This window comes from Microbacterium schleiferi (assembly GCF_020781975.1).
Classification (GTDB): domain Bacteria; phylum Actinomycetota; class Actinomycetes; order Actinomycetales; family Microbacteriaceae; genus Microbacterium.
In genome coordinates this window covers 1-103097 of the sequence record NZ_JAJGNI010000010.1, presented here as the reverse complement: position 1 = coordinate 103097, position 103097 = coordinate 1, and the positions used below count along the sequence as shown (strand labels likewise).

The window sequence follows — 103097 nt, the reverse complement described above, 5'->3', positions numbered from 1 at the left end:
AATCAGCACAGGCGCCACTCCGCGATCGGAGCCCCACCCTTCAGCAGACTCAACAACCTGCCTGGACATCACACCTAAGCCGGGCCGCATTGCGGCGCGGCAAAGCCTGAGCCGGGCCGCATTGCGGCGCGGCACGGCCCCGTGCCCCACGTCGGGCTTCATGCCTCGTTGAGGATCTGAATCGCTTCTTCGCCGGGGCTCCCTGGTCGCTACTCTGGCCGAATGAGTACCTCAGACGCGTCGATGGTCGCCGGCGCTGCGCGATCGACGTCCACGCGCGTCGCAGTGTTCGCCGCCTACGCGGCTCAGGGACTCGGGTATGCCGTCGTGGTCACCTCCCTCCCCGCGCTCAAGCAGCGGCAGGGCGTGGATGACACTGTCGTCACGCTCATCGTCCTGGGTGTTGCTATAGCCGCCGCGGGTGGTTCCGTGCTCGCCAACGCGCTCGCCGTGCGCTTCGGGAGCCGCACCGCGCTCGTTGTGGGACTCCTCCTTCAGGCGGCGGCCCTTCCCGCCATCGCACTACCGACCCCCTTCCCGCTGTTCGTCTCCCTCTTCGCGGTCTACGGCATCGGCCTCGGTTGCGTGGATGCCGCAACCGCGATGCAGGGCGTCATCGTGCAGCGCGCCCACGGCAAACCGCTCCTCGGCGGCTTCTTCTCGGCCTACACGGCTGCCGCGACCGCCGGAGCCCTCCTCGTGTCGGCGATCGCAGCGTCCCCCTTTGCTGCGGGCGTGGCCATCGGGACGGCGGGCGTTGCAATCCTCGTGGTGGCTGTGGTCGGCATCCGCCTCTTTGCGCGGGAGGTGCCGATCGAGACTGCCCTCCCCGCGACTGAGCGCGCTCGCCTGCCCCGAGCCGGCATCTGGGCTTTCGGTTTCGTCATCCTGGCAGTGTTCGTCGTCGACTCCGCCGTGAGCACCTGGAGCACGGTCTACCTGCAGGACGACCTCGGGGCTCTGCCCGCCCTCGCGCCTCTCGGATACGCCGCCTACCAGGTGTGCGTCCTGATCACCCGCCTCGCGACCGACCGGCTCCTGGGCATCATGAGCAGGGGCCGCCTGGTGACCGGCGCGATCGTCGTCTCGGTGATCGGCGTCGTGGCTGTCGCGCTTCTTCCCTTCGAGATCGCGGCGATCCTCGGCTTCGCTCTAGCTGGGGCCGCGACCGGCATCCTCATCCCCGTGACCTTCGGCGCCGCCGGCGACCTCTCCCCCGCTCACTCCGACCAGGTGATTGCCCGGGTCAACATCTTCAACTACGCCGGGGCGATCCTCGGAGCCGTCATCGTCGGTCTTCTTGCCGACGGTCCGGGACTTGCCATCGCATTCCTCATCCCTGCGGGGGTCCTCGCAGCCTCCCTCTCGGTGGTCCGCTGGTTCCGCACGGATTCGCGCCACGCTGTCGAAACGGATGCCGCGCGTGAGGCTCGCTAACCTGAGACCGTGAGTTCGCCCGACCGCAACCGCCGCGATACCGCGCGCGCGGCGCAGCAGCACGAGGAGACCCTGCGTGCGCGGTGGGAGGAGACCCAGGAGCGCCTGCTCACACGGTTCGAGGAACCGATTTCGTTCGCGACCCGAGTAACCAAACGGACGCTGGCGTGGTTCCCGATCCGCGTCTGGCGCCACTTCCTGATCGCCAACGGCTTCCTGCTTGCCGCGGGAGTGAGCTACCAGGCCCTGTTCGCGATCTTCGCCGCGGTCTACGTCGCCTTCGCCCTCGCCGGGCTCTGGCTCGGCGGCAGCGAAGAGGCGATCCAGAACCTCATCGAGCTCATCAACCAATACATCCCGGGACTGATCGACAAGGACGGGCCGATCACGCCGGATGCCGTGGCGGAAATCGCCACCAACTCGGCGAGCCTGTTCGGGATCACCGGTGCGATCGCTCTCGTGACGTTGATCTGGACGGCGATCGGCTGGGTGACGTTCTCGCGCCGCGCCGTGCGCGAGATCTTCGTGCTGCCCCCTGACCGGCGCCCCTACCTGCTGCTCAAGAGCGGTGATCTGCTGGCGGCGGCACTATTCGGCATCCTGCTGCTGGTCGGCGGCGGGCTCGGTGCGGTGGGTACCTGGGCACTCGATATCGTGTTCTCCTTGTTCGGGCTCGACACCGAATCGGTGTGGTTCTCGATCGGCGTGCGCACCGCGACCCTTCTCATCTCGTTCGCGATCAATGCCGCAGCTCTGGCGGCGCTCTACCGGTTCCTGACGGGAACGAGCCTGCGCTGGCGCACGATCTGGCCCGGAGCTCTGCTTGCCGGAGCGGCTGTCACGGTGCTGCAGCTCGGCGCCGGGTGGCTGCTCAGCTACACGCCGACGAACGCTCTGCTCGCGACCTTCGCGATTTTCGTCGGTCTGCTGCTGTGGTTCCGGCTCATCGGCATCATCATGCTCGTCGGTGCGTCCTGGATCGCCATCTCAGCCCGCGACGAGAACATCCCGCTGCTCGAGAAGACCGAAGCCGAGCAACTCGCCGAAGAGCACGCGGCGCTGGTGCTCGCTGCCCAGGTGCGCCTGCGCACCGCCCAGGAAGCGCTGGATGCCGCGCCCTGGTACGCCCGGTGGACGGCCACCCGGGACGTGCGTCGGGCGGAAGAGGAGCTGCACGAAGTGGAGGCTTCCGCACCGCCCGCGCCCCGTCGCCCCAGCGCGCTCGACGGATTCGTCTAGATCGCTCCCTCCTGGGGGCATCGCGGGGCTGCGTGTCGGCGACGATGCCTAGGCTGAAACGCGTGCCCCGAACCATCCGCATCGCCTCCATCAACGTCAACGGCATCCGCGCCGCTACCCGCAAGGGAATGCTCGAATGGATCGAGGGGGCAGACGTCGACATCATGGCGCTGCAGGAGGTCCGCGCGAACGAAGAACAGCTGACCGCAGCGCTTCCCGGGTGGCGAATCGTGCACCACGAGTCCCTCCAGAAGGGCCGATCGGGTGTCGCGGTGGCGAGCCGGGAGGATGCGGGGGCAGTCCGCACCGTGCTCGGCCCCGCGCCCCTCGACCAGTCGGGTCGGTGGATCGAAGCTGACTTCGACATCGACGGCGAAACCCTCACGGTCGTGAGTGCCTATGTCCACTCCGGAGAAGACGGCACCCCGAAGCAGGATGCGAAGTACGCCTTCCTCGACGCGATGCAGGCACGCCTTCCGCAGCTGGCCGCGCACTCCCCCCTCGCCGTTGTCATGGGCGATCTGAACGTCGGACACCGCGAGCTCGACATCCGGAATTGGAAGGGCAACCTCAAGAAGGCGGGCTTCCTCCCCCGCGAGCGCGCGTACTTCGATCGCATCCTGGCCCCGCAGGGCGAAGAGGTCGCGTGCCTCGACGGAACCACCGGCACCGGCCTCGGGTGGGTGGATGTCGGACGCCGCTGGGCCGGCGAGGTCGACGGGCCGTACTCGTGGTGGTCGAACCGCGGACAGGCCTTCGACAACGACACCGGGTGGCGCATCGACTACCACCTCGCCACCGCTCCCCTGGCCGAGCGGGTGACGGCGTATCGAATCGACAGGGCACCGTCGTGGGACACCCGCTGGAGCGACCACGCGCCGGTCGTCGTCGACTACACGATCGGCGGGTGAGCGAGACGGCTGCCACATCGCCGCGGCCTAGGATTGTCGGGTGACCAAGCCCCGCCTGTACTCCGGAATGCAGCCCTCCGCCGACTCCCTCCAGATCGGCAACTACATCGGCGCGCTCATGCAGTGGCGGGATCTGCAGGAGGCCTACGACGCGTTCTTCTCGGTCGTCGACCTGCACGCACTGACGCAGCCGAACGATCCGGCCGAGCTGCGTGAGAAGACCCGGCGCACCGCGGCCCAGTACATCGCCGCAGGCATTGAACCGTCGAAGTCGACCCTGTACGTGCAGTCGCACGTTCCAGCGCATGCCGAGCTGGCATGGGTGCTCTCGACGCTCACCGGCTTCGGTGAGGCGGGGCGGATGACCCAGTTCAAAGACAAGTCGCAGCGGTACGGCCAGGATGCGACATCCGTTGGGCTGTTCACCTACCCGGTGCTCATGGCGGCCGACATCCTGCTGTACCAGACCGACATCGTGCCCGTCGGTGACGACCAGAAGCAGCACGTCGAGCTCACGCGAGATCTTGCCGAGCGCTTCAACGGACGATACGGCACCACCTTCCGGGTGCCGATGCCCGTCATTCAGCAAGACACCGCCCGGATCTACGACCTGCAGAACCCGACGGCGAAGATGTCGAAGTCGGCCGAGTCGGATGCCGGCGTGCTGTGGCTGCTGGATGAGCCCGCCAAGAGCGCCAAGAAGGTGATGCGTGCCGTCACCGACAGCGAGGGCTCGGTGCGATACGACCGCGAGAACAAGCCCGGTGTCTCGAACCTGCTCGTCATCTACGCTGCCCTCACTGGTCGGCAGATCCCCGCGATCGAAGACGAGTACGCCGGCCGCGGCTACGGCGACTTCAAGAAGGGTCTCGCCGACGTCGTGGTGAACGAGTTCGAGCCGGTGCGGGCTCGGGCGCTGGAGCTGCTCGATGACCGGGCCGAACTCGACCGGGTCCTCGCCTCCAACGCCGCGCGCGCGGAGTCCGTCGCACGGTCGACGCTCGGCGACGTCTACGACCGGATCGGGCTCCTGCGCCGCGCCTGAGCCGCCCGATCCGTCGCGATATCTCTTACCAGACGCTGTCCCCGCGGATCACGACGTCGCTTCCGCCGTCGACAAACACGACCTGACCGCACAGGTGCGAGTTCTCGGGGCCTGCCAGCCACGCGAGGAGCCGGGCAACGACAATCGCTTCGGCGAAGCCGTTGAGCGGCATGGGAACAGCCTGCTCGATCATGGAGCGACCCTCGTCGGTCTGCATGAGCGGAGCGACCATCGGCGTGAGAATGACGCCCGGGGCTACGGCGTTGAGCGGGATTCCCGCACCCGCCCACTCCGGCAGAGCGGCGTGGCGACGAATCCACCGCGCGAAGCCGACCTTCGTCGAGCTGTAGATGAGATTTCCTGTCTCGGCGTCGGCCGCAAGTTCAGCGGCGCGCGCGAGCGCCCCGGGTTCGTCCCCGCCCAACTCCAGATCGACAAGCCGCGTGTCCGACGGCTGCAGGCTCGCCATCGACGAAACTCCGACGGCTCGGGGCGCGTCGGATTCCAACAGCAAAGGTCGCAGGCCCTCGAGCGTCGCAACCATCCCGAAGTAGTTGACTCCCACAGTCGCAGGCGCAGGCACGGCAAGCCCAGCGATCGCGAGGATGCCATCGATCCTGCCGCCGGACAGACGATTCACCTCGACGACCAGCCGCTCCCTGCCTTCGGTTGTCGTCAGGTCGACCTCGACATCGCTGTCGTGCAGGTCCACGCCGATCACCCTGTCGCCTCGCTCGACGAGGAGATCCGCTGTCGCCTTGCCGATACCGGAGGCAGCGCCGGTCACAACGTAGGTACGCATCTCGGAGTCCTTTCTCCCTCACGCCGGGGCGCGGAGCGCTCCGTAACGCTATGGCTCTGACGCTACGTGTGCTGAACCCGAACAGCGAGAGGCGAAGGTCCCGAGAAGCCGCTTAGGGTGGGGCGATGGATGTCGTCGTGCTGCGCACCGAGCGCTGCGAGCTCTCGCCACCGACAGACGCCGACGTGGATGGGATCTTCGAGGCGTGCCAGGATCCGGCGATCCAGCGATACACCACCGTGCCTTCGCCGTATCTGCGCGAGCACGCGGAGCAGTTCATCCCTCGCGTGCAGCGCCACTGGGCCGAGGGTCGCGAGGCGACGTGGGGCATCCGTCATGACGGACGGCTCGCGGGGATGATCGGGCTGTACCGCCGCGAGCCGGAGACGGCAGAACTGGGGTTCTGGATGTCGCCCTGGGCGCGTCGGCGGCATCTGTTGACCGAAGCCGCCACCGCGGTCGTCGACTTCGGGTTCGAGCGGGCCGGGATGTCACTCTCACGCATCGAGTGGCGCGCTGTCGTGGGGAACACCGGCTCCGCGCGGGTCGCCCGCGCCCTGGGGTTCCGCTACGAAGGCCTGCTGCGGCAGGCGCTGGCGGGTCCATCGCACCGGGACGATGCGTGGATCGCGGGGCTCCTCCCCGGCGACGATCGCACCCCTGTTGCATGGCCTGTCCTCGATGGAGGCCTGCCGCCGCTTGTCACGCCATGACAGGATGTCGCCATGCCCGAGATGCCGGAAGTGCAGGGACTGGTCGACTACCTCGCGGGCCGCTTGCCGGGACTGATCGTCACCCGCGCGACGGTGACAAACATCGCGGCACTCAAGACCTACGACCCGCCGCTGGATGCGCTCGTCGGCACGACGGTGCTGTCGGTGTCGCGCCACGGCAAGTTCATCGACATCAAGACGGGAGCCGATGCCGCAGCATCGCTGCACCTGATCTTCCACCTCGCGAAGGCGGGATGGCTCCGTTGGTACGACCAGCTGCCGAGCACGATCATCCGCCCTGGCAAGACCCCCATCGCGCTCCGCGTCGGTTTCTCGGATGGCTCAGGCTTCGACCTCACCGAAGCCGGGACAAAGAAGTCCCTGGCGGTCTACGCGGCCCGAAACCCGACCGACGCACCCGGCATCGAGCGGCTCGGCCCCGATCCCCTCGACCCGGGCTTCGATCGCGATGCGCTCGCAGCGCTTCTCCGTGGACGCCGCACCCAGATCAAGGGCGTGCTGCGCGACCAGTCGATCATCGCCGGGATCGGCAACGCCTACTCCGACGAGATCCTGCACGCGGCACGGATGTCGCCCTATGCCTTGGCCGCGAACCTGACCGATGCCGACATCGACACCCTGTTCGCCGCGATGCGGCACACCCTCACCGAGGCGATCGCGGAGGCATCCGGCAAGCCGCCAGCAGATCTCAAGGATGCCAAGCGCCGCGGGATGCGGGTGCACGGCCGTCGCGGCGAGGCCTGCCCGGTCTGCGGCGACGAGGTGCGCAGCGTCTTCTTCGCCGACAACTCGCTCGAGTACTGCCCCACGTGCCAGACCGGCGGCAAGCTGCTCGCTGATCGTCGCCTCTCCCGCCTCCTGAAATAGACCCGAGATACGCGCCCGACCAGTCTGCTCAATGGTCTCCGCAGGAGCGAAGCGAACTGCCCAGCGCGGGGCTGGCACCGGGTCTGGCGGGAGCCGGCGCAGCCGGCGAGGGCATGTCCCCGCGCTGGGCAGTTCGCGTAGCGGCACCACTTACCGCAGCGACCGCCCATCGGCGCAACGCGAACGAATCAGTCGCCGAGCGTGTCCATGAGTGTCCGGGCGTCGTCGTCGACCCAATCGAGGGACTTCGTGACCGCCTTCTTCCAGAGGCGGTAACGGCGAGCGCGTTCCTCGTCCGACATCTGCGGCTCGAACCGGCGGTCGACCTGCCAGTGTTCGCGTAGCTCGTCAAGGTCCGACCAGACTCCGACGGCGAGGCCTGCCGCATAGGCAGCGCCGAGGGCCGTCGTCTCGACCACGCGCGGGCGCACGACCGGGATGCCGAGGATGTCGGCCTGGAACTGCATGAGCAGATCGTTCTTCGTCATCCCACCGTCGACGCGGAGTTCCGAGAGGTCGCGGCCGGCATCCCCGACGACGGCCTCGATCACGTCCCGGGTCTGGAAGGCGGTCGACTCGAGAGCGGCGCGGGCGATGTGCGCGCGGGTCACGTACCGGGTGAGGCCGACGATCGCACCGCGGGCATCCGGTCGCCAGTAGGGAGCGAACAGGCCCGAGAATGCGGGCACGAAGTACGATCCGCCGGCGTTCTCGACGGTCATGGCGAGGGTCTCGACATCCTGCGCGCGGTCGATGATCCCGAGGTTGTCGCGCAACCACTGCACGAGCGATCCGGTGACGGCGATCGAACCTTCCAGCGCGTAGTGGGCGGGCCCGTCGCCGAGCCGGTACGCGACCGTCGTGATCAGACCGTGCCGGGACCGGACGATCTCGGTGCCCGTGCCCACCAGCAGGAAGTTGCCGGTGCCGTACGTGTTCTTCGAATCGCCAACACCGAAGGCGGCCTGTCCGAAGGTCGCGGCCTGCTGATCTCCGAGGATGCCGGCGATCGGCAGTTCGCGGGCGGTGCCCGGCAGCGCAAGCTCGCCCACGACATCCGACGACGAGCGGATCTCGGGCATCATCGCGCGGGGAATGTTCCACAGGGCGAGCATCTCGTCCGACCAGTCGAGGGTCTGCAGGTCCATGAGCAGCGTGCGGCTCGCGTTGGTGACATCGGTCACGTGCGCCCCGCCACTGGTGCCGCCGGTGAGGTTCCAGACCACCCACGAGTCGGGGGTGCCGAACAGCAGATGACCGGCCTCGGCATCCGCCCGCGCCCCCGGCACATGGTCGAGGATCCAAGCGACCTTGGATGCCGAGAAGTAGGTTGCAAGCGGGAGACCCGTCACCTCGGTGACGCGGTCGCCGACGCCGTCACGGGCAAGCGCGTCGAGCCGGGGCTGCGTGCGGGTGTCTTGCCACACGATGGCGTTGAAAACGGGCTGCCCGGTGCGGCGGTCCCACACGATCGCAGTCTCGCGCTGGTTCGTGACACCGGCGGCGGCGATACCGGATGCCTGCAGGTGAGCCTTGGCGAGGACGCCAGAGATCACCCACTCGGTGTTGGTCCAGATCTCCATGGGGTCGTGCTCGACCCAGCCGGCGCGCGGAAAGATCTGCTCGTGCTCGCGCTGAGCCGTTGCAACTACCGTTCCGGCACGATCGAACACGATTGCCCGCGTCGAGGTGGTGCCCTGGTCGATGGCTAAGACGTGTTCGGCCACGATGCCTCCCGAAGTGTTGAGCGCCTCCAGGCGATGGATGTCGCGCCGCTCAGGCTACCGGTGCCGCTGCGGGCTGCCACGTCGGATCGGCGGCGTGGACAGCGGCAAGTGCCGCGGCGACCTCTGCCCTGGCGGCATCCTCGTCCCATCCGAGGACGGGCGCGACGGCGTCGGCGATCTCGGCGACGACCGCGGGAGTGGCCTCACCGCGGAACGCGAGGCTCGTGCGGCGCAGCAGCAGGTCGGCCAGATGGACGACATCCTCTGTGCTCGCCAGGTAACGCAGCTCGCCGGTGCTGTAGGCGGGAAGGGTCCGGAGTGGCCGGTCATCGGCATCCTCGTCGACGAAGGCGATGACCTCGCGGGCTGTCGTTCCGTAGCGTTCGAGGAGGGTGGCTGCGGCATCCTTCGAGAGCCCCCGGCGGTTCTCGGCGACCCACTGGTGCCGTGCCCGCTCGGTCACCGGATACCCGGCTCCGCCGCCGATCGCACGGCCATGGGTCGTGACGATGCGGGGCCGAGCGAGCAGAGCGAGGGCGTCATCGGTGAGGTGGGCGGCGGAGGCACGGAAGGTGGTCCACTTGCCGCCGACGAGGCTGATCACCGTGGTGTCCGCCGACCCGGGGAGCTGCTCGGTCTCGACACGGTAATCGCGCGAGACGAAGCCGGGAGCGAGATCGCCGTGGCCGGGAAGCGGGCGGACACCCGAGAAGCGGTACACGATCTGCGAGCGGTCGACGGTGATGTCGGGGAAGACGTGCCCGATGAGGTCGATGAAGTAGTCAACTTCGGGCTCGGTGCACACCGCGGGCTCTGCCATGTCGTGCTCGAGGTCGGTGGTGCCGACCAGGACGCGTCCCTTGAGCGGGTAGATGAGCACGATGCGACCGTCGCGGTGTTCGAAGAAGATCTCTCGACCAGCCGTGGCTGCCAGCAGCTCGGGGTTGTCGAGCACGATGTGCGAGCCTTTGGTTCCGCCCATGAAGCTGGTCGGGGCCCCGAGGGCGCGGTTGGTGAGGTCGGTCCAGGGTCCGGATGCGTTGATCACGACCGCGGCGCGGAACGGGAACTCGGCACCTGTCTCGGTGTCGCGAAGCGTGATCGCGCCGTCCGCTGCCCCCACGACTTCGAGGTAGTTCGCGGCCCGGGCGCGGTCGCCACCGGCGGCACGCCCGTCGCGGAGCAGATCGAGCGCGAGTCGCTCAGGGTCGTGCACCGAGGCATCCCAGTAGGTCGCGGTGTACTTGACGGTCTCGTTGATCGCCGGAAGCGCTCGCAGCGAACCGGCGCGTCCGCGGAAGGTGTGGCGGGGAACACGGCCGCCGCCGCGCGAGAACGAGTCGTAGATCGTAAGGCCGATCTTGATCAGCGCGGCGCCGCGCTCGACGTGCTTTCCTGCGCCGTGACGCAGGAAACGGAGGGGCGCCGAAAACACCCCCGAGAACGTGGAGAAGATCGGGATCGTCGTCTGCAACGGACGGACGTAGTGGGGAGCCGTGGCGAGCAGATCGTTGCGTTCCGTGACCGCCTCGTGCACAAGCCGGAACTCGCCGTTCTCGAGGTAACGGACGCCGCCGTGGATCATGTGCGACGACGCTGCTGATGCGCCGCTGACGAAGTCACCGCGTTCGACGATCGCGACATCCACGCCCTGGAGAGCGAGGTCCCGAAAAGTCGCGAGTCCGTTCACCCCTCCGCCGACGATGAGGACATCGGCCTGCGGCCGGTCGCTCAGTCGGGCGACAGTGGTTCGTGCGACGGCGCTCATTGATCGTCCTTCCTCGCCCGGGTATCTCCCGGTGCTCCCATCGTGCCACACATGGTCGAAGTTGCAGGCTTTCTGCACATACGTGCAAACTGTGTCAGTGACCGACGATGCGACCCACTTGCGGCGGGCACTGACCGCCGCCCACCTCTACTACGTCCAGCTCCGCACCATGGATGCCATTGCCGCCGAGCTCGGGACCTCGCGCTCCACGGTGTCGCGACTGCTGTCGTTTGCGCGCGCCGAGGGAATCGTCGAGGTGCGCGTGCGTTCACCCCTCGACGCCCCGGGACTCGTGGAGACGCAGTTGCGCCGCCAGTTCGGGGTGCGCGCCCAGGTCATTCCCGTACCGGAGTCGGTGAGCGATCTCGAGCGCCTCGACCGCGTCGCGCAGGGAGCAGCTCAGTTGCTCGATGAGCTAATCGTCTCGGATCTGGTTGTCGGTATCGCTTGGGGCTCGACGCTGGCTGCGGTTGCCCGCCGACTCACTCCCAAGCGCGTGCACGGCACCACGTTCGTGCAGCTGAACGGCTCGGGGAACGTGAAGACGTCCGGTATCACGTATGCGAGCGAACTGCTCAGCAGATTCAGCACCGCATACGGCGGGGATGCCGAACAGTTCCCTGTGCCGGCGTTCTTCGATGATCCCGAGACTCGGCGCGCACTCTGGCGGGAGCGCAGCACGCGACGCATCCTCGACATCCAGAGCCGCATGGGTCTCGTGCTGTTCAGTGTGGGAGCTTTCCGGGCCGAGGTACCCAGCCGCGTGCACGCCGGCGACTACCTCGAACCCGCCGACCTCGAGCAGCTGAAGACAGAACGGGTCGTGGGTGATGTCGCGACGGTGTTCTACCGCGCGAACGGCTCCACCGAGGGGATCGCGCTGAACGAGCGGGGATCGGGCCCCTCTTTCGATCTGCTCCGCGCGGTCCCGCGGCGCTGCTGCATCGTGACCGGCGAGGCCAAGATCCCGAGCCTGCGCGGCGCACTCGCCGCAGGCCTCATCACAGATCTCGTCATCGACGAGCGCACCGCCCGCGCCATGGTCGACGGACGCGAAGCGTCGTAGCCCACGGGAATGAACGCGCGCGCGGCGCGTTGACTACACTCGAGAGCAATGAACGTGCTCCGGGGTCGGTGAGAATCCGAACCGGCGGTGACAGTCCGCGACCCGCTGCATCCGTGTTCGAGAGAACGCCGCAGCGGTTGATCCGGTGAAATTCCGGAACCGACGGTGATGCGACACGAAAGTGTCGTCAGTCCGGATGGGAGGCAGCACAGGTGACGCCACGGCGTTGTCGCCTTCCCTGCCCCGGCGTACCCGACCGGAGTGGGCAGTGAGTCAAGGCACAAGCGAGACAGCCGCTATGAGGCGCGCGCTGAGCGCTGCGCTTCGTGGCCCTCGCGGGGTGAACCCCCAGGTCGGGGCCGTCATCCTCTCTCCCGAGGGCGAGGTTCTCGCCGAAGGTTGGCACCGGGGCGTGGGAACAGCACACGCCGAAGTCGACGCGATGTCACAGCTGACGCCTGACCAGCTTCGCGGCGCCACGGCAGTTGTCACCCTCGAGCCCTGCAACCACACCGGCCGCACTGGCCCGTGTGCGCAGGCTCTCATCGACGCTGGTGTGGCTCGCGTGGTCTACGCGGTCGATGATCCCGGCGTCATCTCAGGCGGCGGGGCCGAACGTCTCGTAGACGCGGGTGTAACTGTCGAGTCGGGTCTGCTGCGCGATGAAGGCACCACGCTCCTTGACACCTGGCTCGCTGTCCAGCGGCTGGGCAGGCCCCACGTCACCGTGAAGTGGGCGCAGAGCCTGGATGGCCGCGCCGCGGCCGCCGATGGAACGAGCATGTGGATCACCGGCCCCGAGGCGCGCGCTGACGTGCACCGGCGGCGATCGGATGCCGATGCGATCGTGGTCGGCATCGGCACCGTGCTCGCCGATGACCCGGCACTCACCGCACGGGGCCCCGCCGGCCAGCCCCTGTCGCAGCAGCCCCTGCCTGTCGTTCTCGGCAGGCGCGCGATTCCGGATGCCGCGCAGGTGCGCAGGCATCCCCGCACCCTGATCCAGCGGCCCGGGACAGACCTCACCGTGGTGCTGGACGAACTGCGCGATCTCGGTATCCAGCGTGTCTTCGTCGAGGGCGGGCCGACGGTTGCGGCATCCTTCCTGCGCGCCGGGCTGGTCGACGAGGTGCTGGCGTATGTCGCTCCGGTACTGATCGGTTCCGGCCCGGACGGCGACCGGCCGGCCGTCACCGACATCGGGGTCACGACCCTCGCCGAGGCTCACCGGCTTGAGCTGACCGCGCTCGAGCGGCTTGGAGATGACGTGTTGCTCGTCGCACGTCCCCGCGCCACCGCCGAGACTCCCGAATCCCCATCCCCCGAGACCACCGTCGCTGACGCGTCGTCGGTGTAGTCAGGAGCAGCCATGTTCACAGGACTCATTGAAGAGATCGGCCGCGTTACTGCCGTCGAGCCGTCGGGTGACGGCATCCGGTTGACGATTCACGCACCGCAATCCGTCGCGGATGCCGCGCACGGCGACTCCATCGCCGTCAGTGGGGTCTGCTTGACGGTCGTCGCTCGCGACGGCGACGGCTTTACCGCCGACGTCATGCGGCAGACGCTCGATATGTCGACCCTCGCCGATGTCTCGGTCGACCGCCTCGTGAACCTGGAGCGCGCCACCGCCGCGGGCGGGCGCCTGGGCGGACACATCGTGCAGGGTCACATCGACGGCACAGGGACCGTCGTCGAGGTTCGACCCGGCGACCAGTGGCGGGTGATCCGCGTCGCGATCCCCCAGCATCTGGCACCCCTCATCGTCGACAAGGGATCGATCGCGATGGACGGCGTGTCCCTGACCGTCAGCGCCGTGAGCGAACCGGCCGCCACAGAGCCCTGGTTCGAGGTCTCGCTCATTCCCGAAACCCTCGAGGCCACCACCTTCGACACGGTGCAGCCGGGCTCGCCCGTGAACCTCGAGACCGACATCCTTGCCCGTCACGTGCAGCGTCTGCTGGCGTTCCCCTCGGCGGCCGCGGCCGCCCCGACCGAAGGAGGCTCGCTGTGAGCCTTGCCACCATCACCGAAGCCCTGGATGCGCTGCGCGCTGGGCGCCCGATCATCGTCGCGGATGACGAGAATCGCGAGAACGAGGGCGATGTCATCCTGTCGGCAGAGCTTGCCACACCCGAGGCCGTCGCGTGGACGATCCGGTGGTCGAGCGGCCTGCTGTGCGCGCCGATGCCCGCCGAGTGGGCCGACCGCCTCGACCTGCCGCCGATGGTTGCGGTCAACGAGGATGCTCGCGGCACTGCCTACACCGTCACGGTGGACGCCGCAGATCGCACCTCCACCGGCATCAGCGCGAGCGACCGTGCGCACACCCTGAACGTGTTGGCCGACCCTGCAGCGACGCCCTCGAGCGTCATCCGGCCGGGCCACGTCCTGCCGCTTCGCGCTGTCGACGGCGGCGTCCGTGAACGAGCCGGACACACCGAGGCTGCCGTCGAGCTGATGCGACTGGCCGGCCTGCAGCCGGTCGGAGCTATCGCGGAGGTCGTGGCCGAGGACGGCTCGATGATGCGAATGCCGGGACTGCTTGAGCTCGGTGCGCGCGATGGAATCCCCGTCATCACCATCGAGCAGCTCATTGCCTACCTCGACGAGCACGAGCCCCGCCCGGCCGAACCGCAGGAGGTGCACCATCGGCGCGTGAGCCTGCGGGCAGAGGCGACCGTCCCCACGGCTCACGGCGTGTTCCGCTTTCTCGCCTACAAGGACCGGATCACCGGCACCGACCACATCGCGGTCGTGGCCGGCGACCTGGCCGAGGACGCGCCACTCGTGCGCGTCCACTCGGAGTGCTTGACCGGCGAGGCCTTCGGCTCGCTCAAGTGCGAATGCGGGCCGCAGCTGGATGCCGCGCTCGACGCTATCGCGCAGAACGGCGGGGTTGTCATCTACATGCGCGGACACGAGGGACGCGGCATCGGCCTGATCAACAAGCTGCGCGCCTACAGCCTGCAGGAGCGGGGGCTCGACACCGTCGACGCGAACCTGGCTCTCGGGTTGCCCGCCGATGCGCGTGACTACGCTGCAGCCGCCGGCATCCTGGGTGATCTCGGCATCGAGCGGATGCGTCTGCTCACGAACAACGGCGACAAGGTCGCTCAGCTGCGGGGCCTGGGCCTCGACATCGTCGAGCAGGTGCCCCTGCTCGTGGGTGTGGGGCCGAACAACCACCAGTACCTGGCCACGAAAGCGGAGCGCATGGGACACACCATCGCCCTCGACGACCTGGATCGCGCCCTCGGAGTCGGGGCCGCAGCAGAGAGGACCGACGCATGAGCGGAACCGGCGCCCCCGAGCGCGAAACCATCGATGGCTCGGGCCTGAACATCGTGATCGTCGCCGGCCAGTGGCACGAGACCATCGCGAACGGCCTCCTGGAGGGCGCCCGCCGAGCACTGGAGGATGCGGGTGCTTCGTACCGGGTCGTGCCGGTGCCCGGCTCATTCGAGCTTCCCGTCGTAGCGAAGGCAGCTCTGGATGCCGGCGCTGACGCCGTCGTGGCGCTGGGGGTCATCATCCGCGGCGGCACTCCTCACTTCGAGTTCGTCTCGTCGGCGGCCACCGACGGACTCACCCGCGTCGCCCTCGACACCGGCAAGCCCGTCGGCTTCGGCGTGCTGACCCTGGACGACGAGGCGCAGGGCATCGACCGAGCCGGCCTTCCAGGCTCGCGCGAAGACAAGGGCTTCGAGGCCGCGGATGCCGCCCTCCGCACCGCGCTCGCGCTGCGGGACCTGCGGGCCTGACCGGCACCGGGTGAGGCGAACAAGACTCCACCTTCAGTGAGGCATAAGGTACGCTGACGGCATGGAGATTCTTCGTCACGCCGTCCTTCTCGTTCACCTCTCGGGCTTCGCGATTCTGTTCGGCGCCTGGGTCGTCGAGGCGGTGCGGCGCACCGGAGCCGTAACGGCACTCATGAACTGGGGTCTGCTGATCGCAGGCGTGGCAGGCCTTGCCCTGGCCGCGCCGTGGGGCGTACCGGAGGGCGTCGAGTTCAACTACATGAAGATCGGGACGAAGCTCGTCATCCTGCTCATCATCGGTGCTCTTCTGGGTATCGGATCGGCCCGCACCAAGCGAAATGGCTCGGCACCGGCCGGTGTATTCTGGGCGATCGGCATCCTGACCTTTATGAACGCGGCCATCGCCACACTCTGGCGCTGAGGCATCGGAGGTGCGGGGGCCGTTCTCGTCCCCCGCACCGATAGGCCTCCATGACCTCTTCCGTCGCCGTTCCGTCCGCTCCCGCCAACCCGCGAAGCCGCGTCATCACGGCAAGCCTCGTCGGCACGACGATCGAGTTCTACGACTTCTACGTGTACGCGACGGCGGCAGTTCTCGTCTTCCCCGCGCTGTTCTTTCCTACCGGTAACGAGACCACATCACTGCTGGCATCCTTTGCGGTCTTCGGCGCCGCGATGGTCGCCCGGCCCCTGGGCGCGGTCGTGTTCGGCCACTTCGGCGATCGGTTTGGCCGCAAGGCGACCCTGGTCACCTCGCTTCTCACAATGGGTATCGCGACCTTCGTGATCGGCCTACTCCCGACCGTGAACGAGATCGGGGTCTGGGCCGCGGTGTTCCTGCTTGTGCTGCGACTCGCGCAGGGATTCGCGCTGGGAGGCGAGTGGTCGGGGGCCGCGCTCGTCGCTACCGAGAACGCCCCGGCAGGCAAACGAGCCTGGTACGGCACATTCCCGCAGCTGGGCGCTCCCATCGGTTTCATCATCGCCAACGGCATCTTCCTGGCGATCAACGTTGCTCTCCCGCACCCCGACGGCACGGCCCAGGCGTCCGACGCCTTCCTTGCCTGGGGCTGGCGCATCCCGTTCCTGTTCTCGGCGGTCATGGTCATCGTCGGCCTGTGGGTGCGGCTGCGCCTGGTCGAGTCCGACTCGTTCACGCGGGCCGAGAAGAGGGGGACGCTCCGGAAGTTCCCCCTCGGGCTCGCCCTGCGTCGCTACTGGTGGCGGCTCATCCTCGGCACGTTCATCATGCTCGCGACCTACGTGCTGTTCTACCTGATGACCAGCTTCACGCTCTCGTACGGGACGAAGGCGACGACGGATGCCGCGCAGGCCGCCGCGGAAGCCGCCGGAACGCCGTTCGACCCGGCCAGCTACGTTCCGGGCCTCGGTTTCGGGTACACGGACTTCGTGCTGATGCAAATCATCGGCGTCGTCTTCTTCGGGATCTTCACGCTGCTGTCGGGCCCCGTGGCCGACGCGATCGGCCGCCGTCGCCTGCTGCTGTGGGTGACGGCGGCGATCATCGTGTTCGGCTTCACCTTCACGGTGTTCCTGCTCCCCCAGGCTGACCCGAAGTTCACGGGAGCACTCGTGCAGGCGTTCCTCGTGTTCGGGTTCGTCCTCATGGGGTCGACCTTCGGCCCGATGGGCGCGGTGCTGCCCGAACTGTTCCCCACCGAGGTGCGCTACACGGGCTCGGCGGTGTCCTACAACGTGTCGTCGATCCTGGGCGCGGCCCTTGCTCCCCTGGTCGCGGTCGCCCTATGGGCAACCGCCGACGGGAGCCCGGTGCTCGTCGGGCTCTACCTGTCGGCGATGGCCATGCTCACCTTCATCGCCCTCGTGCTGTCTCCCGAAACCAAGGACGTGGACTACGACGAGATCGGGGCGGGCGAGACGGTATCGCTCTAACGAGGACCTCGGCGGCAGAACGCTGTCGCGTCAGTCCAGGAAGAGCTTGCGCAGTCGGGTGGTCGTAAAGACGAGGCCGACGGCGATCATGACCACGTAATACAGGACGTGACCGAGCATCGCGATCGAGAGCGCGCCGGTGGTGAGGCCGCGAATGAGTTCCACGCCGTGCCACAGCGGCAGGGCCATGACGATCGCCTGGACGAACTCCGGATAGACGGTGATCGGGTAGAAAGTCGCCGAGAAGAGGAACATCGGCAGCAGCACCATGTTGATCCAGTCCATGTGTTGGAAGGTCTTCATGTAGCTCGTGATCGCCATCCCGAGGCTCGCGAACCCGAAAGCGATCAGCACGACCGCGGGGAGCGCGAGGATAGCCGTGGGCGCGAGGTTCAGCCCCGCGATCTGCATGATGATCATGAACCCGGTGGCGTAGACGAGTCCGCGCAACAGTGCGTAGAGGATCTCACCGAGGGCGACATCCAGCGGCCCGAGGGATGTCGCCAGCTGCCCCTCGTAGAGCTTGCCGTAGTTGAGCTTGAAGAAGACGTTCCAGGTGGAGTCGTAGATGGCGCCGTTCATCGCCGACACCGCCAACAGCGCGGGAGCGATGAAAGCCGCGTAGGAGACCACCAGCCCCGAGGAGGTCTCGACATCCTCGATGAGGCTACCCAGACCGATGCCGAGCGAGGCAAGGTAGAACACGGGCTCGAAAAAGCCCGAGAGCACGACGATCCAACTCGACGAACGCGCCGCGATGAGACCGCGCTGCACGACGGCCCAGGGGTTGCCCGACCACAGGGCGCGGACGCTCCCGCTGCGACGGGGTTCGATCTCCGATGCCACCGCGGTCATTTCGCGAGCCTCCGGGTGAAGGTGCGGCGAGCGAACGCGTAGCCGACGACGGTGAGGACCACCAGATACGCGAGGTGGATCGCGGCAGCGCCGGGACCACCCGGTGATCCGTACGTTGCCATCCGACCCAGCTCCGATGCATGCCACAGGGGCGAGACCCACCCGATCCACTGCAGCCAGATGGGCAGGGTCTCGAGCGGGTAGAAGGTGCCCGAGAACAGGAACATCGGAACGAAGAGGAAGCGCTGCACGAGCGCGAACTGCCCCTTGTCATCCTGGATCGAGGCGGCGTATGCCATCAGGGGCACGCCGAACGCGAGGCCCGCAAGCAAACCGACGAACATCGCTACCCAGCCGGTCGCAGGGTCGGGAACAGCGCCGAAGAGGACGATGAACACGTAGTAGGCGACGACAGCGATCAGCATCCGTGCGGATGCGCCGAGGATCACCCCGTTCGCGATCTGCGGGCTCGACAGCGCTGACGCGTTGAACCCGTAGAAGTAGCGGCGCCACTTGAAGCCCGACATCACCGGATAGGTGAACTCCTCGGTAGCCACGCCGATCGCTGCGGTCATGAGCAGCGCCGGGGCGACGAACACGAGGTAGCGGACCTGCTCGCCGTGTACCTCGATCGTCCCGTCCAGGAGCGCAGCAAGTCCCAGCACCAGTCCGAGCAGGTACAGGATGGGCTGTCCGAGGGCCCCGACCACGATCGTCCACCCGTAGGCGCGCATCGCACGCACCATGTGCTCGGCGACGTACCACGATCCCCACCGGCGGGGCTTGCGCCCCCAGGCGAGCGCCTCGGCGCGCAGCTCATCGAGCGAGGGCTGAATGCGCGCATCCGGAACCGGCGTACTCATTCGATCAGCGACCTTCCGGTCAGGCGCAGGAAGACATCCTCGAGGCTCGACCGGCGCACCAGGGAGGTCAGTGGCTGCAGCCCGGCGGCTGTCACCCGTTCGAGCGCCTGTTCACCGTCGTGCGCGTAGACGAGGATGCGGTCGGGTAGCACCTCGACGCGGTCGCCGATCCCCTCGAGCTGCGGCGCCACCTGCTCGTTGCGGTCCGACCCGAAACGCACCTCGAGCACCTCACGGCTGGAGTGCTCGCGGATGAGGGAGGCAGGCGTCCCCTCGGCCATGATCCGGCCCTTGTCGACCACGATGAGCCTGTCGCACAACTGCTCGGCCTCATCCATGTAGTGGGTCGTCAGCACGAGCGTCGTGCCACGCTCCTTGAGGCGGAAAAGGCGGTCCCACAGCACGTGCCGAGCCTGCGGGTCCAGCCCGGTCGTCGGTTCGTCCAGCAGCAGGATGCGGGGGTCGTTGATCAACCCGCGCGCGATCGTGAGCCGGCGCTTCATGCCGCCGGAGAGCTGGTCGACCTTGCTCTTGGCTTTGTCTTCGAGCGCAGCGAACGCGAGCAGCTCGTCGGCCTTCTGGGCGCACACCTTGCCGGGCAGCCCGAAGTAGCGGCCGTAAATGAAGAGGTTCTCGCGGGCGTTGAGTTCCCCGTCGAGGTTGTCCTGCTGCGGAACGACGCCCAGTCGCGAGCGGATCTCGGGCCCGTACTGGTCAGGATCTAGGCCCAGGATGCTGAGCTCTCCGCCCGTGCGGGTCGAGACTGCACCGATCATCTTCATCGTCGTTGACTTACCGGCACCGTTGGGTCCGAGAAGTCCGAAGGACTCGCCGGGGGCGACCTCGAACGATAACCCGTTCACGGCGAAGAAGTCATCCTTGCCCGCGATCTTGTAGGCCTTGACGAGGTTATGGGCGCGGATCACGGGCTCTGGCACCGTCCTACTGTACGAGCGATCTCCGACATCCTGAGACGTCGGAGTAGCATCCCGGTGTGACCGATACACAGCTTCCGTACCGCGCCGACATCGTCGGCAGTTTCCTTCGACCGGCAGCTCTCGCCGAGGCTCGTGCCGCGCGCGCTGCCGGCGAGATCGACGAGAGCGCCCTGCGCGAGGTGGAAGACGCCGAGATCGCGGCGCTCGTGGCCAAGGAAGCGCAGAACGGTCTGCGGCTTGCCACCGATGGGGAATTCCGGCGGTCGTGGTGGCACTTTGACTTCTTCGGGATGCTCGATGGCGTCGAGGTCGTCGAGCTCGACCACGGCATCCAGTTCCAGGGTGTGCAGACCCGGCCGCTCGGCCTGCAGGTGAGCGGACAAGTCGGATTCCGTGACACGCACACGTTCGTCGCCCACTTCCGCGCGCTTGCCGAAGCGACTGCCGCAACCGGAGCAACACCGAAATTCACGATCCCCGCCCCCACCGTGTTCGACTTCCGCCTCGAGCCCTCCGGGATCACCACCGACCTGTATGCCGACCGCGACGCGCTCGTACCCGACCTCGTGCAGGCCTACCGCGACGCGGTACAGGCGTTCTATGACGCCGGATGCCGCTACCTGCAGTTCGATGACACCGCATGGGCCTACCTCTGTTCGCCCGAGGAGCTCGAGAAGGCAGCGGCCCGCGGCATCCGCACCGAGGGAATCGGCGAACGCTACTCAGCGATGCTCAACGCGATCCTCGAGGCAAAGCCCGCCGACATGACGATCACCACCCACGTGTGCCGGGGCAATTTCCGGTCTACCTGGATCTCCTCCGGCGGCTACGAGCCGGTCGCCAAGCACCTGCTGGCCGACACGAACTACGACGGTTACTTCCTCGAGTACGACAGCGACCGCGCCGGTGGCTTCGAGCCGTTGCGCTTCCTCCCCCATGGCCACAAGCGCGTCGTGCTGGGCCTGGTGACCACCAAGTCGGGAGAGCTCGAGGATGCCGCCCTGCTGCGCACCCGCATCCAGGAGGCTGCGCAGTTCGCGCCGCTTGAGCAGCTTGCCCTCAGCCCCCAGTGCGGATTCGCCTCGACCGAGGAGGGCAACCTCCTCACCGAGGACGAGCAGTGGGCCAAGATCCGCCTGGTCGTCGACACTGCCGCCACCGTCTGGAGCTGACCCGCACGCGAGCCGCAGCCTTGACGCGAGGGGTCGCAACACGCCGCACAGACGCAGCGGCTTACGGCGTGTTGCGACCCCTCGCGTGGGAGTCCACAGCTCAGGAGCGCTTGAGGTAAGGACGGCCCTCGAGGGCTGCACGGTCGATCTCTTCCTGGTCCTCGACGAACGGGGTGCCGTGGGTGTGGAACGTCGGCACCGTCTTCATCCCCCAGGCCTGCCCTTTGGCGCGCTCGGCCTGACTCCACTCGACGACCGGCCAGTCGGGGTCGAGGATGAGACGCCCTTGTGCGGTGGCAAATTCGATGCGGTTCCCGCCCGGTTCCCATACGTAGAGGAAGAACGTCTGGTTGATCGCGTGCTTGTAGGGGCCGTACTCGATGTAGATGCCGTTCTCGAGGCAGATGTCGGCTGCCTTGAGGATGTCTTCCCGAGAGTCCGGGGCGATCGCGAAGTGGTGGAACCGGCCCCGCTGGTGCGTCCAGTCGTCGGAGTACACGACGTCGTACGACTTTTGGTTGAACCGGAACCACCAGGCCCCATACCGGCCGTCGTCGAGGCGCACCCGCTCGGACTCCCGCGACATCATGACATCGCGCCAGAACTCCCCCGCCGCGTTGACATCGCTCGCGAGGTAGTTGATGTGATCCATCCGCCGTGCGTTGATCCCCCGGCCGGGGTACGCGGATGCCTGGTTCTTCAGCGCCGGGCGATCCTCGTCATCCGGAACATAATGCTCGGTGTCGTAGTACAGCGCCATGAGGTGGCCGTCGGGATCCTCGAACTCGAACGAGCGGCCCACACCGACCTCGGCATCCCGCCAGCCATGCCCGAGGCCGGATGCCTCGATCGCCGCCACTCGTCTCTCCAGAGCCTCCGGGCTCGATGCGCGGTAGAGAGTGCGACCCACGCCGTTCGTGTCGGACGCGGTGAGCTTGAGCGTGTACAGCTGGTACTCGTCCCAACACCGCAGATACGCCGAATCTCCGATGCGGGCGACCTCCCGCATCGCGCAGATGTCGCGGAAGAACCGGAGGCTCTCCTCGAACCGCGGAGTGAACAGTTCCACGGCGCCCAGGTGGGCAAGGTCGAAGTTCTCGCTCGTAGCCATGGGTGTCCTCTCTGACACAGCCTCTCTACCGATGCCTCCTGTCTATCATCGATTTACCTCTGGACATAGGTAAATTTTGCCCGTACGCTCTCGCTGACACCACCCGGACGAGGAAGTCGAGGAGACACCCATGGCCAAGAATCTGCAAGAGCTGCTGGACGAGAAGGGCGATACCGTCCGGATGCTGCGGGACTCGCAGCTCGGCACGTACATCTACCCGGTCGTCCCGGCCGAGTTCAGCAACTGGCGCCGAGAGCAGAAGGCGTGGCGCAATGCCGCCGTGCTCTACGACCAGAGCCACCACATGGTCAACTTCTTCGTGAAGGGACCCGACGCACTGAAGCTGCTCAGCGAGACCGGCATCAACGGGTTCAAGAACTTCCCCGTCAACACGGCCAAGCAGTTCGTCCCGACGGCCTCCAACGGCGGCGTCATCGGCGACGGCATCCTCTTCCACGAAGCAGAAGGCGAGTACGTGTACGTCGGCCGCGCTCCCGGCGCGAACTGGCTGCAGTTCCACGCCGAGACCGGCGGCTACAACGTCGAGGTCCGCTACGACGACCGCTCCCCCTCGCGCCCCTACGGCCAGGCCGTGCACCGCGACTACTACCGCTTCCAGATTCAGGGCCCCAACGCCTGGGCGATCATCGAGAAGCTCGCCGGCGGCCCCGTCGAGCAGGTCAAGTTCTTCCACATGGGAGAGATGACGATCGCTGGCGAGAAGGTGCGCACCCTCCGTCACGGTATGGCCGGCGCCCCGGGCCTGGAGATCTGGGGACCGTACGAGCAGCACGGCAAGATCCGTGACGCCATCCTCGAGGCCGGCCGCGAGTTCGGCATCGAGCCCTGCGGCTCCCGCGCCTACTCCTCGAACACCCTGGAGTCGGGCTGGATCCCCTCGCCCCTTCCGGCGATCTACTCCAGTGAGGCAGAGCGCGCCTACCGCGAGTGGCTGCCCGCGAACAGCTACGAGGCCATCAACGCCCTGGCTGGATCGTTCGTCTCGGACAACATCGAGGACTACTACCTCAACCCCTGGGAGCTCGGCTACGGGTCGTTCGTCAAGTTCGACCACGACTTCATCGGTCGTGATGCCCTCGAGAAGATCGACCCCGAGACCCAGCGCAAGAAGGTCACTCTGGCCTGGAACGACGAGGACCTCACCAAGGTGCTCGCCTCCGTGCTCGACCGCGAAGGCCCCGGCTACCAGTTCTTCGACCTTCCCAACGCAAACTACGGCTCGAGCAACTACGACGCGGTCATCGACGCCGACGGCAACACCGTCGGACTGTCGCTGTTCACCGGCGTGACCGCCAACGAGAAGCGCGGCCTGTCGCTGGCCACGGTCGACCGTGACGTGCCCGTGGGCGCCGAGGTCCGGGTCGTCTGGGGCGAGCCGAACGGCGGGTCGGGCAAGACGACAGTCGAGCCGCACGAGCAGATCGCGATCCGCGCCGTCGTGAGCCCGGTGCCGTACGCGGTGACCGCACGCCAGGAATACCAGGGCGGGTGGCGCACCACCGGGGCACTCTGACCCCGACGCGCTACGCGCACCAGACGAATGAGGGGGCGGATGCTGCAGCATCCGCCCCCTCATTCGTGTCAGACCCGACGCATCACGACGCGATGTGAATGCCTTCAAAGCCGCCCGGAAAGCCGCTGACGGCGGCAGAGACCGTCGCAAAGAACCAGTCCAGCGCTCCCGTGTGCTGCGGGGAGCGGCGACGATACAGGTGCAGCTCTACCGGGCCCAGAGCAAACGGCAGATCACGGATCACCAGTGGCCAACTGCGCGACCACCCGACGGCGAGAGTCTCGGGAATCGTGGCGATCAGTGTTGTCGACCGCGCCAGCAGAGGCGGGAGCGACGCGACATGCTGCACGCTGAGTGCCGGAGGATCGCTCACGCCCTGACGGGCATGCACGCCGGCCAGCACGCTTGCGCTCGAGTCGCCCTCGACCCACACTCGCCGCGCCCCCCGGTAGACCTCGAGAGTCATCTCTGTCTCGGCTAACGGGTTCTGGGCCGACATCACGACGCGGTACCCCTCGCGCTTGACGGTCTGCCGCTCAAAGGCGCCAGGCAGCTCCATGGGGGTGATGGCAAGGTCCACGGACCCCCTGGTGAGCAGCTCTTCGAGGTCTTCGCCCCGCAGCGCACTGACGGCGAGCCGGGCGCGCGGCGCCGCGGCAGCCATGGCCTCCCCGATCGCGGGCAACCAGCCGATCTCGCCCAGTTCTGACAGGGCTATCCGAAACGTGCGCTCGGAGGTGGAGGGATCAAAGCCGGTCACGGCAGCCAGCGTCCGATCGATCACGGACAGACCCTCGTGCAGCTCGGGATAGATCGCCTCGGCGAGGGCCGTGGGGCGCATCCCCTGGGCAGTGCGCTCGAACAACGGATCACCGAGCTCCCGCCGCAGCCTCGCCAGCGACTGACTGATCGCCGACTGCGTCACAAAGAGCCTGCGCCCCGCCGCCGTAAGGCTGCCGGACTCGTAGATGGCCACGAAGACCCGTGTGAGGTCTGCGCAGGAGCTGTCGACGACTTCTTTCACGATCTCGGTGCGGATCCTCACCCGACGTCATCCGCCGGGTGAGCAGAACAACCAGCGCGGAGTACGGTCGTAGTTAGCCCCTCCCCCGAATCGAGGTCTCGATGTCGCGCGCTGATTCGCGTCCCGCCCGCCGTGGTCGTCGCACCCCCGAAGAAGGCCCGCGAGCGACGTTCCGCCAGCTGGTGCCCTTCCTTCTCGAGCATCGGAACGTGCTCATCGTGGTCGCGATCCTGAGCATCATCGGCGCAGTCGCCACTCTCGCCCAGCCCGTGCTGGTCGGCCAGGTGATCACCCGCGTTCAGGATCAAGTCCCCCTCGGATGGCTGGTGTGGGGAATCGTCGCGCTCGTGGTCGCGGCGTCCCTCATCTCCGGGTTCCAGCACTACCTGCTGCAGCGCACCGGGACTGCCGTGGTCTACTCGAGCCGGCGACAGCTCGTGGCCCGCATCCTGCATCTTCCCATCCAGGAATTCGACGCCCGCCGCACAGGCGACCTCGTTTCCCGTGTGGGTACCGACACGACGCTGCTGTATGCGGTCCTCACGCAGGGACTCGCGGATGCCGTCGGCAACTCGCTCCTCTTTATCGGCGCCCTGGTCGCGATGGCCCTGATCGACCCCCTCCTGCTGCTGCTGATTGTCGTCGTCATCGGTCTGTCGGTCACCGTGGTCGTGATCCTCAGCGGCAGGATTCGCCGCGCCACGGGTGAGCAGCAAGAGAAGGTCGGCGAGCTCGCGTCGTCAGTGGAGCGCGCTGTGAGTTCGATACGGACGGTGCGCGCCGCCGGCGCCACCGACCGCGAAGTCGCAGACATCACGGGTGTCGCGACGGAGGCTTACGGCGTCGGCGTGCGGATCGCGAAGGTCTCGGCGCTCGTCGTTCCCGTCGCGGGTATCGCCCTGCAGGTCTCGCTGCTGGTCGTCCTGGGTGTCGGCGGGTTCCGCGTGGCGTCCGGCGCGATCGAGATCGCGAGCCTGGTCACCTTCATCATGTTCCTCTTCCTGCTCGTCGGCCCCCTCGGGAGCTTCTTCGGCGCCATCACCTCGGTGAACCAGGCCCTGGGGGCTCTCGGCCGCATCCAAGAGATCCTCAATCTGCCGGTCGAGGATGCCGACGACGCGCGGCTCGCGGCATCCGTCACGGAGTCCTCCCCCGCCCGTTTGCCGCAACACGCCGCAGGCTCAGACGCCGACGATCAGTTTGCGGCAATCGAATCGCCGGCGATCGAGTTCCGGGATGTCTGGTTCCGCTATCCCGAGGCCGTTGTCGCCGCGCGCCGGAAGGCCGAAACTGAAGCACGTGCGGTGCTCGAGAGTGCGCATGTCGACACCTCGGTGATCGCACTCCCGGGTGACGGCGAGGGCGACGCGGATGCCGAGTCCGGCGCGCAGGCGCAGTCCGAGGCATCCGATCATGCTGGCGAGGTGCTGCGCGGCGTCTCGTTCCACGTCCCCCGCGGGTCGCGCGTGGCGATCGTCGGCCCGTCAGGAGCCGGTAAGAGCACGACGCTCGCGCTCATCGAGCGGTTCTACGACCCGACAGCCGGCGCGATCCTGCTGGGCGGCGCCGATATCCGGACACTCCCGCGCGAACAGCTTCGCGCGCAGCTCGGCTACGTCGAACAAGATGCGCCGACCCTCGCCGGGACGATCGCGCAGAACCTGCGCCTGGCCTCTCCCGAGGCGACGGATGCTGATTGCGAGCGCGTCCTCGACGCGGTGAACCTGACCGAGGTGCTGGAGCGCAGTCCGTTGCGCCTGGAGGCTCCGGTGGGCGAGAACGGCGTCATGCTCTCGGGCGGCGAGCGTCAGCGGCTGGCGATCGCGCGTGCCCTGCTGGCAGCTCCCCCCATCTTGCTGCTGGACGAATCGACATCATCCTTGGACGGTCTCAACGAGCAGCGGATGCGGGATGCCATCGACGCCGTCGCAGCAGAACGGACCCTCATCGTCATCGCCCATCGCCTGTCGACGGTCGTGGACAGTGACCTGATCGTCGTCATGCAAAACGGCGAGGTGATCGGCCAAGGGACCCATGGTGAGTTGGTCGAGTCGACACCGCTCTATCGCGACCTCGCCCGCCACCAACTGCTGGTCTGACCCGCGTGCGCTGCGGTCAGGCTGATCTGAGGCGGTACCGAAGCGCCGCGAGCTCGGCGTTCAGCTGAGCCGGGATGCGGCCATCGAAGACGCCGTAGAACTCTTCGGTGAGGTCAGCCTCGTGCAGCCACGAGGCCGGATCGACCGCGAACAGCTCATCGAGGTCTTCCTGCGGAACCTCGATGCCCTCGAGGTTGAGGTCCTCGACGCGCGGCAGGCGCCCGATGGGGCTGTCGAGCGCCGGCACCGTCTCGTCGACGCGACGGATGATCCACTCGATGACACGCGAGTTGTCGCCGAATCCGGGCCAGAGGAAGCGGCCATCCGCCCCCTTTCGGAACCAGTTGACCTGGAAGATCCGCGGCGCGCGATCGAACCGCAGCTGCTGGCCCATCTTGACCCAGTGGCCGAAGTAGTCGGCCATGTTGTAGCCGCAGAAGGGCAGCATCGCGAACGGGTCGCGACGCAGTTCACCGACCGTGCCCTCAGCAGCCGCGGTGCGCTCGGACGAGATCGTCGAGCCGAGGAAAACCCCGTGAACCCAGTCGGTTGCCTCGACCACGAGCGGAACGTTCGTGGCGCGGCGTCCGCCGAACAGGATTGCGTCGATCGGCACGCCCTGGGGCGCATCCCAGTCGTCCGCGATCTGCGGGCACTGGTCTGCGCGAACGGTGAAGCGGGAGTTCGGGTGCGCGGCGGGACGCCCCGATGCCGGGGTCCAGGGGTTGCCTTCCCAGTCGATGAGTTCGGCGGGAGCTTCGTCGGTCAGTCCCTCCCACCAGACGTCGCCATCGGGCCGGAGCGCGACATTCGTGAAGATCGTGTTGCCCCAGAGCGTTTCGACAGCCGTGACGTTGGTGGACTCGCCGGTCCCGGGTGCCACGCCGAAGAAGCCAGCCTCGGGGTTGATCGCCCAGAGACGCCCATCCTCGCCCGGGCGCAGCCACGCGATGTCGTCGCCGAGCGTCTCGACGCGCCATCCGGGAATCGTCGGGCGCAGCATCGCGAGGTTGGTTTTGCCGCACGCCGACGGGAACGCGGCGGCGAGATGGTACGCCTTGCCCTCGGGGCTGATGACGCGGATGAGCAGCATGTGCTCAGCCATCCACCCCTCGTCGCGGCCGATGACCGATGCGATACGAAGCGCGAAGCACTTCTTGGCGAGGATGGCGTTGCCGCCGTATCCGGAGCCGTACGACCACACCTCGAGGGTGTCGGGGAAGTGCACGATGTACTTCTCGTCGTTGCACGGCCAGGCGACATCCTCCTGACCGGGCGCGAGCGGCGCACCCACGGAGTGGACGGTCTTGACCCACGGCGACCCGCCTGCGATCTCGCGCAGGACGTCGGTGCCCACACGCGTCATGATGCCGATCGAGGTGACCGCGTAGGCACTGTCGGTGATCTGCACACCGATGTGCGACAGCGGTCCAGCGACGGGTCCCATCGAGAACGGCACGACATACATCGTGCGCCCGCGCATCGAGCCGTCGAACAGCGGAGTGATGGTGCCACGGATCTCGGCAGGGGCCACCCAGTTGTTGGTCGGGCCGGCGTCTTCTTCCCGCTCCGAGGCGATGAAGGTGCGCGCCTCGGTGCGGGCGACGTCGCTCGGGTGAGAGCGGGCGAGGTACGAGCCCGGGCGCCACTCGGGGTTGAGCTTGATGAGCTTGCCCTGTTCGACCTGCTCGCGCAGCAGCGCCTCGTTCTCGGCACGGGAGCCGTTCACCCAGTGGATGCGGTCGGGCTTGGTGAGCGCAGCGATCTCATCCACCCACTCGATCAGGGCGTCCATGCCGGGCCCGGAGATCGACGGCAGCTCGCCGGATGCCGACGCGGGCGCCGAAATAGTGGGGCGAGTAATGTCAGCGATGGCCATTGTCTCTCCTGTGGGCGACGTCGTCAGGGTTCTTTCTCCACTTTCCCGCACGCGAAGCGGGGTTTGAAGCCGTCTACCCCCATAAGAACCCCGATTCTTTCGCTAGCATCAAGGAATGGCACCCACGAACCTCGAACTGGTGACACTCGGGCACCGCATCCGTCACGAACGGGTGGCTCGCGGCTGGACGCTCGATGAGTTGGGTGCACAAGTGGGGGTCGCGGGCAGCCAGCTGAGCCTCATTGAGAACGGCAAGCGCGAGCCGAAGCTCTCGCTGCTGCAGGCAATCGCCCACGCGACGGGCCTGGAGGTCACCAATCTCCTGGCCGCTGAACCCCCGAATCGCCGTGCGGCGCTGGAGATCGAGCTGGAGCGCGCACAGGCAAGCCCCGTGTTTCGCAGCCTCGGCATCCCACCGGTCAAGGTCACCAAGGGGATGCCGGACGAGACGATCGAGTCGATTCTCGGACTGCACCGGGAGCTCGATCGCCGCGAGCGGGAAGCGATCGCGACGCCCGAAGAGGCGCGCCGAGCCAACACTGAGCTTCGCCTGCGGATGCGGGAGCGCGACAACTACCTTCCCGAGATCGAGAAGCTTGCCGAGAAACAGCTCGCTGCGGCCGGACACGTCTCGGGCGCGCTCACCCACCGCACTGTGAGCATCATGGCCGAGCGCCTCGGGTTCGAACTGCTCTACGTCAACGACCTTCCCCGGTCCGCGCGGTCGGTCACCGATCTCGAGAACGGCCGCATCTATCTACCCCCCGCATCGATCCCCGGCGGCCACGGGTTGCGCTCCATGGCTCTGCAGGCGATGGCGCACCGGCTGCTCGGACACCAGCGGCCCACCTCGTATGCCGACTTCCTGCAACAGCGCCTGGAGATCAACTACTTCGCCGCCTGCTGCCTCATCCCCGAGACCAATGGCGTCGCGTTCCTACAGCAGGCCAAGAAGGACCGCAACCTTGCCGTCGAGGACTTCCGTGACGCATTCGGCGTGACCCACGAGGCGGCTGCGATGCGGATGACGAACCTGATGACGCAGCACCTCGGCATCCGTCTGCACTTCTTGCGCGTCGACGGATCCGGAGCCATCTCGCGCGTCTATGAGAACGACGACCTTCCCCTGCCCATGGACGTCACAGGGGCGGTCGATGGGCAGATCGCGTGCCGCAAGTGGTCGGCCCGCGCTGCCTTCTCGGAGCAGAACCGCACGACCGAGCATTACCAGTACACCGACACTCCCGCCGGGACGTTCTGGTGTGCCACACAGACCGGCACCACAGCCGACGGCGAGTTCTCGATCAGCGTGGGCGTTCCGTTCGACGACGCCCGCTGGTTCCGCGGTCGCGAGACGACCAAACGCGCGGTCTCTTCGTGCCCCGACGAGGCGTGCTGCCGCCGGGCGCCCTCGGAGCTCACCTCTCGCTGGGAGGGCAAGGCGTGGCCGAGCGCCCGCGTGCACATGCAGATGTTCACCCCGCTCCCCCGAGGCAACTTCCCCGGCGTCGACGACTCCGAGGTGTACGCCTTCCTGGAGCGCCACGCCTGACGCGGCATCCGTGGCAGGGTGGATTCGTGCGAGCTTGGCTGATCCGCTTCGTGACTCTCTACGTTTTCGACGTCGTCGTGCTGCTCGTGATCGGTCTGATCATGCCGCAGGTCTCGGTCGGGTGGTCGGTGCTGTGGGCAGCGGTGATCCTCGCCCTGGCGACGCTCTGGGTCAAACCAGCCTTACGACGATGGTTGGGAGGCCGCGCCGAACGGTCAAGCCGAGACCTCACACGGACCGGCGCAAAGCTCGTTCAGGGCACCATCGTGCTCATCGTCGCAGCAGTCGTGTGGGTGCTCGTGGTCGTGCTCTCCGGCGTAGGCGTCGCTGGCTTCTTCTGGGGCTGGGTCATCCCGCCGGTGCTGTTTGTCATCGCATGGCTCATCTACGACGCCATCGATGACCGCCTCGAAGCGCACGCTGGCCGTCTCTGGGACGGCGCCCGCGGGCGCGACTCCCACGGCGGCTAGGAGTCCGCGCCACCATCTGATCCGGCATCCGCGTCGGATCTGTCGCCCTGCACGTGGGCGCCGCTCGCAGACTCGGCAGCGGCAACGCCGGCCGGGCCGCTACGGAGCCACGCGAGGATGAAGATGACCAGTCCAGCGATGAGCGCAGCGATCACCCAGAGCACGATGAGGTAGTCCACCCACGAGCCGATCGGCGGCGAGCCGGGGAGGAAGTTGCGCAGCGGGATCGTCGCGAACAACATCGCGCCGAACCAGCCGAGCATGGTCGCCTCAATCTTGCGGCGGCCCCGGTAGACGGTGATCGCTGCGGTTAGGACGAGAACAGGTGCGATCACCATCAGCGTCAACAGCACGACGCCGAAAGCGATCGTGGATGCCGCGCGCGTGATGGTGAACTGCACCCCGAGGGTTGTGATCAGCCCGTCCTCGGTGGCCATAGCGGGCAACTCCACCGCCTGGGCGGTGACGTTCCAACCCGGGACTCGACCATCGACCGCGAGTTCGTACGGGATCGGCACGCCCTCACCGTCCGCAGCTTCGCGCAGCGGCACGATCATCGTGTCAGTCGTGTACCTGTCAAACGGCCACTGCTCGATGAATCCGTCGAGCGTGAGCGTGACGGTCTCGGCACCCACGACCTCGTCCGCGCCGTATGTGATCGTGCGCGACCCGTCGGTTCCGGTGACCAGGACGTGCACCGTTTCGTCCATCGAGAACTGGTCGGACGAGTAGGACCCGAGGTCGGGACCGGGCGTGATTCGCAGTGTGAGGTGGCTCGCCGCACCGTCAACGTCGGCAGGAGTCAGGGTGAGCACGAGCGGTTGCCCAGAGCCGCCGCTAGCCACAGACGCACGCTCGATGCGTCCACCTGACGCGTAGAGCAGAACCACGACGACGTACAACAGAACGAGGGCGAGGATGCCGCCCACCATCGCCGCACGGCGGCCGCGGCGTCGCGCAGGAGTCGAGGACGTCACGGCGTCATTGTGCCAGAGCGAGGAGGCCGCCGCGCCTCGCCCCGGCGGTCCAATTCAGCGGGCCAAGCGTTCGGCGGTCTCCACGACGTTCGCGACGAGCATCGCGCGGGTCATGGGTCCGACGCCGCCCGGGTTCGGCGAAAGCCAGCCGGCGACCTCCGCAACGGCTGGATCGACATCCCCGGCAAGCTTCGCGCGCCCGGTCTCGGTAGTTCCGACGCGGGTCACGCCGACATCCAGCACTGCAGCGCCCGGCGCAATCCACTCGGGCTTTACCAGGTGCGGCTGCCCGACGGCGGCCACCACGATGTCGGCTCGGCGCACCTGCGCCTCCAGGTCAGGAGTGCGTGAGTGAGTGAGTGTCACTGTCGCGTCGGTGCCCTTGCGGGTCAGCAGAAGCCCGAGTGGGCGACCGACGGTGATTCCGCGCCCGATGACGGTGACGTGCTTGCCTGCGATCTGCACGCCATGACGGGTGAGGAGTTCGATGATCCCGGCGGGTGTGCACGGCAGGGGTGCAGGTACGGCCGTTGCGGGGTCAACGCCCAGGACGAGCCGGCCGAGGTTCGTGGGATGCAGGCCGTCGGCATCCTTGTCGGGATCGATCAGCTCAAGGATGGCGTTCTCATCGATGCCCTTCGGCAACGGCAGCTGCACGATGAACCCGGTGACGGCAGGATCCGCGTTGAGCGCACGGACGGCATCCGCGATCTCGTCCTGCGTCGCCGTCGCGGGCAGCTCGACAGCGATCGATGCGACACCGACCTCCGCGCAGTCGCGGTGCTTGCCGGTGACGTAGGAGCGCGAGGCGCCGTCATCGCCGACGAGCAGAGTACCCAGGCCAGGCACGATGCCCCGCTCCGCGAGGGCAGCGACGCGGTCACGCAGCTCCCCCTTGATCGCGGCGGCTGTCGCGGTGCCATCGAGCAGTTGTGCAGTCATTCGCGTCTCCTGTCGTCATCCCGCGACATCCGCGTCCCGGGACGGATAACTACGTCCATAGGTATTCTACGGATGCCGGGTCCCGTCAGCCAGAGCCGGCTGCCGAAGCCCCGCCCACCGTTGGCCACGGGCCCGTGCACGCCGTCCTTACTGCGACAGCCCCGGGTAGAGCGGGAAGGCTTCGGTCAGCGTCGCGACGCGCGCACGCAGGGCATCGATATCGGGGTTCGGCAGCAACGCGAGCGCGATGATGTCGGCAACCTCGGCGAACTCGGCGTCCCCGAAACCGCGAGTGGCAAGCGCCGGCGTCCCGATCCGAAGACCGGAGGTGACCATCGGCGGGCGCGGGTCATTGGGGACGGCGTTGCGATTGACGGTGATCTGGATCTCGTGCAGCAGATCCTCCGCCTGCTTCCCATCGATCGCCGCGTTTCGCAGGTCGACCAGCACGAGGTGCACGTCGGTGCCACCGGATCTGACGGCGATGCCGGCATCTGCGACATCGCGCTGGGCGAGCCGGTCGGCGAGGATCTTCGCACCGCGGATCGTGCGCTGCTGCCGCTCCCGGAACTCCGGGGTCGCAGCCAGCTTGAAGGCCGTCGCCTTCGCCGCGATCACGTGCATGAGGGGGCCGCCCTGCTGCCCCGGGAAGACCGCCGAGTTGATCTTCTTCGCGATCGCTTCGTCGTTGGTCAGGATGAATCCCGAGCGGGGCCCGCCGATGGTCTTGTGCACGGTGGATGACACCACGTGCGCGTGCGGCACGGGTGAGGGGTGCACGCCGCCGGCCACGAGCCCGGCGAAGTGAGCCATGTCGACCCACAACAGCGCGTCGACCTCGTCGGCGATCTCGCGGAAGCGCGCGAAGTCCAGCTGGCGTGGGTACGCAGACCACCCCGCGATGATGACCTGCGGACGGTGTTCGAGCGCGAGGCGGCGCACCTCGTCCATGTCGATCAGACTCGTCTCGGGGTCGACGCCGTAGGCGACGATGTCGTACAGACGCCCAGAGAAGTTCGCCTTCATGCCGTGCGTGAGGTGCCCGCCGTGATCGAGAGATAGACCCAGGATCGTGTCACCGGGGCGGGCGATGGCGTGCAGGACCGCGGCATTGGCTGTCGCGCCCGAGTGGGGCTGCACGTTCGCGTACGCGGCACCGAACAGGTCCTTCGCGCGCGCGATCGCAAGCTCTTCGGCCACGTCGACCTCTTCGCAACCGCCGTAGTAGCGCTTGCCCGGGTAGCCCTCGGCGTACTTGTTCGTGAGCACCGAGCCCTGCGACTGCAGCACCGAAACGGGAACGAAGTTCTCGGAGGCGATCATCTCGAGGTAGCTCTGCTGACGAGCGAGCTCCCGATCGAGGACCTGAGCGATCTCGGGATCGACTTCGGCGAGTGGGGCGGTGAAGAACGAGTCGCTCATGGCGTGTGCTCCTTGTGCTGCGGGGCGGGGACGACGGCTTCGGGTGGGGTTCCGTCTCGACCCAGGCGTGCGGTCGAGTACCGTGTCGGTCGCTCCCCGGTGGTCATCCACCTCAACGCCAGTCGCGACACCCCGAGCATAGCGGATCGCGCTACGCCCTCGATCCGCGACCGAGCGGTTGGTAGAGTGACTCAACGCTATTTGTTAGGACTCTTTACATGACCGGGACGCAGCCCCGTGACGCCGCCGCCTTCCCGTGGCCGGTTCCTCTCCCCCGCGACGCGGCAGCGGTCGAAGGACCGGGATTCACCCTGCAAGCGCGGACGGCGGTCACCGGCGATCAGACAGCCGTCGGCATCCTGACGAACCTGGCGTCTGCGCGAACCGACGGCGAGATCGACCTCGACCCGACGGCTGCGGGCCCCGGCATCACTCTGTCCATCACGGATGCCGAAACCCCCGAGTCCTACCGGCTGATCACTTCAACAGACGGCGTCGCCGTGACCGGGTCGGATGAGGCGGGGCTGTTCTACGGCATCCAGACCCTGACGCAGCTGATCGCGCGGACCGACGACGGATGGCGCATCCCGGCCGTAGAGATCGCTGACTCGCCGCGCTTCGCTTACCGCGGCGTCATGCTTGATGTCGCACGCCACTTCTCCCCGGTCGAGGTGGTGCTCGGTGTGATCGACCGGGCGGCGCAGCTGAAGCTGAACCACCTCCATCTGCACCTGACCGATGATCAGGGGTGGCGGATCGAGATCCCCTCCCGGCCCGAGTTGACACGGCTGGCATCCGCAACCGCCATCGGCGGTGACCCCGGCGGCCTCTACACCGCCGAGGACTACGCGCGGATCGTCGCGTACGCGGCGGCCCGCCACATGACAGTGGTGCCCGAGATCGATCTTCCCGGTCACACCCACGCTGTCGGCCTCGCCTACCCCGACCTGGTCGAAGAGCCGGTGATCTCCGACCACATTCGCGAAGTCGTCGAGACATACGGCAGCACGCTTCCCGTCGCGGGCGAGCCATACGAAGGCCTCGCCGTCGGCTTCTCGTCGCTGCGGATCGGCGACGCGGCGACAGAGGCCTTCGTGACGGACGTCGTCACCGATCTCGCCGCGATGACGCCCGGCCCGTACCTGCACGTCGGCGGCGACGAGGCCTTGGGGACGGATCCCGCCGATTACGCCGAGTTCGTGAGCCTCGCGTCACGCATCGTTGCGGATGCCGGGAAGGTGCCCGTGATGTGGCACGAGGCCGGCGCAGCGAGCGACCTGCATCCGGGAACCGTCGGCCACTACTGGGGATTCGTCTCACCGACCGACGGTACGGACGACAAAGCACGGGGCTTCGTCACACGCGGCGGGCGCATCATCCTGTCGCCAGCCGACGCCGTCTACCTCGACATGAAGGATGCCGCGGACTCGGAGCTGGGCCTCACCTGGGCGAACGGTGTCACGAGCGTGGAACGCGCCTACGCATGGGAACCGGGGACGGTGCTCGACGGGGTGGCCGAGAGCGACATCCTGGGGGTCGAGGCCGCGCTGTGGACCGAGACCGTCCGCAGTCCCGACGACATCGACACGCTGATGTTCCCGCGGATCGCTGCTGCTGCCGAGGCAGCCTGGTCTCCCGCCAGCGACCTGAACCCCCTGCGCACGTGGGACTCTTTCCGCGAGCGGGTCGGCGCGCTCGACGTGCTCTGGAGTGCGCTCGGCATCCGTTTCCGCCGCTCGCCCGAGATCCCGTGGCGGGACGAGGAAACGTCGTGAGCGCCACGATCATCCACAGCGCCCGGCTCGTCTCGGACGGATCCGAGACAGCCGACGCGTGGGTCGAGATGCGCGGCGGCACCATAGCCGCGGTGGGAGAGGGAGAGACCTGGCGGTCACGCACCTCCTCGGCGACGGTCATCGCCGCGAGGGACGTAGCCGGGCCCGGCGCCATCCTCACGCCGGGGTTCGTCGACATCCACGGCCACGGCGGCGGCGGGTTCTCGTACGAGAGCGATGAGTCGGACATCCGCGCCGCCCGAGCCCTGCATCTGGCACGCGGCACGACGCGCGCAGTCCTTTCGCTCGTCTCGGGCTCGCTCGAGCACCTCACCGCCCAGGCTGCGCGGATCGCAGCGATGACGCACACGGATGCCGGCATCCTCGGCACGCACCTCGAGGGGCCGTTCCTGGATCCCGGTCACCGCGGCGCCCACGACCCCGCGGCCCTCCGGGAGGCAACTCCGGACGCCGTCGCCGCGCTCCTCGCAGCCGGCGCGGGGACGATCCGGCAGATCACCGTGGCACCGGAGCTGCCGGGAGCACCGAAGACGATCCGAACCTTCGTGGATGCGGGAGTCGCTGTCGCGGTCGGTCACACGGATGCGGACGCCGAGGCGACGCGTGCGGCGTTCGAAGCCGGCGCGAGCATCCTGACCCACGCGTTCAACGCGATGCCTCCCTTGCACCACCGTGCGCCGGGGCCGGTCGGGGCGGCTACCGCCGACCCGCGCGCGACGCTCGAGGTGATCGCCGACGGCGTGCACGTTGACCCGGAGCTCATCCGGATCCTGTTCGCCGCGGCGCCGGGGCGGATCGCGCTCATCACCGACGCGATGGCCGCGGCGGGCGCCCGCGATGGCCGGTACACGCTCGGCGAGCTGGAGGTGGATGTCGTCGACGGGGTGGCCCGCGTTGCAGGAACGAGCACGATCGCGGGGTCGACCCTCACTCAGGATGCCGCGCTTCGCGTTGCCCTCGAGGCCGGCATCGACCTGCCCTCGGCCTTGGACGCGCTCACCCGTGCGCCGGCGGCAGCGATCGGCGTCGACGACCGACTCGGCATCCTGCGTGAAGGTTTCGCCGCTGACGCCGTGCTGCTGGATGCCGCGCTCGCGCCGCGCGCGGTCTGGCTCGATGGCCGCCGCATGCGCTGACGCCAGCACCCGTGCCTGGGGCAACGGAAAGATGGGCTCGAACTGTCCCGTCCCGGCTCGGAAGCGACCAGATGCGCCCACCTTTGTCGCGGAAGCGACCAGATGCGCCCAACTGACGCGGCCTAGACTGGAAACATGCCCGAATCAGCGACCCCGTCCGGCGTTCCCGCAGGGACCCGCCCGGCGTTGAGCGCGGTCGACGTGCTCGCCGTTCTGTGCGAACTCTTCGCGTTCGGGACTCTCGCGTTCTGGGGCTTCGCCGCCTGGCCCTTCCCCTGGAACATCGTCGCCGGCATCGTCGCGCCGGTGGTCGCCATCCTGCTGTGGGCGCTGTTCGTTTCGCCCCGGGCCGTCATCGTCGTCCACCCGTTCCTGCGGGCCGTGGTCGAGCTCCTCGTGTATGTCTCGGCGACGATCGCCTGGTGGAGCGTGGGCCTTGTCTGGGTCGGCCTGATCTTCGGGGTCATCGCCGTCACCGTCGGCGTGCTCGCGGGGCGCCGCCGGCTGGCATGAGCGACCGAGAGGTCCTCGCGCAGCTGCGTGCCGAACTCGGCCACGCGCTCGACACGTCGGATGCCTCTCTCGAGGCCGCCCGCGCCGACAAGTCCGGTCACGCCAGCACCGGCCGTCCTCTCGCGGTCGTGCACGCCCGGAGCGTCGAAGAGGTGCAGGCGACCCTGCGCATCGCGTCGGTCACGGGGACACCCGTCGTCACCCGCGGTGCCGGGACGGGGCTCGCGGGCGGTGCGAATGCCGGACCCGGCGAGATCGCCCTCTCGGTTCGGGCGATGGATCGCATCGTGGAGGTACGGCCCGACGACCTGCTCGCCGTGGTCGAGCCCGGCATCCTGAACGCGGACCTGAACCGCGCGCTTGCCGAGTACGGCCTGTGGTGGGCGCCCGACCCCGCCAGCCGCGACATCTCCACAGTCGGCGGCAACATCGCCACGGGAGCGGGCGGACTACTGTGCGCCAAGTACGGCGTGGTGCGGGATGCCGTCCTCGGCGTCGATATCGTCCTCGCCGACGGGCGACTCCTGCACCTCGGTCACCGCACGGTCAAGGGCGTCACAGGGCTCGACCTCACATCTCTCGTAGTCGGTTCCGAGGGCATCCTCGGCGTCGTGGTTGGTGCGACCCTGAAGCTGCGGCGACTCGTGCCCGGCGAGGTGTGCACCATCGCCGCAACCTTCACGGATGTCGGCACCGCCGCGAGTGCGTGCAGCGCAGTCACCGCCGCGGGACTGCAACCGGCGATCATGGAGCTGCTGGATGCCGCAGCCCTGACGGCCATCCATGAGTTGCTGGGCCTTGCCGCGCCGACCCCGGGCGCGGCGCACGTGACGATCCAGACCGATGGCGCTGCGGCGGCAGCTGACGCGGCGGCGATCACCGCTGTCCTCGAGGCAGCGGGAGGAACCGTCGCCGTGTCCACCGACCGCGACGAGGGCGAGCGGCTGCTCGCGATCCGCCGGTCGGTGCATCCCGCGATGGCACGCCTGGGCACGACCCTCATCGAGGACGTTTCGGTACCACGCTCAGCGCTCGCGGCGATGTTCGCGCGCATCGCCGACATCGAGCGCCGCTACGGCCTCGTGATTCCCACCGTCGCTCACGCTGGCGATGGGAACCTGCATCCGAACTTCATCTTCGACGGTCCCGACGTGCCCGCGGCGATCTGGGAAGCCGCCGATGAGCTGTTTCGTGCCGCGCTCGAGCTCGGCGGAACTCTCACCGGCGAGCACGGTATCGGGGTGCTCAAGCGACGGTGGCTCGCGGACGAACTCGGCGATGACCAGTGGGAGCTGCAGCGCCAGATCGCGCGTGTCTTCGATCCGCAGGGGATCCTGAACCCCGGCAAAGTGTTCGGGCCGTGAGCGACACCGTGAGTGGGGTCATCCACGTCAGCGCGGCAGTCATCGTGTCGACCGACGGCCGCGCCCTCGTCGTGCGCAAGCATGGCGCTACCGTCTTTCAGCAACCGGGCGGAAAGCCCGACCCCGGCGAGAGCGCGATGGATGCCGTCATCCGTGAGATCGCAGAAGAGACCGGCATCCGGGCCGCGGCTGAAGATCTCGTCCCGCTCGGCCGGTTCGAAGCTGCCGCGGCCAACGAGCCGGGACACCGCGTCATCGCCGATGCGTTCGTGCTGCGAGTGAGCGAGGCCCGAGCTGACGCCAGCGCCGAGATCGCTGAGCTGCGCTGGATCACCGAGCACGAGGTTGCATCGACGCCGCTCGCACCCCTCAGCCGAACGCACCTGATCGGTTTCGCGTGGAGTGACTCCGCTGCTTAACCCCAGCCCTGCCGGCGCACGGCGCTCGGCCTACAAGCCCTGCCAGTCCGGCTTGTTCGCGTAGGCATACCGGTAGTACTCGGCCCGAGCGAGTTCGGCTGCGGCATCCTCATCGACGACGACGGTGACGTGCGGATGAAGCTGAATCGCCGAACCGGGGACGGATGCCGACAGTGGGCCCTCGACGGCGGCGGCGAGAGCCGCGGCCTTGGCGCTCCCGAACGCGAGGAGCACGAGGTGGTCTGCCTCGAGAATCGTGCCGAGGCCCTGCGTGATGCAGTGCATCGGCACCTCGTCCGGCGAGGCAAAGAAGCGCGCATTGTCGGTGCGTGTCTGTTCCGTGAGTGTCTTGACGCGCGTGCGAGAGGCGAACGACGAGCCCGGCTCGTTGAAACCGATGTGCCCGTCGGTACCGATCCCGAGGATCTGCAGGGCGATGCCACCAGCATCCATGATCGCTGCCTCATAGATCTCGCCGGCGTGCGCGACTCCGTCGAGACGCCCATCGGGGACGCGAATGCGCGCCGGGTCCAGCCCCAACGGCTCGACCACTTCGCGCGTGATGACCGACCGATAGCTCTGCGGGTGTGCGGGATCGAGGCCCACGTACTCGTCGAGGGCGAACCCGCGCACCGTTGACACGTCGACGCCCGCGAGGGCGGGCACCAGCGCCTGATATACCGGGAGCGGCGTCGAGCCGGTCGCGAGTCCGAGCACGAGGTCAGGCGTCGCGCGGATACGCCGCGCGATCTCGCTCGCGACCAGCTTCCCGCCTGCCTCGCGGCCCGGGACGATGATGACTTCAGCCATGGGAAAGGACCTCTCTTTCGTCTGCAGCTTCAGTGCCGATGAGCGCCGCTCCGAGCGCTGCGGCAGGCGCACCCGCGGGGAGGATCTCAACGCGGTCGACCAGCTGGAGTGAACGCAGGAATGCCGATTCCCGCGCGCTCGCCTCCAGCTGAGCAGCCACCTCGCTCTGCAGTCGGGTGCCGAGAGCGGTGATGCCGCCGCCGAGGACCACGGTGTCGACATCCGCGGTGAGCACGAGCACCCGGATAGCGGCGGCGACGCCTCGGGCGAGGTCGGTTCGCACCAGCACGGCTGCCGCATCACCGCCGTCGGCAGCGTCGAAGACGTCTCGAATCGGGAGCGCGCCGGGCCTGCCCCACCGGGCTGACACCGCGCCTCCGCCGGCCAGCGCCTCGATGCAGCCGCATTGGCCGCAGCGGCACACGGGTCCCGCCGGATCGATCGACAGGTGCCCGATCTCTCCGGCACCACCGCGCGCCCCGCGCCAGAGCACGCCCCCCGTCACGATGGCGGCGGCTATCCCCGTCCCGAGGTTCAGATACCCCATCGAGAGCGTCCCGCCCCGCAGCGAGGCAGCACCCAGTGCCGCTGCCTTGACGTCGTTCTCGACGCGCACGGGCACTCCGAGGACCGGAGCGACGGCGGCGGCAAGATCGAGCGTCTCGACGCCGAGGTTGACGGCGTGTTCGACCCGGCCTGACCCCGGTTCGATCCGGCCGGGAATCCCGATCCCCACCGACCGGACATCCGCCGCTGTGAGCGCGGGATCAGCCTGCAGCGACGAGACCGCAGCAAGGATCGTCTGCACGACGGCATCCGGACCCCACCCGGTGGCCAGGCGCGTGCGGGAGACGATGGTGCCGTTCGGGGCGACGGCGACAGCATCCGTCTTGGTTCCCCCGACATCGAGGCCGAGTCTCATCGTCCGCCCCCGATCGAGAGGCGGTGGGTGGTGCACATTCTCATCAGCCCTTTACCGCTCCGGCGACAAGTCCACCGGTCATTCGGCCCTGAACGATGAGGAAGAAGATGACCACCGGCAGAGCGATCAGGGTGGAGCCGGCCATCACCGCTCCCCAGTTCACGGCGCCACCCACCGACGAGGACTGGAAGGCATTGAGCCACGGCATCAGCGTGAGGTTGTAGCCCTTCATCATGAGCAGAGCCATCGTGAACTCGTTCCACGACTGGATGAACGCGAAGATCCCGGTGGCCACGAGGCCCGGCGCGAGCAGCGGGAACGTGACCTTCCAAAAGGCCTGAGACTTGGTGCAGCCGTCGATCATGGCTGCCTCTTCGAGGTCGGCGGGAACTCCCGCGACGAACCCGCGCAGGGTCCAAATCGTGAAGGGGATCACGGCGGCGGTGTACACGATTCCGAGCCCCAGCAGCGTGACGATGAGGACGCCGACGGTGACGGTCACGGTGGTGCCCAGCGCGTGCGGGAAGTCGGTCTGGCCCGGGGCAGCCTCCCGTGTCCACGCCGTGATGTAGTTCTCGAGGGTGAAGTCCAGTGGCACGAAGCTCGGGTCGCGGCTGATGATCTCGTTCGTCGGGGTGAACGACATGTTCACCATCCAGTAGACGGGGAACACCGACATCACGAACACGACAGCTGCCGCGATGTTCAGCAGGGTGCGCGTCACGACCTTGCGCGGGCTCGGTCGGCGCGCTCCCTCGAGCCGCGGGGGACGCGTACCCCGAGGACGGACGCGGGGCTCGTCGTCGATGCCGATAGTGCCGAGCTGGCTGGCGGGGGTGACCTGAGTACTCACAGCTCCTCCTCCTTGAGCGTCGTGCGTACGTATCCCCACGAGAGGACAAGCAACAGGATGACCATCACGACACCGATCGCCGCGGTGGCGCCGAACTCACCGACCCCCTGCCGGAACAGGTAGGTGCCGAGCACGTTCGTCTCGGAGGCCAGTCCCCCGCGGCTTTGCAGCGCATACACCTGCGTGAAGATCCGGAGGTTCCAGATGATCTGCAGCACGAGCACAACGGTGAGAACACTGCGCAGGTACGGGAAGACGATGAGCCGGAACCGTGACCAGCCGGTCGCGCCGTCCAGCGATGCCGCCTCGAGCACCTCATCCGGAACCTGACCGAGGGCGGCGTAGGTGGTGAACGCCACGAACGGCACCGACTGCCACACGATGATGATCGTGAGAACCATGAAGAACGACCAGGGGTTCAGCAGCCAGGAGTGGTTCGTCCAGTTCTCGGTGCCGGTGAGGGTGTTGAGCATGGAGTTGACCAGGCCGTACTCGGTGTCGAAGATCCATCCCCACACGACTGTCGCCGTGAGGGGTGGCATCGCCCACGCGACCAGCAGACCGATCGACACGACGATCCGCCATGCGCGGCTCAGCCGCACCATGAGGACCGCGACGAGGATGCCGAGACTGAGGTTCAGCACCGTGAGCACGATCATGATCCCGAGGCTGCGCATGAGCGCGGCCGGGAAGTCGGACTTCGTGAACAGGTCGACGTAGTTCTCAAACCCGACGAAGGTCGGCCAGGTGCCCTGAACCTTGTTCTTGACGGTGTAGTCAGTGAAGGACTGCACGACCATCAGGACCGCGGGGTAGACGGTCATCACCCCGATGACGATCAGGGCCGGCGTCAGCAGGCCCCAGGCGTTCCGGGCCTCGCGGCGGTTCCTGCGCTTGACGCGGTCGGCGATCAGGGCCGGCGGAGGCGGCGAATCGGAAGCCGTCGATGCGGCGAGAGTGGTGGTCACGGCGATCCCTCCTTTCTGCGGCGGATGGCGGGTACGACGAACGACGGCATGCGTCGATCATCACGGACGGATGGTCCGATCACTCGGTTCGGTGCACGACCGGGAAACTCATGCATCGGACGGAGCCATCGGGCACGTGGTCGGGGTGCCGCCGCGCGGGGAGGCCCGCGCGGCGGCATCCGTCGATCACTGGTTGAGGATGGCCTCGATCTGCTCGTCGAGCGCGGTGGCTACAGCCTCGACGTCCTCGCCCTGAGCGATGCGCACCAGAGCGTCAGGGATGATCTGGGCAGCCTCGACCTCGGCCCAGTTCGGGCTGGCCGGCGTCCCCTTCGAGTTGGCAAGAGCCGCAGCCTGGGCCTGGGCGATCGGGGTGTCCGGCAGAGCGGAGGCGGCCGAGATGATTCCGGGCGTGAGGCCCTGCTCAGCGAGAAGCTTCTGGTAGTCCTCGGAGAGCATGATCTCGAGGGCTGCCTTTGCCTTCGTCGGCGCGGCGCTCTTCGTGGCGACGGCTACGTTGGATCCGCCCGCGAAGATCGGGGCGGTCTCGCCGGCTTCGAGGCCCGGCAGCGCGAACGCGCCGAGGTCGGCTGCATAGGTGTCGGGGCACCCTTCGGAGTTCTGCCCGGCGTCCTCATCGGCCCACGGCCACGCACCCGTCAGGTTTCCGGCGGCCCATGCGGGGCTTGAAATGAACCCGGCCTCGCCGTTGCAGAAGGCAATGTTTGCCATCAGCTCGTTGCCGTCGGCCGGCGCGACAGTGGCGTCCTGATACACCGTCTGCAGGAGGTTGAGACCCTCGAGGCTCTCGGGGCTCGAGAACTGTGCGTCCCACGTGTCGCCGTCCTGAACGGCGATCTCGCCGCCGAAGGCCCAGATATAGGGAAGCGCGTTGTACCAGTCCTTGCCGGGTGCGTAGATGCCCGAGACCGTGTCGGTGGTCAGCGCGACGCCCTCGGCAACGTACTCATCGAGGGTCGCGGGGACCTCGTCGACCATCATCGGGCTGTAGAAGACGATCCGGCCGCCCGCGTAGTAGGGCGCGGCGTAGAGCGATCCCTCGTACGTGCCAGCCTCGACGAGTCCGGGCAGCAGGTCCGAACCGCCGAGCTGGTCCTGAATGTCGGAGATGTCCAGGAACAGGCCGGCATCCGCGAAGCCCAGTGCCTGCGTGTTGCCAACCTCGACGACATCCGGAGAGTCGTTCGACGACAGTGCGGCGGTGTACGTGTCCGACACGTCAGCCCACGTCTTCTCTTCGATCGTGAGCGTCCAGCCCTCGTTCTCGGACTCGAAGGTCTGCTTTAGGTAGTCACGAGCGGTCTGGGGCGTGTCGGCGCCGACGAGCCACACCGTGATGTCGCCCGTTTCGGGCTCCGCGGGGGCACCGCCGGCACAGCCGGCCAGCACGAGCGCCGAGGCGCCCGCGAGGGCGACGGCTCCGAGCGTCTTCTTCATGGTGTCTTCCTTCGTGTTTCTCTGGTGTTCGGAAGAGGTCGGGCGACCTATCCGGTGGGGGGAATGGTTGGGGCGGCGGTTACGACACCCCGAGCTGGCCTGACAGGACCATGACGGCAGCTCCGCGCAGAACGATGTCCTGGCCTTGCGCCGTCATCCGAACGCGCACGCCGTCATGGAACCGGGCTAGCGTGCGAGTGCGGATCGTCTCGACCGTTGCCTCTGCGAGAGGACCGGCGAGAAGTTCATCGGGACCCGAGAGCACGATCTCGGAGACATCGAGCGCACCGACGATGGGCGCGAGCGCGATGCCCAGGCGTTCACCGGCGTCGCGCAGCTGCTGCTCACGGTCCGCGGGAGTCTCGGCATCCGCCATGCGAGCCGTCAAGGCGGGCACCGATAGCCACGCCTCGAGGCATCCGACTTTGCCGCACGCGCACTGTGGGCCGCCGTCGGTGCCCACGGTGACGTGTCCGATCTCGCCCGCCGCGAAGTGCGCACCGCGCATGGGCTGACCGGCCGATACCAGTCCCGACCCGACGCCGCGTCCGACCTTCACGAGCACGACGTCGTCGCGCGCACCACCGAAGGTGTATTCGGCTAGAACGGCGGCGTTCGCGTCGTTTGCCACGAGCACCGGCAGCCCGAGGGCATCCTCGAGGATGCTGCGCAGCGGCAGCTGCGTCCAGCCGAGGCCGGGAGCGCTGAGCACGACACCGTCGTTGTCGACGACGCCGGGAGAGCCGACACCGATTCCGAGGACCGGGGCGTGGGCATCGGCGACCAGGTGCCGTGCCAGCTCGATCACCGCATCCCGGGCATGTTCTGCCCCGCGCGGTGCCGCAATCTCGTGGCGAGCGACGATATCGCCGTCGAGGGTGAGGATCGCGCCGAGGAACGTGTCGGGGCCGGAGAGATCCATGCCGAGGATTCGGTGGCCCGCACGATCGAGGTCGACAACCATCGCGGGCTTGCCCGGACCCGACGCTTCGCGAACGCCGAGCTCAGCAACCAGGCCGTCACCGATGAGCTCGGCGACGAGGTCGGAGATTGTGACGCGTGTCAGCCCCGTCTCCCGGGAAAGGTCAGCCCGACTCATGGCGCCGTCATGGAAGAGCGTCTGGAGAACGAGGGAGCGATTGTGGGCACGGGCGTGCTCGGGCAGCACCTTTGCCCGGCGAAGACTGCGGCGCTGCACCGTGTCTGAAGCGACAGCTGCGGCATCCGTGGACGCCGTGGGCTGGGCGCCACGAGCCATGAGGGTGTGCGCGGGCCCCGTGGAAGAGCCGCGCTGCACTTCCGATGCAGTCATGTTTGTTAGTAGACCTTACGAACAAAAGAACTGCAAGGGCGTGACCGAATTTGGACGGACAGTTTACAAAACCGTTACATGCGCTTGGGGCGCGGCGACCGGATGAATGCGGTGTCACATCGTCGCCGTGCGCAGGTCGGATCAATCGTCGACCGGGCAGGAGCCGTAACATGCCAAGGGCGCTCGTGCACCGCCCGGAAAGGAAGCAGCGTGCCCTACTTCGACCTCTCCGCCGCTGAGCTCGAGGCCTATGTCCCGCAGATCAACGAACCCACAGACTTCGACGCCTTCTGGGCCATCACGCTCGAGGAATCCCGCGTCGCGGGCTGGGAGCCGCGACTGACTCCTGTCGACTCGGCGCTGCGGTCGGTCGACGTGTTCGATGTGTCGTTCGCGGGTTTCGGCGGCGACCCGATCAAGGCCTGGCTGCTGGTACCCGCCGGCGCAACCGCCCCGCTTCCCGCGGTGGTCGAGTACATCGGATACGGCGGCGGACGGGGCCTCCCCTCCGAGCGGCTTGCGTGGTCGGCGGCCGGCTACGCGCACCTGATCATGGACACGCGCGGCCAGGGCTCGACGTGGGGCACTGGCGGCGAGACTCCCGACCCGCACGGCACCGGCGCCGCAACCAACGGATACATGACCCGCGGAATAGATGACCCGGCCGACTACTACTACCGCCGGGTTTTCACGGATGCCGTCCGTGCGGTTGACGCCATCCGCATGCTTCCCCAGATCGACGCGGATCGCCTTGCCGTCACCGGCGGCAGCCAAGGTGGTGGTATCGCCCTCGCTGCCGGCGCACTGTCGGAAGGACTCGTCGCCGTCATGCCCGACGTGCCGTTCCTCTGCCACTTCTCCCGGGCCGTCGGGCTGACCGACCGCGACCCCTACCAGGAACTCGTGCGGTACCTCAGCGTGCACCGGGACGCCCGGGAGCACACCTTCAGGACGCTCAGCTACTTCGACGGCGTCTCGATGGCACGCCGTGCGAGTGCACCGGGGCTCTTCTCGGTCGCACTCATGGACTTCACCTGCCCACCCTCGACGGTGTATGCGGCCTTCAACGCGTTCGCTCACGAAACCAAGCGCATCGTGGCCTACGAGTTCAACGACCACGAGGGCGGCGGTGCGCACCAGTGGACCCAGCAGGCCGCGTTCCTCGCTGAACTGGGCATCCAGTGAGCTCTCGCACCGCTGCCGTCGTCGCGATCGACGCCGGCCAGACCGGCATGAAGGTGCGCGTGCGCACTGACCAATCCGTCGGTGAGGCCCTGCTGCCGGGCGTTCGCACCGACCAGCCGGTGCTCCCGCAGATCGGTCTGGCGGCGCGACAGATCGCGGACGAGTTCGACCTCGACATCCGTCACCTCGCGGCGGGAGTTTCGGGCCTTACCGACGGCGAAACGACTCCGGCTGCTGTCGCGGCGCTGGTGCGCAGCGCCGGGGCCGCACACGCCGTCGTCGCGCATGATGCGACGACCTCCTACCTCGGCGCCCGCGGCACCGCGCACGGTGCCGTCGTCGCGGCGGGAACGGGGGTCGTGACTCTCGGTGTCGGCCCCGGCGGCGCCGCGCGCGTCGACGGCTGGGGCTACCTCATGGGAGACGCCGGCAGCGGCTTTTGGCTCGGACGCGAAGCGCTGGTCGCCGCGATGCGCGACCACGATGGTCGAGGCACAGCGACGGCGCTCACGGATGCCGTCCGCGGGCGTTGGCCAGATCTCGAGCAGGCCTACATCGATCTGCAGGCAGACCCCGCCCGGGTGAGCATCGTCGCGTCCTTCGCGGCCGAGGTCGCACGGGCAGGCGCGGACGGGGATGCGGTGGCTCTCGACATCCTGCGCCGTGCCGGGGACCTGCTGGCAGAGAGCGCGCTCACGGCGCTGCGTCGCGTCGACGCCGAACCGGCGGTGTGCGCGATCGGCGGGGTCTTCCGTTCCGAGGCGCTGCGCGAGGAGTTCACGCGGGCGCTGGTGAATGGGCGACCGGATGCGCGGATCGTGGAGCCCGCCGGGATCGGCATCGACGGCGTCGAGGCCCTCATCGACCTGCCCGCCGATCACCCGCTCGCCCCCCTCACCTGGTCGGCCCGCGCCTAGCCCGGGCACGCCCGGAAACGACGTCGGGCCGCCCCGCAGAAGCGGAGCCGCCCGAGTCAGAGTGGATCAGCGCAGCGCGTCGATGACGGCGTTGAAGGTCGCTGACGGTCGCATGACCTCGTTGACCAGTTCGCCGTTCGGGCGGTAGTAGCCACCGATCTCGACCGGCGACCCCTGCGCTCCGTTGAGCTCCGCGACGATCGTCGCCTCCTCAGCAGTGAGCTTCTCGGCAACCGGCGCGAAGATCGCCGCAAGTTCAGCATCCTCGGTCTGCTTCGCCAGCTCCTGCACCCAGTACAGCGCGAGGTAGAAGTGGCTGCCGCGGTTGTCGATGGTGCCGAGCGCGCGCCCCGGGGACTTGTCGTTCTCGAGGAACGTGCCGGTGGCGGCATCCAGCGTGTCGGCGAGGACCTTCGCCCGCGCATTGCCGGTGGACTCGGCGAGGTGCTCGAGGGATGCCGCGAGCGCGAAGAACTCACCCAGGGAATCCCAGCGCAGGTAGTTCTCGCTCAGCAGCTGCTGCACGTGCTTCGGAGCAGAGCCTCCGGCACCCGTCTCGAACAGCCCGCCGCCGGCGAGCAGCGGCACGATCGAGAGCATCTTGGCGCTCGTGCCGACCTCGAGGATCGGGAACAGGTCGGTGAGGTAGTCGCGCAGGACGTTGCCGGTGACCGAGATCGTGTCCAGGCCGTGGCGCATGCGTGCGAGCGTGTAGCGGGTTGCTTCCTCGGGCGACAGGATGCTGATCTGCACGCCCTTGGTGTCCAGGAGCGCGACCCCCTGGTGTACCTTCGCGATCAACTGCGCGTCGTGCGAGCGGTTCACGTCGAGCCAGAACACGGCGGGCACCCCGGTCGCCCGGGCGCGCGTGACGGCGAGCTTCACCCAGTCCATGACGGCGATGTGCTTGGTCTGCGTCGCCCGCCAAATGTCGCCGGCGCCGACCTCGTGCTCGAGCAGGACCTCACCCGACGAGTCGAGCACCTGAACAACGCCGGGAGCTGCGATCTCGAAGGTCTTGTCGTGGCTGCCATACTCCTCGGCTGCCTGCGCCATGAGACCGACGTTGGGAACCGTGCCGATCGTCGTGGGGTCCAGCGGTCCGTTCGCGATGACGTCGTCGATGACGGCCTGGTAGACGCCGGCATAGGACGAGTCGGGAATCACCGCGAGCGTGTCATCCTCACCACCGTCGGCTCCCCACAGCTTGCCGCCGTTGCGGACCAGGGCGGGCATGGATGCATCGACGATGACGTCCGAGGGAACGTGCAGGTTGGTGATGCCCTTGTCGGAGTTCACGTATGACAGGCGCGGTCCACGCTCGAGGTCGGCGTCGATCGCGGCGGCGATCTCGTCACCCCCGTCGATGCTCGAGAGCCCGGCGAGGATCGAGCCGAGGCCGTTATTCGGGGTCAGACCCGCTGCCGCGAGCTTGTCGCCGTAGCGCTCGAAGACATCCGCGAAGTACGTCTTCACGACGTGGCCGAAGATGATCGGGTCGCTGACCTTCATCATCGTGGCCTTCAGGTGCACCGAGTACAGCACGTCAGCCGCAGATGCCTCGGCCAGCGTCTCGGCGAGGAACGCGTCGAGGGCGGATGCCGACAGGAAGGTCGCATCGATGATCTCGCGCGGAAGGACCTTCAGCCCTTCCTTGAGCACTGTCACCGCACCGTCGGTGCCGACGTGGCGGATGGAGAGGACATCGTCATGAGCGGCGACCCACGACTTTTCGTTGCTCTTGAAGTCGTCGTGACCCATCGTCGCGACCCGGGTCTTCGAGCCCTCGGGGAAAGGCTTGTTGCGGTGCGGGTGCTTGCGCGCGTAGTTCTTGACCGACAGCGGCGCTCGGCGGTCGCTGTTTCCCTCGCGCAGGACGGGGTTGACTGCCGACCCCTTGATGCGGTCGTACCGCGCCCGGACATCCTTCTGCTCGATCGTCTGCGGCTCGTCCGGGTAGTCGGGGATGTCGTAGCCCTGCGACTGTAGTTCGGCGATGGCAGCCTTCAGCTGCGGAATGGATGCCGAGATGTTCGGCAGCTTGATGATGTTGGCCTCGGGAAGCGTTGCGAGCCCGCCGAGCTCGGCGAGGGCGTCACCGACCGCCTGTTCGGGCGTGAGCTGCTGTGGGAAAGCGGCGAGGATGCGGCCTGCGAGAGAGATATCGCGCGTCTCGACATCCACACCAGCCTGATGCGTGATCGCCTGCACGATGGGAAGGAAGGAAGCTGTGGCCAGAGCCGGGGCTTCGTCTGTGTACGTGTAGATGATCGTGGATTCGCTCACTCGCCTGATCTTTCCGCTCGGGGGCCGCGCACGAGCCTACCGCACCGGCCTAACTATCTCGATATCAAGATAAATTCCCCCGAAAAGGGTGCCCCGGGATGCTGAACCGCGGCATCCCGGCTAGCCTGTGTGACATGGCCGAACTGCGACTTGCTGAACTGTCCGCCGCCACGGTGGAAGCTGTCAACAATATGTCGCTCAAGCCCGGGCAGGCTGAGTTTCTCGCCCCCGAAAGCTACGAGGTGGCGGCCGGGGATGTCGATCCACAGACCATGTGGCAGCGGGTCGTGCTCGACGGCGACGACGTGGTCGGGTTCATCAGCGCGAATTTCGACGGCGACAGCGTGTCGGAGTACTTCCGGTCGGTGCTGTGGCGGATCAACGTGGACGCCGACGACCAGGGTCGCGGGATCGGTCGATTCGCTGTCGAAAGCCTGCTCGCAGAAGCGCGAAAGCACGGCGTCGATCACGTGAACGTCATCTATGGGGCGGGCGAAGAGGGGCCGCAGGCATTCTTCGAGCGCGTTGGCTTCACACCGGTGGGCGAAACCGAGTACGGTGAGATCGTCGCCGAGATCCGGCTCTGATCCGGCGAGTCCCACCCTCAGTATTCAGCCCCCACCCGAGGGGCTTGTCGGCTGGCGGCGGGGCCTCGGATTCCCCTCCCCCACCGAGGCCCCGTCGCCTTTTTCGGCATCGTCAGACCAGCGACTCCCGCCACGCCGCATGGAGCTGCGCGAACTTGCCCGTTCCCGCGATCAGCGTCTCGGGGGTGTCGTCCTCGATGATCCTGCCGTGCTCCATGACCAGCACCCGGTCGGCGATGGCCACAGTCGACAGGCGGTGCGCGATGATGATCGCCGTGCGGTCTGCCAGGAGCGTCTGCAAGGCATCCTGAATCGCCCGCTCTGACGGGATGTCGAGCGAAGCCGTCGCTTCGTCGAGAATCAGCACCGCCGGGTTTGCGAGGAACGCCCGCGCGAACGAGATCAGCTGACGCTGCCCCGCCGAAACGCGGCCGCCGCGCTTGTTCACGTCGGTGTCGTAGCCGTCGGGCAAAGCCCGGATGAAGGCATCAGCCCCCACCGCCTTCGCCGCCGACTCGATCTCGTCGAGCGTCGCGTCGGGCTTCCCGAGCGCGATGTTGTCGGCGACCGTGCCGCTGAACAGGTAAGCCTCCTGCGTGACCATGACGATCGCGCGCCGCAGGTCCTTCGGGTGCAGGCGCCGCAGGTCGACCCCGTCGAGGGTCACCGCGCCGCGCGTCGGGTCGTAGAAGCGCGAGACGAGCTTCGCGAGCGTCGACTTGCCCGCCCCCGTCGTGCCGACCAGGGCAATGGTCTGCCCTGCGGGGATGTCGAGCGAGAAGTGCGGCAGGATGACGCGGTCATCCGCGTACCCGAACGTGACGTCTTCGAACGCGACGTGTCCGCGCGCGGTCCACAGGTCGACGGCATCGGTCGGGTCGGGAACCGTCGGCTCCTCCTCCAGCACCCCCGAGACCTTCTCAAGCGCCGCAGTGGCAGCCTGGTACGAGTTCAGGAACATCGCGACCTCCTGCAGAGGTGCGAAGAAGTTCCGCACGTAGAGGACGCTTGCCAGCAGGATGCCGATGGCGATCGCCCCGTCGGCAACCCGCAGGCCTCCCCACAGCACGACCAGGGCAATGCTCACCGAGGCGACAGCCATGAGGCCAGGCTCGAACGTGCCGAACAGGCGGATCGAGCGCATGTTGACGTCCCGGTAGTCCTCGGCGACGTCTCCGAACTCATCGTCGTTGCGCGGCTCCTTGCGGAACGCCTTGACGGCACGGATGCCGGTCATGGTCTCGACGAACTTCACGATGAGCTTCGCGCTGATAACGCGTGACTCACGGTAGACAGCCTGCGAGCGGCGGTAGAACCAACGCATCAGCAGGAACAGCGGAACTCCCATGACGGCGAGGATGACTCCGGACTGCCAGTCCAGCAGCAGCAGCGCGATCAGCGTGAACCCGCCGTACAGCAGCCCCGAGACGAGTTGGTTGAGCCCACCGTCGAGAAGCTCCCGGATGGATTCCAGGTCGCTGGTCTGCCGCGAGATGATGCGGCCCGAGGTGTAGGACTCGTGGAACTCGAGGCTGAGCCGCTGCGTGTGCAGGAAGATCCGCTTGCGAAGATCCAGCATCACGGCCTGCGTGAGGCGAGCCGCAACGACCGCGAACCAGCCCACGAGGCCCGCGCCGCCGAGCCCGGCGACGAGGTAGACGGCGACGACCCCGATCGTCGGCATCCAGTTCGTCTGCGGCGCCAGAACGAGCGGAAGCGCGGTGTCGATGCCGAACGCGATCAGCGCGGGGCCCGCTACCTGCAGGGCCGTCGATACGACCAGCACGACACCGGCGAGGACAACCTGCCACCGCAGCGGCGAGATCAGCGACCCGAGCAGGCGCAGCGAGCGGCGACGGATGGCGCGGCTCTCGTCCCGCGTGTAGTCTGACCGGTCTTCGCCGGCAGTTCCCACGACAGTGGCGCTCACAGTGTCACCTCCCTTTCTCGCATGCGGGCTTGTTCGTCTTCCAGGCTCGAGATGACGTACCGGTAGTGCTCGCTCTCGCGGAGCAGGTCCGAGTGCTTCCCCACCGCCGTCACCTTGCCGTCCTCGAGCAGAGCGACGCGGTCGGCGAGCGTCACCGTCGACGGTCGATGCGCGATGACCAGTGCCGTCGTGTTGGCGAGGACCCGCCGCAGGGCATCCTCCACGAGAGCCTCGGTGTCAACGTCGAGGGCCGACAGCGGGTCATCGAGAACGAGCACGGCGGGCTTTGCCGCGACCGCCCGCGCGAGCGCCAGACGCTGGCGCTGCCCGCCAGACAGGCTGAGTCCCTCTTCGCCGATGACCGTGTCGACGCCGTCGGGGAGGTCGTCGACGAAGCTCGCCTGTGCAACCGCGAGCGCTTCCTGCAGCGCGGCCTCGGCCTCGGGGCTGCCAGGGACGAGGTCTTCGCGACCGAGCAAGACGTTCTCGCGCACGGTCTGCGAGAACAGCGTCGCATCCTCAAACGCCATGCCGATGTGGGTACGCAGCTCTGCGAGAGTCAGATCACGGATGTCGACCCCATCCAGGGTCACCCGGCCGCCGGTCACGTCGTAGAGCCGTGTGGGCAGGGTCGTGAGGGTCGTCTTTCCTGACCCGGTGAGACCGACGAGGGCCATCGTCTCGCCGGGACGCAGCACGAGATCGACACCGTCGAGCAGGTCGCGCTGGCTTTCCGGCGCGTCCTGATAGCGGAAATGGACGCCCTCGAACGCCAACTCACCGCGAGGAGAGGCAAGGGTCTTCGGCTGCTCGGGATCGGTGATGGTGTCGACCTCGTCGAACACCTCGAAGATACGGTCGGTGGCGGTGCGGGCATCCAGCAGGAAGGAGAACAGGAATCCGATCGACTCCATGGGCCAGCGCAGCACCGTCGCCATCGCGAAGAATGCGATCAGTTCAGCGGCGTTCAGCTGACCCATCTGAATGAGCGCGATACCGGCACCGAGTGCGAGAGCGAACGCGATGTCAGGAAGCAGGATCAGCCAGAACCAGATCAGCCCGACAGCGCGCGCCTTATGAATCTCGGTCTCGCGCAGGGTCTCGGCCTGGCGGGCGAACTTCTGCAGGGCGTGCGATCCCCGCCCGAAGGCCTTGAGCACGCGGATGCCGTGCACGCTCTCTTCGACGGAGGTGGCGAGGTCTCCGGCCTGGTCCTGCGACTGGCGGGCGAGAGTTCCATATCGCTTCTCGAAGCGGTATCCGGCATACCAGAGGGGCGCGGAGGTGACCAGGAAGATCACGCCGAGCAACCAGTGCCACTGGAACAGCAAGACCGCGCCGACGATGATCGTGAGGACGTTGACCACCAGCAACACGAGACCGAACGCGAGCCAGCGTCGGATGATGCTGATGTCTTGCATCATCCGCGAGAGCAGCTGACCGGACTGCCAGCGGTCGTGGAAGGCAACGGGCAGGCGCTGCAGTCGGCGATAGAACGTCGTCCGCAGCTCGAATTCCACCCTCGTCGACGGTGCGAGCACGAACCACCGGCGCGCCCAGACCATTGCCGCTTCGGCAAGGCCGAGCGCCAGGATCGCCGCCGCGCCCCACGCGATCTGGCCGGGGTCGCCCGAGGCGATCGGGCCGCCGACGATCACCTCGAGCACGAGCGGAAACATGAGCGCCAGCACCGAGGCGAGCATCGCACTTGCCGCGCCGAGGACCAGCCGAGGCAGCACCGGCCGGGCGAAGGGCAGCAGCCGGCCCAGGGCACGAAGGGTCGACAGGTGGGGCGTGGGGGATGAAGGCGTAACGGTCATGGTCCTTGTGGGAGGGCGAAGCGAACCCGCGGGTCTGCGGGCGGGGAGGGCGGCAGCCAGAGCCTGAGGCGAGGGTGCTATGCCGTGGTCGACAACGCTGCGGGCGCCGAGAGTGTGCCGCGACCGGTCAGGTCACCGACACGCGAACGAGTGCGTCGCGACGCTGCTAGCGCGTCATCGCGGGACCGCGGTGACGCAGGGGCGCCGCGGCGATGAGGACGACAGGACTCGCGACGAAAGCGATCTGATACATGGCATCCTCCTTGGCGTACGGGCTGCCGCACGACGCGGCAGCCCTTCAGACTATGCCTGAGAGTCGGCTGAAAGCAAGGACGGATTCTCTCGATCCAGCAGCGAACGCTTGATCTCGATCCCCCACGCGAATCCCCCGAGGCTCCCGTCGGTCCGCAGCACGCGGTGGCATGGCACGAACAGCGCCGGCGCATTGCGGGCGCAGACGGATGCCGCGGCCCGCACCGCTGCGGGATGACCGAGCGCTGCGGCGAACGTCGCGTACGACAGCGGCGCTCCGGGTGCGATCCGGCGAAGTGCCGCCCATCCGGCCAGCTGACCGGCCGTACCGAACTGCCGGACCGGCACGGCGTCGATCGCCGCGAGATCACCGGCGTAGTAGTCGCGGACGACGGATGCGGCATCCGTCGTGCCGGAGCGGATGTCCGCGGGCCGATCGGCCGGACGGATGCGCTCCACGATGCGTTCGGCGGAGTCGGTCCACCCCGATGAGAGCACCGCGCCATCGTCGGCGGCGAGGATCGCGAACGGGCCGTCGGGAGTGTCGACGAACTGGAGAACGGCGGTCAGGGTCATGTGAGAACCTCCTCGGCTGACGCGGCGGGCGCGGGGGAACGGACAGTGCTGGTACGCGCGGTCGCGGCTCGGCCGGGCCGGGCGGGGACGGCTCGCCACAGGTGCGCGCTCAGGTAGCTGCGCCAGGGCGCGACTGTCGCCGCCCAGGTCTCGAGCCCCTCCGCAGGGATGCCGAGGGCTCGGGCGCCACTTCGGACGGCGACGTCCGTGGGCAAGAACACGTCGGGGTCGCCGAGCACCCGCATCCGCACGTAGTCGGCGGTCCACGGTCCGACGCCGGGAAGAGCGAGCAGGGCTCGGCGCTGCTCGCTCCCGTCGTCGGCGATCGTGAGGGTCACCTCTCCCTCGGCCAGGGCTCGCGCGGCGCCGACGATCGATCGGATGCGTGCCGCAGGACCCCGCAGCACCTCGGCGCCGTGATCGGCGATGGTTGCCATCGTCGGAAACAGCCGGGTCAGGCCGTCGGGCCCGGCGACCTCCTCGCCCAGCGCATCGGCAAGAGCGGTCAGCGCCGTGCGCGCCGCGGCGACAGTGATCTGCTGGCCCACCATCGCGCGGATGAGCATCTCGTGGGGGTCGGCTGCGCCCGGAACCCGGATGCCGGGAATCGCCCGGACCCGCGGCTCGAGTTCGGGATGCCGCGACAGTGCGGAGTCGATCGCGAGCGGATCGGCATCCAGGTCGAAGATGCGACGAACGCGAGCAACGAGGGTCGCGAGATCAGATAGGGCCGTCACCGTCGCGCGCAGGCGCAGGCCGCCGGCATCCGTTCTCACCTCGAACCAGGCGGGACCCGAGGCCAGCAGCACCGTCCGAGCGAAGGATGCCTCTCCTGCCACCTCGACACCGGGCAACGCCCGCGCGCTCATCCAGGCGAACAGTCCCGCAGCATCGAACGGACCTCGCACCGGCAGCGCCAGATCGATCGCGCCGCCGGGTGCTGCGGACCCCGTGCGCCGGGCGCGCACCTCGAGCGGTGTGAGCCCGAAGACCTCACGGATCGTGTCGTTGAACTGCCGCACACTGGCAAAACCCGACGCGAAGGCGATGTCGGATGCCGGCATCGCGGTGCCCACCAGCAGCATCCGCGCCGTGTGTGCCCGCTGCGCGCGACTGAGCGCGAGCGGTCCGGCGCCGAGTTCGGCCGTCAGCAGTCTGGTCAGATGCCGCGGCGAGTAGCCGAGTCGGTGTGCGAGCCCCGGAACACCTTCGCGCTCGATGACCCCGTCGGCGATGAGGCGCATCGCCCGCGCGGCAACGTCGCCGCGCACGTCCCAATCCGGGGAGCCGGGAGCCGCCTCGGGCAGGCACCGCTTGCACGCGCGGTACCCCGCTTCGTGGGCGGCGGCGCTGGTCGGATAGAAGGTCACGTTCGCCGGCTTCGGCGTTCTGGCCGGGCAGCTGGGTCGGCAATATATGCCTGTTGAGCTGACGGCGGTCACGAATTGACCGTCGAACCGGGCGTCGCGCGACTGGATCGCGGCGTACCGTTCGTCGAAGGTCATGGAGAGCACGGGTCAAGACTCCCACGCCCCTCCCCCGCGCACTGGCGGAAATCAGACACGGCAGCGGGAGACAGCCGCGGGGCACGCGGGTTACCGTGGCATATGGGCGCGCGCGAATATGACCTTGTTGTGATCGGGGCAGGGCCGGTTGGCGAGAACGTCGCCGACCGGGCAGTGCAGGGCGGCCTGCGGGTCGTCATCGTGGAGAGCGAACTCGTCGGTGGCGAGTGCTCGTACTGGGCGTGTATGCCCTCGAAGGCGCTGCTGCGCGCGGGATCGGTACTGCGGGCTGCCCGAGCAGTCGACGGCGCAAAGCAGGCCGTCACCGGCAACGTTGATGTCGCTGCAGCCTTGGCGCGCCGCACCCGGATGACGCACGACTGGAATGACTCCTCGCAGGTCGAGTGGCTCGAGAGCGCGGGAATCGATCTGGTGCGGGGACATGCCCGTATCGCGGGCCGCAAGCGGGTCGAAGTCACCCGTCCCGGCGGCGAGGTCGTCGACCTCATCGCCACACACGCCGTTGCCGTCTGCACCGGCTCGGCGGCTCTGCTGCCGAACACTCCCGGGCTCCGAGAGATCGAACCGTGGACGAGCCGCGAAGCGACAAGCGCACGGTCCGCGCCCGCGTCGCTCGCCATCATCGGTGGTGGGGTCGTCGGGTGCGAGATGGCAACCGCGTATGCGAGTTTCGGCACGGCGGTGACCCTCATCGCGCGATCCGGGCTGCTGGGCGGTATGGAGCCGTTCGCGGGTGAGATGGTGGCCGAGGCGCTGACCGCGCAGGGAGCCCAGGTCCGTACGGGGGTCGATGTCGTCTCGGCATCCCGCGACGCGAAGGGTCGCACTCTCGTGCTCTCGGATGGCTCGTCGGTCACAGCGGATGAGGTGCTCGTCGCCACCGGAAGGGTGCCGCGTACCGCAGACCTCGGTCTCGAGTCTGTCGATCTGAAGCCTGGCGCGTGGCTCGATGTCGACGACACGATGCTGGTGCGCGATACCGACTGGTTGTATGCGGTCGGCGACGTCAATCACCGCGCGCTCCTCACCCACCAGGGCAAATACCAGGCGCGCGCCGCGGGGGACGTGATCGCCGCCCGCGCCCGCGGTTCCCATGTCGACACGTCTCGATGGGGCGCCCACGTCGCAACAGCCGATCACGACCACGTGCCGCAGGTCACCTTCACCGACCCCGAGGTGGCCTCGGTCGGGCTGACTGCCGAGCGCGCGGAAGCGGCGGGGATCAACATCCGGGTGCTGGACTACGACCTCTCGTGGATCGCGGGAGCGTCCACGGCTTCGGATGACTACCGCGGCCAGGCCCGCGCTGTCGTCGACCGAGAGCGCGAAGTGCTGGTCGGGGCGACCTTCGTGGGCCCGGATGTCGCGGAGCTGCTGCACTCGGCCACGATCGCCATCGTCGGAGAAGTGCCGCTGAGCAGGCTCTGGCACGCGGTCCCGTCGTACCCGACGGTCAGCGAGGTCTGGTTGCGCTGGCTGGAGGCCTACGGGCGTCCCTGAGCGAGAGCCTGTCGCCGGGGACCACGCGGGACCGATCGCAGGATGATTCGCTCGACAGCCCGCGTGGCCATCGACTGGCCCGACGATGATCCTGCAATCGGTCCGCTCGCGCGGCGCGACTTAGTGGAAGAAGTGGCGCTCGCGCGTGAAGAACATCGTGACGCCCGCGTCGCGCGCGGCCTTCACGACCTCCTCATCACGAACGGACCCTCCCGGCTGCACGATAGCCGACACGCCGGCATCGATGAGCACCTGCGGTCCGTCGGCAAACGGGAAGAATGCGTCGGATGCCGCAACGGCACCCTGCACGCGATCCCCGGCGCGCTCGACGGCCAAGCGACACGAGTCGACGCGGTTCACCTGGCCCATGCCGATACCGACAGTCGCCGAGTCCTTCGCGAGGACAATCGCGTTGGACTTCACGGCACGGCAGGTCTTCCACGCGAAGATGAGGTTGGTCATCGCGTCGGCCTCAGGCCGCTCACCGGAGACGAGCTCCCAATCGGTGGCGACTGACTCGATGTCGTCGGGGAAGCGGTCGGCATCCTGCAGAAGGAGCCCCCCCGAGATGAGCCGCACGTCCATCGGCTCCTGCTTCCAGTCGTCGGGCAGCTTCAGCACGCGCAGGTTGTTCTTGAGGCGGAAAACCTCGAGCGCCTCAGGCTCAAAGTCCGGGGCGACGATCACCTCGGTGAAGATGTCGCGCAGGTTCTCGGCCATCTTCAGGGTCACCTTGCGGTTGGCGGCGATCACGCCTCCGAACGCCGAGACCGGGTCGCAGGCGTGGGCGCGCAGGTGCGCGCTGGCAATCGGGTCCAGCGCGTTCGGCGCCGACACCGCAATACCGCACGGGTTCGCGTGCTTGATGATCGCTACGGCGGGCTTGACCAGGTCGAAGGCCGCGCGCAGGGCGGCGTCAGCATCGACGTAGTTGTTGTAGGACATCTCCTTGCCCTGCAACTGGGTAGCCTGCGCAATGCCGTGTCCGCCGGTGCGCGTGTAGATCGCGGCGCGCTGGTGCATGTTCTCGCCATAACGCAGGGTCGACAGTCGCTCGGCTCGAATCGTGAGGTGCGCGGGCAGGTCCACATCCTCCCCCAGCGTCTCGTCGGCGAACCAGGTTGCAACTGCCCGGTCGTACTCTGCGGTGTGCGCGAAGGCGCGCGCGGCAAGCTCGCGGCGCTGAGCGAGGGATGTGCCGCCCGCGCGGATGGCTTCGATCACCGACCCGTAGGACTCGGGCGAGACCACGATCGCGACGTTCGCGTAGTTCTTCGCAGACGCCCGGACCATGGCGGGACCGCCGATGTCGATCTGTTCGACGACATCGTCGCCCTGCGCGCCGGAGGCGACGGTCTCAACGAACGGGTACAGGTTCACCACGACCAGTTCGAAGGGCTGGATGCCGAGATCGGCGAGCTGGTTCTCGTGGTGTGCAAGGCGAAGGTCGGCAAGGAGGCCGGCGTGCACGGCAGGATGTAGGGTCTTGACCCTCCCGTCCAGCGACTCGGGGAACCCGGTGACAGCGGCGACGTCGGTCACCGCAAAGCCGGCATCCCGGATCGTCGCGGCCGTCGACCCGGTGGAGACGATCTCGACGCCGGCCTCAGCAAGAGCCTCGGCGAGGCTCAAGAGATCGGTCTTGTCGCTCACCGACACCAGCGCGCGCCGGACTGGCACGACGTCGCGGTCGCGGTACAGGGACGGGTCGTGACTGGGGCCTGCCATCAGGTCTCCTTGCTGTCGGGGCTCTGAGCTGTCGAGGCCCTGGGCTGTGAGGCTCGGGGCCGGAAGCTGTGGTTCGGAATCTGTCGGGTGGTCATCGGCCGCGGTTGCTGCGTCGTCGCGGCGCTGGTCAGGCAATAGTCAGGGAGAGGAGAGATCGAGGTCGCCGGTCGCGATGCGCCTCACCACGTCGATGAGGAGTCGGCGTTCGACCGGCTTGATCCTCTCATGAAGGCTCTCTTCGTCATCGCCGGGAAGCACTGCGATGCGCTCCTGCGCGAGGATCGGTCCGGTATCGACCCCCGCGTCTACGACGATGACACTCGCGCCGGTCTGGGTGGTACCGGCGGCGATCGCGTCCCGCACGCCGTGGGCGCCGGGGAACTCCGGAAGGTACGCGGGGTGGGTGTTGATGATACGCGGCGCCCAAGGTTCGAGTACCGATGCGGGGAGCAACCGCATCAGCCCGCTGAGAACGATCAGGTCGGGCTGCCAGACCGCGAGTTGGTCGCGAAGCGCCTCACCCCAGGCCTCCCGATCCGGATACTCGGCGTAGGGAACGAAGAACCAGGGAATGCCGAATGCTTCGGCATGGGCGAGGCCGTCTGCTTCGCGGTCGGCGCCGACGACAACGATGCGCGCCGGATAGTCGGGCTCATTCGCCGCCTCGAGCAGCGCCCGAAGGTTGGATCCGGCGCCAGAGATGAGAACGGCGACGGTGAGCACCGACTCAGTCTACCGAGGGCTCCAGCAGCGCCGTGGGCACGGCCTCGGTGGCACCGTCGTCACGGGCTCGACGTCGCGGTGAGAGCAGCAGGATGCCGGCGCCGACCCCGACCTCGATACCGATGGCCAGCGCAACAGGACCGGGCTCCGGCCCTAGCTGCGCGAGCGCCCCCGGCCCGAGCGAGCCGGAGGCAAGAACGGCCAGCAGCGCCGCTGAACCTGCAGCGGCGACCGCAACCCCCAGTGCGGTGACGATGCGGGCTGAAACGCGCTCGGCATCCGCGGCGAAGAAGGACCGGGCAACCCACCCGGCGAAGGATCCAACGCCGACGGGCAGAAGAGCGAGCAGAAGTAGCCAGGGGGACGTGGATTCGGGGAGTGCGCCCATCAGCGGCAGTCCGGGCAGGACGCCGGTCGTGGTTCCGGATGCCGCGACCGTCGAACCCACCCCGAGGGAGACACCGGGTCCGGCAACGAACGCTAGAGCCCACGCGATCAGGGTGGGAAGGTACAGAAGCTGGCCGAGCGTAAGGACTACGGCACCGAGAACGTCGACATTGGCGGCCTCGTAGAGACCGACGATCTCGGAGCCCCGAGCGAAGATCGCAACGGCGGTGGTGAGGGCCGCGACGCCCACCAGGCCGACTGCCGCGATGGATCCCGCGCGGGCGATGACCGTCGGAACGAGAGCCCAGTCCTCGGGCAGGTCCTCGACGCGCTCCCGCAGCCCCGCGATGACGCCGCGGTCAGCATCCTGCCACTCCCCGACCAGAGCGCCGAGGAGCGCCGGGATGCCGAAGACCAGGGCCGGAAAGAGGATCGCTTCGGTAAGCGATGCGTGCGCGACGGCGTTTCCGGCCGTCAGGGCGATCCCGGCGGCCGCAGCTGCGAAGACCGCGGTTCCCGCGAGGGCACCGGTGAATGCCGCACCCGAGCGCGAGGCGCGGCGACCCGAGCGCGCTGCGGAGATGGCGGTGAATCCCGCGAAGGCCAGCGGAGCGAGCGACAGCACGAAGGATGCCGCATCGGGATCGATGCCGGCAGTTGCCAGGTAGTCGGCGGGGAGCGTGATCTCCAGCGGGACGACGTGCCCGAGTTGCCAGACGCTCGCGGCGGTGGGCCAGAGTGCGCTCCACGGGGCAAGGCCCCCGAACTCGACGACCCACAGCAGCGTCGCCGGCGCGAGTACGACGACGAGTCCTGCGGCGACGGTGACGAGCGCGTCGAAGGCGGCGAGGAGGAAGACGATGACCCGGTTCATGCGGCTTCGACCTTACCCATCCCCGGGCCACTCACCGGTCGACTCACCGGGCGCTGCGCCACGCTCCCGAGTTCGGGACCGAGCCGCGGAACAGTTGGGTGATGGTGGCCATCGTGAAACCTCGATCGAGGAGTCCGTCGCAGACGGCTCCGACAGTGCGCGCGGTGTTGCCGTGGATGTCGTGCTGCAGCACGATCGACCCGGGTCGAGGCTGATTCACTGCACGCTGAATCAGCACGTCGTCGTCGATTCCCTTCCAGTCCTCCGTGTCGACGTCCCAGAGGATCGCCGGCATCCGCGCGATCGAAAGCACCCGCGCGTTGTATTCGCCGTACGGCGGCCGGAACATCGTGATCGGCTGACCGGATGCCGATTGCAGGGCAGCCGACGTGTCGCCGAGCTGTGCAGCGATCTGCGCGTCGGTGAGATTCGGAAGAGACGGATGATTCCAGCTGTGGTTTCCGATGAGGTGTCCCTCAGCCACCATCCGCTGCAGGGTCGAGGCGTAGGCTCGCGCCTTCGACCCCATCGCGAAGAACGTGGCGCTGGCGCGACGCGCCGCCAGCGCGTCCAACATGCTCGGGGTGAGGTCGCTGGGACCATCGTCGTAGGTGAGCGCAACGCACGGCGTCAGCGAACAGTCGACCGGCACATCGCCTGGGTTCTGGATGCTGGGTCCGGAATACGGCTGACCGACCGAGGCGAGAAGACGCCTTCCGAAGTCAGTGAGGAGGGGTTCGGCGACAGCTGCGGGCACGAGAACCGTGCGAGCCGCGTCAGTCGGTGGGATGCCGAGAGCCGCGAGCGCATCGGTGGTGAACCCGGCAGGGATCGTGAACTGCATTCCACCGGCTGCCGCGGGCATCGTGGTCGCGAAGGAGGCTGCCAGCCGTTCGAGGGCAGCGGGGTCTGCGAGCGGCGCGAGCGACAGGGAGCCGGCGGCGCGGCGGAGACCTTCGAATACGTCAGCGGCCAGCGTCGTTGCTGCATCAGGCGTCCACACCTGCGCCGCTGTCGCCACTTCACCGGTTGCCGTGTCTGCGAAGAACGTGTCGACGCTATCGCTGATCTGTCCATCCGAGGCCGAGAGGACGGTCCGAAGGCGCTGTCCGAACATGCTCGCCGATGCCCACACCACATCGCACACGACTGTCGCAGAGCCGCCACTGACGACAGGCCCGGCCAGGGCGGGGTCGGCGAGCAGGTCGGCGGCTGGGATCTCGGTGGATCCCGGAACACAGGACCGGTCGGCAAGGCCGGCACCGGCGGAGCCGGCTTGCGGACCGTAGGTGGCGCCGGTCGCGTCCTGACGCGCGCCGATCGCGGTGCGGACGTAGCCACGCACGGCGTCGTTGAACGCTTCGACGCCCGGCAGCAAGGCGTAGCGCGCCTGGATACCGACGCCGTCCTGGCGGATGCGCTCGGGAGACACGGTGGCGGCCAGCGGCTGGCCGGCCTGAGCGTCGAGCGGCTGAGGTTCCGCATCGACGACCTGCAGCGTGGTCGCCGGCCACGCTGGCGGGGTCCAGCTCGGATCGATTGCCGGTGCGCAACCCGCCACCACAACTGTCGCGCACGCGATCAGGGCCGCCGCTGCGGCCGGGCGGATGACCCGGCGCCGCCCGCCCCTCAAGGTTTGACTCCCTCGAGGAGGCTCGCCAGGGCTGGTCTATACCGGTCGAGGTCGTCGCTGGACACGGCGAACACGATCGACCCCTGCGCGACAGGTCCGACGGCGGCAACAAGAGCCGGAACCGTGGCAGGATCCTGATCTGCCGGAGCCACCGGAATGCCGTGCGCAACGGTCAGGCCCGAAGCGAGCGTCTCAACCAACGGCGACGCGACACCGGCTACCGAAGCGGCTGCCGCGGGCTCGTCAGCGCTCAGCTCGACGGCGACGATCATCCCGCGATCGGGAGTCGCGATCGTGGCATGCGCGTCATCCTGCCGGGTGATGAGCCACCCGTCTGGGACCACGACTGTCACGGATGCCGCCTCTGATCCGACGACCATCGGGGTCTGAGCGCTCGCAACTTCAGTCCGCAGATTCGCGAGGGCGGGCGGGACCACGACGACCCCGACCAGCGCGAGAAACGCCACGAGTCCGGCGGCACCGACAGCTGCCAGCGCCCATACCCACCAGGGGGCGGGTCGATGCGACGCGGAAGCGGCTGCGGCGGCTCGTGCGGTCTCGTTCATGGTGGCTCCGGGGCGCACGGGCGGCGCTGTGTGTATTGTGGCGCCTCAGTGCGTCCGGAACCTGACGGCGGGCCGGGACAACCCGTGAACTGCGAGCAGACTCCCAGCCTGCGCCCCGGGCTTAGGCGGGATCGAGCACGAACACCGCGATGAGCCGGTCGGTCTTCTTCTGATACTCGGCGTAGTCGGGCCACACCTCGACGGCGCGCGCCCACCACTGCTCACGCTCGTCACCCTCGACCTCGCGGGCGATGTAGTCACGCTTGGTCGCGCCATCCTGCAATTCGACGGTGGCGTGCTTACGCATATTGCCTGCCCACTTGGGCTCGTCAGGTGCGCCACCCTTCGAGGCGATCACGGCGTAGCTGCCGTCGTGTTCGACGCGCATGAGGGCGGTCTTGCGCAGTCCTCCGGACTTCGCGCCGAGTGTCGTCAGGACGATGACGGGCACGCCTCGCAGCTCGTTGGCTTCGGCACCCCCCGTGGCTTCATAGGTCTCGGCCTGGGTGCGTGCCCACTCCGACGTGGACGGCTTGTACTCTCCGGTCAGTGGCATGGCTTCAGGCTACCGCCAGCCCGCGACCATGGGCACAGCCGTCCGCGGTCTTGTGCCGAACCCACATCCTCACCCCCGAACCCACATCTTGCGGTGGCGCGAACACGTGGGTTCGCCGCGGAAGATGTGGGTTCGCGGAAATGGTTCGCCGGTTAGAGCTTTTCGATGATTTCGCGCATCAGGGCGGCGGTCTCGGACGGCGTCTTGCCGACCTTCACGCCCGCGGCCTCGAGAGCTTCCTTCTTGGCCTGAGCGGTGCCGGCGGAGCCCGACACGATCGCGCCGGCGTGGCCCATCGTCTTGCCTTCGGGCGCGGTGAAGCCCGCGACGTAGCCGACAACGGGCTTGGTCACGTTGGCCTGGATGAAGGCTGCGGCGCGCTCTTCGGCGTCGCCGCCGATCTCACCGATCATGACGATCGCCTTGGTCTCGGGGTCGGCCTCGAACGCGGCGAGCGCGTCGATGTGGGTCGTGCCGATGATGGGGTCACCACCAATGCCGATGGCGGTCGAGAAGCCGAGGTCACGCAGCTCGAACATCATCTGGTAGGTCAGGGTGCCCGACTTCGAGACGAGGCCGATGGGTCCCTTGCCGGTGATGTTGGCCGGGGTGATGCCTACGAGCGACTCGCCGGGGGTGATGATGCCGGGGCAGTTCGGCCCGATGATCCGCGTCTTGTTGCCCTTGGACTGCGTGTAGGCCCAGGCCTCGGCGGTGTCGCCGACCGGCACGCCCTCGGTGATGACCACGAGCAGCGGGATCTCGGCGTCGATGGCCTCGATCATGGCATCCTTCGTGAAGGCGGGCGGCACGAACGCGATCGAGACGTCGGCCCCGGTCTTCTCCATGGCCTCGGCGACGGATGCGAAAACGGGCAGTTCGACGGGGTTGCCGTCCTTGTCGGTGTGCGAGACGGTCGTCCCGGCCTTGCGGGCGTTCACACCGCCGACGACCTGGGTGCCGGCCTTGAGCATGAGGGCGGTGTGCTTCGTACCCTCGCCGCCGGTGATGCCCTGGACGATGACCTTGGAGTCCTTGTTGAGGTAAATCGACATGTCAGAAGTCCTTATCCGGTTGCGCGATCAGGCGGCTGCCAGCTCGGCTGCCTTGTCAGCGCCCTCGTCCATACCGGCGGCGAGGGTGACCAGCGGGTGGTTCGCGGCGGCGAGGATCTCGCGACCCTCTTCCACCTGGTTGCCGTCGAGGCGTACGACGAGCGGCTTGGTGGCGGCGTCCCCGAGGATCTCGAGTGCCTTGACGATGCCGTCGGCAACCGCGACGCACGAGGTGATTCCGCCGAAGACGTTGACGAACACGCTCTTGACCTGCGGGTCGCCGAGGATGACGTCCAGCCCTGCGGCCATGATCGTCGCGGATGCCCCACCGCCGATGTCGAGGAAGTTGGCGGGCTTCACGCCGCCGTGCTTCTCACCGGCATAGGCGACGACGTCGAGGGTCGACATGACCAGGCCCGCGCCGTTACCGATGATGCCGACTTCGCCGTCGAGCTTGACGTAGTTCAGACCCGACTCCTTGGCCTTGGCCTCCAGCGGGTCGGCAGCGCCCTTGTCCTCGAGCTCTTCGTGCTCGGGGTGGCGCACCTCGCTCGCGTTGTCATCGAGGGTGACCTTGCCATCGAGGGCGATGATGTTGCCGTCGCCGTCGAGGATGAGCGGGTTGACCTCGACGAGGGTCGCACCCTCGCCGGTGTAGACGTCGTAGAGCTTCACGAAGGCATCCGCGACCTTGTCCACGAGCTCCGCGGGGAAGCCCGCAGCGGTAGCGATCTCGACAGCCTTGTCCTTGTCGATACCGGTCAGCGGGTTCACCTCGACGCGGGCCAGGGCCTCGGGCTTCTCCACCGCGAGCTGCTCAATCTCCATGCCACCTTCGACGGAGCACAGCGACAGGTAGGAGCGGTTCGAGCGGTCCAGCAGCACGGAGAAGTAGAACTCCTCCTCGATCGAAGCACCGGCTGCGACCATGACCCGGTGGACGACATGACCCTTGATGTCCAGCCCCAGGATCGCTTTCGCTGCCTCGTAGGCTTCGTCCGCGTTCTTCGCGACCTTCACGCCGCCGGCCTTGCCGCGACCTCCGGTCTTGACCTGAGCTTTGACGACCACGACACCGCCGATCTTCTCGGCAGCCGCCTTCGCCTCCTCAGGAGTGTCGGCGATGATGCCGGGGAGCACCGGCACCCCGTACTTCTCGAATAGGTCTCGTGCCTGGTACTCGTACAGATCCACGCTGGTGTCCTCCGCTGCGGCGTCGGGTGGGTGAGGGAGTGTCTCGATGTCGAGATAGTTCGACCAAGAAGTCAGCCTACTACCCGGCGCTGAACGGTTCCGAACGAGCCGGTGTGTGGCTTAGCCGGTGCCGGCGATCTGCTCGATCTGCGCAGCGGTCAGCGCAATCCAGGGCGAAGCATCCGGATCGTCGGATGCCGCAGCCGGGCTGTCTCCCTGCGTCCACCACTTCGCCTCGAACGGCACCCCGTCGTACAGGACCCGATCCCCCTCGTGGTAGACGGTATCGCCCGACCAATCCGGGTACGTCCCGGGCGGGAGCGTCGGCACGACGTAGGGGGTCTCGCCCGGAAGGACAGGACCCACGAGGTCCCAGGGACTCTCGGCGCCACTGACCATCGGGTCATCGGGAACGTCACCGCGGGTCCACCACTTCGCCTCGTACACCATGCCGTGCCACACGATCTTCGACCCAGCGAGGTAGCGCGTGTCAGGGTTCCAGATCGGATAGGGGCTGGTGGCCGGATCGTCCGTTGCCGAGGCGCTCGGCAACGGTACGGGTGTGTGGCTTCCAACGGTTCCCGTGTCGGTGAGGCCGTCTCCGAGTGTCACAGCGAAGCTCTCCTGGCCCTGATCGACGCCACTGCAGTAGTTGGACACGATCCGTACATCGGCGTAGTTGTCGCCACAGGTTCGGTCACGGTTCGCTGACCACATCGACAGGCGACCAAGACCGGCATCCAGGGCGAACTGATTGAGCTGAGCTGCGTCATCCATCGTGAAGACCTCATCGACGACGTCGTTCTGCCCGATCATGGGCGTTGCGCCGATGCGCGCCCACGCGGCCGCGGAGGTGAGCGGCTCATCCGTATCGCGGAGCATGTCGACGAGTTGGTTGCGAACGCCCGTGATCGCCGAGATCGCCGCGTCGCCCATCGTTCGACCCTCGAGGTCGACCCCGTAGTCCATTGTCATGGCGTTGATCCCGCCCAGCTGCACACCAGCGTCGATCACCTGCGCCGCCGCTGCCTCACCGGCGGCGTCAAGCCCCGAGGGGGTCACCGGGAGCGTCAACCAGACAGTGAGCGGATCATCCGCATCCCGCTCGCTCTGCAGGATGCGCAGGGCCTCAGCCCTGCGCGCCCCGACCTCGGCATCCTGTAACGCGTCGCCTTCGACGTCGAGATCGATGATCGTGAGGTCGTAGCGGTCGATGACGGCCTGGTAAGCAGCTGCCAACGACTCGGCATCCGGACACGCTGCCGCAAGCTCGGTGTTGTCTCGCCCGCCGAAGCTCACGACGACGTCACCACCCCGCTGCCTGAGACGGGCGATGCGGCGGTCGAGGTCGAGGTCTCGGGCAGCCTGATCCAGCGAATAGGCGCCACCCCACGACGGCTCGCACGCGCTCTCGTCGGCAGCGACGACAAAGCCCAGGACGACGTCCTCGTCAGCGGCCGACGTCGGCGACTCAAACGCGTAGGCGGGAGTCAGGGTCGTATCGACGTACGCCGCGAACCACGGCTGGTTCGGGTCGATGACGACCCGATCGGTGACGGTGTGGAACCCGAACCAGACGGCAACGCCGGCAGCCGCGGCGATGAGGATGCCGAGCATGACGCGCCACGGCGACAGACGCTTTCCGGCGTGCGGACCGTTCGCCCGCCGCTCGTGAGCGCTGCTCGCCGTCCCGCCGGTCACCACCCTCGACCTCGGCCACGCACCGGGCGCGACACGGGAGCATTGGGTGAGAGCGGGACCTCGTTGCGAAGCGGCATCCGTCCCGGCGGTACGCCGACCGGAACAGCGTCGGATGCCGGCCGCGCGGCGGTCTGGTCCGGGGCAGGCCACTCGCCCGGCGCGGGGGCGGGGGCCCATCCAGCCGGGGGCACTCGATCGGTGACCATTTCCGGCGCATAGAGGTCGGGCTGACCTTGGCTCTGCCACCCCGGGTCGACCTCGTGCGCGGCCTGCGGCGGGGTGACGGGGTAAGGATAGGACGACGGGTACTGCGGTGACTCGATGTGACCCTGCCATGCTGGAAGCGGCACGGGGGTCACGGGCACACCGGTCCCGCGAGCCGCATACTGCGACGGCTTGTACCACGGGGGCTGATGCGATGCCTCCGGAGACTGCAGGGCGGGAGCGGGTCTGGGATAAACCTGTCCCGGTGCTGCGGGGGCCGCCTGCTCCCGGCGTGGATACACGGGCTGCGGCGGACCGGCCTGCCAGGGCTGAGGCTCAGGAGCAGCCTGCGCGAAGATGTACTGCTGCGCGACCGGCTGAGCCGTGGGAGCGACCGGACGCAGCGGCTGCGAGGCGTGGTTCCACGCCGGAAGACCCGCCTCAGAAGGCGCGGACTCTGCCGGCGGAAAGACCTGGACCGCGCGCTCGGCGGTGCTTGCAGGCGACCACCCGCCGCCAGCGACGTCGATCGGGTGGTCAGCAGCGTCGCCGAAGTCATCCCACTCGGCCGAGACGACACGGCCTCCCGGGCCCGGCATCCACAGGTCCGGAACAAGTTCCATACCGTAGGCGGGCGCGATGGCATACGTGGGGCGGAAGACGTCGTCCTGCGCGACCTGCTCGGGCTCGGCGACCAGCACGGGCTCGGACGCCGACTCGGCCCGAACAGCGACGAGCACAGGCGCGGACTCGGGCACCGCGACCAGTTCAGGTTCGGGCGCCAACTCGGGCTCGGGCAGTAGCTCATCGCGATGCGCCGGGGCGGCTGCCGGCACCGTTTCGGGTTCCGGCTCGGCAGCCGCCTCGGCTCCGGCGACCTCGGGTCGGGTCGCCGACACCGGATCGGCGCCCGGTGAGTCATTGGCGGCGAGCAGGGCGATGGCCGGTTGCCCGGGTTCGGCGAGGGCGGGCCGCTCGAGAGTCCCGAGTTCGAGCATCGCCGGGCGCGCCGGGATGGTCGGGGGAGGCAGGTACGCAGGGGCGGTTTCTCCCGCAGCCGGATGCCCGTGGTACAGCGCAGCCCGCCAATCCGTCTGCGTGCGCTCCCCCGCCGTCGCGCGCGAGCGCTTCTTCGGGGTCGCGTCCACCCACATCCAGTCGGTAAGTCCGAGCCAGGTGTCGGCGATCGACGCCAGGATGCCGATGTTCTCCACGATCGCCCAGGCCGCGAGCGTCGCATTGAATGCGGCGAAGGCCGCCGTGCCCCAGTTCTCGTGCAGGATGTTCCACCACGCGGTGAACACCGAGAAGATGACGATCGCGTAGGGGGCGACAACGTAGAGCAGTTGCGTGGCGGTGCGGTTGCGCACCTTCGGCGTGCGGGCGAACGGGATCTTCTTGCCGGTGAGCGCCTGCTCGATCGACTTGAGGACGCCCGCGAGGTTGACAGGCAGCAGGATCAGGTTGAACCCGTAGATTCGGAAGATATCGATCGTGCGATAACCCGAGTAGCGCAGGTCGCTGGCCTGTGACACGAAATAGGGAAGGGCCGCGAACACGACCAACGGGCTCAGCAGCCGACTGTCGAACGGATAGGTCAGCAGCATGATCAGACCGAAGGATGCCCACGCCAGCGACGCCATGTAGTTGGTGCGCAGCATCCACTCGGCGATCGTGATCGGCCGGTGAGACTTGCGCCGCCGCTGCGCATACTTCAAGAACTTGGGCATGATCAGCAGACCGCCGTTGGCCCACCGGCGACGCTGCACGACGAGCGACCCGAAGTCAGGCGGGGTGGCGCTGTAGCTCAGTCGCTCGGGGTAGTTGACCAGCGACCACCCCTGATCGGCGAGGTCGATGCTCGACTCGGTGTCTTCGATGACGGTGCGGTCCTGCACGTACCGCCGCACCTCGTAGCCGTTCACCGTCTCGACCTGCACGATGTCTTCGAGTGCGCGGCGACGGATGACGGCGTTGGCGCCCACCCAGAAGGTTGCCTCGTGCGCCGACATCCCCTGGTGGAGGATGTGCTGGATGTCGGTGGTGGCGCCCGCGAGCCGCTCGATGCGGGTCGGGGCGCCGCGGAACGACGAGTAGGGCGTCTGTGTCACCGCGACGCGTTCGTTCTCGGGCTGCTCCAGGAAGTGCACGAGCCGCAGGCAGTAGTCGCGAAGCAGCAGCGAGTCGGCGTCGAGCGTGAGCAGGTAGGGGGTGTCGGGGATGACGATGTCGGCCTCGTCCGCGGGTCCGACCTTCACGAGCACGGTTCCCTCGTCGGTTGGGTGAGCGTGGTAGCGCCCGCCCAGCAGCCCGATGTACGCGTTGAGGTTCATGGCTTTGTTCGGCTCGTTCGACAGCGACGCATAGCGCTTGCGCTCGAAAGTCGTCGCTTCGACCGAGAAGATCCGCACGAGCCGGCGGTGGAGTTCGAGCAGTCTCTCTCCGGCAGGGGCGGCGTCGGCATCCATCGCAGCCTGCAGGGCCTGCGCCGTCGCTTCCAGGTCCTCGGCAAGGCCTCCGAGCACCTGGTCGATGAAGAACGTGTCGACGTGGTCTTCGTGCGGCCACTCGTCACCGACGGCGCGCAGCCATGCCACCGCGGCGACGTACTCGTCGCGGAGAGTCTCGACGGCATCCGGCGCGACGGTGCCGCCCAGCAACCACTCGTTCTCGTACGCCAGCAGCGCTGCGGTGAACCGCTCGCCAGGCTCGTTCAGAGCCGCCTCGATGTCGGATGCGATGCGGCGGGTCTCATCGAGTCGCTCGCGCACCACCGGGTCGGTAGGGAAGGGGCTGTCATCCAACAGCAGCACGACCCGCAGCGACGGGTACTCCTGCAACGCCGCAGACCACATCGTCTTGCGCACGACCGCCGGCTCTTCCGCGTACGACGGGATCAGGACCGTCAGGCCGTCCTGATGCCCCTCGGCGAAGTGGCGATCGAGCTCCCCGCGCGGCGCGCGCACGTGGTCGCGGAATCGACGGAGTGCTCCTTCTCTCGCGACGAGGTACATGAGGGCCGAGAAGGTGAGGAAGGTGACGACTGCCGCATAGAGGATCGCCTCGAGGGTGCGGAAGACCCCCTCGTTCGCGAACAGCTGCGGCAGGATCGTGAAGATCATGTAGCCGACCCAGGCAGCGATCGTCGCACCGATGGCGATCCGCGCCCACACCACCTTGGCCGCAGACGGGCGCGCATGCACCGTCGAGAGCGGCGTCCGCCGCTTCTCGGAACCCCACTGCGGCCGTCGCGTCGACGGCAACGCTGTGCGCGTGCTCATGCCTGTGCTTCCATCCTTGTCCGTCGGGTCGGACGCCTTTGACAGCAAATGCGGGGGCCGTTGACGGAGTCTGTTCACCATCTGGTCCCGCACGGCGACGCTATCGCGCGTTACCGTAAACTCGCAGGTTCATGGGGTGATCCTCGGCTGCGCGGCAGGTTCCTTGAGGTAACGCTGAGCCAGACTTGAGGTTGTCGCGGCGGTAGGCTCACGGCATGTCCGACACCTCCGCCGCAACACCGTCGTCGCGGACCGCTGTCGTCGCCGTCGCACTCGACCTGTTCGACCGGAACGGCTTCGACGCGACATCCGTGGAGCAGATCGCCCAGGCTGCCGGCAGCTCCCGATCGACGTTCTTCCGCCAGTTCGGCGGCAAGGACGACGTCGTGTTCGCTGACCACGAGCTCCTGCTCGCCCAGCTGCGCGAGAACCTGTCTCACCCGCACGAGAACCCCTGGGTGGCGGTATGCGATGCGGCGGTCACGGTGTTCGAACACTTCGCAGCCGACCCCGACCTCGCGCGGCGCCGCTACTCCGTGGTGCGCAAGGTGCCGGCACTTCGCGAGCGCGAGATCGTCACGGTGTTCCGCTACGAGCGACTCTTCGACGAGTACCTGCGCGGCGCTTTGCCGGGCCTTGATCCGATCGATGCCGTCGGCTTCGCCGCATCCGTCGCCGCCGTCCACAACCACGTGCTGCGACAGCTCTTGCGCGACCGGGAACCGGTGCCGGTGTCGGTGCTGCGCGCCGCCCTCGATGACCTCCTGCGCAAGTTCGGCGTGCACCCCGAGCCCGAGCATCCGGATCCTGATGACGTCGTGGTGGCGGTCTTCCCCAAGCGGATGCCGCTGGCCGAAGTCACCCGCCGCCTGCACACCTCCCTCGACCTCTAACCTGAGGCGCCGGGGCGGGGCGCTCGCTGACCCGTCGGCCCAGGTTTCGGTCGCGCCGTTGTGCGGAGTTCCCCAGCGGGTAACGACACCATGGCGCGACCGAACGATGAAGCTCTCCGTTCGGTCGCGCCCTGTTGCGGGTGCCCGCGCGCAGAACCCGCACCACGGCGCGACCGAAACAGAGATCGGCTGACATCTAGCTGTTGCTGGCCATAACGTTGTGGTCACGTAGGAAGGTCGCGGCAGGACGCTCCGCCTCTGCGCGCGTCATCTCGGATTGGCTACAGGTACCTGCAGACCTCGTCGGCGTTGCAGGTCTCGGGTTCGGGTTCTGCGGCTGCGTCGCGGAGGGCGGCAACGTTGTCGCGGAGGGAGACGAGATCCGAGATCTGGCGCTCAATGTCCTTCAGACGAACGTCTAGGAGGTCCCGGACGTGGCCGCAGGGAATCTCGCCTCCATCGCGGATGTCGAGGATCTGTTTGATCTGCGCGAGGGTAAGTCCGGCAGCCTGGCCGCGGTGGATGAAGTCGATCCGAGTCGCTGCTTCCGGATCGTAGTCGCGGTATCCCGACGCGGTGCGCTCGGCCGCGGGAAGCAGGCCCTGCTCCTCGTAGAACCGCAGGGTCTTGGCGGTGGTGCCGGCCGCCTCGGCGAGTTCGCCGATCCTCATCTGGGTCTCCGATGTGTCACAGGTCGCACTTGACCTTCCCCCGTACTGGAAGGTCCATTGTGGCTGCATCAAGAGCAATTCTCAAGACTCAGGGGAGGAATCGGGATGCAGTCCAGGTACGACCTTGCGATCATCGGATCGGGTGGCGCCGCGTTCGCCGCCGCCATCCGCGCGACCACGCTCGGCAAGTCGGTGGTGATGATCGAGCGCGGCACTTTCGGCGGCACGTGCGTGAACACCGGCTGCGTGCCGTCGAAGGCGCTCATCGCCGCCGCTGAGGCCCGCCAGACCGCTGCCGAGGCGGGCAACCGTTTCCCGGGGATCGCCACCACAGCGGACGACGTGGACATGCCCGCGCTGATCAGCAGCAAGCAGGACCTCGTCGAGGAACTTCGGGGTGAGAAGTACGTCGACGTCGCCGACGCCTACGGCTGGCAGATCCGCCACGGCGACGCTGCGTTCGCCGGCACGCCAGAAGCGCCCGTTCTTGAGGTCACCGCGACTGACGGTGCGGTCGAGACGATCGACGCTGATCACTACCTGGTCGCCACCGGCGCCAGCGCATGGGCCCCACCGATCGACGGTCTTGAGGAGGCCGGCTACCTGACCTCGACCACGGCGATGGAGTTGACCAAGGTTCCCGACTCGCTGCTGGTGCTCGGCGGCGGCTACGTCGCCTTGGAGCAGGCCCAACTGTTCGCCCGGCTCGGGTCGAACGTCACCCTGCTGGTTCGTTCCCGGCTGGCGTCGAAGGAGGAGCCGGAGGTATCCAAGGCGCTGCAGGAGGTCTTCGCCGACGAGGGCATCCGCGTGGTCCGCCGTGCGGTCCCGACCCACGTTGCCCGTGACGACGTCAGGGGCCAGGTTGTTGTCACCGCTGACATCTCCGGCGGCGAGCAGGAATTCCACGCCGAACAGGTCCTCGTCGCCCTCGGCCGCCGACCGGTCACCGATGGGCTGAACCTCGATGCGGTGGAGGTGAAGACCGGCGACACGGGCGAGATCGTGGTCACCGACCAACTGCAGTCCTCCAACCCCCGGATCTGGGCAGCCGGCGACGTGACCGGGCACCCCGAGTTCGTCTACGTCGCCGCCCACCACGGCAACATGGTCGCCGAGAACACGTTCGCTGGCGCTGAGCGGTCGGTGGACCACAGCCGGCTGCCGCGGGTGACCTTCACCAGTCCGGCGATCGGCGCGGTCGGGATGACCGAGGCCCAGGTGCTCGCTGCCGGGATCCGCTGCGACTGCCGCGTCCTGCCGCTGGACTACGTGCCCCGGGCGCTGGTCAACCGCGACACCCGCGGCTTCATCAAGATCGTCGCCAACGCTGAGACCGGCGAGATCCTCGGCCTCACCGCCGTCGCCAAAGACGCCGGCGAGCTCGCCGCCGCCGGTGTCCACATCCTCGGCAAGACCGTCACCGAGGTCGCCGACGCATGGGCGCCCTACCTGACCATGACCGAAGGCATCCGGATCGCCGCCAAGGCCTTCACCACCGACATCTCCAAGCTGTCCTGCTGCGCGTGACCCGCAGCCGACAGCCTCCACCCGACTCATGAAGAAGGTACCGCCATGTCGGAGCTCACGACGCAACTGCCCGAACGACTCAACAACACCGAAGAGACCGGCCTTGACGCCGTCCTATCGATCCCGCTGCTGCGGCTGATCGTCGAGGGCGGCCCGGTCACCGTCGAGCAGTTCGCCGCGGCCGCCGGCCGTCCGGTCGACGACGTACGCACGGGTCTGGCCGTGGTGCCGGACACCGAGTACGACGACCAGGGCCGCATCATCGGCCAGGGCCTCACCCTGCGCCCCACCCCTCACCGGTTCACCGTGGCCGGTGAGGAGCTCTACACCTGGTGCGCCCTGGACACCCTGATCTTTCCGACCCTGCTCGAGCGCGCGGCGAGCGTGGAGTCGGTCTCCCCGACCAGCGGCGAGCCGATCCGGGTCACCATCGACCCCGTCGCCGGCGTCACCAGCGTCGAACCCGCCACCGCGGTGGTGTCGCTGGTCAACCCCGACCAGATCACCTCGATCCGGTCCTCCTTCTGCAACCAGGTCCACTACTTCACCTCCGATGAGGACGCCGCGGGCTGGCTGGCCGAGCACCCCCGCGCCGAGGTCGTGCCCGTGGCCGTTGCCTATCGGATCGGTACCGACCTCACGACCGGCTTCCTCAACCAGTTCCAGGCCAACGCGGCAGTGGCCGACGACGGCCACTGCCGCTGCTGACCAAGAACACCGAAGGGAACTCCACTCCGATGAAGTCCACCACGACGACCAACCGGGAGGCAGCGGCCTGCTCCTCGGAGCCGGGGCCGCGCTGCTCATGGTCGCCTGCTGCGCCCTACTTCCCTTGCTCCTCGCCGGTGGTCTGCTGGCCAGTGTCGGCGGGTTCCTCGGCAACCCCTGGGTGATCGGCACCGGCATCGCCGTCCTGGTGCTCGCGGTCCTCGCGACCACGCGGCGCCGCAGCGGCGGCAACAACGCCAGGCATGGCTGTTGCCCGCCTGTGAACTCCACCCACCCCAGCGACACGAAGGACGACCAGAACCGATGACGCTTACCCGCACCCGCCGCGCGACCCTCTCGGTCGCCGGCCTCCTGCTTGCAGGCTCCCTGGCTCTGACCGCCTGCGGAAACACCGACGCCACACCAGCCGCAGATGCGGGCACGCCAGCGGCGGTTACTAGCATCGACGGCCAGATGGTCAGCCTGCCCGCCAGCGGGAAGCCGACCGCGGTGTTCTTCTTCTCCGTCGGCTGCGGCGAATGCGTTGAAGGCGTCCGCTCCCTCGGCGAGGCCGCCACCGCTGCCGAGAAGTCGGGTGCTGGGGCGAGCTTCCTCGCCGTCGACATGGACCCCGGCGAGTCCAAGGAGACCATCGAGGGATTCATGGAGTACGTCGACGCCGAACACGTCCCGGCCGCCATAGACAAGGGTGCCGCCTTGTCCCAGCGATTCGACGTTGCCGCCCTGTCCACCCTCATCGTCATCGACGGCGACGGCAAGGTGACCTTCCGTGCCACCGAGCCCGACGCGAAGAAGGTCACCGCCGAACTCGTCAAGGCCGGAGCCTGATCCATGGGCGGATTGCTCAGCCTCGCCTTCGCCGCCGGCATGGTGGCGCCGGTCAACCCATGCGGGTTCGCGCTGCTGCCGGCCTGGATCAGCCAGACCCTCGGCGACGCTGACGCCTCGCCCGTCCCGGTGCGGCTGCTGAGGGCCCTGCGGTCCGGAATCGCACTGGCGATCGGGTTCGCCGGCACCCTCGCGGCTGCGGGCCTGCTGGTGAGCGCCGGGGCTCGGGGCCTGATCCAGGCAGCGCCCAAACTCGGTCTCGCCGTAGGCGTCCTACTGGTGCTCCTCGGCCTGTGGATGCTGGCCGGCCGTTCGATCTCCGTGCGGTTGCCCCGGATCACCGGCCGAGCAACCGAAGGCCTCCCGCCAACCGCCCGGATGCTGGTCTTCGGGATCGGCTACGCCCTCGCCTCCCTGTCGTGCACCTTCGGAGTGATCCTTGCTGTCATCGCCCAGGCACAGGCCACCGCCAGCTACGCGGGGCTGCTGCTGGTCTTCGGTGTCTACGCCGCCGGCTCAGCCAGCATCCTGCTGCTGCTCGCACTCGCGACCACCGCCGCGGGTACCGGCCTAACCCGCCACGTCGCACGCCTCGGGAGTTATGGCCCCCGGATCACCGGCGCCGTCTTGCTGCTCACCGGCGTCTACCTCGCGTGGTACTGGTGGCCCGCCGCCACCGCCGACAACAACCTCGTCGCGACCGGCCGTGCCGGCGGTGTCGCCAGGCTCTCAACGACCCTGTCCGGCTGGGTTCAGGCTCACACGGCGCCGATCGCGGCGCTCGCGGTCATCTCCCTCCTCGTAGTACTCGCCCTTGGCGCCGCCCATAGGCGGCGTCGAGCCAGTTCCGAATCGCCGGAGGCCTGCTGCGACACCACGAACGTCGGCCTCGGCGTGTCAGGCGGCGACCACGAGGGTCAGTAGCCGACGGCTGAATGGGGGGCTTGGTCCGGGACTCAGCGACTCGACTGGAACATTCTTCGAAGGACGTGCATGACTCACCGCAACTCGCCACTGTCAGTCGAGGGACGTCGGCGGCTGGTCGAGCGTTGCAAGACCCGGCCGATCGCTCACGTGGCAGCTGAGATGGGAATCTCCCGCGCTACCGCGTCAAAGTGGGTCCATCGCCATCGTGAGTTCGGTGAGGTCGGTCTGCTCGACCGCTCATCGACGCCTAAGCAATCCCCGACAGCCGCCCCCAACGTCGTTGTTCGCGAAGTCGAACGCATGCGGCGCGAGCACAAGTGGTCAGCGGCTCGGATCACGTTCGAGCTCGAACAGGTCGGCATTCAGATCAGTCGGCGCACGGTGAGTCGCATCCTCACCGACCTGCAGCTCAACCGGCGCCGCTTCATCGACCCGACCGGGGAAAGTAACCGCGAAGCGAGGAAGATTGTCGCTCGGTGCCCCGGCCACATGGTTCACCTGGACGTCAAGAAGGTCGGCCGAATCCCCGATGGCGGCGGATGGCGGGCTCATGGCAAGGACAGCCCGGAAGCTCGCGCCGTCGCGCGGACGAAAACCCGCGGCACGCGAGCCGGCTACGTCTACCTCCACTCAGCGATTGACGGCTACTCACGCCTCGCGTACACCGAGGCTTTGCCGAACGAGCAGGCCGCGACGGCCGTTGCGTTCCTCGCGCGAGCGCGGGCATGGTTCGCGGCTCATGGCATCACGCACATCGAACGGATCGTGACCGACAACGGATCCTGTTACCGCGCCTCAGCGTTCGCCGATGCACTGGCCGGGTCGCGGCACCAACGGATCACGCCCTACACGCCCCGCCACAACGGAAAGATCGAGCGGTACAACCGGATCCTTGCCGAAGAGTTCCTCTATGCACGGACATGGACCTCAGAAGACGAACGCGCCAACGCCCTCGAGCGCTGGAACCTGCACTACAACTACCACCGCCCGCACGGTGCCGCGGACGGTCAGCCGCCGGCCACGCTCGTGCCAATTCGCGTCAACAACCTCCTGGCCTCATACATCTAGCGCAGCGGATGCCGGGCGCAGCGGATGCGAACAGCGATGGATGCCGGAACGGGACGCGCCGGGGGTGGCAGACTGGCGGCATGGCGGCGCACGCAACGGTCGTGGGCAGCGGACCGAACGGACTGACCGCTGCGGCGGTCCTCGCCCGGGCGGGACTGCGGGTGCGAGTCCTCGAGGCTGCCGACACGATCGGCGGAGGACTGCGCACCGAGGCGCTGACCCTGCCCGGGTTCCGGCACGACGTCTGTTCGGCCGTGCACCCCGCGGCACTCACCTCACCGGTCTTTCGGGCGCTGGGCCTGGACCGGGCGGTCTCGTGGCTGGTTCCGGATGCCTCCTACGCACATCCGCTCGATGATGCGCCCGCAGCAATCGCCTGGCGCGATGCAGGCCGCACTGCCGACGATCTCGGCCCCGACGGCCGCGCCTGGCTCGCGATGACGCGACCTCTAGCACGCCACATCAATGAGCTCGTCACGTTCACGGGCGATCAGCTGATACGGATGCCGCGGCATCCGCTCACGGCTGTGCGGTACGGCTTGCGGGTGCTCGAGCAGGGAACGGGCCTCGGCGCGGCGAGCTTCCGCACACCGCGGGCCGCAGCGCTGCTGGCGGGAGCGATGGCTCACGCGAACACCTGGATGCCGTCCCTGGCGTCGGCAGCGGCGGGTCTGTTGCTTACGGCGCAGGCCCACGCCGGCGGGTGGCCCGTTCCGCACGGAGGCGCCCAGACGATCGCCGAGGCCCTCGCCGCCGACATCCGGGCTCACGGGGGCGTGATCGAGACCGGAGTGCGCGTCGCGTCGCTCGATGACCTGGACTGGGGTGATCCGGCGGCCGGCGATCTGCTCATCCTCGACACCTCTCCGCGGCTGCTTCTGACGGCATCCGCGTTGCCGACCGCGTATGCGAGGGCCGTGCGTCATTACCGGTATGGACCCGGCGTCATGAAGGTGGATGTAGCGCTGGCAGGGCCTATCCCCTGGCGCGACCCGAACGTGGGGCGTGCGCCGACGGTGCACCTGGGCGGAACGCGGGAGGAGATCATCGCCGCCGAGCGCGAGGTCAACCGTGGCCGCATCCCCGCGCGCCCCTACGTGCTCGCGGTGCAGCCGTCGGTGATCGACCCGACGCGCGCTCCCGCCGGCAAGGCGGTCCTGTGGGCGTACACCCACGTCCCGCTCGACTCCCCCACGGATGCCACGGATGCCGTTCTCGCGCAAGTGGAGCGCTTCGCGCCGGGCGTGCGGGATCTGATACTTGCGGTGCATTCGTCGACAGCAGTGACCCGTGCGCACACCAACCCTGCCGAGATCGGCGGCGATATCTCGGGCGGCGCGTTCACGCTGGCCCAGGCGATACGCAGACCCGTCGTGTCGCGGCATCCGTGGCGTACCCCGCTGCCGGGGGTGTATCTCGCCTCATCATCGACCCCGCCGGGCCCAGGTGTGCACGGGATGAGCGGCTGGCACGCTGCCCGCACGGCGCTCGGCGACGCGGCAGGGCTGCCGGTGACGCTGGATGACGTGTTCGGCGACGACTGACGGCGAAAGGGCGGCCCGAGGCCCCTGCGCGATTCTCGCCGCCGCGTCAAGACCGTGCATCCGGACCCGTGCGACAGCTACGGTCGAGCCATGGGATTGTTCGGCATCGGCTCCTCCAAAGACAGCAACAGCGCCCTGGCGGTTCCCGACGACGGCATCGTTCCGCCCAGCAAGCTGTGGGGCGACAAGTTCGGGATGCTGGCAACGCGGGGACTGCAGATCATCGTCGTCGTCGCCCTCGCGGCCGGCATCATTTGGGGACTCCGACAGATCACGCTGGTGGTCATCCCGGTGCTGCTCGCGTTGATCTTCGCGTCGGCGTTCGCGCCGGTGATGAGTTGGATGCGCCGTCGCGGCGTGCCCTCGATCCTCGCGACCCTCATCGCGCTGCTCACGATCGTGCTGATCCTCGGCGGTGTCGGCTGGCTCATCGTCTGGGCGGTTCGCGATCAGTGGGATTCGCTCTATAGCCAGGCGGAGGCCGGTGCCCAGCAGCTCTGGCAGTGGGTGCAGACGCTGCCGTTCGGGATCGATCAGCAGCAGATCGACGACTGGATCTCGTCGATTCAGGACTTCATCACGAGTGCCCAGTTCGGCACTGGGGCCATCGCCGGCGTCAGCGTCGTGGCTAACTTCGCGACCGGTTTCGTCCTGCTGGTCGTCGTGCTCTTCTTCTTCTTGAAGGACGGCCAGCGGATGTGGGAGTTTCTGCTCCGCCCGTTCCGCGGTTCCGCCGAAGCGCGGGCTCGCCGCATCGGCGACAAGACGGTGTCGACCCTCGGCGCCTACGTCCGAGGTACCGCGTCAGTCGCGTTCGTCGACGCGGTCGGGATCGGCATCGGCCTGTGGATCCTCGGCGTCCCGCTCGCCCTCCCCCTGGCGGTCTTGGTCTTCCTCCTCGCCTTCATCCCGATCGTCGGGGCGACCCTCGCAGGGATCCTGGCAGCGCTCGTCGCACTCGTCGCCAACGGCTGGGTCAACGCGCTGTTCGTCGTCGGTCTGATCGTGCTCGTCAACCAGCTGGAAGGAAACTTCCTGCAACCGGTGCTGATGGGGCGCTCGATGAAGCTGCATTCGTTCGTCATCCTGATCGCCCTGACGGTCGGCACCGTGCTCGGCGGAATCGTCGGCGCAGTCCTCGCCGTGCCGATCACGGCAGTGGCGTGGGGAATCGTGCAGGTGTGGGACGGCCCGAACACCCCCGCCCGGTGGGCACGACGCAAGAGCACCGAACCGGCGCCGTCCTGACGCCCGGGCTGGACAGCTACCCCCGACAGACAGGATGCTGACCGCATGCGCTATGCGATTCCCGAGCCGATGCTCGCGAAGTCCGTCGACCGCATCCCCGCGCCTGATGCGGTCGCCGGCGGTCTGAGCTTCGAACCGAAGTGGGACGGCTTCCGCGCGCTCGTGTCGTGGGACGGGACAGATGTCGAGATCGGCAGCCGCGGTGCGAAGCCGCTCACGCGCTACTTTCCCGAGCTCGTCGAGGCGTTTGCGCGGCTCCTTCCCGAACCGTGCCTGCTCGACGGCGAGATCGTGATCGCGCTGGGCGAGCCGGGCTCTCAGCGCCTGGACTGGGACGCGCTGACGCAGCGCATCCACCCCGCCGACTCGCGGGTGCGGATGCTGAGCGAGCAGACCCCCGCGATGTTCATCGCATTCGACATCCTGGCGCGCGGGAAGCGCGATCTGGCGAGCGAGCCGTTCCAGGCCCGGCGGGCTGAGCTCCTCGACCTGCTGCGCGACGTGCCGCATCCGGTGCACGTCACGCGCACGACTGACGACCCCGACCGGGCTGCTCGGTGGCTCGATGAATTCGAGGGGGCGGGCCTTGACGGTGTGGTCGCCAAGCCCCTCGCCCAGCCCTATGCGCCGGGCAAGCGGACGATGTTCAAGATCAAGCACGCGCGCACGGCGGATGTCGTCGCGCTCGGCTACCGGGTGCACAAGAGCGGGAGCGGGGTCGGCTCACTGCTTGTCGGTCTCTATACCGACGAGGGTCAGCTCGTCCAGGTCGGCGGGGTGGCAGCGTGGTCGGACAAGCGCAGACGGGAGCTCGTCGACGAGCTCGAACCGTTCGTCGAGCGCGACGAGGCCGGCGCCGCAGTGACCGGCGAGGGGGAGCGGTCTCGCTTTGCCTCGGGCAAGGATGTGTCGTTCGTGCAGCTGCGCCCCGAACTGGTGCTCGAGGTGCGCTACGACCAGCTCGAGAAGTGGCGTTTTCGCCACACCGTGCAGTTCGTGCGGTGGCGCGAGGATCGTGACCCGCGCTCGTGCACGTACGACCAACTCGAGACTGTCAGCGCGTACGACGTGGGCGCGGTGCTCGAAAGCTGACGGTCAGCGGCGCGGTTCGGCGCGCGGACTCAGCGGCGCGATCAGCGCGAAGGCGGGGTGAACTCGACCACGGGTATGGTCGTCTCTCCCCCGTTCAGCTCGTCCATCGCCCCCTTGAGGTGGTCCCAGGCATCCGGGTGCACCCGGGCATAGCGGGCAAGCACCGCCGCTGCGTCGCTCTCAGGCAGGATGCGGGCAGTGGCCGCCACGCCCTTCGAGCGACCGACCCAGAGCCGGGCAGCGGGGTTGGCCTGGAGGTTCTTGAGCCACTGTGCGCGCGAGCCGTGGCCGGAAGCGACGCGGAGCGCGTTCGTCTCGCGTTCGATCACCTCAAGCACGACGTAGCGCGGCTGGCCGCTCTTGCGGCCGATGTGCTCGACCATCACGAACCTGCCGCCGAACAACCAGCCAAGCCCCGCGCGAAACAGCGGAATCGGGGCGCGGACGATCCAGCGCGTGCGAAGCAGGCGCGCGGCCCACTGATCGATCGTCGACGTCGTCTCGGTGCCCGTCGTGTCGGTGCCCGTCGCGTCGGCAGTCTTGTCGGTCACTCGATTTCCTCCGTTTCGGGGTCGCTCGGGTCGGGTTTGCGTGCGCGGCTCGGCTGGACCCGCGGGGGTTCGCCGGGCATCTTCGGGAACTCGGGCGGGAAAGGCAGCTCACCGAGTCCGTCGGAAAGGTCTCTCTCCCACCACTCCAGCAGCGTGTCGATCCTGCCGCGTACCTCGCCGAACCGGGCCCAGGGGTCGCCCACCTCGGCCAGGCGCTCCGGCACGGTGCGCACAGTGAACGATGCCGGATCGACGGACGCCAGCTCCTCCCAGGTGATCGGGGTGGCAACAGTCGCGGCCGGCAGGGCTCGCGGACTGTAGGCCCCTGCCATCGTGCGGTCGCGATTTGCCTGGTTGAAGTCGATGAAGACGCGCTCTCCGCGCTCCTCTTTCCACCAGTTCGTCGTGACCTGCTCCGGCATTCGTCGCTCCAGTTCGCGACCGGCAGCGATGACCGCGTGCCTGGCGTCGAGGAACTCCCACTCCGGTTCGATCGGGCAGAACAGGTGGATGCCGCGGTTGCCGCTTGTTTTGATCCATGCCTCGAGTCCCGCCTCCGCGAGCACCTCACGGAGCGCGGGGGCGACGGCTGCGGCATCCGCGAAATCGGTTCCGGGCTGCGGGTCGAGGTCGATGCGCAGCTCGACGGGGTTGTCGGTGTTCTCGATACGCGAGGCCCAGGGGTGGAAGACGACGGTGTTCATCTGCGCCGCCCAGACGACGGCGGCGGGTTCGGTGAGCACGATCTGCGGATGCCGACGCCCGCTGTTGTACCTCACAGTGACGGTCTCAACGAAGGCCGGCGCGCCCTTGGGTGGGTTCTTCGAGAAGAACATCTCGCCCTCGATCGAGTCGGGGTAGCGCTCGAGCGAGACGGGTCGATGACCGTTTGCGGCGAGGAAGGGGCCTGCGACGGCGAGCAGGTACTCGGCCAGCTCGCGCTTGGTTATGCCGACCGCTGGCCACAGCACACGGTCAGGACTGGACAGCCCGACCTCCCGATCGCCGTCGGGGCCGGGGATGGTGAGGGTGACCCGGTCAGTCGCCATCGTCCGGGGCCTCGACCATCAGCGGGGCGAGGTGGTCTCGGTTCAGTCGAATCCAGGGACCGGCGGGGTCGATGAGGATGCCGGCGAGCCCAGGGTCTGCGCGAAGCGCCGCGCCCAGTTGCGCACCGGTGACGGGGGCGGGGCGGTCACCGCGCCCGAGTGCTGCGATCTCGATGGGGTGCGTAAACACTTCGATGAGCCGGTCCCCATCGGCGGTGCGGGCCTCGGCGACGCCGACCTGATCGGACCCGTCGGGCTTGTTGACCGCGATCCACAGCCGTGACGACGGAATCGCGGCGACGACCTCGTCGGGCGTTTCCTCGGTGCGACGGGCAGAGAGCAGCTTCTTCACGCTGAACTCGGGGTCTGCCTGCTCCATCATCTGGGCGATGAGCTCCCTCGAGAGCAGCGCCCTGGCAGGAGCGGATGCCGGGTCGACGATGAGTCCGGCGTAGGTACCCGACAGCAGGAACCGCAGCACCGCCTGCGCGGGCTGCGCCATCGCCGAGGTGTCGGTCGCGCCGTCTGCGGCAAGGCTGGCACGCAAGGCCGCGACACCGCTGTAGGCAAGGACGTACTGCTTGTCGCCGATCGTGGTGATCGCCAGCGGAATGTTCTCGCCCTCGGCGAGCATTCGCTTGGCATCTCCCTTGACGCGCAGGAAGAGGTGTCCCTGCAGCAGCTGACGGGCAACCTGCAGGAGTTCCGCCGGCTCGGGTCGCTCGGGGAGCTTTGACAGCGCCGTCACCAGCGGGCCGTTGTCTTGGACGCTGGGCCGGGGCGGCGCTTCTGCGTCGTCATCGGCCGCCGTTTCTGCCGCGGCGTTCGCCGCGGGCGCGGGGGCCCCGAGGCCCTGGAACGACGACATCGAGATCCCGACCACCGCGTCGAAGTCTGGTTCGTCGTCAGCGACCGCCGAGGGCTGCGAGGCTGCCGGGTCGGCGTCGGATGCGGCGTTGGCGACTCCCGTGTCGTCAACGGATGTCGCGTCGTCGGAGGCGCCCTCGGGCGTCTCGGCAGGCGTTGCTGCTGGGCGTCGAGAGAACAGAGCCATGTTTCGAGGCTACAGACGTCGCGGGCCGAACGGGGCCAGGGTTGTCACAGTTCGGGAAACACGGTAGGCCCGGATGCCGCCACTCCAGCGACTCCGCGGCTCATCACAGCAGCGTGAGGAGCTGGGCCAGCAGGATCTTCACGACAAGTGCCGTGGGGTAGACGAGGCTGTAGCCGAGCGCGACACGGACGTCGTGGCTGGTGCGTTCTTGCGCGAACGCGAGGATCGCGGTGTTGGTCTGGGCTCCGGCGATGACGCCCGACAGCTTGGTTCCGCCCAGGTGCAGGATGTGTCGCACCAGCAGGTAGGTGCCGAACATCGCGAAGGATGTCACGACCAATCCGATCCCGACGAGCGCGACGATCTCTCCCGAGGCGATGGCCTGCAGAATCTGTGATCCCGCCTTCGATCCGGCGTAGGCGAGGAAGATCAACAGGCCCAACTCGCCCAGCGCGGTGGCAGCGGCGTTGGGGATCGTCGTCACAAAGCGGCCGATCCGCCCGATCCTGCCCATCACGAGGCCGACAATCAGCGCTCCGGCTGCGGCTCCCAGCGACAGGTGCGATCCGCCCGGCAGCGGCACTTCGATGAGGCCGAGCAGCATGCCCGCGGCGATACCGAGGCCGAGAGCCACGGGGTTGAGGTCGGCCATGCCGCGTTCAGAGTCGCCGAGAAAGGCCGTGACCGCGGGCAGCTGGTCGCGGGGAGCGACAACACGAAGCCGGTCGCCCTGGTGCAGCACGAAGTCGGGGGTCCCGAGGAACTCGACATCCCCGCGCCGCACCCGCACGATCGTCGCACCGAAGCGCTCGGCGACACCGAGCTGCGCGATCGTGCGTCCCGACCAGCGCGAGTCCGACAGGATGATCCGCCGGTAGTCCAGTCGGCTGCGGTCGTGCGTGATGTTGAGCGTCGACGGATGCCCCAGTTCCTCGGTGACGGCTGCCACGACCCGCTCCGGGCCGACCACATTGATGATTGCGCCCTTCTCGAGCACCGTGTCGGGACCCACGACGACGACCTCTCCGTCGGGGCGACGCAGGCGCGAGACCAGCACCCGGCCGCCGTGCCGCCGCGTGAGGTCGGTCATCGTGGGGGTGCTGTCGGTGTCGATGCGGATGACGAGGTCGACGATCCGTGGTGGTGCGTCAGCGTCTGTGCGACTGTGGCGAAGCGCGAGTACGACGGCTCCCATCGCCCCGATGACGCCGAAGATGTAGGTGCTCGCGTACCCGACTGTCGCTGCTGGGCTGCCCCCGGTAGCAGCGAGGGCGGGTGTGCTCGTGACCGAGCCGGCGTACGCACCGGCGATCGTTTCCGGCGACAGGTCCAGCATCGTCCCCAGGCCCAGCGTCAGGGCTGCCGCAGCGATCATGATGGCTGAGACGAGCAGCAGCATCCAATACGAGGTGCGAAGCGCGTTCACGAACCCCGGCCCTGCGATGACGCCGATACTGAAGGCGAAGAGCACCAGACCGAAGTCGCCGACGTACGAGGGCACCTCAATCGTGACGCCCTGGGAGACGCCCCAGGCGGTGAGCGCGATCATCGTGAAGAGCACGGCTACGGCGCCGAGCGACATCCCCCACAACCGGATGCGGCCGATCGCCGCGCCGATACCCGTGACCAGGAACAGCACGAGCACCGGGTGATCGGCGAGCACAGTGAGGACTGACGCGAGGGTCATGGGCCTCCTTCTGCCAGCGGGCCTGACCTTCTGTGGGCCCTGGGCGCCGGTGCACCCTCGCTCACGCCGTCATCGCGATCGTACGCGCGCCCACGGGTGGCGCTCAGGGGCGAAAGTCCTGGCGCCCCCTCCCAGACGCGACCCTCAGAGCTTTTCGATCGGGGCGATCTTGATCAGGAGCTTCTTGGCGCCCGCGCTATCGAAACGAACATGCGCGACGCGCTTCGCCCCCTCGCCGGTGACAGCATCCACTCGCCCCTCGCCGAAGTCGTCGTGACGGATGCGGTCTCCCGGCGCAAGCTCCATGTCGCCGTTGTCGCGGACTTTCGCGGGAATCCGGTTGGCGAACTTGTCGATCGATGTCGACTTCGGCACGAGCGCGTCGCCGTATCGCCCGGAGCCCGCGAAGCTGCCGCCGCTCGAGCCAAACCCGAACCCGCCCCGCCCTGGCCGCGCATTGAGGGCGCGGGACTGGGAACCCCCACGGGAGTTCACATCACCCGGGGACTGGCGCCAATCGATGAGCGTCGCAGGGATCTCTTGCAGGAACCGGCTGGGCATCGCTACCGACACTTCGCCGAACTGCGCTCGGGTCATCGCGAGCGTGAGATAGAGCCGCGCTCGAGCACGCGTGACGCCGACGTAGAACAAGCGCCGCTCTTCCTGCGGTCCGCCCGGTTCCCCGGCCGAGATGCGGTGCGGGATGAGATCCTCTTCGACGCCCGTGATGAACACGGTGTCGTACTCCAGCCCCTTCGCCGTGTGCATCGTCATGAGAGACACGGACCCGCTCGCGTCGTCGAGGTCGTCGGCATCCGCGACGAGGGCGACCTCGGTGAGGAAGTCGATGATCGTGCCGTCGGGGTTGTTGCGGGCGAACTCGCGTGTGACGGCGACGAGTTCGTCGAGGTTCTCGACGCGCGCTTCATCCTGCGGATCGCGGGAGGCGCGCAGCGCGTCGAGGTAACCCGACTTGTTCAGAAGCAGCTGAAGCCCTTCGGCCACCGTGGTGGGCGGCGGGAGCTCACCGGAGGACGGGAGCATCAGGGCGCTCGCCTCAGCGAGAACGGAATCCAACTGCGCGATCGCGGCTTGGATCTTGGGGCCGACGCCGAGGGCCGAGGCGTTGGCGAGCGCATCGCGGAACGTGATCTGCTGGTCCGCCGCGTAGCGGGCGATGGCCGTCTCGGTGACGTCGCCGATGCCGCGCCGCGGCTTGTTCAGGATGCGGCGCACCGCCATCTCATCGGCGGGGTTGGCCACAGCGACCAGGTACGCGAGGGCATCCTTGATCTCGGCGCGTTCGTAGAACTTCGTGCCGCCCATGATCTTGTAAGGCACTGCCGAGCGGATGAAGATCTCTTCCAGCGCACGGGACTGGGAGTTCGTGCGATAGAAAACTGCCATCTGGCCGTACTCGACGCCGCGGCGGTGGAGGGCTTCGATCTCGTCAGCGACGAACTGGGCCTCGTCGTGCTGGGAGTAACCGGTGAAGCCGACAATAGGATCGCCTGCCCCGACGTCCGTCCACAGCTTCTTGTCTTTGCGATCGAAGTTGTTGCCGATGACGGCGTTCGCCGCCGAGAGGATGTTCTGTGTCGACCGGTAGTTCTGTTCCAGGAGCACGACCTTCGCGCCGGGGAAGTCGCGCTCGAACTCGCTGATGTTGCGGATGTCGGCCCCGCGGAACGCGTAAATCGACTGGTCTGAGTCACCGACGACGGTGAGCGAGGCACCCTCGAGTTCGGGAGCCTCGTCGGGCTCGAAGATCATCATTCCGCCGACGGAATACGGCTCGGCTGCAGCCCCCGTGACAGGGCGAGTGAGTTCGTGAATAAGCGCGTACTGCGCGTGGTTGGTGTCCTGGTACTCGTCGACGAGGACGTGCCGAAAGCGCCGGCGGTAGACATCCGCAACCTGCGGGAACGCGCGGAACAGATACACGGTCTGGGCGATGAGGTCGTCGAAGTCGAACGCGTTGGCGCGCTGCAGAGCTCGCTGGTAGTCGCCGAAGATCTCGACGAAGAGGCGCTCGGCGGGGTCGCTCATGTTCGCCTGTCGCGCGAAGGACTCGGCATCCGCGAGTTCGTTCTTGAGCTTGGAAATCCGTCCCTGCACGCCCGCGGGGGTCAGCCCGAGAGCGTCGGCTTCGTGCTCTTTCACGAGGCGCTTGATGAGAGCACGGGAGTCGCCGGAGTCGTAGATCGTGAACGCCTTCGTGAACCCGAACTGCTCGGCCTCGCGACGCAGGATCCGCACGCACGCGGAGTGGAACGTCGAGATCCACATCCCGCGCCCGCGTTCACCGACGAGCTGCTCGACACGTTCGCGCATCTCACCGGCTGCCTTGTTGGTGAACGTGATCGCGAGAATCTGACTCGGATAGGCCTCGCCACCGCGCAGCAGCGACGCGATCCGGTGGGTGAGCACCCGGGTCTTGCCCGACCCCGCGCCCGCGACGATCAGGAGCGCCGGGCCCCGGTACAGCACCGCCTCGCGCTGCGGCGGATTCAGGCCGGTCAGCAGCTCGTCATCCACCACATCCATAACCCCGCAAGTCTATTCGCGACCCCGGACATCCGCCCGGCCCGTCGACTCAGCGCGGCGAGAGGAAGATGACGCCGCGGTAGCCTTCGGGTCCCCAGGCGACGAGGCGTTCCAGGTCATCGATGTGGATCGGAAGATCATGGGTATCGACCCAGGTCTCCCCCGTCGCCTGGTTCACCCACGGGTCCTCGACGACGACATAGGGGCCGGCAGCGGCGTGAGCCACGATCCAGTGCGGTCCGGGGTCGGCGTGCATCGGCGCCTCGTCGATGAGAAGCAGGGCCTGCTCGCCCGCGGCCACCCGCGCCGCGACGTCGGTCATCGGGATTCGGGCCGTGTCGACCGGGATGCCGAGATCTGCCGCGCGTTTGCGCGATTCCCGCTGCAGCTCTGCCCGAAAGTCGTAGTCGAAGCCGGTGAAATCCTCCAGCAGGACAGGTCCTGGGTGATCGAGTGCGACCTCCACCGCGCCGCGAGAGCCGACGTGCTCCTGCACCGTGACGGCCAGTCCGAGCGGTTCACAGGCCGGGTAGTTGCTGGCGCGACGCCAGAAGTCGATCTCGAGATCACGATCGGGCACGGTCTCGCCCCCGAAGCCGGGGCTGCCGTGGCGCTCGGTCGCGATGAGGGCCGCTACCGCTCCGCACGTGAAGAGGGTCGTCTGTCCGTAGTAGCCGGGCTCGTCATGGGTCAGGGGAATGAGCCAGTGCACGAGCCCCTGCGTCGCCTCGGTGCCGACAGCACCCCAGGGGGCGCGCAGAGGCGCGAACCCGAGCGCTGCGGCCGACGCGGGAACCGCGGCATCCTCGGGCAGTTCCCACTTCACGGCGGCGTCGCCGCGCTCAGCTGCCGCAGCGATCACGCCCGCGATGAGGCGATCGGCAGCGTCAGTCGGAGCCTCGGGCGAGGTCCACAGGTCGACGATCTTGGTCGCAGCTGTCGCGGGGCGACCGGACGTGAGCACGGCAGCCAGGATGCCGGCGCCGCTACCGAGCATGTGCGCCGTGGGGCGGTACCCGGCGCGCTCGACGCGCCAGCGCGCGGCTCGCTCAGCACCCAGAGCATCAGCCAGGCCGGCATCCAGAACCGCGGTGACGGCTTCTGCGCCTTCCGCGAGCACCGGTTCGATCGATTGCACGTCAGTCTTCTCTCTCGCCGGTACCCACCGACGTGTTCTCGCGGTGCGCGGCGGCAACCAGCATCCGGGTGTATTCGTGTCGGGGCTCGGTGAGCACCTGTTCGCACGGTCCGCTCTCGATCACGCGGCCGTCCCAGAGCACGGTTACGGAGTCGGCGAGCAGTCGCACGACTGCCAGGTCGTGCGAGATGAACAACAGCGAGATACCGAGGTCGTCACGCAGCGTGGTCAACAGCGCCAGGATCTGGGCTTGCACCGAGACATCGAGTGCTGAGACCGACTCGTCGCAGATGAGGAGGCGCGGCCTCGGTGCCAGGGCACGCGCGATAGCGACGCGCTGGCGCTGACCACCCGACAGTTCGGCCGGGCGCTTGCCGGCGAAGTCGGTGGGAAGCCCGACGGTCTCGAGCAGCACAGCCACATCGGATGCCGGGCGGCGCGCGACGGCGAGGGCTTCGCGCAGGATCGACCCGATCGACATCATCGGGTTCAGCGACGAGTACGGATCTTGGAACACGATCTGCATCTGCGCTGGTGTGCGCGAGCGGCGTCCCGGGGCGAGGTTCTCACCGACAAAGGAGATGACTCCGCCGTCTTCGCGCTCCAGCCCCGCGATACAGCGCGCGAGCGTCGACTTGCCCGACCCGGATTCTCCGACCACGCCGACGATCTCGCCTTCGCCGATGCGCAGGTCGACGCCATCGAGCACCGTGCGCTCCCCGAAGTGCTTCGTCACTCCCGTCGCCTGCAGGAGGGTCGGAGTCTGGTCGGCCTCGGGCGCAGCAGTTTCACGCGGCGGCGCGAGGACGGGGTCCGCGTCGATGAGCGCACGGGTGTACGGATGCTTCGGAGCAGACAGCACATCGCCGGTTGCTCCACGCTCGACGATGACGCCGTGCTGCATGACCAAGACGTCGTCGGTCCGGCCGCGCACGAGTCCCAGGTCATGCGAGATGAGGATGACCGACAGGTCCCGACGTGCCTGCACCGCGCGCAGCAGGTCGAGGATCTCGGCCTGGTTCGATGCGTCAAGCGCGGTGGTCGGCTCATCCGCGATAAGGAGCTTCGGGTCAGCGGCCAGCGCCGCCGCGATAGCTACCCGCTGCCGCATGCCGCCCGAGAGCTGGTGCGGGAAGGCTCGCGCGACGCGTTCAGGGAGCTTCACCTCGGCCAGCCGCGCGGCCACCTCGCGAGCGAGGTCGGATGCCGCGATCCGCCTGTCAGATGCCGCCTGCAGCGTCCAGGCGATCTGATCCCCGCAGCGGTGCACCGGCGAGAGGCTCGTGAACGGGTCCTGCAGCAGAAGCGCGACGGTCGACCCCCGCACCGACGTCCACGCTGCAGGTGCGGCATCCAGCGCAAGCGTGCGTTCGCCGACGACGGCGGTCCCTGCGGCGCGGAAACCACGGGGCAGGAGGCCGATGAGGCTCTTGGCGCTGAGGGTCTTGCCCGATCCGGATTCACCGATGATCGCCAGAGTTCGACCCGGGGCTATGGTCGCGTCGAACGGCTCGACCATGACCCCCTGGGGCCCCTGGACGGTGAGCCCCTCGATCTTCACTCCGGTCATGCGTCTTCTCCCACCTGCGAGAGGCGCTGACCCAGCCAGTCGCCGACGAGGTTCACGGCGCACGCGACGAGGATGATGAGGGCGGCCGGCACCATGACGGCGGCAGGGTTGTCGAACATGATCGCCCGGTTGTCGGTGAGCTGGCGCCCCCAGTCGGCAGTCCCCGGCGGCACCCCGACGCCGAGGAACGACAGCGACGAGAACGCGACGATCGCGAACGCGACGTTGAGCATCGCGTTCGTGATCACCAGGGTCGACACGTTCGGCAGGATGTGGCGGAACATCACGCGCCACCGCGAGAGCGAGAGCATCTGGGCAGCCTCGATGTAGGGCCGGGCCGACTGCTCGAGCACGCCCGCGCGCACGATTCGGATGTCCGACGGCGAGAACAGCGCGATCAGCAGAACCACGGTCACCCAGTACCCGCCGCCGAACACACCGGCGACGACGATCGCCGCCAGCAGCACCGGAAGGGCGAGCAGCAGGTCGGTCCAGCGGCTGATCAGGAAGTCGAGCCAGCCGCGCTCGTAGCCGGCGAGCGTGCCGAGCAGGATGCCGAGCAGCATCGATCCGAGGGCGACACACACCGGTCCGACCAGGGCCGACGCGGTGCCCGCGACCGTCATAGCGAACACGTCGCGACCGAGCTCGTCGGTGCCGAGCAGGTGTCCGTCCTGTCCCGGGGCCAGGAGCGCGGAGAGGATGTCTTGGCGCATGGCGTCGGGGAACAGCAACGGACCGAGGACGGCAGCCAGCACCACGAGAGCGATCAGGCCCACCGACAGGATGATGAGAATCGGCATCCGTCTGCGGCGACGGGTCGGTGAGGTCATGAGTTCGATCGCGGCGGTCATGCCGGCACCCCCCGTTCGCGCACCCGCGGGTCGAGCAGGATGTAGGCGATGTCTGCAAGGAGCGCGATCACGGCGATGACGATCGCAACCAGGAGTGTGAGCGACTGTACGACGGCGATGTCTTTGAACAGCACGGAGTCCTGCAGCAGGGTGCCCAGGCCCGGCAGTGCGAAGGTGGTTTCGGCCAGCACGGTGCCACCGACGAGGAAGGTCAGCACGAGGCTCGCGCCGGTCACGATCGGGATCGCGGCGTTGCGCAGCGCGATGCGCTGGACGCTGCGCTCCGACAGACCGCGAGCGCGGGCCGAGGTGACGTAGTCGGCTTCGAGTTCGCGCAGCATGGCGGTGCGGGTCAGTTTCAGGATGATGGCACCCAAGCCCAGGGCGAGGGTAATCGCCGGGAGGACGAGGTGCCAGAGCGTGTCGAGCCCGCCCGACCCTGCTCCGTATACCGGGAAGACCGGAAGGTAGTACGCGAAGACGTAGAGGAGCAGCAGACCGACGGCGAACGTCGGGGCGCTGAGCCCGACGACCGCGAGCGCGCTGGCAGTGCGGTCGGACGCTCCGCCTGCCCGTACGGCGCTGCGCACGCCGAGCGGGATCGCCACCACGAGGGCGATGACGAACGCGATCCCGCAGAGCGCCGCGGTGAGCCCGACGCGGGAGGAGATCGCGTCGGCCACGGTTGTCTGCAGCCGGATCGACTCGCCGAGATCCCCCGTGACGAAACCGCCCAGCCATCGCACGTACTGCACGAGGAACGCGTCATCAAGGTGGTACTGGGCTCGGATAGCTGCAACCGCATCCGGTGAGGACGGCCGGTTCCCGAGCAGGTTCTTCACGATGTCGCCCGGGGCGAGGTACATCAGCGAGAAGACGATGAACGAGAGAACCAGCAGCACGCCGAGCATGCCGAGCACGCGCACCGCGAGCATGCGGCCAAGCGGCCGTGATCGCGGGGCGCGTGCCCGGAGGGGTGAACCTGTTGTCACAGTGGTGGTTCCGTCGGTGTTACTGCGCCGCGCGGTAGAGCTGCGTCGGCCACGACGAGATGAACGCGAACGGGCTGTAGTCGTTCATTCCGAGGTTGTTGGCAAACGCGGTGGCCGACTGGCCCCACCAGAGGGGAATGTTGACGGCATCCTCGGCCTGCAGCGTCTCGGCCTCGATGAGCAGGTCGATGCGATCACTCGGGTTGGACTCTGCGCCCACCTCCGACAGCAGCGCCATGATCTCGGGGTTGTCGTATGCGGCAGGGTTGCCGACGCCCAGCAGGTAGCTCGGGATCTCGGCGGGGTCACCGAGGGTCGAGAAGTACCACATCATGTTCAGGCCGTAGTCGCTGGAGGCATCCAGGCTCGCAAGCCATTCCTCGATCGGCACTTCGCGAACGTTCAGCGTGATTCCGATCTCGGCAAGGTTCTGCGAGAGCGCCTGCGCTGCCGTGCCCAGCTGGGGGCCGGTGTTCGGGGTGAGGATCTCGGTCTCGAACCCGTCGGGGTACCCCGACTCCGCGAGCGCCGCCTTGGCAGCATCCAGGTCGTAGTCCCACTGCGGGATCTCGGCGAGCTTCTCGCGGGCGACATCCGGGGAGTACACGGCGGCGAGTGACTCGGGGGTCATGATCGCGGTGGCAGCTTCACCGTGCCCGCGCAGCAGCTTGTCGACGTAGGCATCGCGGTCGACCGCGTGGGCGATCGCCTCGCGCACCTTCGGGTCATCGAACGGGGCAACGCTGGTGTTGAAGTAGAGCCCGACATACGACAGGTCGTTGACGTAGTCGACGCGCATGGTGTCCAGGCCCTCCCACTGCGTGGACTGGGCCAGCGGCACGTTGAACGCCACGTCGATGTCACCCGACTGTGCCGCGAGGAGTCTGGTCGACTCATCCGGGATGAAGTTGACGGTGATGCTCTTGACCTTCGGCTCTTCGCCCCACCAGGTGTCGGTGCGCTCGAACGTCACGTGCGAGTCGGGCGCGAACTCGGTGACCTTGTAGGGGCCGGTTCCCATCAGGAGGGAGGATGCCGTACCGACGTTTCCGTCGTTGGCATCCCAGAACGCCTTCGAAGTGATGAAGGCCGCGCCACCGGTGCTCATGTTCTTGGCGAACGCGGCATCCGGCTCAGTGAGGGTGATCGTCACCTCACTGTCGCCGGTCTTCTCGACCGACTCGACGTTGGTCATGTAATACGCAAGCCCGGGCGAGGTGGTCTCGTCGCGAGCCTCGTTGAGGCTGAAGACGACATCATCGGCCGTGACCGGCGTGCCGTCCTGGAACATCGCGTCATCGCGAAGCTCGTAGACGTAGGTGACGTCATCGGGCTGCGACCACGACTCGGCGAGGGCGGGCTGGATGGCGCCGTCGGCGTCGATCGCGACGAGACCTTCCTGCGCGATCGAGGCGATGTAGTAGTTCAGGATGCCGGACTCCTGCCCGACGTAGAGGTTGGACAGCGATCCGGGCAGCGCGACAGTGATGCTGTCGATCTGCTCGCCGCTGTCAGCGAGCGCGGTGCTCGCCGACGGCGCCGGGTCGCCACTGCACGCGGTGAGCAGGAGCGCCCCCGCGGCAACGACGGCGCCGGCTTGGGCGAGGCGGGCGGTGGACGGGAAGGGCATAGGACTCTCCTCTGGGGGTGCGGTTCGGGCGGGGTAGGTCGTGCGGGACGAACTGAATCGGGCACGGTGGCTTGCGCTGCGGCGTCTGGCGTCGAGGATGACCTCGACGTCGGCTGGTGAGGGGCGGAGCGAGGCGAGCACGCGAAGCGCCGACTCGACGGCGGGGATCGTTGCAGCCTCGACGAGGGCCGTCGCGGTTGCGCGGCGGGTGACTGCCGGGGTCAGTCCCCACACCCGTACGCCATCGGGAAGATCGATGCCGGCCAGTGCGCTCTCGGCGACGAAGGTTGTGCCCACGCGGTGCCGGGCGAGAGCCACAGCTGCAGCGGCGTTCGAGACGTGTATGTCATCGCCGGCGCGCGGGCGCTCGAGACGCTCGGCGAGCAGGTCGCCCGGTGATCCGTCGCCGCGGATCCAGATTTCGTCGGCCAGGAGCGCGGGATCGATGCGTCCTCCCGCTGCCTGGATCTCCGCAGTGCTCAGTGCGACGATCTCTTCCGCGAACAGGAACGTCGATCGCATCCCACTGCGCCGGGCGATCGCGTGGCGTTCGCCGCTGACGGCGAGCGTGAGTGTCACCGCGATGTCGGCGCGACCGTCCTGAACCAGTGCGAGGGCCGCAGCGTTGTCGGATGCTTCCACGAACGAGGCGTCGATCTCGGGCTGCTGCGCAGCGAGGCGTCCGAGGGCTGGTGCGACAACCGTGCCGACCGCATCGGCGGATGCGGCGATGCGCACGAGGTCGGCTCGACGGCCCAGCATCCGTGCCAGCTCGGTAGCCGCCGCCGTGAGGCTGGCGTCGATTCGGGGCGCGTGCTGCGCGAGCAGAGCGCCGGTCGGGGTGAGCCGAGCAGCCCGCGCGGTGCGGACGACAAGTGCCGCACCCAGGCGGGCCTCGAGCCGCTGGACGTGCTGCGTGATCGTCGGCTGGGAGTATCCGAGCGATCGAGCGGCGGCACTGATCGATCCCGTCTGATCGATCGCGACGAGGATGCGGAGGGAATGGACATCGAGCGCACGCGTCAGAGCGTCGATATCGATGTCACTCCGTCGATCCATAGCGAGATGCTATCTATCACCAGGTTTCGATGGTGTAACAATATGTTTCTCACGGCTTTCACCCGCCACGCAGACCCGGCGACCCCCGAACGGAAGGCAGGCCATGACAACCACCGAGGAATGGCGCGTGCGCCGTGACGCCGCAGTCTGGTCGCCCGGCGGAATCGCGACGCTTGCGGCGACGCACTGGCTGGATCCGACGCCACGCTCCTTCGACGGCGTTCCCGGTCACTGGCACGCAGAGGACGGGCGGGCCATGGGGTCGCTGACGTCTGGGGACGTCAGCTTGGCGCCCGGGGAGCGCTGGGAGTCCGGCGATCTCGAGCTCCGAGGCTTCGAACGCGACGGCGCGGTCGCGGTGCGCGTCTACGACCCGTCGGCGCCTGCGCAGCGCGGGATCTCGGAGATAGAGCGCTGGCCCCTCGATGATCGCCTGCGGATCCTCACGCGACTGGAGCGCACCCCTCACCGCGGCGTGCCGACCGTGGCCGTCGACGGGCGCCGGAGCACCGACGATTTCGATGGAGTCCTCCACCTCGCGCTGCCCGACGGGGACGCGTCACTGTGTGTGCAGCTGCTCGATGACGGCTCGTTCTTCGCGGCGTTCTCCGACGCCACGAGCGGGAACGAGAGCTACCGCTTCCGGTTCCTCCGCATCTCGGCACCGGGGCCGGACGGCTCTGTCACCGTCGACCTGAACCGCGCGTACCTTCCGCCCTGCGCGTTCTCGGATGCCTACGTGTGCGTCTTCCCGCCGCCCACCAACCGCTGGACCGTGCCGGTTCGTGCGGGCGAGCGCCTCGTGCGCTGACCCGGTGGCGTCATCGATCGATAATCCGATCCGGCGCCGAGAATCCGAACGGGAGCCGTGCGATTCGGCGCCCGATCGGATTCTCGAGGAGCGGTTGCAGCCTCAGAGCAGGCGGCGGGCGGACGCCCAGGCCGTCAACTCGTAGCGCCCCCGCTCCAGGTCGGACCCCTCTGCCGAGTCCCACCTCGCGCACAGGAGCACCGCCCAGAATGGATGCCATGCGAACCCTCCTGAACATCATCTGGCTCGTCCTGTCGGGGTTCTGGCTGTTCCTCGGCTACATGCTGGCGGGCGTCATCCTGTGCGTCCTCATCGTCACGATCCCGTGGGGTATCGCGTCATTCCGGATCGGGGTATACACGCTCTGGCCCTTCGGGCGCGAGGTCGTCGATCACCCGCGTTCGGGAGTGTTCTCGTTCCTCGGAAACGTCGTGTGGGTCATCCTCGCCGGCTGGTGGCTCGCGATCGGGCACATCCTCTCGGGCCTCGCGCTGTGCATCACGATCATCGGCATCCCGCTCGGGATCGCGAACTTCAAGCTCGTGCCGGTCTCGCTGATGCCGCTGGGCAAAGAGATCGTCGAGAAGCGGCGCGGCGGTCAGTTCGACCGGGCCGCCGACTCCGTGGCCCGCTGACCTCGGGAGTTCAGCCGAGCGCCGCGACACCGGCAGCTATGACGGATGCTCCGACCACCGCGAGCGAGAATGCGAGCACGACGACGCCGGTCCACAGCAGCGCCATCGCCCGCCCGGGCTTCTGCGGGTCGCGACCGATCACCGACAGGAAGAACCCCGCCGGAACCAGGATCGCCGAGGCGAGAACGCCGACCGCTCCCCACTCCCAGCCTCCCGCAACTCCTGCGGATGCCTGTGCGAGCGCACACACGATCCCGAGGATGACGAGCACCCCGGCGTGCGCGTGACCTGCCCGGAAGAACGTCTTCTGTAGTCCGTTGAACGGGTAGCCGCCGGTCGTGGCGCGCAACACGAACGTGCCGCCGTAGGCGATGGTGATCACCGTCAGCAGGGTGGCGCCGACGACGATCGACAGGATCGGGGACATGGATGCTCCGCTTCGACTCTCCGCGCCGCCGGCGCGTATTGGATAGTGCCGATACCCAATATAGGATAGTGAAACTATCCAGGCAAGGAGCATCGTGCGCATCTCCGAACTCTCCGAGCGAAGCGGCATCCCCGTCGCCTCGATCAAGTTCTACATCCGGGAAGGGATGCTGCCCCGCGGCGCCGCGACGTCTGCGACCCGCGCCGAGTATGACGACGAGCACCTCGCCCGCCTGCGCGCCATCCAGGCACTGAGCGACGTGCGCGCGCTTCCGCTCGCCCGGGTGAAGGAGATCCTGTCTCTCATCGATGAGCCCGACGAGACGCCGTACGCGACGCTCGGAAAGGCTGTGAGCGCCTTGCCACCGTACGCCGACGAGACGAACACCGACCGCGCGCGAGAGACGATCGAGCGACTGGGGCTCACCTACGACGAGCGATTCGCCGCTGTCGCGCAGCTGGAGGCGGCGATCCGCGGCATCGAGGCGGCGGGGCTCGCCTGGGATGCCGAAACCGCCGCCCGCTACGCCGGGCCGCTGCTGCAGATTGCGGCGGCCGAACTCATCCCGCTGGCACACCTCAGCGAGAGCGAGCAAGTCTCGTACGCCGTGCTCGGCACGGCAATGTACGAACCCGCCATCCTGGCCCTCCGCCGGCTCGCTCACCAGCACGTGCTCGCCACCCGCGAGACGGATGACGACATGTGACGTCACGGTAAGAAACACGGCAGCCGCGCGTCAGGGGTCGCGGCTAGCGTTGCGCCGTATCGCGGCGGACCGGATGGTTCCGGGCACCGGTTCATACCCGGTCGCGCAGCGGGTTCGACTCCCCTCGTCGCGTCTGTTCGCGAAAGGACGCGATCCCAATTGTTTCAAGGGATCGTGGCCGCTTTGCTCCTCTTCGGTGACGACCATCCGGACACCAGATGGACACACCTTGACCACGACGCCCAGTTTCGCGTTTCTCGTCACGTGGATCAATCTTCCGATTTTCCTGTAATCATGGTTACATGTAATCCCGTAACGATGATCGCAGGAATACCTGGAAACCGAGGAGCGCGATGAAGGGCAACGAGCTGGTCTGGCGTGCTCTCGCAGATCGTGCGCTCGAAGGGCAGCGGACCTGGCGGAACGTCGCCGACCTCGCCTACGAAGCGGGCGTGCCGAGCACAACCGCCTACCTTGCTCTTGAGCGCCTGGAGAGCAACGGGACGATCGATCGGTACAGCCGGGGCGGGCTCGCGGTCGTCAGCATCGACAAGCTCCTGACGATGCTGTGCGCGTGGCGCAACCTCGAGCGCGACACCCTCGCGTGGACGACGCGCGAAGGCATCGGTCCGGTTCTCGACTCGAAGCTGGGCCCCTACGCGCTCGGCGGCGCTGATGCGGCGACCGCGATCCTGAAAGGCCGAGCCGTCGCGGACTTCAACGAACACATCGTGTACCTGCCCGCGTCCGTGAATCTCACCACCCTGCCCGCCGGCAAGGAGGTGCGTGTGGTTTTGATGGACAAGCGTGCGGCGAAGACCTGGAACGGGTTCTCGAGTCTGGCTCAGACGTATGCCGATCTCTTCGCGACGCCCGGGTGGCAGGCATCCGAGTTCCGGAAGGCGCTGCGCGACAGCTTCCTGCGGGACCGCGAGTGGGATCAGGAAGGCGACGGACAATGACGATTCTCGGGGCAGACGATGAGGGCCGCCTTCGCGCTCTGCTGGACTCGCTCGGGTACGACCTCGAGCCCTCGATCCTCATCGGAGGGTGGGCGACGAACGCGCGCGTCGGCGGCGAGATCAGCCACGACATAGACCTGATCATCACCGACCAGAGTCTGCGGCAGAGACTCCCGGAACGCCTCACTGAGTACAGCGAGAACCACCTCCACAGTGGCGGGCGGAAGGCGCGCGGCAACGCCGACGGCGTCCACGTCGACGCGTACTTCCCCTACGAGTCCAAGCTCGGAACCAAGCTGCTCCTCGACGTCGGTGCGCTCACCCGGTACGTCGACCCCGACCTCAAGGTCGAAGGGTGGCTCATGCTCACACTCGACGCCCACATCGCCACGAAGATCGCCGCCCTGCTCGACCGGCACGCGACGGAGAAGGGAAGGAAGGATGCCCGCGAGCTCGTCGCCCTGATCGACAGCGGCGGCACCGCCGGAGGAGTGATCGAGGTTCTCCTGTCATCCACCGGCGGACCTGTCGATGACATTCCCGGGCACATGCGCACGACATTCGAACTCCTCCCCAAACTCGCCGGACTCAACCAGAAGGACCGTCGCCGCTACGCCTCCCTCGCCCGCGAATGGATCGAAGAAGCTGAACTGCAGCTTCGGCGCCGGTCAGACGGGCGCCCGGGACCGACGCTCGGAGCGGGCACGTGACGCTGGAACTCGGTCCCGACGACAAACGCATGAAGCTGCGCTACGCCGGAAGCTGTCGGCTATGTGGCCGCGCGCACCGTGCGGGTGCCGAGGCCATCTACGAGCGGGCTCGAAAGGCGATTCGCTGCGTGGAGTGCGACAAACCGGCAGTCGAGGCGCCCCCGGTCGAAGCCGTGGGCGGCGAAGCCGGAGCATCCGCGCGCCGAGAGTACGAGCGACGCCGGGATGCCCGTGAGCAGCGGATCCGCGGTGAGCATCCGAAGCTCGGCGGGCTGATCCTCGCACTGTCTGACGATCCGCAAAGCACGAAGGCGTGGGAGCGCGGAGCGGTCGGCGAGGAGCTCATGGCGAAACGACTCGCCGACGTCCCCGACACTTTCCGCGTCATGCACGACCGTCGCATCCGCGGCACGAAAGCGAACATCGACCACATCGCCATCGGCCCCTCGGGTGTCTGGGTGATCGACGCGAAGCGATACAAGAACAAGCGCCCGGAGCTGCGCGTTGGGGGCGGCCTCTTCCGACCACGGGTGGAGTCGCTTCGAGTTGGCGGCCGCGACGGCACCAAACTCGTCGACGGCGTGAAGTCGCAAGCCGACCGCGTCCGCGAGGCACTAGCCGACGACACGATCCCGATCACAGGCGTGCTGTGCTTTCTCGAAGCCGACTGGCCGCTCCTCGGAGGATCCTTCACGGTCCACGTCGTCTGGCCGCGACTCCTCATCAAGCGGATGATGGAAGCACCTGTCGTCGCCTTCGACGTCGACGCCACTCATGCGCGCCTCGCACAGGCTTTCCCCGTCGCGTAAATCGCAGCTACAGCACGAACTCCGACATCCACGCGCAACGCGGCGCCGTGTCCACCTCGGCCGTCGCGGGCGGCGCCGGAACCGTCTCGATCTGCCTAGGCAGCGAGTTCGGGATGAGCGGCTCGATGCGACCAGGCTGGGCATGACGCGGACCAGCGAGTGCCCACTCACCGTCCACCGTGACCAGGGCGAGTGGGTGGCCGTCGGCGGTTGCGATGCCGGCGTCCATGTGCAGCGCGGCGAGGAGTGCTGCGAGTGTGATCTGCACTTCTGCTTCCGACGCCTCCCGTGAGCGGAGAACGGCATGCGGTGATCTCAGGTCGGTGCGGCTCGCGTCGCGCAGAAGCGCGGGTGGTTTGCACGGAGGGCGACGACCGCGAGCTGGATGCGTGCATCGGGCGCACGGGCGTGAGGAACGAATCGGTGACAACTGATCGTTAGTGCCGGGAGGCGCCGGCGGGAAGGATGTCATCATGCCCGGTCCCTATCCCAAAGAGTTCCGCGAGGACGTCGTCGCGGTCGCGCGCAGCCGCGAGAGCGGCGTCACCATCAAACAGATCGCCACCGACTTCGGGATCAGCGAAGCGACGCTGCAGAACTGGCTCCGCCAAGCCGACGTCGAAGACGGCAACCGTCCCGGCCAGACCGCTGCCGATGCCGCCGAGGCTCGGGAGCTGAAGAAGCGGATCCGGTTGCTGGAGCAGGAGAACGAGGTCCTCCGCCGGGCGGAGGCGTATCTGTCGCAGGCGAACCTGCGCCTCGGTGGCTCCCCAAAATGACGTACCCGCTCGTTTCCGAGCTCGCCGAAGCGGGGATTCCCGTGACGGTGACGTGCCGGGTCCTCAAGCTCGCCCGCCAGCCCTACTACCGGTGGCGCAACGACCCGGTCCGGGACGCGGACGTGCTCCGCGCGTATCGGATCAATGCGCTCCACGACGCCCACGTCGACGACCCGACGTTTGGATACCGATACCTCGCCGACGAAGCCCGCCGCGCAGGCTGGCGGATGAGCCGGCGGACGGCGTGGAAGCTGTGCTCGCAAGCCGGGATCCTCTCGTCCGCGCAACGCCGCCCACGCGGGAACGGGAAAGGCCGGCCCGCCCGTGTTCGACGATCATGTGCAGCGCGTGTTCCGCGCCGACGCGCCCAACCGAGTCTGGCTCACCGACATCGAGCGCCACGAGGCGCTCTTGAACCTTGCGGTGGTGAAAGGACACCGCTCGGCGCCTGTC

Annotated in this window: 90 protein-coding genes, 1 tRNA gene and 2 riboswitches; of the genes, 45 read left to right on the top strand and 46 right to left on the bottom strand. The window is 67.9% G+C overall.

Features of this window, described 5'->3' with window-relative positions; all coding sequences use genetic code 11:
* Positions 1-222: 222 nt before the first annotated feature.
* From LL236_RS12545 to trpS, 4 genes are all read left to right on the top strand, one after another.
* The gene (locus tag LL236_RS12545) at positions 223-1437 is read left to right on the top strand and encodes an MFS transporter (protein ID WP_228179183.1); all 1215 of its coding nucleotides are present in this window, start codon (positions 223-225) and stop codon (positions 1435-1437) included.
* Between the two features lie 9 nt (positions 1438-1446).
* Positions 1447-2676, top strand: a complete 1230-nt coding sequence (locus LL236_RS12540) for a YihY/virulence factor BrkB family protein (RefSeq protein WP_228179182.1) — start codon at positions 1447-1449, stop codon at positions 2674-2676.
* 62 nt (positions 2677-2738) lie between these two features.
* Entirely contained in the window at positions 2739-3587 is an 849-nt protein-coding gene (locus tag LL236_RS12535; RefSeq protein WP_228179181.1) for an exodeoxyribonuclease III, read from the top strand.
* A gap of 40 nt (positions 3588-3627) precedes the next feature.
* Complete coding sequence (trpS, locus tag LL236_RS12530; protein WP_228179180.1) at positions 3628-4632, top strand: tryptophan--tRNA ligase; 1005 nt, start codon at positions 3628-3630, stop codon at positions 4630-4632.
* 25 nt (positions 4633-4657) lie between these two features.
* Here trpS and LL236_RS12525 read toward each other — a convergent pair whose 3' ends face one another.
* Entirely contained in the window at positions 4658-5434 is a 777-nt protein-coding gene (locus LL236_RS12525; RefSeq protein WP_228179179.1) for an SDR family oxidoreductase, read from the bottom strand.
* Between the two features lie 125 nt (positions 5435-5559).
* On the opposite strand from LL236_RS12525, the gene LL236_RS12520 reads away from it, so the two are divergent.
* Positions 5560-6147: a GNAT family N-acetyltransferase gene (locus LL236_RS12520; protein WP_228179178.1), complete on the top strand. Its 588-nt coding sequence runs from the start codon at positions 5560-5562 to the stop codon at positions 6145-6147.
* 12 nt (positions 6148-6159) lie between these two features.
* Positions 6160-7035: an Fpg/Nei family DNA glycosylase gene (locus LL236_RS12515; RefSeq protein WP_228179177.1), complete on the top strand. Its 876-nt coding sequence runs from the start codon at positions 6160-6162 to the stop codon at positions 7033-7035.
* A 188-nt stretch (positions 7036-7223) separates the two neighbouring features.
* Here LL236_RS12515 and glpK read toward each other — a convergent pair whose 3' ends face one another.
* Complete coding sequence (gene glpK, locus LL236_RS12510; protein ID WP_228179176.1) at positions 7224-8762, bottom strand: glycerol kinase GlpK; 1539 nt, start codon at positions 8760-8762, stop codon at positions 7224-7226.
* Positions 8763-8811: 49 nt separating this feature from the next.
* Positions 8812-10530, bottom strand: a complete 1719-nt coding sequence (locus LL236_RS12505) for a glycerol-3-phosphate dehydrogenase/oxidase (protein WP_228179175.1) — start codon at positions 10528-10530, stop codon at positions 8812-8814.
* Positions 10531-10627: 97 nt separating this feature from the next.
* Here LL236_RS12505 and LL236_RS12500 point away from each other — a divergent pair, with 97 nt between their 5' ends.
* From LL236_RS12500 to LL236_RS12470, 7 genes are all read left to right on the top strand, one after another.
* Positions 10628-11596, top strand: coding sequence for a sugar-binding transcriptional regulator (locus LL236_RS12500; protein ID WP_228179174.1), 969 nt, complete (start codon positions 10628-10630; stop codon positions 11594-11596).
* Between the two features lie 52 nt (positions 11597-11648).
* Positions 11649-11808: riboswitch (FMN riboswitch) on the top strand.
* An 86-nt stretch (positions 11809-11894) separates the two neighbouring features.
* Complete coding sequence (gene ribD, locus LL236_RS12495; protein ID WP_228179173.1) at positions 11895-12953, top strand: bifunctional diaminohydroxyphosphoribosylaminopyrimidine deaminase/5-amino-6-(5-phosphoribosylamino)uracil reductase RibD; 1059 nt, start codon at positions 11895-11897, stop codon at positions 12951-12953.
* Between the two features lie 12 nt (positions 12954-12965).
* Positions 12966-13610, top strand: a complete 645-nt coding sequence (locus LL236_RS12490; protein ID WP_228179172.1) for a riboflavin synthase — start codon at positions 12966-12968, stop codon at positions 13608-13610.
* Positions 13607-14890, top strand: a complete 1284-nt coding sequence (gene ribA / locus LL236_RS12485; protein ID WP_228179171.1) for a GTP cyclohydrolase II — start codon at positions 13607-13609, stop codon at positions 14888-14890. Before LL236_RS12490 ends, ribA begins: the two co-directional genes overlap by 4 nt.
* Positions 14887-15360: a 6,7-dimethyl-8-ribityllumazine synthase gene (ribH, locus tag LL236_RS12480; protein ID WP_228179170.1), complete on the top strand. Its 474-nt coding sequence runs from the start codon at positions 14887-14889 to the stop codon at positions 15358-15360. The genes ribA and ribH overlap by 4 nt, the downstream gene beginning before the upstream one ends.
* Before the next feature lie 61 nt (positions 15361-15421).
* On the top strand, positions 15422-15781 hold the full coding sequence (locus tag LL236_RS12475) for a Fe-S protein (protein WP_228179169.1): 360 nt from the start codon (positions 15422-15424) through the stop codon (positions 15779-15781).
* A gap of 50 nt (positions 15782-15831) precedes the next feature.
* On the top strand, positions 15832-17274 hold the full coding sequence (locus LL236_RS12470) for an MFS transporter (RefSeq protein ID WP_228179168.1): 1443 nt from the start codon (positions 15832-15834) through the stop codon (positions 17272-17274).
* Between the two features lie 30 nt (positions 17275-17304).
* On the opposite strand, the gene LL236_RS12465 is transcribed toward LL236_RS12470, so the two are convergent.
* Genes LL236_RS12465 through LL236_RS12455 form a run of 3 tightly spaced genes read right to left on the bottom strand, consistent with a single transcriptional unit; the run spans position 17305 to position 19930 of the window.
* Positions 17305-18129, bottom strand: coding sequence for an ABC transporter permease (locus LL236_RS12465; RefSeq protein ID WP_228179167.1), 825 nt, complete (start codon positions 18127-18129; stop codon positions 17305-17307).
* Positions 18126-18992 (bottom strand): ABC transporter permease, encoded by an 867-nt coding sequence (locus LL236_RS12460; protein WP_228179166.1) that lies wholly within the window; start codon positions 18990-18992, stop codon positions 18126-18128. The genes LL236_RS12465 and LL236_RS12460 overlap by 4 nt, the downstream gene beginning before the upstream one ends.
* The gene (locus tag LL236_RS12455; RefSeq protein WP_228179165.1) at positions 18989-19930 is read right to left on the bottom strand and encodes an ABC transporter ATP-binding protein; all 942 of its coding nucleotides are present in this window, start codon (positions 19928-19930) and stop codon (positions 18989-18991) included. The genes LL236_RS12460 and LL236_RS12455 overlap by 4 nt, the downstream gene beginning before the upstream one ends.
* A gap of 56 nt (positions 19931-19986) precedes the next feature.
* Here LL236_RS12455 and LL236_RS12450 point away from each other — a divergent pair, with 56 nt between their 5' ends.
* On the top strand, positions 19987-21102 hold the full coding sequence (locus LL236_RS12450; protein ID WP_228179164.1) for a 5-methyltetrahydropteroyltriglutamate--homocysteine S-methyltransferase: 1116 nt from the start codon (positions 19987-19989) through the stop codon (positions 21100-21102).
* A 100-nt stretch (positions 21103-21202) separates the two neighbouring features.
* Here the strand turns inward: LL236_RS12450 and LL236_RS12445 are convergent, their stop codons facing one another.
* The gene (locus LL236_RS12445; protein ID WP_228179163.1) at positions 21203-22213 is read right to left on the bottom strand and encodes a VOC family protein; all 1011 of its coding nucleotides are present in this window, start codon (positions 22211-22213) and stop codon (positions 21203-21205) included.
* Between the two features lie 130 nt (positions 22214-22343).
* On the opposite strand from LL236_RS12445, the gene ligM reads away from it, so the two are divergent.
* Positions 22344-23747: a vanillate/3-O-methylgallate O-demethylase gene (gene ligM / locus LL236_RS12440; protein WP_228179162.1), complete on the top strand. Its 1404-nt coding sequence runs from the start codon at positions 22344-22346 to the stop codon at positions 23745-23747.
* 82 nt (positions 23748-23829) lie between these two features.
* Here ligM and LL236_RS12435 read toward each other — a convergent pair whose 3' ends face one another.
* Positions 23830-24792 carry a LysR family transcriptional regulator gene (locus LL236_RS12435; protein WP_228179161.1) on the bottom strand — a complete coding sequence of 321 codons (963 nt, stop codon included), beginning with the start codon at positions 24790-24792 and terminating at the stop codon, positions 23830-23832.
* A gap of 80 nt (positions 24793-24872) precedes the next feature.
* On the opposite strand from LL236_RS12435, the gene LL236_RS12430 reads away from it, so the two are divergent.
* Complete coding sequence (locus tag LL236_RS12430) at positions 24873-26870, top strand: ABC transporter ATP-binding protein (RefSeq protein ID WP_228179160.1); 1998 nt, start codon at positions 24873-24875, stop codon at positions 26868-26870.
* 16 nt (positions 26871-26886) lie between these two features.
* Here the strand turns inward: LL236_RS12430 and LL236_RS12425 are convergent, their stop codons facing one another.
* Positions 26887-28749 carry a phosphoenolpyruvate carboxykinase (GTP) gene (locus tag LL236_RS12425; RefSeq protein ID WP_228179159.1) on the bottom strand — a complete coding sequence of 621 codons (1863 nt, stop codon included), beginning with the start codon at positions 28747-28749 and terminating at the stop codon, positions 26887-26889.
* 115 nt (positions 28750-28864) lie between these two features.
* On the opposite strand from LL236_RS12425, the gene LL236_RS12420 reads away from it, so the two are divergent.
* Together LL236_RS12420 and LL236_RS12415 are read left to right on the top strand one after the other, a co-directional pair.
* Complete coding sequence (locus tag LL236_RS12420; protein WP_228179158.1) at positions 28865-30301, top strand: XRE family transcriptional regulator; 1437 nt, start codon at positions 28865-28867, stop codon at positions 30299-30301.
* Between the two features lie 26 nt (positions 30302-30327).
* Positions 30328-30771 (top strand): hypothetical protein, encoded by a 444-nt coding sequence (locus tag LL236_RS12415; RefSeq protein ID WP_228179157.1) that lies wholly within the window; start codon positions 30328-30330, stop codon positions 30769-30771.
* Here LL236_RS12415 and LL236_RS12410 read toward each other — a convergent pair.
* The 3 genes from LL236_RS12410 to glyA form a co-directional block, all read right to left on the bottom strand.
* A complete protein-coding gene (locus tag LL236_RS12410; protein ID WP_228179156.1) occupies positions 30768-31748 on the bottom strand; it encodes a DUF4436 family protein in 981 nt (326 codons plus the stop codon). The two genes, LL236_RS12415 and LL236_RS12410, sit on opposite strands and share 4 nt — an antisense overlap.
* Before the next feature lie 54 nt (positions 31749-31802).
* Positions 31803-32690, bottom strand: a complete 888-nt coding sequence (locus LL236_RS12405; RefSeq protein WP_228179155.1) for a bifunctional methylenetetrahydrofolate dehydrogenase/methenyltetrahydrofolate cyclohydrolase — start codon at positions 32688-32690, stop codon at positions 31803-31805.
* A gap of 147 nt (positions 32691-32837) precedes the next feature.
* A complete protein-coding gene (gene glyA, locus LL236_RS12400) occupies positions 32838-34112 on the bottom strand; it encodes a serine hydroxymethyltransferase (protein WP_228179154.1) in 1275 nt (424 codons plus the stop codon).
* A 52-nt stretch (positions 34113-34164) separates the two neighbouring features.
* Positions 34165-34248: riboswitch (ZMP/ZTP riboswitch) on the bottom strand.
* 82 nt (positions 34249-34330) lie between these two features.
* Between glyA and LL236_RS12395 the strand changes: the two genes are divergently transcribed.
* From LL236_RS12395 to LL236_RS12375, 5 genes are all read left to right on the top strand, one after another.
* A complete protein-coding gene (locus tag LL236_RS12395; protein WP_228179153.1) occupies positions 34331-35887 on the top strand; it encodes a family 20 glycosylhydrolase in 1557 nt (518 codons plus the stop codon).
* Entirely contained in the window at positions 35884-37044 is a 1161-nt protein-coding gene (nagA, locus tag LL236_RS12390; RefSeq protein WP_228179152.1) for an N-acetylglucosamine-6-phosphate deacetylase, read from the top strand. Before LL236_RS12395 ends, nagA begins: the two co-directional genes overlap by 4 nt.
* A gap of 135 nt (positions 37045-37179) precedes the next feature.
* Entirely contained in the window at positions 37180-37557 is a 378-nt protein-coding gene (locus LL236_RS12385; protein WP_228179151.1) for a YrdB family protein, read from the top strand.
* Positions 37554-38921 carry an FAD-binding oxidoreductase gene (locus tag LL236_RS12380; RefSeq protein WP_228179150.1) on the top strand — a complete coding sequence of 456 codons (1368 nt, stop codon included), beginning with the start codon at positions 37554-37556 and terminating at the stop codon, positions 38919-38921. Before LL236_RS12385 ends, LL236_RS12380 begins: the two co-directional genes overlap by 4 nt.
* Positions 38918-39340 carry an NUDIX hydrolase gene (locus tag LL236_RS12375; RefSeq protein WP_228179149.1) on the top strand — a complete coding sequence of 141 codons (423 nt, stop codon included), beginning with the start codon at positions 38918-38920 and terminating at the stop codon, positions 39338-39340. Before LL236_RS12380 ends, LL236_RS12375 begins: the two co-directional genes overlap by 4 nt.
* Positions 39341-39370: 30 nt before the next feature.
* On the opposite strand, the gene nagB is transcribed toward LL236_RS12375, so the two are convergent.
* The 6 genes from nagB to LL236_RS12345 form a co-directional block, all read right to left on the bottom strand.
* Positions 39371-40150: a glucosamine-6-phosphate deaminase gene (nagB, locus tag LL236_RS12370; RefSeq protein WP_228179148.1), complete on the bottom strand. Its 780-nt coding sequence runs from the start codon at positions 40148-40150 to the stop codon at positions 39371-39373.
* Positions 40143-41072 (bottom strand): ROK family protein, encoded by a 930-nt coding sequence (locus LL236_RS12365; RefSeq protein ID WP_228179147.1) that lies wholly within the window; start codon positions 41070-41072, stop codon positions 40143-40145. Before LL236_RS12365 ends, nagB begins: the two co-directional genes overlap by 8 nt.
* 43 nt (positions 41073-41115) lie before the next feature.
* Positions 41116-41925, bottom strand: a complete 810-nt coding sequence (locus LL236_RS12360; RefSeq protein ID WP_228179146.1) for a carbohydrate ABC transporter permease — start codon at positions 41923-41925, stop codon at positions 41116-41118.
* On the bottom strand, positions 41922-42893 hold the full coding sequence (locus LL236_RS12355; protein ID WP_228179145.1) for a carbohydrate ABC transporter permease: 972 nt from the start codon (positions 42891-42893) through the stop codon (positions 41922-41924). Before LL236_RS12355 ends, LL236_RS12360 begins: the two co-directional genes overlap by 4 nt.
* Before the next feature lie 186 nt (positions 42894-43079).
* Positions 43080-44351: an extracellular solute-binding protein gene (locus LL236_RS12350; protein WP_228179144.1), complete on the bottom strand. Its 1272-nt coding sequence runs from the start codon at positions 44349-44351 to the stop codon at positions 43080-43082.
* Positions 44352-44430: 79 nt separating this feature from the next.
* Positions 44431-45663: an ROK family transcriptional regulator gene (locus LL236_RS12345; protein ID WP_228179143.1), complete on the bottom strand. Its 1233-nt coding sequence runs from the start codon at positions 45661-45663 to the stop codon at positions 44431-44433.
* A 210-nt stretch (positions 45664-45873) separates the two neighbouring features.
* On the opposite strand from LL236_RS12345, the gene LL236_RS12340 reads away from it, so the two are divergent.
* Positions 45874-46848 carry an acetylxylan esterase gene (locus tag LL236_RS12340; protein ID WP_228179142.1) on the top strand — a complete coding sequence of 325 codons (975 nt, stop codon included), beginning with the start codon at positions 45874-45876 and terminating at the stop codon, positions 46846-46848.
* A complete protein-coding gene (locus tag LL236_RS12335) occupies positions 46845-47765 on the top strand; it encodes an N-acetylglucosamine kinase (RefSeq protein ID WP_228179141.1) in 921 nt (306 codons plus the stop codon). Before LL236_RS12340 ends, LL236_RS12335 begins: the two co-directional genes overlap by 4 nt.
* A gap of 66 nt (positions 47766-47831) precedes the next feature.
* Here LL236_RS12335 and LL236_RS12330 read toward each other — a convergent pair whose 3' ends face one another.
* A complete protein-coding gene (locus LL236_RS12330; protein ID WP_228179140.1) occupies positions 47832-50051 on the bottom strand; it encodes an NADP-dependent isocitrate dehydrogenase in 2220 nt (739 codons plus the stop codon).
* Positions 50052-50185: 134 nt separating this feature from the next.
* Here LL236_RS12330 and LL236_RS12325 point away from each other — a divergent pair, with 134 nt between their 5' ends.
* Positions 50186-50638 carry a GNAT family N-acetyltransferase gene (locus LL236_RS12325; protein ID WP_228179139.1) on the top strand — a complete coding sequence of 151 codons (453 nt, stop codon included), beginning with the start codon at positions 50186-50188 and terminating at the stop codon, positions 50636-50638.
* 112 nt (positions 50639-50750) lie between these two features.
* Here LL236_RS12325 and LL236_RS12320 read toward each other — a convergent pair whose 3' ends face one another.
* From LL236_RS12320 to LL236_RS12305, 4 genes are all read right to left on the bottom strand, one after another.
* Complete coding sequence (locus LL236_RS12320; protein ID WP_228179138.1) at positions 50751-52568, bottom strand: ABC transporter ATP-binding protein; 1818 nt, start codon at positions 52566-52568, stop codon at positions 50751-50753.
* On the bottom strand, positions 52565-54388 hold the full coding sequence (locus tag LL236_RS12315; protein ID WP_228179137.1) for an ABC transporter ATP-binding protein: 1824 nt from the start codon (positions 54386-54388) through the stop codon (positions 52565-52567). The genes LL236_RS12320 and LL236_RS12315 overlap by 4 nt, the downstream gene beginning before the upstream one ends.
* 303 nt (positions 54389-54691) lie before the next feature.
* Positions 54692-55210, bottom strand: a complete 519-nt coding sequence (locus tag LL236_RS12310) for a methylated-DNA--[protein]-cysteine S-methyltransferase (protein WP_228179185.1) — start codon at positions 55208-55210, stop codon at positions 54692-54694.
* Positions 55211-55212: 2 nt separating this feature from the next.
* Positions 55213-56721: an AlkA N-terminal domain-containing protein gene (locus LL236_RS12305; protein ID WP_228179184.1), complete on the bottom strand. Its 1509-nt coding sequence runs from the start codon at positions 56719-56721 to the stop codon at positions 55213-55215.
* Between the two features lie 102 nt (positions 56722-56823).
* On the opposite strand from LL236_RS12305, the gene LL236_RS12300 reads away from it, so the two are divergent.
* Positions 56824-58242: a dihydrolipoyl dehydrogenase family protein gene (locus tag LL236_RS12300; protein WP_228179136.1), complete on the top strand. Its 1419-nt coding sequence runs from the start codon at positions 56824-56826 to the stop codon at positions 58240-58242.
* Between the two features lie 120 nt (positions 58243-58362).
* Here the strand turns inward: LL236_RS12300 and purH are convergent, their stop codons facing one another.
* The 10 genes from purH to LL236_RS12250 form a co-directional block, all read right to left on the bottom strand.
* Positions 58363-59970: a bifunctional phosphoribosylaminoimidazolecarboxamide formyltransferase/IMP cyclohydrolase gene (gene purH / locus LL236_RS12295; protein WP_228179135.1), complete on the bottom strand. Its 1608-nt coding sequence runs from the start codon at positions 59968-59970 to the stop codon at positions 58363-58365.
* A 138-nt stretch (positions 59971-60108) separates the two neighbouring features.
* Positions 60109-60693, bottom strand: a complete 585-nt coding sequence (gene purN, locus LL236_RS12290) for a phosphoribosylglycinamide formyltransferase (protein ID WP_228179134.1) — start codon at positions 60691-60693, stop codon at positions 60109-60111.
* A 4-nt stretch (positions 60694-60697) separates the two neighbouring features.
* Positions 60698-61954, bottom strand: a complete 1257-nt coding sequence (locus LL236_RS12285; protein WP_228179133.1) for a cell division protein PerM — start codon at positions 61952-61954, stop codon at positions 60698-60700.
* A 43-nt stretch (positions 61955-61997) separates the two neighbouring features.
* Positions 61998-63587: a polysaccharide deacetylase family protein gene (locus tag LL236_RS12280; RefSeq protein WP_228179132.1), complete on the bottom strand. Its 1590-nt coding sequence runs from the start codon at positions 63585-63587 to the stop codon at positions 61998-62000.
* A complete protein-coding gene (locus tag LL236_RS12275) occupies positions 63584-64153 on the bottom strand; it encodes a hypothetical protein (protein ID WP_228179131.1) in 570 nt (189 codons plus the stop codon). The genes LL236_RS12280 and LL236_RS12275 overlap by 4 nt, the downstream gene beginning before the upstream one ends.
* Before the next feature lie 121 nt (positions 64154-64274).
* Positions 64275-64709, bottom strand: coding sequence for a nitroreductase family deazaflavin-dependent oxidoreductase (locus tag LL236_RS12270; RefSeq protein WP_228179130.1), 435 nt, complete (start codon positions 64707-64709; stop codon positions 64275-64277).
* Between the two features lie 152 nt (positions 64710-64861).
* Entirely contained in the window at positions 64862-65764 is a 903-nt protein-coding gene (gene sucD, locus LL236_RS12265) for a succinate--CoA ligase subunit alpha (protein ID WP_228179129.1), read from the bottom strand.
* 27 nt (positions 65765-65791) lie between these two features.
* Entirely contained in the window at positions 65792-66958 is a 1167-nt protein-coding gene (sucC, locus tag LL236_RS12260; protein WP_228179128.1) for an ADP-forming succinate--CoA ligase subunit beta, read from the bottom strand.
* A gap of 120 nt (positions 66959-67078) precedes the next feature.
* The gene (locus tag LL236_RS12255; protein WP_228179127.1) at positions 67079-68659 is read right to left on the bottom strand and encodes a chitinase; all 1581 of its coding nucleotides are present in this window, start codon (positions 68657-68659) and stop codon (positions 67079-67081) included.
* Complete coding sequence (locus tag LL236_RS12250; RefSeq protein ID WP_228179126.1) at positions 68656-72144, bottom strand: glycosyltransferase family 2 protein; 3489 nt, start codon at positions 72142-72144, stop codon at positions 68656-68658. The genes LL236_RS12255 and LL236_RS12250 overlap by 4 nt, the downstream gene beginning before the upstream one ends.
* Before the next feature lie 215 nt (positions 72145-72359).
* On the opposite strand from LL236_RS12250, the gene LL236_RS12245 reads away from it, so the two are divergent.
* Entirely contained in the window at positions 72360-73037 is a 678-nt protein-coding gene (locus LL236_RS12245) for a TetR family transcriptional regulator (protein WP_228179125.1), read from the top strand.
* Between the two features lie 281 nt (positions 73038-73318).
* Here the strand turns inward: LL236_RS12245 and LL236_RS12240 are convergent, their stop codons facing one another.
* Entirely contained in the window at positions 73319-73708 is a 390-nt protein-coding gene (locus tag LL236_RS12240; protein WP_040347802.1) for a heavy metal-responsive transcriptional regulator, read from the bottom strand.
* Between the two features lie 105 nt (positions 73709-73813).
* Here LL236_RS12240 and merA point away from each other — a divergent pair, with 105 nt between their 5' ends.
* The 9 genes from merA (at position 73814) to LL236_RS12195 (ending at position 82674) form a co-directional block, all read left to right on the top strand.
* On the top strand, positions 73814-75238 hold the full coding sequence (gene merA / locus LL236_RS12235) for a mercury(II) reductase (RefSeq protein ID WP_145950733.1): 1425 nt from the start codon (positions 73814-73816) through the stop codon (positions 75236-75238).
* A gap of 45 nt (positions 75239-75283) precedes the next feature.
* Positions 75284-75946: an organomercurial lyase MerB gene (gene merB, locus LL236_RS12230; protein ID WP_228179124.1), complete on the top strand. Its 663-nt coding sequence runs from the start codon at positions 75284-75286 to the stop codon at positions 75944-75946.
* A gap of 124 nt (positions 75947-76070) precedes the next feature.
* Entirely contained in the window at positions 76071-76274 is a 204-nt protein-coding gene (locus LL236_RS12225; RefSeq protein WP_365126645.1) for a hypothetical protein, read from the top strand.
* A complete protein-coding gene (locus tag LL236_RS12220; RefSeq protein WP_228179123.1) occupies positions 76271-76795 on the top strand; it encodes a TlpA family protein disulfide reductase in 525 nt (174 codons plus the stop codon). The genes LL236_RS12225 and LL236_RS12220 overlap by 4 nt, the downstream gene beginning before the upstream one ends.
* A 3-nt stretch (positions 76796-76798) precedes the next feature.
* Entirely contained in the window at positions 76799-77719 is a 921-nt protein-coding gene (locus LL236_RS12215) for a cytochrome c biogenesis CcdA family protein (RefSeq protein WP_058623030.1), read from the top strand.
* Between the two features lie 69 nt (positions 77720-77788).
* Positions 77789-78790 (top strand): IS481 family transposase, encoded by a 1002-nt coding sequence (locus LL236_RS12210; RefSeq protein WP_228179122.1) that lies wholly within the window; start codon positions 77789-77791, stop codon positions 78788-78790.
* 80 nt (positions 78791-78870) lie between these two features.
* Positions 78871-80334 carry a phytoene desaturase family protein gene (locus tag LL236_RS12205; protein WP_228179121.1) on the top strand — a complete coding sequence of 488 codons (1464 nt, stop codon included), beginning with the start codon at positions 78871-78873 and terminating at the stop codon, positions 80332-80334.
* 90 nt (positions 80335-80424) lie between these two features.
* Positions 80425-81582 carry an AI-2E family transporter gene (locus LL236_RS12200; RefSeq protein WP_228179120.1) on the top strand — a complete coding sequence of 386 codons (1158 nt, stop codon included), beginning with the start codon at positions 80425-80427 and terminating at the stop codon, positions 81580-81582.
* A gap of 45 nt (positions 81583-81627) precedes the next feature.
* Entirely contained in the window at positions 81628-82674 is a 1047-nt protein-coding gene (locus LL236_RS12195) for an ATP-dependent DNA ligase (RefSeq protein ID WP_228179119.1), read from the top strand.
* A 41-nt stretch (positions 82675-82715) separates the two neighbouring features.
* Here LL236_RS12195 and LL236_RS12190 read toward each other — a convergent pair whose 3' ends face one another.
* The 10 genes from LL236_RS12190 to LL236_RS12145 form a co-directional block, all read right to left on the bottom strand.
* Positions 82716-83225 (bottom strand): nitroreductase family deazaflavin-dependent oxidoreductase, encoded by a 510-nt coding sequence (locus tag LL236_RS12190; RefSeq protein WP_228179118.1) that lies wholly within the window; start codon positions 83223-83225, stop codon positions 82716-82718.
* Positions 83222-84274, bottom strand: coding sequence for a non-homologous end-joining DNA ligase (ligD, locus tag LL236_RS12185; protein ID WP_228179117.1), 1053 nt, complete (start codon positions 84272-84274; stop codon positions 83222-83224). The genes LL236_RS12190 and ligD overlap by 4 nt, the downstream gene beginning before the upstream one ends.
* Positions 84264-85328: an SseB family protein gene (locus tag LL236_RS12180; protein WP_228179116.1), complete on the bottom strand. Its 1065-nt coding sequence runs from the start codon at positions 85326-85328 to the stop codon at positions 84264-84266. The genes ligD and LL236_RS12180 overlap by 11 nt, the downstream gene beginning before the upstream one ends.
* A gap of 103 nt (positions 85329-85431) precedes the next feature.
* A complete protein-coding gene (locus tag LL236_RS12175) occupies positions 85432-87015 on the bottom strand; it encodes an aspartate:alanine exchanger family transporter (protein ID WP_228179115.1) in 1584 nt (527 codons plus the stop codon).
* A 144-nt stretch (positions 87016-87159) separates the two neighbouring features.
* Positions 87160-89562 carry an ATP-dependent helicase gene (locus LL236_RS12170; RefSeq protein ID WP_228179114.1) on the bottom strand — a complete coding sequence of 801 codons (2403 nt, stop codon included), beginning with the start codon at positions 89560-89562 and terminating at the stop codon, positions 87160-87162.
* Between the two features lie 49 nt (positions 89563-89611).
* Positions 89612-90700 (bottom strand): peptidase C39 family protein, encoded by a 1089-nt coding sequence (locus tag LL236_RS12165; RefSeq protein WP_228179113.1) that lies wholly within the window; start codon positions 90698-90700, stop codon positions 89612-89614.
* A gap of 1 nt (position 90701) precedes the next feature.
* Positions 90702-92270, bottom strand: a complete 1569-nt coding sequence (locus LL236_RS12160; protein WP_228179112.1) for an ATP-binding cassette domain-containing protein — start codon at positions 92268-92270, stop codon at positions 90702-90704.
* The gene (locus LL236_RS12155) at positions 92267-93124 is read right to left on the bottom strand and encodes an ABC transporter permease (protein WP_228179111.1); all 858 of its coding nucleotides are present in this window, start codon (positions 93122-93124) and stop codon (positions 92267-92269) included. Before LL236_RS12155 ends, LL236_RS12160 begins: the two co-directional genes overlap by 4 nt.
* A complete protein-coding gene (locus LL236_RS12150; protein WP_228179110.1) occupies positions 93121-94059 on the bottom strand; it encodes an ABC transporter permease in 939 nt (312 codons plus the stop codon). The genes LL236_RS12155 and LL236_RS12150 overlap by 4 nt, the downstream gene beginning before the upstream one ends.
* A 76-nt stretch (positions 94060-94135) precedes the next feature.
* Positions 94136-96805 (bottom strand): ABC transporter substrate-binding protein, encoded by a 2670-nt coding sequence (locus LL236_RS12145; RefSeq protein ID WP_228179109.1) that lies wholly within the window; start codon positions 96803-96805, stop codon positions 94136-94138.
* Between the two features lie 103 nt (positions 96806-96908).
* Between LL236_RS12145 and LL236_RS12140 the strand changes: the two genes are divergently transcribed.
* The gene (locus tag LL236_RS12140; RefSeq protein ID WP_228179108.1) at positions 96909-97616 is read left to right on the top strand and encodes a DUF1684 domain-containing protein; all 708 of its coding nucleotides are present in this window, start codon (positions 96909-96911) and stop codon (positions 97614-97616) included.
* 218 nt (positions 97617-97834) lie between these two features.
* Positions 97835-98251 carry a YccF domain-containing protein gene (locus LL236_RS12135; protein ID WP_228179107.1) on the top strand — a complete coding sequence of 139 codons (417 nt, stop codon included), beginning with the start codon at positions 97835-97837 and terminating at the stop codon, positions 98249-98251.
* Between the two features lie 10 nt (positions 98252-98261).
* On the opposite strand, the gene LL236_RS12130 is transcribed toward LL236_RS12135, so the two are convergent.
* Entirely contained in the window at positions 98262-98678 is a 417-nt protein-coding gene (locus LL236_RS12130; RefSeq protein WP_228179106.1) for a hypothetical protein, read from the bottom strand.
* 94 nt (positions 98679-98772) lie between these two features.
* Between LL236_RS12130 and LL236_RS12125 the strand changes: the two genes are divergently transcribed.
* From LL236_RS12125 to LL236_RS12105, 5 genes are all read left to right on the top strand, one after another.
* The gene (locus LL236_RS12125; RefSeq protein ID WP_228179105.1) at positions 98773-99384 is read left to right on the top strand and encodes a MerR family transcriptional regulator; all 612 of its coding nucleotides are present in this window, start codon (positions 98773-98775) and stop codon (positions 99382-99384) included.
* A gap of 60 nt (positions 99385-99444) precedes the next feature.
* Positions 99445-99517, top strand: a tRNA-Met gene (locus LL236_RS12120).
* A gap of 220 nt (positions 99518-99737) precedes the next feature.
* Positions 99738-100346, top strand: coding sequence for a hypothetical protein (locus LL236_RS12115; RefSeq protein ID WP_228179104.1), 609 nt, complete (start codon positions 99738-99740; stop codon positions 100344-100346).
* Entirely contained in the window at positions 100343-101056 is a 714-nt protein-coding gene (locus LL236_RS12110; RefSeq protein ID WP_228179103.1) for a nucleotidyl transferase AbiEii/AbiGii toxin family protein, read from the top strand. Before LL236_RS12115 ends, LL236_RS12110 begins: the two co-directional genes overlap by 4 nt.
* A gap of 29 nt (positions 101057-101085) precedes the next feature.
* Entirely contained in the window at positions 101086-101865 is a 780-nt protein-coding gene (locus LL236_RS12105; protein WP_267189823.1) for a nuclease-related domain-containing protein, read from the top strand.
* Between the two features lie 7 nt (positions 101866-101872).
* Here the strand turns inward: LL236_RS12105 and LL236_RS12100 are convergent, their stop codons facing one another.
* Positions 101873-102133, bottom strand: a complete 261-nt coding sequence (locus LL236_RS12100) for a hypothetical protein (protein ID WP_228179101.1) — start codon at positions 102131-102133, stop codon at positions 101873-101875.
* A gap of 205 nt (positions 102134-102338) precedes the next feature.
* Between LL236_RS12100 and LL236_RS12095 the strand changes: the two genes are divergently transcribed.
* Positions 102339-102644 (top strand): transposase, encoded by a 306-nt coding sequence (locus tag LL236_RS12095; protein WP_228179100.1) that lies wholly within the window; start codon positions 102339-102341, stop codon positions 102642-102644.
* The last annotated feature ends 453 nt before the right edge of the window (positions 102645-103097 follow it).

Coding starts and splice junctions, on each gene's coding strand:
- LL236_RS12545 (WP_228179183.1), top strand. CDS start 223: ATGAGTACCTCAGACGCGTCGATGGTCGCCGGCGCTGCGCGATCGACG.
- LL236_RS12525 (WP_228179179.1), bottom strand. CDS start 5,434: ATGCGTACCTACGTTGTGACCGGCGCTGCCTCCGGTATCGGCAAGGCG.
- LL236_RS12520 (WP_228179178.1), top strand. CDS start 5,560: ATGGATGTCGTCGTGCTGCGCACCGAGCGCTGCGAGCTCTCGCCACCG.
- LL236_RS12515 (WP_228179177.1), top strand. CDS start 6,160: ATGCCCGAGATGCCGGAAGTGCAGGGACTGGTCGACTACCTCGCGGGC.
- LL236_RS12505 (WP_228179175.1), bottom strand. CDS start 10,530: ATGAGCGCCGTCGCACGAACCACTGTCGCCCGACTGAGCGACCGGCCG.
- ribD (WP_228179173.1), top strand. CDS start 11,895: ATGAGGCGCGCGCTGAGCGCTGCGCTTCGTGGCCCTCGCGGGGTGAAC.
- LL236_RS12490 (WP_228179172.1), top strand. CDS start 12,966: ATGTTCACAGGACTCATTGAAGAGATCGGCCGCGTTACTGCCGTCGAG.
- ribH (WP_228179170.1), top strand. CDS start 14,887: ATGAGCGGAACCGGCGCCCCCGAGCGCGAAACCATCGATGGCTCGGGC.
- LL236_RS12475 (WP_228179169.1), top strand. CDS start 15,422: ATGGAGATTCTTCGTCACGCCGTCCTTCTCGTTCACCTCTCGGGCTTC.
- LL236_RS12470 (WP_228179168.1), top strand. CDS start 15,832: ATGACCTCTTCCGTCGCCGTTCCGTCCGCTCCCGCCAACCCGCGAAGC.
- LL236_RS12465 (WP_228179167.1), bottom strand. CDS start 18,129: ATGACCGCGGTGGCATCGGAGATCGAACCCCGTCGCAGCGGGAGCGTC.
- LL236_RS12460 (WP_228179166.1), bottom strand. CDS start 18,992: ATGAGTACGCCGGTTCCGGATGCGCGCATTCAGCCCTCGCTCGATGAG.
- LL236_RS12445 (WP_228179163.1), bottom strand. CDS start 22,213: ATGGCTACGAGCGAGAACTTCGACCTTGCCCACCTGGGCGCCGTGGAA.
- ligM (WP_228179162.1), top strand. CDS start 22,344: ATGGCCAAGAATCTGCAAGAGCTGCTGGACGAGAAGGGCGATACCGTC.
- LL236_RS12430 (WP_228179160.1), top strand. CDS start 24,873: ATGTCGCGCGCTGATTCGCGTCCCGCCCGCCGTGGTCGTCGCACCCCC.
- LL236_RS12425 (WP_228179159.1), bottom strand. CDS start 28,749: ATGGCCATCGCTGACATTACTCGCCCCACTATTTCGGCGCCCGCGTCG.
- LL236_RS12420 (WP_228179158.1), top strand. CDS start 28,865: ATGGCACCCACGAACCTCGAACTGGTGACACTCGGGCACCGCATCCGT.
- LL236_RS12405 (WP_228179155.1), bottom strand. CDS start 32,690: ATGACTGCACAACTGCTCGATGGCACCGCGACAGCCGCCGCGATCAAG.
- glyA (WP_228179154.1), bottom strand. CDS start 34,112: ATGAGCGACTCGTTCTTCACCGCCCCACTCGCCGAAGTCGATCCCGAG.
- LL236_RS12395 (WP_228179153.1), top strand. CDS start 34,331: ATGACCGGGACGCAGCCCCGTGACGCCGCCGCCTTCCCGTGGCCGGTT.
- LL236_RS12385 (WP_228179151.1), top strand. CDS start 37,180: ATGCCCGAATCAGCGACCCCGTCCGGCGTTCCCGCAGGGACCCGCCCG.
- LL236_RS12380 (WP_228179150.1), top strand. CDS start 37,554: ATGAGCGACCGAGAGGTCCTCGCGCAGCTGCGTGCCGAACTCGGCCAC.
- nagB (WP_228179148.1), bottom strand. CDS start 40,150: ATGGCTGAAGTCATCATCGTCCCGGGCCGCGAGGCAGGCGGGAAGCTG.
- LL236_RS12365 (WP_228179147.1), bottom strand. CDS start 41,072: ATGAGACTCGGCCTCGATGTCGGGGGAACCAAGACGGATGCTGTCGCC.
- LL236_RS12350 (WP_228179144.1), bottom strand. CDS start 44,351: ATGAAGAAGACGCTCGGAGCCGTCGCCCTCGCGGGCGCCTCGGCGCTC.
- LL236_RS12345 (WP_228179143.1), bottom strand. CDS start 45,663: ATGACTGCATCGGAAGTGCAGCGCGGCTCTTCCACGGGGCCCGCGCAC.
- LL236_RS12325 (WP_228179139.1), top strand. CDS start 50,186: ATGGCCGAACTGCGACTTGCTGAACTGTCCGCCGCCACGGTGGAAGCT.
- LL236_RS12315 (WP_228179137.1), bottom strand. CDS start 54,388: ATGACCGTTACGCCTTCATCCCCCACGCCCCACCTGTCGACCCTTCGT.
- LL236_RS12305 (WP_228179184.1), bottom strand. CDS start 56,721: ATGACCTTCGACGAACGGTACGCCGCGATCCAGTCGCGCGACGCCCGG.
- LL236_RS12300 (WP_228179136.1), top strand. CDS start 56,824: ATGGGCGCGCGCGAATATGACCTTGTTGTGATCGGGGCAGGGCCGGTT.
- purH (WP_228179135.1), bottom strand. CDS start 59,970: ATGGCAGGCCCCAGTCACGACCCGTCCCTGTACCGCGACCGCGACGTC.
- LL236_RS12285 (WP_228179133.1), bottom strand. CDS start 61,954: ATGAACCGGGTCATCGTCTTCCTCCTCGCCGCCTTCGACGCGCTCGTC.
- LL236_RS12275 (WP_228179131.1), bottom strand. CDS start 64,153: ATGAACGAGACCGCACGAGCCGCCGCAGCCGCTTCCGCGTCGCATCGA.
- LL236_RS12270 (WP_228179130.1), bottom strand. CDS start 64,709: ATGCCACTGACCGGAGAGTACAAGCCGTCCACGTCGGAGTGGGCACGC.
- sucD (WP_228179129.1), bottom strand. CDS start 65,764: ATGTCGATTTACCTCAACAAGGACTCCAAGGTCATCGTCCAGGGCATC.
- LL236_RS12250 (WP_228179126.1), bottom strand. CDS start 72,144: ATGAGCACGCGCACAGCGTTGCCGTCGACGCGACGGCCGCAGTGGGGT.
- LL236_RS12245 (WP_228179125.1), top strand. CDS start 72,360: ATGTCCGACACCTCCGCCGCAACACCGTCGTCGCGGACCGCTGTCGTC.
- LL236_RS12240 (WP_040347802.1), bottom strand. CDS start 73,708: ATGAGGATCGGCGAACTCGCCGAGGCGGCCGGCACCACCGCCAAGACC.
- merA (WP_145950733.1), top strand. CDS start 73,814: ATGCAGTCCAGGTACGACCTTGCGATCATCGGATCGGGTGGCGCCGCG.
- merB (WP_228179124.1), top strand. CDS start 75,284: ATGTCGGAGCTCACGACGCAACTGCCCGAACGACTCAACAACACCGAA.
- LL236_RS12220 (WP_228179123.1), top strand. CDS start 76,271: ATGACGCTTACCCGCACCCGCCGCGCGACCCTCTCGGTCGCCGGCCTC.
- LL236_RS12215 (WP_058623030.1), top strand. CDS start 76,799: ATGGGCGGATTGCTCAGCCTCGCCTTCGCCGCCGGCATGGTGGCGCCG.
- LL236_RS12210 (WP_228179122.1), top strand. CDS start 77,789: ATGACTCACCGCAACTCGCCACTGTCAGTCGAGGGACGTCGGCGGCTG.
- LL236_RS12205 (WP_228179121.1), top strand. CDS start 78,871: ATGGCGGCGCACGCAACGGTCGTGGGCAGCGGACCGAACGGACTGACC.
- LL236_RS12200 (WP_228179120.1), top strand. CDS start 80,425: ATGGGATTGTTCGGCATCGGCTCCTCCAAAGACAGCAACAGCGCCCTG.
- LL236_RS12195 (WP_228179119.1), top strand. CDS start 81,628: ATGCGCTATGCGATTCCCGAGCCGATGCTCGCGAAGTCCGTCGACCGC.
- ligD (WP_228179117.1), bottom strand. CDS start 84,274: ATGGCGACTGACCGGGTCACCCTCACCATCCCCGGCCCCGACGGCGAT.
- LL236_RS12180 (WP_228179116.1), bottom strand. CDS start 85,328: ATGGCTCTGTTCTCTCGACGCCCAGCAGCAACGCCTGCCGAGACGCCC.
- LL236_RS12175 (WP_228179115.1), bottom strand. CDS start 87,015: ATGACCCTCGCGTCAGTCCTCACTGTGCTCGCCGATCACCCGGTGCTC.
- LL236_RS12170 (WP_228179114.1), bottom strand. CDS start 89,562: ATGGATGTGGTGGATGACGAGCTGCTGACCGGCCTGAATCCGCCGCAG.
- LL236_RS12160 (WP_228179112.1), bottom strand. CDS start 92,270: ATGACCGGAGTGAAGATCGAGGGGCTCACCGTCCAGGGGCCCCAGGGG.
- LL236_RS12155 (WP_228179111.1), bottom strand. CDS start 93,124: ATGACCGCCGCGATCGAACTCATGACCTCACCGACCCGTCGCCGCAGA.
- LL236_RS12150 (WP_228179110.1), bottom strand. CDS start 94,059: ATGCTCGCGGTGCGCGTGCTCGGCATGCTCGGCGTGCTGCTGGTTCTC.
- LL236_RS12145 (WP_228179109.1), bottom strand. CDS start 96,805: ATGGATCGACGGAGTGACATCGATATCGACGCTCTGACGCGTGCGCTC.
- LL236_RS12140 (WP_228179108.1), top strand. CDS start 96,909: ATGACAACCACCGAGGAATGGCGCGTGCGCCGTGACGCCGCAGTCTGG.
- LL236_RS12135 (WP_228179107.1), top strand. CDS start 97,835: ATGCGAACCCTCCTGAACATCATCTGGCTCGTCCTGTCGGGGTTCTGG.
- LL236_RS12130 (WP_228179106.1), bottom strand. CDS start 98,678: ATGTCCCCGATCCTGTCGATCGTCGTCGGCGCCACCCTGCTGACGGTG.
- LL236_RS12115 (WP_228179104.1), top strand. CDS start 99,738: ATGAAGGGCAACGAGCTGGTCTGGCGTGCTCTCGCAGATCGTGCGCTC.
- LL236_RS12110 (WP_228179103.1), top strand. CDS start 100,343: ATGACGATTCTCGGGGCAGACGATGAGGGCCGCCTTCGCGCTCTGCTG.
- LL236_RS12105 (WP_267189823.1), top strand. CDS start 101,086: ATGAAGCTGCGCTACGCCGGAAGCTGTCGGCTATGTGGCCGCGCGCAC.
- LL236_RS12095 (WP_228179100.1), top strand. CDS start 102,339: ATGCCCGGTCCCTATCCCAAAGAGTTCCGCGAGGACGTCGTCGCGGTC.